This is a genomic window from Thalassospiraceae bacterium LMO-SO8 (assembly GCA_031655335.1).
Lineage (GTDB): Bacteria > Pseudomonadota > Alphaproteobacteria > Rhodospirillales > Casp-alpha2 > UBA1479.
In genome coordinates, this window is sequence record CP134226.1 from 2765872 (window position 1) to 2877751 (window position 111880).

The window sequence follows — 111880 nt, forward strand, 5'->3', positions numbered from 1 at the left end:
CCTGATTCGAGATGCGTTGGAAATCAACGGGTGCGGTCCCGCCAAGATCGGAATGAGTGGTCCCGGAGGCACCTTCCGCCGTGGTCGCGCCGATCGACGTGAACCCTTTGTTCATCAGGGTTCGGAACTCGGTGTCCGTGCGCTTGTAACCGTCGGTGTTCAGGTTGGCGACGTTTTGCGAAATGGTGTTCAGCTTGTGGGACTGACCCATCATGGCCGAGGTCGCTTGCTGAAAAATGCCCAAACTCATGTCTCGATGTCCCCGCGTCCAGGGACCCTCTTCGGTTTTTCCCGCATTAATCAGTGCAAGGTCGATGCCAAGAGGGAGTTGAGATATTTATTTGAAAACAAAGGATATTTATAAAGAGGCCTGGGCAAAGTCTGCCCTGTGGAAGCCCCATGGACCATGCGGAGGGAAATTCTTGCCGCCTTGGGGTGTGGACCGGCGTCCCGGGCACCGCCGCCACAGGGGCGTTCAGGGGGCCGGTTTGGGGAAAATCAGAAGATGTTCCGGCGCCACCCGGGCGCTGACGCGCGACCCGATTTCCGGCAGGAACACCCCCGGCATGCGGGCATTGAAAAGGGGCCCGGCATCGCCGCCCTCCAAGGACAGGGTCAGGTGGCTGGAGCGTCCGAGCGAGCGTGCCGAGACGACTGTCAGCAGGGTGCCGGTGTCCGCCGCGGCCGGTTGGGACAGGGTCAGGGCTTCGGGGCGAACCAGCACCTGGGCTTCGGCGCCTTCGGCAAGGCCGTTCGCGGGGAACCGGCCCAGGGCGGAGACCAGGGCGCCGTTCTCCACCCGGCAGTCGAGGCGGTTGACGGGGCCGAACAGTTCGGCGACGAACGCCGTCTTCGGGTGGAAATAGATCTCGACCGGCGTGCCCGACTGGACGATGCGTCCGTCCTGCATGACCATGATGCGGTCGGCCATGAACATGGCTTCTTCCGGATCATGGGTGACCATCAGGGTGGCGATGCCCGACCGCGAGAGGATCTGGAACGTATCCTGGCGGATCTGGGCGCGGCGGTTGACGTCGAGGCCGGAAAACGGTTCGTCCAGCAACAGCACCCGAGGAGCCGGCGCCAGGGCCCGCAGCAGGGCGACGCGCTGCTGTTGGCCGCCGGACAGGGTATGGGGAAAGGCATCGGCATAATCGCCGAGGCCCATGGTCGTGAGGGTGTCGCGGGCCCATTGCCGGCGTGCCCGGTCCTTTTCCGCCAGGCCGAACACGATGTTTTCGTACACGGTCAGATGAGGGAACAGGGCGAAGTCCTGAAACATCAGGCCGACATTGCGCTTTTCCGGCGGCATTTGGGAGCCGCCCTGGCCGTCGGCGACCGTATCCTCGCCGATGGTGATGCGCCCGACCTGTAGGTCCTCAAGCCCCGCCGCAAGGCGCAGCAGGGTCGTCTTGCCGCATCCCGAAGGCCCCAGCAGGCAGACCAGTTCGCCCGGATTGACGAAGACGGAGACCCCCGACACCACGGTATGATCGCCGAACGCATGCGAGACGTTCAGCATGTGCAGGCCGTCTGCCTTGGACATGGTCGTCGGCGCGGCGGCGGGCGGGGTCATGGGCGAGGTCATGGGTGGCCTCCACCGGCGTGGCCGGGGCGGCTGCGCAGGGTTGTCAGGGCCAGGATGACCACGGGGATCAGACCGGCGGCGACGATTGTCAGCGCACCCAGGGCCGATTCCTCGAACAGTTCGTCCGACGCGTACTGAAACACGAAGGTCGCGAGCGTGTCATAGCCGAAGGGGCGCAGGATGATGGTAATGGGAAGCTCCTTCATGCAATCGACGAAAACCAGCAGACCCGCCGTCAACAGGCTGGTGCGGAGCAGCGGGAAATGGACGCGGGACATGGTCTGGAACGGGCTTGCCCCAAGCGTCCGCGCGGCGCCGTCCATGTTGCGCGAAACCTTGCCCAGGCCGGCCTCGACCGTGCCGAAGGACAGCGCCAGGAAACGCGCCAGATAGCCATAGAGGATGGCGATCACGGTGCCGCTGAACAGCAGCCCCGTGGATACACCGAATGTCCGTTCCGAGAAAGCGTCGATCGCATTGTCCAGACCCGCCATGGGCACGATCACGCCGATCGCGAGCACGGCGCCCGGCACGGCGTATCCGATCGACGCGAAGCGCACGGCGGCGCGGGGCAGGGGGCCCGAGCCCATGCGCAGCCCGTAGGCAAGAACCAATCCGATGGCGACGGCGATGACGGCGGCCCCCAGGGACAGGGAAATGCTGTTCAGGGTGATCGTCAGGTAATTGGCCTTCAGCGTGACGTCGAAGAACACCACGGCGTAGGACAGCAGGACCGAGGCTGGTAGAACGAAGCCGAGCAGGATCGGAAAGGCGCAGAAAACGGCGGCCAGCGCGGCCTTGATGCCGCTCAGGCGGTAGCTGGGCAAAGCCTGAATCTTGCTCGACGTATGGTGGTAGCGTTGTCCCCGCCGGGCCATGCGCTCCATCACGACCAGGACGACGACGAAGATCATCAGGACCGATGCCAACTGCGCCGCGCCCGAGATGTTGTCCATGTTCAGCCAGACGTCGTAGATGCCCGCCGTGAAGGTCTTGACCCCAAAGAAATCGACGGTTCCGAAGTCGTTGAGCGCCTCCATCATGGCCAGGGTCATGCCGACCACGATAGCCGGGCGGGCCAGCGGCAGGGCGACGTTCCAGAAGCTCTGCCAGGCTGTCTTGCCGAGCGTGCGGCTGACTTCGAGCACGCAGACCGACTGTTCAAGGAAGGCCGCGCGGGCCAGCAGATAGACATAGGGATAGAGCACCAGGGTCATGACGGTGACGGCGCCGCCCATGGAGCGGATCTCCGGGAACCAGTAGTCCTGCCGGTCGCGCCAGCCGAACACCTCGCGCAGCGTGCCCTGCACCGCGCCGGCGTACTCCAGCTGGTCCGTGAACACGAAGGCGAGGATATAGGTCGGCACCGCCAACGGCAGCACCAAGGCCCAGTTGAACAGGCCGCGTCCGGGAAACCGGCACATGGTCACCAGCCAGGCCGTGCCCGTGCCGATGACGAAGGTGCCCAGGCCGATCCCGCCGATCAGCATCACCGTTCGTTCGACATAGCCGAACAGCACCGTGTTGTAGAGATGGCGCCAGATCTCCGGCGCCGGGGTCAGGGCGATGGTGGCGACGGCGATCAGGGGGGTGGCCACGAACAGGGCGACGGACAGGGTCAGCACACCCCATCGGTCGGGGATCAGGCGGGCGGGCAGATATCGGGCGGTTGGCCGGTCAGCGACGGCGGGGTGCGGCAAGGTGCGTGGACTCCCAGGTTTGGGTGCACAAAAGCAGAAAACGCCGCGGGGGGGAACCCCGCAGCGTTACTGCCAACTGGTTCGTTCAGGAACGAATCAGCTGCCGGGTCCGTCGTCAAATCCAACCTTGTCCACCAGTCGGGAGGCGGCGGGCCGCAGCTTGGCGATTTTCTCGAGAGAGAGCGTATCGCCCTTGAACTCGCCCCAGGACTGGACGAGCTTCGAATAGGGAACGCCGGGTTTCACCGGATATTCCTGATTGTCTTCGGCGTAGATCTTCTGCGCCGCGTCGTCGGACAGGAACTCGATCAACTTGACCGCGGCGTCCTTGTGCTTGGCGCTTTTGGTCACGGCGGCGCCCGAGACGTTCATGTGGTTGCCGCGGTCACCCTGGTTCAGATAGGTCAGACGAACGGCGGCGGCCCACTTCTTCTGCTCGGGCTTCTCGTCGTTGGTCATCATCTTGCCCATGTAATAGTTGTTCGAGATGGCGATGTCGCACACGCCTTCGAACACGGCCTTGGCCTGGGCGCGGTCGTTGCCCTGGGGCTTGCGGGCCAGATTGGCCTTCACGCCCTGAAGCCATTTTTCGGCACCTTCTTCGCCGTGGTGGGCGATCATCGAGGCGATCAGCGCCACGTTGTAGGCGTTCTTGCCGGAGCGCACGCAAATGCGGCCCTTGAATTTGGGGTCGGCCAGATCCTCGTAGGATGTCAGTTCGCCCGGTTTGACCCGTTCCTTGGACACCAGCGCCACGCGGGCACGGGACGTCAGGCCAAACCACATGCCTTCCGGATCACGGAAGTGGGCGGGAATGTTCTTTTCAAGGGTATCCGACTTCACGGCTTGCAGCACGCCACCTTCCTTCAGGGCGTACAGGCGGCCGATGTCGACGGTCAGCACCGCGTCGGCGGGGCTGTTGTCCCCGGCGGCCTTGATCTTTTCCAGCATGCCCTTTTTGGCGAACACGACGTTCACCTTGATCCCCGTTTCCTTGGTGAAGGCGTCGAGGAGCGGTTTGATCAGGAACGGCTGGCGATAGGAATAGAGGTTCACTTCCTGGTCGGCGGCCTGGGCCCAGGTGGTGGCGCCGAAGACAGTCGCGGCGGCGGCAAGACCGGCCGCAAACAGGCGTTTCATATGTGGCATTTTGGTTTCCACGGGTCAGAGTCCTTCGTTGGTTCGGTTGTGAAATCCCAGAGGCTCGCAAGTGTCGAACAGCTGTTCGCAATCCCTGGCCAAGTCTCGGCAAAAACTGAGATTGCGAATGATTATCAATGCGTGCGCCAGTTATAACGGTCTGATTATGAGTTTGCAAGTCATTCTCGTTCTCGCGTCGGCCGGATGTGAGAATGTCCAAACAGGACTGTGAAGGCCGCCATGGCGGGCCGCCGGTACGGGCTATGGGCTGGCATTTTGCCGTTTCATGGGCCAGACTGTGTGACGCGCGGGCGGATGGCTGGTGCGGGTATTCCGGAAATTCCGAAAAATTAACCGCCCGGCAATAAAGGGCGCGCCATACTGCGGGGCCGCGGTCGGTGTCGCGGGGAAAGGTCAGGCAATGAAGGTTTCCAATATCGGTCCCGCCAAGGGCGTCGACAAGACGAAGCGCAAATCCGGCGCGTCGTCGTCGGATGCCTTTGCCGATGATCTGCGCGCGGCCACCGCCGACACGGCGGAGCAGGCGACGGGCACCATATCGGGTTCGGCCGTCGCCGGCGTTGACGCGGTGTTGGCCATGCAGGCGGCCGATGACGCGACCCAAGGCCGCTCCAAAGGCCTGTTGATGGCGCGCGGCGACCGGCTGCTTGACCGCCTCGGAGACCTTCAGATGGCGCTTTTGACGGGCAATCTGCCCAAGGAGAAGGTTATCGAATTGGCCCAGGCCTTGCGCGAAAAACGCCCGGCGACCGACGATGCGGGGCTGAACGCCCTGATCGATGAGATCGAGCTCCGCGCCGAGGTTGAACTGGCCAAGCTGACCCGATAAACCGGCCCGTCCGGGCACGGTCTTTTATTTCCCTGAAATCAATGGGTTTCCTGTTCCCAGGCCGGAATAAATGATGGCTTGCCCTTGGGCGCTCCGGTCCGTATATTCCGCGCCCGTCGACAAACGGCAACCTGGCAGTTAACCGGGGGAGACGACTAAGAAATGACGATTACTGTTCCGCCAGATTATAATCCCAAGAAAGACAAGGATTTCATGAATCCTGTCATGCTGGAGTACTTCCGCCGGAAGCTCCTGAAATGGCGGGCCGAATTGCTCGAGGAATCCAACGAAACCCTGCAGTCCCTTCAAGAGGGCGGCATCATCGAGCCCGATATCGCCGACCGTGCGTCCATTGAAACGGAACGCGCGCTGGAACTGCGCACCCGTGACCGCGCCCGCAAGCTGATCTCCAAGATCGACGAGGCGCTGAAGCGCATCGAAGACGGCAGCTACGGTTATTGCGAGGAAACGGAAGAGCCGATCAGCGTCCAGCGCCTGGAAGCCCGGCCGATCGCGACCCTGAGCATCGAAGCCCAGGAACGCCACGAGCGCATGGAGCGCACGCACCGGGACGACTAAGTCCTCGGCAAAGGTTAAAGAGCCGCGCGAAAGGCCGATATGGCCGGGTTCGCGCGGCTTTTTCGTGTCCTGAGTTCGCCCACTGCCCCGGGTTGCAGGCCCGTCGTCAGGCGGGATTGTCGATCCCGTTCACGCTTTCGACCGCCAGCCTGTGGGGATGCCCGTTGCGTCCGGTCCAGTCGATCGACTGGCCGGCGGACAGACCGATCAGCGCCGCGCCGATGGGCGTGAGGATCGACACCTTGCCTGCCGAAATATCCGCCTCGTTGGGGAATACCAGGGTGATGGTTCGGTCTTCACCCGTGTCGGTGGTGAAGCGCAGGGTCGAGCCCATTCTGACGACATTTGCCTGAATTTGTTCGTCGGGCACGATTTCCGCCCGGTCGAGTTCGGCAAGAAGCTGGCTGGAAACGTCGGGGTTTCTGTCGCTCACCCCCTCGGCAAGTCCCCACAATCGGTCATGGTCGCTGCGGGCGATGGTAATCGGGGGCTTGGACTGTGTCGCGTTTTCGAAGGTCATTGCAGGATCCTCTGAAAAGGAAGCCGGCGCGCGGATGGGCGCGCCGAGCGCATTGCGTGTGATTTCTGAAAATGGCGGGTGTCGCGTCTGGATTGTGTCTGCCCCTTCCGCCGGGGCAAATGGTCAGGTCCCCACGGCTGGGGACGCGACGTCGCCGAGCCGGGGGCTAGCCTCCCGCGAGGGGATGCTGCCGGCGAAGAATGACGCAGAAGTGCATGACCGTGTTCATGGTAAAGGCCATAGGAAAACGGCGCGGGGAAGTCAAGGTGGATGGGCGGTGTGGCGCCGACCGATCAGCCGCGACAAAAAAAGAGGCCGGCGCTGGGCGCCGGCCTTTGAAGTTGATCCAGGTTCTTCATACGAACCTAGAACGGGAAACTTTTGTCCGTTCGGTGGAGATGCCGCTCCTTCTAGAACGGGAAGAGGATGTCCCAAAGTTGCATTCCCCAGCGGGGCTGCTGAAGTTCGCTCAGCGTTCCGCGCCCGCCGTAGGCGACCCGCATTTCTGCGATCTTTTCATGGGAAATCTTGTTGTCGGAATCGATGTCGGACGGCCGCACCACGCCGGTGACCATCAGTTCGCGCAGTTCCGAGTTCACCCGGAGTTCCTGGCGGCCCATGATGACCAGGTTGCCGTTGGGCAGAACCTGGGTGACGACGGCGGCGAAGGTCAGGCTGATTTCTTCCGACCGTTCGATGGAGCCGTCGCCTTCCGTGCCGTGAGTGTTGCCGAAGTTGGCGATGGATGCCGGGTTGACGCCGTCGGGCAGGTAGCGGGTGATCTCGCCCTCGAAGCCCAGCAAATTGGTGACCCGTGCCGCTTCGCTGTCGATGCGGTCGCGCTCCGTCTTGTTTTCCAAGGTCGCGCTGTCGCTCAGGGTCATCTGCACGGTCATGATGTCGCCGACCTGTTTGGCGCGCAGATCCTTGAAGAAGGCCCGCGCCCCCGCCCGCCACAACGAATTGGGGTTGCGTTCGGCGATCTTCGGCGCCGGCATGGGCATCGACACCGGCTTGTAGTCGGGCCGTCCCGTCGGGTTCTGGATCGGCGTGATCTTGGGTTCGTCGCCGACCTGTGACAGGCGGGTGAGGGTGTTGCACCCGGAGACCGTACCGGCCAGCAACGTGACCAAAGCCGTAGTCCGAAGCAGCTGACGCGAGAGGGAGATGATCGAGCCGTTCATGGGTTTTCTCCTAACTGCCCCTTAAGGAAAGGGGCGAATTCCTTTCGTGCCGTTACTGGCCGTTCTGCGCCAATTCGCGAATGCTGGTCATCGTCACCTTGGCTCGGCTGGGCCCCGTGATTTCACCTTCGAACACGGACTTGGAGCGTTTGTTGACGATCTGCACCACGTCGCCGAGAGCCCCCCGCTCAAGGGCCTTGCCTTGTGCGGTCAGGGACAGCGGGCCGTGGCTCAGGGTGACGGTCACCAGTGAGCCGCGCTCGACCAGGATCGGGCGTTCGACGTCGGATACGCGGATCACGTCGTCGGGCCGCAGGCCGCGCTTGACAGACATGCCGACCAGATCTTCCAGCTTGGTCACCGTGTCCGGCATGATGCGGTCGGCGCGGATGCGGATCCATTTCACGTCGCGTTCCGTGAGGATGTCGTTGCGCGCCATCACCTTCGATACGACGGGGATCTTGACGACCGGGTACAGACGCCCGGTCAGGCGCAGCCGTTCGCCGGCCGGGTCGCCCTTGGGGATGGAGACGACCGCCGCGAAGCGCTGGCTGCGCGGATCGTAGGTGATGTCGTCGACGCCGATGGTGGGGGTGGCGCTGCCGGCGATGTGGACGCGGGTCAGCTGCGTCGACAGGTCCAGTTCCGAGGCCGGGTCCGCACCCTTTTCAAACAGCGCCGCCATGATGGTGTCGACGATTTCGGCCCGCTCGATGACCTGGCTGACGCGTTCGACGACGACCTGCTGGCGGGCCGACAGCGGCCGCCAGTTCAGGCGGTAGGCCCGCGCCACCCGGTACAGCCAGCGGGCATCGAAGATGGCCCGCTCGCCAGGGGCGGGGGCATAGGCCACCGCGGCGTCGGCTTTCTCGCCGACGTTGATGAACAGGTCGCCCAGGTAGATCACCTTGTCATCGACGGTGATGGAGTCACGGAGCAACGGCGCGGTCATCTTTTCGCTCTGCTCCGCCGCGTCGGCGGGCGACGTTTTCTTGGCGGCGCCGGCGGCGGGCAGCGCGGCGACGGGCACCAGGGCTGCGGCCAAAGCGGCGGCGATGAACAGATTGCGGGCGGTCATGTCACTCTACCTTTCTGAGACCTTTCGGTCTTTTCAAAGTCTTGCGGACTTACGAAGCCGTTCTGGCTTTACTCAACGGGCGCGCCGGTTAGCGGAGCGAAGTCAGCGTTCCCAGCATTTCATCCGAGGTCTGGATGACCTTGGAGTTCATTTCGTAGGCGCGCTGGGCGGAGATCAGGTTGGAGATCTCTTCCACCGCGTTCACGTTCGAGGTTTCCAGGAAGCCCTGCAGAATGGTGCCGTAGCCTTCCGTTCCGGGGTTGCCGGTGGTCGCGCTGCCGGAGGCCGGGGTTTCCTTGTAGAGGTTGTTGCCGATGGCTTCCAAACCGGGTTCGTTCTGGAAATTCACGGTCTGGATCTGGCCGGCGTTGGAGAATTGCACCTGGCCTTCGATCTTCACCAGAACTTCGCCCGACGCGTTGATGGTCACGTCGATGGCGTCATCCTGCACCGTGATCGGCGGGTTCAGGAGATACCCGTCATGGGTCACGATTTGGCCGTTCTCGTTAAGTTGGAACGTGCCGTCACGGGTATAGGCGGTTTCGCCCGTGGGCAACTGGACCTGGAAGAAGCCCTTGCCCTGAATGGCCATGTCGAACGTGTTGTCGGTGGACGACAGGTTGCCCTGTTCGTGGATACGGTAGACGGCGGCCAATTTCACGCCGAGACCGAGCTGCACGCCCGTGGGCACGATGGCGCCATTGTCGGCCGAGGTCGATCCGACGCGGCGCAGATCCTGGTAAATCAGGTCCTGGAATTCCGTGCGCCGGCGTTTGAAGGCCGTGGTGTTCATGTTGGCGAGGTTGTTGGAGATGACCTCGACGTTTCGCTGTTGGGCAATCATGCCCGTCGAGCCGATATCAAGTGATCTCATTTTTCCCGTCCTTTCGCTTGCCGGTTGCGATTCCGGCGTGTTGCGTTGTGCGTTCTGTCGTGTCGTCGACGCGGCGCTTCAGCCGCACGTTTTGCTGTTCCGGCGTTCGGCCGGTGGTGGTCTTTCCGGGTCTTCGCCCGATCGATCCGTTCCCGTGGCGGCGCCGGTTTAAGCGTCGCGCGCCAGGCTTCTGATCATTTCCTTCTGGCGTTCGTCCTCGCGTTCGATGAAGGACTTCGCGCTTTCATAACTGCGGTGCAGTTCGATCATTTTGGCCATCTCCAGGATGGGCTCCACGTTGGAACCTTCCAGGGCGCCCTGGATCACGTCCGGGCTGGCGATGTCGATGGCCGGCGTCTCCGAGGAGAACAAGGCTCCCGACGTCTGCACCAGATCCTGCGGGTTTTCGAAGCGCACGATCCTGACCTTGCCAAGCTGGCCGTTCTCCGTCGAAATGGTTCCGTCGCGGCCGATATTGATTTCGGCGTCGTTGGGGCCGAGGGTCATCGGCTGGCCGCCGGTCGACAGCAGCGGATAGCCCTGCTGGTTGACGATCTGACCGCCCGTATCCAGTCGAAACTGGCCATTTCGCGTGTACAGTTCGTTGCCTTGCGGGTCGCGGACCACGAAGAAGCCTTCGTTGCGGATCGCCATGTCGAGCTGGTTGCCCGTGGTTTCGATGGCGCCGTCCGTGGTGTCGAGCCGGGTCGCCAGATCGCGTGCAAAGGTGAGTTTGGGGCTGATGAGCCGTTCGCCGCCTTTGCTTTTGACGATATGCTCAACGAACATCATCTGGCTGGATTTGTAGCCGTTGGTGCTCATGTTCGCCAAATTGTTGGCGACAACCTCGAGCTGCCGTTTGAGCGCGCCTTGGCGCGAAGCGGCAATGACCGCTGTGGTTTCCATCTGATTTTTCCCGTTCTATTCGTTCTCTTCCGGTGTGGCCCCTTTAGCGGGACCTTCATCCGGAAGGCAGTTCACGTATTTCCGCCAAACCTGTTGCAGCCGCCGTGCCAAGTTTAAAAATTCAATTATTTCAAATAGATAATGATATTTTTAGGGTCTGATGACTGGGAAAATCCGGATGCCTTTGGCAGCCTTTGCCGGGTATTTCTTGCCTAGAGCCGGCCGTTGCTGGCGGTGGCGGGACTTTGATACCATCAGGATCGGGGGCCGCATGCGGGTGCTCGGGCGGGTGCCCGGGCCGGGCGCGCCGGGCGCAGCGCCTTATTCCCGCTTCAACGACTTGTTAACGACCTGATTTTAAAGTGCCAAGACTTGGGATCAGGACGCTAGGAAACGGTTGCCCCGGATATGGCTGACGACGACGATCTGGAAAACGAAGAGGTCGGCGGCGCTGACGAAGACGCCGACGGCGAAGAGGGCGCTTCCGACGGTGCCTCCAAGAGCAAGAAGAAGCTCATCATCATCGTTGCGGTGCTGCTGCTTGTCGTGGGGGGGGCCGCGGCGGCGTTCTTCACGGGCTTGCTTGAGCCCCTGATTTCAATGATCACGGGCAAGGACAGTTCCTCCGCGGTCGCCTCGGGCGAGGCGCCGGAGGGTATCGGTCTGTTCCACGATCTGCCGGAGGTTCTGGTCAACCTGAACACGGCCGGCCGAAAATCCCAGTTTTTGAAGATGAAGGTGTCGCTCGAAGTGGCGAGTGAACAGGACAAACTGATCATCGATGCCGTGAAGGATCGCGTGATGGACAATTTCCAGGTCTATCTGCGTGAACTCAGGATCGAGGACTTGCAGGGTTCCGCCGGCATGTACCGCCTGCGCGAGGAGCTTCTGCGCCGGGTCCGGGCGGCGACGGCGCCGGCCCAGGTCAAGGACGTCCTGTTCAAGGAAATGCTGGTTCAGTAGACTTATGGTACGCAGGGGATGTGACGGATGACGAGCCCGGCTGACGATCAAGACGCAATGGCGGCCGAATGGGAAGCCGCAATGGGCGGCGACGGCGGTGGCGGCGGCGGCGGCGACGAGCAGGACGAGCTGGCCGCCGAATGGGAAGCCATGATGGGCGGCGACGGCGACGGTGCCTCGACCGATGTCGGCATGGCCGCGCCCGAAGCCACCCGCGTTCTTAACCAGGACGAAATCGACAGCCTCCTGGGATTTGACGACAGTCACGAGGAAGGCACCGAAAAGTCGGGCATCCAGGCCATTCTGTCGTCGGCCCTGGTGTCCTACGAACGTCTGCCGATGCTCGAGGTCGTGTTCGACCGTCTCGTGCGTCTGATGTCGACCAGCCTTCGTAACTTCACCTCGGACAACGTCGAAGTCTCCCTCGACAACATCGCCTCCATCCGCTTCGGCGATTACCTGAACTCCATCCCCCTGCCGGCCATGCTCAGCGTGTTCAAGGCCGAGGAATGGGACAACTTCGGCCTGATCACGGTCGATTCCTCGCTGATCTATTCCATTGTCGACGTGCTTTTGGGGGGGCGCCGCGGCACCGCCGCGATGCGCATCGAAGGCCGCCCCTACACGACCATCGAACGTTCCCTGGTCGAACGCATGATCCACGTCATGCTGACCGACCTGTCGGCCGCGTTCGAGCCGCTCAGCCCCGTGACCTTCCGCTTCGACCGTCTGGAAACCAACCCGCGCTTCGCGACGATTTCCCGACCGTCGAACGCCGCCATCGTGACGCGCCTGCGCATCGACATGGAAGACCGCGGCGGGCGCCTGGAACTGCTGCTGCCCTACGCCACCCTGGAGCCGGTCCGCGAACTGCTGCTGCAGATGTTCATGGGCGAAAAATTCGGCCGGGATTCGATCTGGGAAACCCACCTGGCGGAAGAATTGTGGATGACCGAGGTCGATCTGGAGGCGGTCATCGACCAGCAGGTCGTCAGCCTGCAGAAGGTGTTCGACCTCAAGGAAGGCTCGCAGATGATGCTGAACGCGACGCCGGACAGCCCCGTCATGCTGTCCTGCGGCAACGTGCCCCTTTATATCGGCCGCATGGGCCGCAAGGGGGGGCGCATCGCGGTGCGCATCGAAGACCGTATCGATCGCGCGCCCAAGACGTCCTGAGCGCGAATTTTTACGCCCGCGGTTAGCATTTCGTTCAGAACCTCGGGCATAGACTGGCCGCAGCGAACAACCCCGGTTCCCCCGTTTGCAACGGACCGTTACCCAGGGGATGGAGAGACAAGACCGTGACCTTTTCCTTTTCCTTGACGCTTGAAATCATTCTGGCCCTCCTGCTGGTGGTCATGATCTGGTATTCGGTGATCCTGAACCGGCGGCTGACCCGCTTCCGCGGCAACCGCGAGCAGATGGAAAAGCTGGCCGCCACCTTCAACGACGCGACGACCCGCGCGACGGCCAGCATCGGCGACCTGCGCATCGCCTCGGACGCGCTGCAGGATCAGTTGGCCAAGGCGGAAAGCCTGCGGGATGATCTGGTATTCCTGGTCGATCGCGGGACCATCGCCGCCGATCGCCTGGAAGAAAACGTGCGTATTGCCCGGGACGAATACGTGGGCGGTGGTGATGCCGAGACGGCGGACCCGCTCGAGGTCGTCGAGTCGGCCCGTCAGCAGCGTCCGGCACCCAAGGTCGCGGCGGCGCGCGGTGCGCGGAATACCGATGCCCGAGACCCCGCGCCGTCAGTCGGCGGCAAGAAAACCACGCCCCGCTCGGAAGCGGAACGCGCCTTGTTGAAAGCCATCCGCTCGGCCAACTAAGGCCGGGCACTGAATTGCCATCCTGAAAGGCCCCGGTTTGCGCGGGGCGGACATGGACCCGACGGACGCTTGAATGAACCCCTTTAGCAAATTCCGCTTTTTACCAGTGACGATCTTCGTGGCGTCGATGCTGTTGACCGTGAAAATCGGCGACATCTGGAACAGCGTGGACGGTCTGAAGAAGGATGCCATCCAGGTCGCGGGCGCGGCGGAAGCCCAGACGGAAACGCCGCCGGCCGCGGACCCGGCTGCGGCTCAGCCTGGTGCGACGCCCGCCGCCGCTGAACAGGCCGCCGTGCCGGGGGCGGGCGATCCGAACGCCGCCGCGGCTCCGCCGCCGGGTGATCCGACCGCCTCCAAGCTGATTACCGACGACCCGACGCTGCTGACGCCGCAGGAAATCGACCTGCTGCAAAACCTGGCCGACCGCCGGCGCGAGATCGAGGCCCGTGAACAGGAACTTCAAGTCCGTCAGGGCATGCTCGCCGCCGCCGAAGCCCGCATCGACCGCAAGATCGCCGAATTGAAGAACCTGCAATCGGAAATCGACGGCCGCATCAAGGTGTTCGACGAGCAGCAGGAAAAGAAAATGGAAAGCCTCGTCAAGATCTACGAGAACATGAAGCCCAAGGAGGCGGCGCGGATTTTCGAGGATCTTGAGATGGATACCCTGCTGGAAGTCGCCCAGCGCATGAAGGAACGCAAGCTGGCCCCCGTGATGGCCAAGATGAATCCGGAGAAGGCCCGTGAGGTGACGGTGCAGTTGCGCGACCTCCGGTCGCTGCCGCGCGAGGGTCTGGACCAGGGGCAGTAAGCCGTTTCCGCCCACTGACAACGGGCCTAGTGCCTTAAAAAGGCTTGCTCTACCCCCAGCCATGAATAAACTGCCGGTTACTGGGGCTATAATCATAAATTCCCATGCGCAAAGCACGGAGTAAAAGATGGCTGTCGACCTGAATATGAACGTCCTGATCGTGGATGATTACCAGACCATGCTCAGGATTCTGCGCAACCTGTTGCGCCAGTTGAATTTCAAGAACATTGATGAAGCATCCGACGGATCGGAAGCGCTCAAGAAGCTTCGGGCGAAGTCGTTCGGCTTGATCATCTCCGACTGGAACATGGAGCCCATGACCGGGATTCAACTGCTGCGCGAAGTCCGTGCGGATGAAAAGTTGAAGCACATCCCGTTCGTCATGATCACGGCGGAAAGCAAGTCTGAAAACGTGATCGCGGCCAAGGAAGCCGGTGTTTCCAACTACATCGTCAAGCCGTTCAACGCCGAAACGCTTAAAGGCAAGCTGATCAGCGTCCTTGGCGAGTTCTAAGGAGACCGTTATGGCAACAGACTCGGTCGATCCCGAGTTGGCCACACGTCTTCAGGAACTTGGAAGGGAACCTGGCGGCTCGGTCAAGGTCGAAGAGATTGCGGAAGTGGTGGAGGCGATCCTCACCACCATGCAAGGAGACCTGTCCGCCGTCGATGTCAGGCTCTACGAGGAACTGGAAAGCCTGTCGCGCTTCATTTCCGAAGCCAAATCCGACATCGCCGCTCTGCGTCCGGACGAGGTGAAGGATGAATTCCTTCCCAAGGCCGCCGATGAACTTGACGCCATCGTCGAAGCGACGGCGGAAGCGACCAACTCGATCATGGATGCCGTCGGCGAGATCGAGGAGGTGATGTCCAAACTCAAGGGCAAGAATTCCGAGCGTCTGATGGACGCGACCACCAAGATCTACGAAGCTTGCGGGTTTCAGGACATCACCGGCCAGCGCATCACCAAGGTGGTCGGCGCCCTGCAGCACATCGAGGAAAAGGTCGATGCGCTGCTCAACGCGTTCGGCGACGAGATCGCCAAGTACAAGGCGGCCAATCCGAAGGTCGAAGAGGCCCCGGCCGAGGAATCGCAGATAACCGACGAGGATCTTCTGCACGGCCCGCAGAAGAAAGAGGCGGCGATGTCGCAGGACGATATCGACGCCCTTCTGAACAGTTTCGACTGATCCCTTTCCCCGGCATTTACCGGGGTTTTGGTAAGGCCGTCTTTACCAGATTTCTGCTAGAATCCCGGCATGGCTGAACGTGATTTCCTTCCGCCGATACCGGATACCGCGCGCGGGCCCAATACGCCCGCGCTGTTCCTGTCGCTGTTCCTTCTGGTTCTGGCGTTTTTCATCCTGTTGGTGACCATTTCCACCCTGGAAGAGGTCAAGACCAAGTCGGTGATGGACAGCCTGACCTCGACCTTCACCTCGATCGTGCCGCCGTCCACGGACCCGACACGTTTCAAGTCCAAGGAAGGGGACCTGATCGCCGGACAGCAATACCAGGAAACCGTCACCGACATCTTCGCCGCCGCCTTGCAGGTGGCCCAGGTCAAGGTCGTCCACCCCGGTCGCCTGATGCAGGTCCAGATTCCCGCCAACACCCTGTTTGCCGAGGACGCGGCGGGCATTCTGCCGTCGCAGTTCGAACTTCTCGACCGCATCGCCGCCGCCGCCAGCGGGCGCCCGCCGGGCCTGCGCTTCGATCTGGAATTCATCATCGGATCGCGTGTCCGCGCCGATGGCGGCCTGCCTCAGTCACAGACCCTGGAACTGGCGCGGGCAGGGGCTTTCGCGCGGGAAATGGCGCAGCGCGGCCTGCCGCCGGATTCCATCGCCATCGGGATTGAGCCGGGCGACCCCAATGATGTCACAATGTGGTTCTACATCCGCCGCGAAGCGGAAACCCGGCTGCGCCTCGACGGCGACGACGGCGGGGAGTAGGGGACAGAGATGCTGTTGCCAAGACGCTCCGAACGGGACCTGGAACGCGACCACAAGGCGTCGCAAATGTGGCTGCTGACGTTCACGGATCTGGTGTCGCTGATGCTGACCTTCTTCGTCATGCTGTTCTCCATGTCCAACGTCAAGCTGGACCGCTGGGACAACGTGATCGATTCCCTGTCGCAAAGCCTGGCCCCGGAACAGGTGAAAACGCCCATTTCCTCGACCGCCACGCACAACATCGCAACGGTGTTTCGTAAACGCGCCATTAACCTGGATTATCTAACATCCGTGCTGCGGGAAAAGATTGAGAGCGATGAACTGCTTAAGCAAACGCAGTTCATGCGGTTGGAGGACAGATTGGTCCTGGCCTTGCCTGGGGATTTGCTGTTTGAGGCGGGACGTGCGGTCATGACGGACCGCGCGCGCGCCGCCTTGTTCCGCTTGGGCGGGGCGCTCAGCACCGTCGCCAACCAATTGGGCGTGAACGGCCATTCCGATCCGTCGCCGGTGGCCGGCGGCGATTATGCCTCCAACTGGGAACTGTCGACCGCCCGCGCCGCCGCCGTGGCCAACCAACTGCGCGCCGCCGGCTACGCGGACCCCATCGTCGCCTTCGGATATTCGGACAGCCGTTATGACCAGCTGCCGCCCATGCCGCCGGCCCAGCGCCAGCTTATGGGGCGGCGCGTCGACATCGTCGTATTCCCGACGTCCGGGGGACTGCGATGACCGTTCGCCGAAGCCTTTGCACCGTCTTCACGGTCCTGGCCCTGGCCTGGGGCCTGTGTCTGATGCCTTTGATGAATGCCGAGGCCCAGGCCCCGGTGCAGGTCAACGTGCGCGCCGGTGCGCATGCCACCTTTACCCGGGTCGTGTTCGATTGGCCCGTCAAGGTCCCCTATAAGATCACCAAGGACGGCGGCCTTGTTACCGTGATTTTCGAGGCGGCGGCGCGGATCGACGACGCCGACCTCAACCGTAACCCGCCGCTGTTCGTTGGCGGCATCCGCTCCGCCACCGAGGGCGGGCGCACGGTTTCGGTGATCGCCGTGCCGCCGCGCTCCACCGTGCGCGACTTCTATGCCGGGAACAAGATCGCCCTGGACGTTCGCGAACCCGCGCCGTGGCAGGACCCGGCCGCCCTCCCGGCCCAGGTCAGCGTGCCCGGCGGCGGGAAGACCCCGGCCGCCGCCCAGGCTGCTGAGGCCAAACCCGCCGCCCCGGCGACGGAGACCGTCCCGCCGGTCGCCGCCGCACCGGCCAAGCCCGCCGTCGCCGCCCAGGCCCTGCCCCAGCCGCCCATCCAGAAACCACCGGCCTCCACTGCCGCGACCAAGACCGCCCCCGCCGCGGCGGGCACGGCGACCCGCACCGCGCAGCAGCTTCCTCAGAGGTCCGCGCAAAAGGCCGCGCCCGCCGGTCAGCCGCTGCTTTTGACCCCGCCTGCCCAAGCCACGGCAACTGCCGCCGCCGCGCCCGCGCAACCGCCGCGTACGGCGACCGCCCAGGCTTCGGGGCAGGCCGCCGGCGGTGCCGCGGCTCAGGCCCCGGCACCCGGACCGGCGCCGAGCGCGCAATTGTCCGTGGCCAAGGGTGACGAGGGCACGGTGACCCTGCGCTTCGACTGGGCAGAGCCCGTCGCCGCCGCGGCGTTCCGGCGCAACGGGTTCCTGTGGCTGGTGTTCGACAAGCGCACCAACGTCAACGTTCCCGCCTTGCAGGAAGCCGGCGGCGCCGTCATATCAACGCTGCAGCAGGTCTACATTCCCCAGGCCACCGTTCTGCGCATGACCACGCCCAAGGACATCAATCCGTCCATGCGCCGGGCCGGGCTGGCTTGGCTGATCGATTTCCGGGCCCAGGAAGCGACGCCCAAGATCCCGTTGGAAGTCCAGGCTCAGCCGGATTCCCCCATCGGCGCCCGCATCTTCATGCCGCTGCCGGAACCGGGCAAGGTGATCCCGCTGACCGATCCCATCGTCGCCGACAACATGCTGGTCGTGCCGGGCATTCCGCTCGGCCATGGTGTGGCCGGGACCTATGCCTACCCTCAATTCGAAATTCTGCCCTCCATCCAGGGTGTGGTGGTGACCCCGCGCATCGACGACGTGCGCGTGCGCTCGTTGCGTCAGGGCGTGGAAATCGCCAGTGCGGCGCCCACGTTCCCGCTCAAGTTCTCGCCGGTGTCCCAGGAAATGGCGGCAAGCGCCCGCATGTCGGCCATGCGGCCCCTGGTGCGTATCCTGGATCTCGAGAAATGGGATACGCCGAACGACGCCGCGATTTTGCAGACTCGCGCGATCCTGGAACAGGCCCTTGCCGTGGCCCCCAAGGCCGGGCAGCGGGAGGCGCGCATGAATCTGGCCCGGTTCTATTTCGCCAACGCCTATGGGGCGGAAGCCTTGGGTGTTTTGGCCCATGCCCTGGAGGTGCAACCGTCGCTGGCCCAGGACCGGGAATGGCTGTTGTTGCACGGCGGCGCCCAATTTTTGTTGGGCCGCCTGCCCGAGGCGGAGAAGGATCTGTATAACGCGGCGCTTAACGGCAGCGACGAAGGTGAATTTTGGCGCGCGATCATTCAGGCCGCGCGCGGCGACCTGAACGGGGCCTCCATCGAGCTGCGCCGGTCCGGCTCCATCGCCCGGCCCTATCCGCGCGCGTTGCGGTTTCGGCTATCGACCATTGTCGCCGAGGCGGTGGTCGAGATCGGCGACGTGCGCACGGCGGAAACGCTGATTTCCACGCTGCTGGCGGACAGCCCCAGCCCAAGCCAGGAAGCCCAAATCAAGTTCGTGCAAGGGCGTTTGGCGGAACTGGAAGGCGACTTCGACGGCGCCGTTTCGCTGTGGGAAGACGTCATGGACAGCCCCGACCGGCTGGCCCGCTTCCGCGCGGCGCGGTCGCGCGTCGAACTTCTGTTGCGTCTCGATCGCATGACCAAGCGCGAGGCCACCGAAGAGCTTGAAAAACAGCGCTTCGCCTGGCGCGGCGACAATCGGGAATTCGATCTTCTGCGTCGACTGGGTGCGCTTTACCTGGAACAGGACAAATACCGCGAGGCGTTGCAGACCCTGCGTCAGGCGGCGACTCATTTCCGCGATCACCCGGATGCCAAGGCCGTGACCAAGGAAATGTCGGATACCTTTAATGCCCTTTATCTGGAGGACAAGGCCGACACCCTGAAGCCGGTTACGGCGATCGCCATATACGAGGAATTCAAGGAACTGACTCCCGCCGGCTCGCGCGGCGACACCATGATTCAAAAGCTCGCCGACCGGCTTGTCGGGGTCGATCTTCTGGATCAGGCGGCTGCCCTTCTGGAAGGCCAGATCAAGTTCCGTCTGCAAGGCGCCGACCGGGCGCGCGTCGGCGCGCGCCTTGGTCTGATTCATCTTCTGGCGCGCAAGTACGTGGATGCCGAACGGGTGATTCGGGCGACCACCGCGGACGGCCTGAACGCCGACCTTGCGCAACAGCGCAATCATCTGCTCGTCCAGGCCTTGATGGGGCAGAAGCGTTATGCCGACGGGCTTGCCCTGTTGGAACCTGACGAGTCAATGGACGGGAATCTGCTGCGTTCGGAAATCTACTGGACCATGGGTAATTGGAATGACGCCGCCCAGGTCTTGCAGCGTGTCGTGACGGCAAGCGGCGCGCGCCGCGGTGAAAAGCTCAACCGCAAGCAGGCGCGCTACATGCTTAATCTGGCGACGGCGATGACGCTCAGCGGCAACGAACGCGGTCTGGCCCGTATCCGCGACAGCTTCGGCGCCGCCATGGCCAAGACCGAAATGGCGAAGGCTTTCGACCTGATTGCGGCACGCCCGGCCCTGGGGCTGATCGCGCCGGAAAGCGTCAAGGAGCGGGTCGCCGTGGCGCAGAACTTCAAGTCCTTCCTCACGGCGTACCGCGAGCGTCTGGAAAAAGACCCGCTCAGCGCCATCAACTGATTTTCCCGCATGGAAAAACGGCCCGGATCCCTTGATGGAATCCGGGCCGCTCCTGCGTTCACCCCCCGATGAACTTGCCCCCGATGAACTTGGGCGCATGAAACGGGCTTGAGCGCCGACGCGTCACACCGTGCCGGTGTACTCGCCGCGTGCCGGGTAGTTTTTCTCGATGGCGAAGTCCAGTGCCGCCAGCAGTTCGGAGAAGTGCGGACGAACGAACGGCATGGTCTGGACCGAGGAGTAGTAGAGCGTCTGATCCGGCGAGACCATGAACAGGCCGGGTTCGGAAAACAGGGCCGGCTCTTCGATGCCGATGGAGGTCTTCCCCCGCGAGGTCGAGATGAACAGCCCCCATTCCCGCGCCTTGGCCAGGGACAGGCCGTAGCCGACGCGCAGGTTCTTGGCGGCGATCTTTTCGGCCATGGCCTTGCCGCGTTCCGCGTCGTCGCTGGAGATCGCGATGGTGCCGACGCCGCGCTTGGCGAAATCCGGCGCGAGCTTTTCCAGTTCCGTCATGTAATTGGCGCAGATCGGGCAATGCAGGCCCCGGTAGAAACAGATGACCGTCCCCCGTTCGGACGTTTCCGAGGCAAGGTCGAACGTGCCGCCGGTCACCAATTCGACGGAAAGGTCTGGGGTCTTCTGGCGTGGCATGAGCATGGGGCGGGTTTCTCCTTTGGAATTGAGCCTCCGTGCCGCCTCATGGGGCGGCCGGTTTTCGATGACGACGACCTTACCAGTCGTTATAATCAAAAAACTCCATATTAATTGATCAAAACCCCCTGAATTCCCATGGCCGACCGATATGATCGACTGTCCGCTCTGATCTCCCGTTTTGACCTGCGGGTTCTGCGGGTGCCTTTGGGCGAGGGCAATATGGCCGTGTTCGGCGACCCGGAAACGGGTGTGCCGGGGCGTGTCGAAATCCGCACCCGGGGCGGCGTTCCCGACGCCGGGCCTAATGAGATGCCGGTCGCCGCCTGTTCGATCGATTGGGGTGGGGCGGCCAATCCTTTGATGGCGGCCTTGCCGGCGATCGTCTCTCTGCCGATCCGTGATGTGGAGACGCGGGCGCTTCTGGATGTGTTCCTGGCCGAGGCCGGGGCGCGGCGCTGTGGGTCCGACAAGGTTCTGGAACGTCTGGCCGAGGTTCTGGTGATCCGCCTGATGCGTCAGCAGATCGAACAGGGGGCGGCCGAGCCGGGCGTATTGGCGGGACTTGCCGATACGCGCCTGTCACGCGCCATATCGGCCCTGCACGAAAATCCGGGCCGGGCGTGGTCGAATGCTGATCTGGCGGCGGTCGCGGGCATGTCGTTGTCGCGTTTCGCCGATACGTTTCGCGCGGTTGTCGGCGAAGCCCCGCAAAGCTATCTGCGCCGTTGGCGGATGACGCTGGCGCGCCAGGACATGGACCGGGGGGCCCGCGTTCAGGCTGTCGCCCGGCGCTACGGCTATGCCAGTTCGGAGGCCCTGTCCCGGGCCTTTCACCGACAGTTCGGTGTTAATCCGACCAAGCTGCGCCGCGCCGGATAGGAAAGGGCGGCCGAAGCCGCCCTTCCCCTGGCTGCAATTCAGGTGTTCGGAACTAGAACGCGATGGCGGCCTGGGCTTCGGCGGCTTCTTCCGCCGTCCACTGGCGCACGGGCGTCGGCGCGCGCCCGCCGGCCAGCGGCAGGAAGGTGCCTTCGCCGGGATCGTCCAGGGTGACGCTGCCCTGCGGCGTGATGACCTCGATGGCGCCTTCCTGGATCTGGAAGCCGTAATGGGGTTGTCCCGCCGGCATGCCGACGGTCAACTCGCCACCGACGAAGTCCGTGCCGCGAATGCCGATGGTGGCGGTGGGCGTGCCGAAGGCGACTTGCGAGGGGCTGGTCTTGCCGATTTTGCCGGAGGTATAGCGAAACACGCCGACCACCATGATCAGCGCCTGGCGGCCCGCGCCGGCGCCCGCCGCGGCCGGGTCGAACACCATTTCATCCACGAAAACCTCGGCCTTTTCGCCCAAGGTCAGTGACGAGCCGTCGGCGAAGCGCACCAAAAGTCGGGCCTCCGGGCCGGTTTTCAGGACATCGCCGGCGAACACCTTGGTGCCCAGAGACAGCGGCACGGTCGATCCCGCAAGGCTGCGCGTGGCCTCGCCCTTCTGGCGTTCGATGACGCCCGCGGCATCCTGGGCCATGGCCGGCAGACAAACGAGAAACAATGCGACCGCAAGGGCGGCCGATCGGGCAAACCTGAAACACATAACGTCGATCATCCAATGTCTTGTGGCCGGTTTCGGCCAGGGTTCGCGCATCCCAAGGCGTATTCAGGACACGTCCTACAGGAAGCGCACATCCTTTTATGTGACTGCGATCACTTGATCGGGCGCGTGATTACAGCCGCTCACCACACGGTTTCGGGAACCGGGCTTTGGGAAGGAAGGGGGATGATCCGCTATCTAGCCGGCGCCGAAGCTTTTGACCAGGGAGCCGACGGTCATGTACCAGCCATCGACCAGCACGAAGAAGATGATCTTGAACGGCAGGGCGATGATGACCGGCGGCAGCATCATCATGCCCATGGACATGAGGACGGATGCGACGACCATATCGATGATCAGGAACGGCACGAACAGAAGAAAGCCGATCTCGAAGGCGCGTTTCAGTTCGGAAATCATGTAGGCCGGGACCAGCACCCGCATGGGCATGTTCGTGCGGGCTTCTTCGTCGGGAATGCGCGCTATCTGGGTGAACAGCAAAAGATCGCGTTCACGGACGTGGGTCATCATGAAGTCGCGGAACGGCAGGATGGCCCGGTTGAAGCCTTGAAGTTCGTCCAGATTGCCCTGAATCACCGGATTGATGCCGGTTTCCCAGGCTTTCTCGAAGGTCGGCTGCATGATGAACAGGGTCAGGAACAGAGCCAGCCCGACCAGAACCTGGTTCGGCGGCGTTTGTTGCGTGCCCATGGCCGTGCGCAGGAACGACAGCACGACGATGATGCGCACGAAGGATGTGACCATGATGAGGATCGAGGGTGCGACGCTGAGCACCGTGATCAGCAGCAGCATCTGGATGATGCGGCCCGTGGTGTCGCCGCCTTGTTCCCCCAGGTCGAGGGAGATCGATTGCGCGAGCGCCGGCGGGCTGAGAAGGGACAGCCCCAGGTAGATCGCACAGGCGGCGCCGATCACCGCCAGGATCATCACCAGGGGATGGGCGAGGGGATTGCGCCGCCGCCGCGTGAAGATGCGCCGCATCTGCCCGTCGTTCGTCATGACCGGCCCTCTGTACTGTCGTCGGCGGCCGGCAAGGCGGCGGTGGCCAGCGCCTGTCTGAAATCCGTGCCTTGGCCGGCGATGCCGGTTTCGATGAGCAACTCTGACGTGGGACCGATCAGCAGCAGGTGTTCCGTGTCGTCGCGGCGGACCAGGATCAGGCGGCGGCGGCCGTCAAGGGGAGTTACTTCCACGATGCCCAGGCGCCGGTTGTTGGCGCGCTTGATGGCCGCGGCCGGAAAGCCCCAGCCGGCGCGACGCGCCATGGCGGCAAACAGGGCGATCAGGCCGATCACGAAAATCAGCGCGAGGATGAAGCGGAAATAACCGCCCATGTCCATATCCATGGCTCTATTCCTTGCCCGTTTCACCGTCAGCCGGGTCAAGGCCGGCGTCGGCGCGGATTTGATCTTCGAGACGGTTGAGGTTCGAGACCATCTTTTCCAGGCGTAGGCGGATGCTGTCCGGATCCGATGACGCGAGCGCCATGGTGCGGACGTTTTCGCAAATCCAGGCGACCCGCTCGCCCAAGGGCGTCATGTCCAGAAACTCGCCACCCGCAAGGGCCCGGCGGGCGTTCAGGATCATGGATTCGACCTCGGTCATGGCCGTTTCCAGGGACGCGGGCGGAGCATCGCCGCCGTTTGTATTGTCGTGGTCGCTCATGGGTGGGCATCTCCCATCCATTCGCGCACGACGTCTTCGCGGCTTTTACCAGCCAGATCGTCGGTGCTGTTGGCGCGGTAAAGATAAATCAGAATTTCGGCCACGGCGGCGAAGGCCTCGACGGGGATTTCTTCTTCCATGTCGATCGTGGCCAGAAGCTGGGCAAGGTCCGCGTCCTCACGCACTTTGATGCCGTTCGCGAAGGCGATCTGCAAAATCTGTTCGGCCAAACGGCCGCGCCCGCCCGCGACCACGGTGGGCGCCATGCCCGGCAGGGCCCCTTCGGCCAGGGCCACGGCCAGCGCATCCTTGGTTGCCGGAATGCGCTGGAAGTTCGCTTGCGGACCGTCGTTATCGGTCGGGTCTTTGGGGGTATCTGCGTTCACGTGCCGCTGGTCCCGTTCGCGTGGCAAGGTCTGAAGGTCGGCAAGAATTGCCGGATTCGTCCGATCCTAAAGGTCCCCGGTTTAACAAATGATTACAGTGGGGCCGGTTTTCCGTTTCGGAATCAGACGTTTAATGACCGGCTTGGACGATTGCGGCGGAACCGGGCGTGCTTAATGGGTTGTTAAGGAACCCGGCAGATAATGCCTAGCAGGACGGTTTCCGGGGCTTGTGATGCTCATCGGGACCAGGGGACAACGGATTAATTCCGCAAGACAAGGGGCCGCGCGCAGATGGATCTGACCCTCTTCGCAGCTGTTAAGAAACGCCTTAACTGGCTTGGCCAACGCCAGGAAATCCTGGCCCAGAACATTTCCAATGCGGATACGCCTGACTACAAGGCGAAGGACCTCAAGCCGTATGCCTTCCGCGATCTCCTGCGCAAGGAATCGGCGCAGTTGAACATGGTCACCACCGAACCCGGACAGTTGGGCGGCCGACGCAAGCGCATCCGCGATTTCTTTGTCGAAGAGCCGCGCCATCCCTATGAGACGGCGCCCAACGGCAACTCGGTGGTGCTCGAGGAGCAGATGGGCAAGGTGGCCGAGACACAGACCACCCATCGTCTGACCACGGAACTCTACAAAAAGCACATGGAGATGCTGAAAACCGCCAGCCGCGGACGTTAGGCGGTCACGCCCGGAGGCGGGCGGACATTAAAATTCGGGCCGCAAAGGCCACAGGCGAACCTGGAACGGGAACCTCGACAGAACGTCGTCCAAACCAAAGCCGCCGGACATAGGGAGAACCCTTGCCTGGATAAAGATCAAGGAGGCGAAAGCCCCGATGGACGACATTATCAAGACCATCCGCATTTCCAGCGCCGGAATGCGCGTGCAGGGAACGCGCCTTCGCGTGATCTCGCAAAACATCGCCAACGCGGACAGCCTGCCGCAGCGCCCCGGCGACGACCCCTACCGGCGCAAGCTGGTGACCTTCAAGAACGAATTGGACAAGTCCGTCGGCGTCGACACGGTACACGTCAACCGCCTGCACAAGGACATGTCCGACTTCGGCAACAAGTATGATCCGTCTCACCCCGCCGCCGACAAGGACGGCTATGTGAAGACACCCAACGTCAACACCATGATTGAAATGATGGACATGCGCGAAGCGCAGCGGTCCTACGAAGCCAATCTGAATCTGATCAAGTCGTCGAAAACGATGCTGAACAGCGTCATCGACGTGCTGCGCGGCAACTAGAGACGTTGCGGAAATTCAGGTCCCAACGCGGACCGGGCCAACGGGCCTAGAACGGGAGCATAACAATGAGCGTGAACGCCGATTTCAATATCCATCAGGCCTTGAATGCCTATCAACGGGCGGCCCGCCAACAGATTTCCGGTGCGGGAGATATCGCCGCGCCGACCGCCAAGGCAAACGAGGAGTTCGGCGACCTTGTGCGCAGCGCCATCATGGAAGCCCGCAAGATCGGCGAGACGTCGGAAAAATTGTCCATCGACGCGATTAACGACCGCGCCGACATCACCCAGGTGGTGACCGCCGTGGCCGAGGCCGAAATGACCCTGCAGACCGTGGTCAACGTGCGCGACAAGGTTCTGGAAGCCTACAACGATATCATCCGGATGCCGGTGTAACACTATCGGTCCGCGGCGTCGGGAGCAGCCCAGATGAACGAAGTGGATGTCATCGATGTCGGTCGCAACGCCATGTGGGTGGTCATCAAGGTGGCCGGCCCCATCATGTTTCTTGGTCTGGTCGCTGGTCTTATCATCGCCCTGTTTCAGGCGCTCACGACGATCCAGGAAATGACCTTGACCTTCGTGCCGAAGATCATCGTCATTTTCATCGCCATCGTCGTCCTGTTGCCTTTCATGATCAATACGGTGACCTCCTTCGCCGACACCCTTTTCGACCGAATTTCGGCGCTATAGGCGGCGGAGGGCGGCGGATATGCTCGAAGAGCTCCTGAAACTCAACATCTTCGCATTTTTGCTGGTTTTGTCGCGCGTCGGCGCCATGATGGCCATTCTGCCGGGCATCGCGGCGGCCTATGTCAGCGCGCGCATCCGTGTCGTCCTGGCCACCGCTGTCGCCGTTGTCATGACGCCCGTGCTGGCGGAGAGCCTGCCGGCCCCCCCCGAAAACCCCTATGTCCTGTTCCTGTTGCTTGCCGGCGAGATCATCGTCGGTCTGTTTCTCGGCGGGATCGCGGTCATCCTGATCAGTGCCCTGCAAACCGCGGGAACGCTGATCGCGCTGTTTGCGGCCATGGCCAATGCCTTGATTCAGGATTCCATTACCGAACAGCAAAGCTCCGTCATTTCCAACATGTTGACCATCGGCGGGCTGGTGATGATCTTCGTGACGGACAGCCACCATGTGTATTTCACGGTGGTTGCCGATTCCTATACCTTGTTCGTGCCCGGCGAGGGTGTGTCGACCGGCGACATGGCGCTGATGCTGGCGCGCCGGGTTGCCGACAGCTTTGCGTTGGGGTTTCAGTTGTCCATTCCGTTCCTGATCATCGCCATGGTCTATTACATCGGGCTCGGCGTGCTTGGCCGTCTGATGCCTCAGTTGCCGGTGTTCTTTTTCGGGCTGCCGGTGCAGGTCACGGTCCAGATCGGTGCTCTCATGATCGTGTTTTCGTCGATCATGTTGGTGTTTCTCAATCATTTCCAACAGGGGTACGCTGTCTTCACGGGCTAGGGCCCGGACCGGCGGCGGAAACACATGGCGGAAGAAGACGACTCACAAAAAACAGAAGAGCCGACCGGACGAAAACTCTCCAAGGCCCGTGACGAAGGTCAGGTCGCCCAGTCTCAGGAAATCAAGAGCCTGATGATCCTGGTCGGCGGCGTGGGGATGCTGATGTTCATGGCGCCGGCCATGGCCCGCGACATCACCCTGATCGGCCGGCGGTTCATCGGGGCCGCCTACTCGATCCCGATGGATTTCGAACATCTGCGTCTGGTGTTCTCCAAGGTTGCGATGGAAGTCGGCGTGATTCTCGCCCCCGCCATGGCGATGTTCGTGGTCTTGGCGATCGTCGCCAACGTCGGTCAGTTCGGCCTTATCTGGTCGACCAAGAAAATTCAGCCGAAAGCAAGCAAGATCAACCCTTTGAGCGGGTTCAAGCGGCTGTTCTCCAGCCACGGTCTGATGGAATTTGCGAAAGGCATCCTGAAGCTCTCCCTGGTCGCGACGGTGGCGTTCGGGCTTGCTATTCCCATGTTGCACGACCTGGAAATGATGCCCGCGATCTCCACATCCGCAGCCCTTCACCGCATCCACGAGATCGCCATCATCATGGCCCTCGCGACCATCGGGGTGATGGGGTTTATCGCGGCGCTCGATTACATGTACCAACGCGCGACCTTCATGAAGCAGATGCGGATGTCCAAGACCGAGGTCAAGGACGAGCATAAGCAGACCGAAGGCGATCCGCAGGTCAAGGCGCGAATCCGGCAGATCCGTATGGAACGCGCCCGCAAGCGCATGATGGCGGCGGTGCCCAATGCCGACGTGGTGATCACCAACCCGACCCACTTCGCGGTCGCCCTGGAATACAAGATGGAAACCATGCCGGCCCCCAAGGTGATCGCCAAGGGGCAGGACCTCGTGGCTCTCAAGATTCGCGAAATCGCCGAGGCAAACGAGATCACCATCGTTGAAAACCCGCCGTTGGCGCGGGCTCTCTACGCTTCCGTGGAACTGGACGAGGAAATCCCGGCGGAACACTTCAAGGCGGTCGCCGAGGTCATCGGCCACGTCATGCGGCTCAAGGGTAAGTTGCCCCATTAACGGGCCCGGCGGCCCCTGGCCCCCGGGGGGCACGTTCCGGCAGCCAGCGCTGTTGACAGGGGCCGTTCAGTGGTAATCCTGTCACCGGAAGCGGGCCGCCTGGGGCGGGCCCGCCGTCATCGCCGGGCCGCGACATCGAAACCATGAAGCACAGAATGCCTCACGTCCTGAACGCCGGCGCGGCCCTGTTGGGGGTCGCGGCGGGGTTGATGTTCGGGCTCGATGCCGGCTGGGCATTGCCCGCGGGCGGCGTGCTGGCGGCGGCGGCGCTGGGTCTTCTGGCCGCATCCTGGCGCATGGGCCGCAAGGCCCCGGCCCGGCCGGCGGGCGGGCCCATGGCGGAATTGATCCAGATGGCCGCCGGATCGTCGGGCGAGGGGCTTCTGATCGCCACCTGGGACGGGGTCGGCATGTATGCCAACGGCGCCTTCCGCGACCTGTTTTTCCTGGATGGCGATCTCGGGCCGGCGGGTCTGCTGGACAAGGTCGAACGCGCGCTCGACAGTCAGGGCCGGTCCCAGGACGTGTTCCGCAAGTTGCGGGCCGCCGCCGCCGACGGCACGCCCGCCGGCGGCGAGGTCATCTGCCGCCGTCAGGACGGCAAGCCCGCGTGGCGGCGCCTGCGCATGGAACCTTTCGGCGAGGACGGCATCGGCGCCGGCGCCGGGGAGGGGGCTTCCCGTTACGTGCAATGGCGGGCCCAGGACATTACCGAGGAAAAACGCCAGACCGCGACCCGCCAATCGGCGGAGGCGCGCCGGGCCGATCTGCTCGACGGTCTGCCCGTGGGCGTGTTCTCCGTCGATGGGCGCGGGCGCATCGTCTACGCCAACTCCTGCCTGGCGGAATGGCTCGGCGTCGATCGCGTGGCCATGGGCGGGCGGCCGTTTTCTGAGTTCGTCGTCTCCGCCAGCCCCGTGAACGGCAACGGTAACGGCGGCGGTGACGATGATGACGAAGAAGACCTGGGGCAGGACAGCCACGGCCTGGTCACCCTGCGCGCCGCCGACGGCACGGAATTCACGGCCTCGCTGCTGCAAAGCCACCGCGAGACCACGGACGGCACCCTTGTCTATACACGCTCGATCCTGCTGCGCGACATGGCCTGGGCCGAGGACGGCGGCGGGGGGCTCGGCCCGGCCAAGCGTCTGCGCTTCCTGTTCGACGACGCGCCCGTGGCCATCGCCCTGCTGGACGGCCTGGGCAAGGTCATGGACTGCAACCGGGCGTTCCTGACCCTGGCGGGGGCGCATCGCGACATGGTCGCCGGCCGGCCCTTCGCCGAACGCCTGCTGCCCGAGGACCGCGACGTGGTCGCCTCGGCCCTGTCCGACGTCATCATGGGCCGGGTGCGGGCGACGCAGACGGAAATCCGGCTGGCCGCCCCCGGCGGCCGGCAGGCGGCGGCGACGCTGTTCGCCAGCCGAATGGAGGACGAGCAGGGCAACATCACCGGCCTGGTCCTGCACTTCATCGACACGACCGAGCAGAAGAACCTGGAAATCCAGTTCGCCCAGTCGCAGAAGATGCAGGCCGTGGGCCAGCTCGCGGGCGGCGTGGCCCACGATTTCAACAACCTTCTGACCGCCATGATCGGCTTCACGGACCTGCTGCTGGAGCGCCACGGGCCGGGCGACCCGTCCTTCAACGATCTGCAGCAGATCAAGCAGAACGCCCACCGGGCGACTAACCTGGTGCGCCAGTTGCTCGCCTTTTCGCGCAAGCAGAACCTGGAGCCCGACCTGCTCGATCCCGAGGACGCGCTGAACGATCTCTCCAACCTGCTGCGCCGCCTGCTGGGTGAGACGGTGAAGCTGAAACTGGAGCACGAACGCGGCGCCGGGCGCATCCTCGCCGACCGCGGGCAGTTCGATCAGGTCATCATCAACCTCGCCGTCAATGCCCGCGACGCCATGGCCGAGGGCGGGCCGCTCGTGATCCGCACCTTCCGCCGCGATCTGGAACGCCCGATGCAGCAGTCGGGCGAGGTCATCCCCGTCGGCTCCTATCTGGTGATCGAGGTCGAGGACAAGGGCACGGGCATTTCCAAGGACGTGCTCGATCGCATTTTCGAGCCGTTCTTCTCGACCAAGGAAGTGGGGCAGGGCACGGGTCTGGGCCTGTCCACCGTCTACGGCATCATCCATCAGTCGGGCGGCTATGTGACCGTGGAAAGCCATATCGGTAAGGGCACCGTGTTCCGCCTGCTGTTCCCCCGCGCCGACGAGGACGCCCGCGCCCGGCGCGCCGCCGCCGCGCTGACGGACGAAACGGTTCCCTCGGCGGCGGCCAAGGGCAAGGCCAAGGGTAACGGCAACGGCACGGGGAAGGAGCCCGAACTGCCCCTGTTCGAGGCCGATTTGACGGGATCGGAAACCATCCTGCTGGTCGAGGACGAGGACGCCGTGCGCATGTTCGGCGCCCGGGCGCTGCGCAACAAGGGCTACAAGGTGCTGGAGGCCCAGAACGGCGAGGTCGCGCTCGACGTCGTCAACGGCACGGCGCCGAAGATCGATCTGATCATCTCCGACGTCGTCATGCCGGGCATGGACGGCTACACGCTCGTCCGCCAGCTCCGCGAACAGATGCCGCAGGTGAAGGTCATCCTGATGTCCGGCTACGCCGAGGACGCCTTCCAGGACCAGATCGACAAGGACGAAACCCTGCACTTCCTGCCCAAGCCCTTCACCCTCAAGACCCTGGTCGGCAAGGTGAAGGAAATCATTGTGTCGGAGGGGTTGTGAGGCCCTGCCTGGGCAAGGCGAGTCCCTCTCCCCGCTGTTAACCATATCCGTTAAGCATGAGTTCCGGAGTCCGATTCTGACGGGAACACTCTGTGAACAAACCTGATAAAATATAATTATATCAATGTATTACAAATTACGCTTGTCAATGAGAACAAAACACGTACATTGAACTCAATTGCAACGGCTTGCGGGCCTATGGAATAAGGGAGTGGCAAGATGGCCGATTCGGCATTGCGTTTGGTGGAGAAGCAGGACGTGGATAAAAGCAAGGCCCTCGACGCGGCGTTGGGGCAGATTGAGCGCGCCTTCGGCAAGGGCTCGATCATGCGCCTGGGCCAGCGCGAAGTGGTCGAAACCCCGACCATTTCCACGGGCTCCATCGGCCTGGACATCGGCCTCGGCATCGGCGGCCTGCCGCGCGGCCGCATCATCGAGGTCTACGGCCCGGAAAGCTCCGGCAAGACGACCCTGGCCTTGCATGTCATCGCCGAAGCCCAGAAGATGGGCGGCACCTGCGCCTTCGTCGACGCGGAACATGCGCTCGACCCCAGCTATGCCAAGAAGCTCGGCGTCAATGTCGATGAACTGCTGATTTCGCAGCCCGATGCCGGCGAACAGGCGCTTGAAATCTCCGACACCCTGGTGCGCTCCGGCGCCATCGACGTGCTGGTGGTCGATTCCGTGGCCGCCCTGGTGCCGCGGGCCGAACTGGAAGGCGAGATGGGCGACACTCATGTCGGCCTGCAGGCCCGGCTCATGAGCCAGGCGCTGCGCAAGCTGACGGCCTCCGTCTCCAAATCCAACACCATGGTCATCTTCATCAACCAGATCCGCATGAAGATCGGCGTCATGTTCGGCAACCCGGAAACCACCTCGGGCGGCAACGCGCTCAAGTTCTACGCCTCCGTGCGCATGGAAATCCGCCGCATCGGCGCCATCAAGGACCGCGACGAGGTGGTCGGCAACCAGACCCGCGTCAAGGTCGTGAAGAACAAGATGGCCCCGCCGTTCAAGATGATCGAATTCGACATCATGTACGGGGAAGGCATCTCCAAGATGGGCGAACTGCTCGATCTCGGGGTCAAGGCCAACATCGTCGAGAAATCGGGCTCCTGGTTCTCCTTCAATTCGGAGCGCATCGGCCAGGGCCGCGAGAACGCCAAGCAATTCCTGCGGGAAAACACCGAGATGGCCAAGGCCATCGAAGACCAGATCCGCCACAACGCGGGCCTGATTTCCGAGGAAATGATGGTCGGTTCCCCCGATTCGGACGGCGACGGCGATGCCGGCGACGTCCCGGAAACGGCGGCTGACGAGTTCTAAGCCGCCCATCCGGAGCATCCGCTCTTACACATCCCCATTCCCCCGGCCCGTCACCCTCCGGGCCGACCCCCAGGCCTGCCCCCCAGGCCGAACCGGTGGTGTGCCCCCCAAGCACCCCCCAAACGCAGCCGGCGCCCCCCGCGCCGGCTGCTTTTTTGGTTGGAACGTGGGCGGCGCTCCCGGCTGACGGCTTCTGTTTTTGATAGATTTGGCGCGGCGTTGCCCATGCAGGGGGGCGTTCAGTCCGACACTCGTCTCGTTACAGATGAAGTGCCTTTTTCAGTGTGGCGTATATCACCGCCCAGAACGTGGCGGCCCATCCGATTTCAATCGCGAGCCGAAGCCAGTCGAAGTGAAATTGTTCGTCGCTCTGTTCATCCGATGAGGAGGCACTGGCCCGGATGGCGTCGACGATTCTCGTGAACCCATCAATGTAGAAAATGACGGCTTTGTTCAGCATGGCCGCTTCGCGGGTGACACCGACGCCGGTGATCGTTGAATGTAGGATGGCAAATGAAAAGGATGCCACGCTGCGGCATAAGAGTGGAATCCATACAGCAACACCGACCACGAACCAGATCGCAAGGCTAATGATCAAGACGCAAAAGCGAATGCAATCGTATACGAGGTTCACCAATGCACCCTCCCCCTGATTATGGAAAGTAAATAAAATCTAATGTAATACGACTTTGGGGAGATTTTAAAGGAATTAGGAGTGGGCGAAACGTTAGGCCGTGACCGATTGGCCGCATGCATTCCGCGCCGTTGGCCGTTTCGCGGGCCCGGCGGGCCGTTATCCTGGATCCTGGCGGGGATATGGTTCGGTCCGCATCGCCGACCTTTCTGGACAGGCCCCCGGCTTGCCGGTAAAACCGTCGCTTCCATCCGCGACCGCCTGATATCTTCGCTTTAAACCCCTGAACCCTGGGCTTAAATAACGACCATGCAGACCGTCAACGACATCCGCCAGGCCTTCCTGGACTATTTCGCCGCCAACGGCCATCAGATCGTCTCCTCGTCGCCCCTGGTGCCGCTGAACGATCCGACCCTGATGTTCACCAACGCGGGCATGGTGCAGTTCAAGAACGTGTTCACCGGCAACGAGACGCGGCCCTATTCGCGCGCCGTGACGTCGCAGAAATGCGTGCGCGCCGGCGGCAAGCACAACGACCTGGAAAACGTCGGCCATACGGCCCGCCATCACACCTTCTTCGAAATGCTGGGGAACTTCTCGTTCGGCGACTATTTCAAGGAACTGGCCATTGAACTGGCCTGGAACCTGGTCACCAAGGAGTTCGGCCTGCCCGAGGAAAAGCTCCTGGTCACGGTCCATACCTCGGACGAGGACGCGGCCGCCCTGTGGCGCAAGGTCGCGGGCCTGCCCGATTCCAAAATCATCCGCATTCCCACGTCCGACAATTTCTGGGCCATGGGCGACACCGGCCCCTGCGGGCCGTGTTCGGAAATCTTTTACGACCACGGGGACCACATCCCCGGCGGCCCCCCGGGCAGCCCGGACGAGGACGGCGACCGTTTCATCGAAATCTGGAACCTGGTGTTCATGCAGTTCGAGCAGTTGACCGCCGACGAGCGGGTCGATCTGCCCAAGCCCTCCATCGACACCGGCATGGGGCTGGAGCGCATCGCCGCCGTCATGCAGGGCACCCACGACAACTACAACATCGACCTGATGCGCAACCTCATCATGGCCTCGGCCGAGGCGTCCGGTGTGGCGCCCGATGGCGACCATGCGGTCTCCCACCGGGTCATCGCCGACCATTTGCGGGCGTCCTCGTTCCTGATCGCCGACGGCGTGCTGCCGTCCAACGAGGGCCGCGGCTACGTGCTGCGCCGGATCATGCGCCGGGCCATGCGCCACGCCCATCTGATGGGCTGTGAGGACCCCTTGCTGTACAAGCTGGAGCAGACCCTGGTCGACAACATGGGCAAGGCCTATCCGGAACTGGTGCGCGCTCAGCCGCTGATCACGGAGACCCTGAAGCTTGAGGAATCGCGCTTCAAGACGACCCTCGACCGCGGTCTCAAGATTCTCGACGAGGCGACGGCGGAGATGACCGCCGGCGGCGTGCTCGACGGCGAGACGGCGTTCAAGCTTTACGACACCTTCGGCTTCCCCCTCGACCTGACCGAGGACGCCTTGAAGGAAAAGAAGATCACCGTCGACACCGGCGGCTTCAACACAGCCATGGAGCGCCAACGCGCCGAGGCCCGCAAGGCCTGGGCCGGGTCCGGCGACGCGGCCACGGAAACGGTCTGGTTCGGCGTTCGCGACGAGGTCGGGGCCACGGAATTCTTCGGCTACGACACGGAACAGGCCGAAGGCCAGATCCGCGCCCTGATCGTGGACGGCAAGCGCGCCGGCACGGCCAAGGCCGGTGACGTGGTGCGCGTGGTCGCCAACCAGACGCCGTTCTACGGTGAATCGGGCGGCCAGATGGGCGACCAGGGCACGATCGTCACGGCCGATGGGGCGCGCATCACCGTGACCGATACCCAGAAGATGCTGGGCGCCCTGCATGTCCATGTCGGCAAGGTCGAGGACGGCACGGTCAGCGTCGGCGACGAGGCGCAATTCACCGTGGACGGCACCCGGCGGCGGCGCCTGCGCGCCAACCATTCGGCGACCCACCTGCTGCACGAGGCGCTGCGCCGCCACCTGGGTGAACATGTGACGCAGAAGGGCTCCCTGGTTGCCCCCGACCGCCTGCGCTTCGACATTTCCCATCCCAAGGCCGTGACGCCCGAGGAACTGGCCCTGGTCGAGGCCGACGTGAACGCCCAGGTGCGCGCCAACAACGACGTGCTGACCCGGCTGATGGACCCGGAAAGCGCCGTGGAGGCGGGGGCCCTCGCCCTGTTCGGCGAAAAATACGGCGACGAGGTCCGCGTGGTGTCCATGGGCACGCCCGAGGACGGCGATCATTATTTCTCGACGGAACTTTGCGGCGGCACCCATGTGCGCCGCACGGGCGACATCGGCGTGTTCAAGATCATTGGCGAGGGCGCTGTCGCCGCCGGGGTGCGCCGCATCGAGGCCGTGACCGCCGATGGTGCCTTGGCCTATTTCGACGCCCATGAAAAGGCCCTGGCCGAAGCGGCGGCGGTGCTCAAGGTGAAGCCCGAGGACGTGGCGGCGCGGGTGGCGTCCCTGGTCGAGGAACGCAAGCGCCTGGAGCGCGAACTGTCCGACGCGCGCAAGAAAATGGCGCTCGGCGGTGGTTCCGGCGGCGGCGCCGCGGCCGGCAACGGCGGCGACGTGAAGGACCTGGGCGGCATCAAATTCGCCCCCCGGGTGCTTGAGGACGTGCCCGCCAAGGAACTGAAGGGCATGGCCGACGAATTGATGAAGACCCTGGGATCCGGCGTGGTCGCGCTGGTCAGCGTGACCGAGGGCAAGGCCAACGTGGTGGTCGGCGTGTCCGGCGACCTGACGGAACGCATGAGCGCGGTCGATCTGGTCCGCGCAGGCTCCGCCGCCGTGGGCGGCAAGGGCGGCGGCGGCAGGCCCGACATGGCCCAGGCCGGCGGCCCGGACGGCGCCCAGGCGGGCAAGGCGATCGACGCCATCGCGGCCGCGATCCAGGCCTGAGCGGACGCATGACCCAGAAATTCTCCGGCACCGATACCTTCGTCGCGACCGAGGACCTGCAGGTCGCGGTCAACGCCGCCATCAACCTGGAACGCCCGCTGCTGATCAAGGGTGAGCCGGGCACGGGCAAGACCGTGCTGGCGGCCGAGGTCGCCGCCGCCATCGGGGCACCCCTGATCCAATGGCATGTGAAGTCGACCACCCGGGCGCAGCAGGGGCTTTATGAATACGACGCCGTGGCGCGGCTGCGCGATTCGCAGCTCGGCGACGCCCGGGTCCACGACATCGGCAACTACATCATCCGCGGCAAATTGTGGGAGGCTTTCGACGCGCCCGAGCGCCCGGTGCTGCTGATCGACGAAATCGACAAGGCCGATATCGAGTTCCCCAACGACCTGCTGCTCGAACTCGACCGCATGGAATTCTTTGTCTACGAGACCAAGGAAACCGTGAAGGCGGCGCGGCGGCCGATCGTCATCATCACGTCGAACAACGAAAAGGAACTGCCGGACGCCTTCCTGCGACGCTGTTTCTTCCATTACATCCGCTTCCCCGACGAAGACACCATGCGGCGCATCATCGACGTCCACCATCCGGGCATCCAGAAGCGCCTGGTGGCCGAGGCGCTCAACCTGTTCTACGAACTGCGCGACGTGCCGGGCCTGAAGAAGAAGCCGTCGACGTCGGAACTGCTCGACTGGCTGAAGCTGCTGATGATCGAAGATATTCCGCCGGAAACCCTGCGGTCCAACGATAAGAAGGACCTGATCCCGCCGCTCTACGGTGCCTTGTTGAAGAACGAGCAGGACGTCCACCTGTTGGAGCGGCTGGCTTTCCTCAACCGCCGCGAGGGACACTGAGGCGGCCATGAAGTGCCCCGCCTGCGGCACCCGGTTCAAACGCCTGTCCAGCTGGCCCCTGGCCGCCGGGCGGCCCGTCGTCTGTCCCGAATGCGGCACGGCGAGCAAGCGGTTGGGCCGCTGGAAACCGCTGCTGATCGCCATCGGCATGTTGTTCGTGTTCCAGCAGATGATCGGCATGTTCGCCCTGACCGGGATGGGTACGGTGATCCTGCTGGCCGGCCTGATCCTTTTGTCCATGACCGTGGACGAGGCGACCATTACCCTGGTTCCCGTGAGCGGCCCGGCCCCCGGCCCGGAAGACGCGCCCAAGGCCTGAGGCCGTCCTCCCTGGTCCCCGGCGGGCCGGTCGGATAAGCTGACGCCTGAAGGGTGGCGTCATGAACCTGAACACGATTCTCGATCCTGACCGGCTGCGCCAATGGCTTGATGCTGCGCTCGCCTGGCTCGACCTGCATCTGCTGGCCGTCGACAACCTTGTACAACTCGGCGTGATCGTCGCGACCTTCATCGCCGCGCGCCTTCTGTCGCCCCGGCTGGAGGCCGTTCTCGACCGGCGGCCGGATCATGGCTGGTACACAAGGTTCGGCGTTCCCGTGGCGGCGGCGCTCAAGCCCGTCGCCCGGCCGGTTCTGTGGCTGACGGCCCTGTGGTTCGCCGTGTTCGCGGCCAAGGGGGCGGCCTGGTCCTATCACTTGATGGAGGGCGCGGTTTCGCTGTTGACGGCCTGGGCGGTGATCCGCCTGGCGTCGGGCCTGATCCGCAACCCGTTCTGGGCCCGTGCCATCGCCGTTACCGCCTGGACCATCGCCGCCCTTAACCTGCTGGGCCTGCTCGACCCGGTCATGCGCACGCTCGACGACATGGCGCTCAACCTGGGGGAATTCCGCCTGTCCGTCCTCGGCATGATCAAGGCGGCGTTGCTGTCGGCCCTGTTCCTGTATCTCGCCTCCGTCACGTCGCGAATCGCGGAAACCCGCATCAACGCCTCGGACAGCCTGACGCCGTCCATGCGCGTGTTGTTCGGCAAGTTCGCGCGGGTGTTTCTCTACGCACTGGCCATCGCACTGGCCCTGGAAAGCGTGGGTATCAATCTGGCGGTCTTCGCCGTGTTCGGCGGGGCCTTAGGCCTTGGCATCGGTTTTGGCCTACAGAAGGTCGTCTCGAACCTGATGTCGGGGGTGATCCTGCTGATGGACCGCTCGGTCAAGCCCGGCGACGTGATCGCCGTCGGCGATACCTTCGGCTGGATCAACACGCTGGGTGCCCGCTATGTCTCGGTCATCACCCGCGACGGTACGGAACACCTGATCCCCAATGAGGAGCTGATCTCCCAGCGCGTGGAGAACTGGTCCTATTCCAATTCCATGATCCGCCAGAAGGTGCCGATCGGCATCGACTACGGCGCCGACGTGCATCTGGCCCGGGAATTGGCGCTGCGGGCCGCCGACGGGGTCGCGCGGGTGCTGAAGGACCCCAAACCGGTCTGCCACCTGATCGAGTTCGGCGACAACGCGGTGATTTTGGAACTCAGGTTCTGGATCGACGATCCGCAGAACGGCGTCGCCAACGTGCGCAGCGAGGTCCAACTGAATATCTGGGACCTTTACCACGAACATGGGGTGGTGTTCCCGTTCCCGCAGCGCGACCTGCACCTGCGGTCGTCCGTGCCGATCAAGGTCGAGGTTTCTGGGCCGGACAAGGACTGATCGTCAGGTGATGATCTCGCCGGTCACGTTGTCGACGACGACGGGCGATTCGAAATAGGTCAGCACCGGCGGCGCGCCGTAGCGCTCGGTGATCGAGGCCCGCCAGGCGTCGTTCAGCAGCGCGTCGGCCTCGGCCCGCGTGTTGAACACATAGGCCCCGCCGCCTTTCATCTGGTCTTCGTTGTACAGGTAGATCTTGCGCACCAGGCCGGGGGCGCCCAGGTACTTTTTCGAACTGTCGCGGTAGCGCTGGGTGGCGTCCGCCAGGGTCGTTCCGGGCGGCAGGTCGAAGTTGACGACGACGGTGATCATGGATGGCTCCCGTTCGGTTGTGCGCTTCAAGGGCGGCCAGCTTATCCGCTCCCCCGGCCGCATTGAAGCGGGATTGGCAGGGATGGGGTGGCGGGGCTAAGGTGCGGCCATGTTCATCAATTTCTTCCTCGAACTTCGGTCGGCCAAGGTGCCCGTGTCCTTGCGGGAATACCTGACCCTGCTGGACGCCATGGACGCCGGGCTGGCGGACTACAGCATCGAGCATTTCTACTATCTGTCCCGCGCCGCCCTGGTGAAGGACGAAAAGAACCTGGACAAGTTCGACCGGGTGTTCGGCCATGTGTTCAAGGGGCTGGAACAGACGGAACAGGTTGATGTTCAGGACATTCCCGAGGAATGGCTGCGCAAGCTGGCGGAGCGCACGCTGACGCCGGAGGAACGGGCGCAGATCGAGGCGTTGGGCGGCTGGGACAAGCTGATGGAGACCCTGAAGAAGCGCCTGGAGGAGCAGAAAAAGCGCCACCAGGGCGGGTCGAAATGGATCGGCACCGCCGGCACCTCGCCGTTCGGGGCCTACGGCTACAACCCGGAAGGGGTGCGCATCGGCCAGGACGACAACCGCAACTTCCGCGCCGTGAAGGTGTGGGACAAGCGCGAGTTCAAGAACCTGGACGACACGCTGGAACTCGGCACCCGCAACATCAAGGTGGCGCTGCGCCGTCTGCGCCAGTTCGCGCGCCAGGGGGCACCGACGGAACTGGACCTGGACGGCACGATCCGCAACACGGCCAAGCGGGGCTATCTCGACATCCGCATGGTGCCGGAACGCCACAACGCGGTGAAGGTGCTGCTGTTCCTGGATGTGGGCGGGTCCATGAACCCGCACGTGCGGGTGATGGAGGAACTGTTTTCCGCCGCCCGCTCGGAATTCAAGCATCTGGAATATTTCTATTTCCACAACTGCCCGTACGAACGGGTGTGGAAGGACAATGTGCGCCGGCGCACGGATACCATCCCGACCTGGGAGGTCCTGCACACCTATCCGTCGGATTACAAAATCATCTTCGTCGGCGACGCGTCCATGAGCCCCTACGAGATCGCCTATCCCGGCGGCAGCGTCGAGCATTGGAATGAGGAAGCGGGCAGCCTGTGGATGCAGCGCATCCTCGGCGTCTATTCGCGGGCGGTCTGGCTCAACCCCGTGAAAGAGGATTGGTGGGGCCACACCCAGTCCGTCGACATGATCCGGCGGCTGATGGGCGGGCGCATGTTCCCGCTGACCCTGGACGGCCTCGACCGGGCGACCCGCGAACTGGTGCGCTAGGGCCGCCCGGTGGGCTGTTTTACTTCTTGGCCTTGTCCGCGTCGGCGGCGACCTGCATCTTGATGATCTTGTCCGGATCGACGGGCGGCTCGCCGCGTTCGAGCATGCCGACGAACTTCATGCCGTCCGTGACCTGACCCCAGACCGTGTACTGGCCGTCAAGATGGCTGGTCCGGGCAAAGCAGATGAAGAACTGGCTGTCGGCGCTGTTGGGATTCATGGACCGGGCCATGCCGACGGTGCCGCGTTTGAACGGCTCGGATGAGAATTCCGCCGGCAGGTTCTGGCCGCTGCCGCCCATGCCGGTGCCCGTGGGATCGCCGCCCTGGGCCATGAAGCCGCCGATGACGCGGTGGAACACCAGCCCGTCATAGAAGCCCTCGCGGGTCAGTTCCTTGATCCGCGCAACATGCTTGGGCGCGAGATCCGGGCGCAGTTCGATCACCACGCGGCCGTGCGTGGTGTCCATGTAAAGGGTGTTTTCCGGGTCCATGGCTTCGGCGTCGTTCATCGCACCGATCCCCAGGACGAGAGCGAGCGCGGCGAAAAGGGACAGCAGACGTTGCATGGAAAAAGACTCCCTTGGATTTCTCGGTTACGGATCAAATCGTTCATATCATTATCCGGACGCTGGCCCGGACACCCCTTTGATTGTGGCGGTCGATGGTGACGGTTTCGGTTGCAGGCTAGTCGAACAACTTGTCGATTTCGTCCTGAGTAACGCCTTCGCCCTGAAGCTGCGGGCCCTGAAGAAGCTTTTCGTCTTCCGACTGCTCTTCGGTTTCGACTTCGACGCTTTCGATGTGTTCCTTGCCGAAGATCTGGATCAGCGCGTTGACCCGCGTTTCCACGTAAGTCACCGACCGGGCGATCTTGGTTACGCGCTGGCCGGTGATGTCCTGAAAGGTGCAGGCTTCGAAGATGTTGGAGGAGTTGTTTTCCAACTCGTCCAGAAGGGCGAGGATTTCCGCGTTGTCGGTCTTGCCGCGGATCTTATCGATGGTATCGGTATTCTGCTCCACCACTTCCATGATCGAATTGGTGGCCTCTTCCGTGGCCCGGACGATGGCGTCAAGCTGGTCGGACATGTTGTCGAACCGACCGTTGCCTTCGTCGGAACGGGTGATCGCGGCCACTTCCTTGCGGACCCGCTGAATGTAATTGAAAAGGTTGAGGATTTCTGCCTGAAGCAGTTCCAGTTCTTCCTTGGTTTCCATTCGTCGAACCATCCGCCCTTGGTCTTATCTCTGTGATTTATTTCGCAGCATGGTAGCGGTTGGAACGAGAAAATCCATATATTTAGACGTCTTTGTCCGAGGGGGCACCGTCACCCCGGAAGGCGGCCAGGATGCGCCGTGCGGCTTCGCTGGGGCCGACCGCGCCCTCGGCGACGGCGGGTTCCAGGTTGGCGAGCGCCTGCGTCACGGCGGGGGCGGCGCGGAGTTCGCCCAGCAGGGTTTCATTGACCTCGTTCCACATCCAGGTCCTGGCTTGCTCGGCGCGGCTGGCGTCGAACCGGCCGGACGATTGTGTCGCGGCGCGGAAGGCTTCGACCGATTGCCAGATATCGTCGAGCCCGTCGCCGGTGACGGCGGAACATTTCACAACCCGGGGTGACCAGTCGGCGTTTTCCGGGCGCAGCAGGTGCAGGGCGGAGGTATAGTCCCGCCGCGCCCGTTCCGCCGCCGGCGCCAGGTCGCCGTCGGCCTTGTTGACGACGATCAGGTCGGCCATTTCGACGATGCCCTTCTTGATGCCCTGAAGGTCGTCGCCGCCACCGGGGGCGAGCAGCAACAGGAACATGTCGACCAGGTCCTTGACCGCCGTCTCCGATTGGCCGACGCCGACGGTTTCGATCAGCACCACGTCGTAGCCCGCGGCCTCGACCGCGATGATGGCTTCCCGCGTGCGCCGGGCGACGCCGCCCAGGGTGCCGCCGGACGGCGAGGGCCGGATGTAGGCGTCGCGGCACCGGGCCAATTTTTCCATGCGCGTCTTGTCGCCCAGGATCGAGCCGCCCGAGCGCGGGCTGGTCGGATCGACGGCGAGCACGGCAACCTTGTGGCCGCGGTCGACCAGGGCCAGGCCGAAGGCCTCGATGAAGGTGGATTTGCCGACGCCTGGGATGCCGGTGATGCCGATGCGGATCGACCTGCCCGCCGCCGGCAGCAGGGCGCGGATCAGGGCTTCGGCCTGCACCCGGTGGTCGGCGCGGCCCGATTCCAGCAGGGTGATGGCGCGGGCGAGGGCGCGCAGGTCGCCGGCCGCGACCTTGGCGCCCAGGTCACGGGCCGTTGCCTCGGCGGTGGTGTCGGAGGCGGTCAACGGGGGTGCGGGCGTCAACGTCCGCCCTTGGTGGGATCCAGACCGAAGGCTTCCAGCGCCATGGCCTGCAACTTGATCTTCTGGTCCGGGCCCAGTTCGTCGAGAATCTTGGTTTTCTGTTTGCGCACGGCCAGGGCCTGTTGGATCAGCGCCTTGCGCTCGCCGGTCAGCTTGGGCTTGGACGCCAGTTCCTTTTCCGCCGATTCCAACGCCTGGCGGGCGGCGGCGCGCAGTTCCTCGGCGCTGGCGGGCAGGGCCTCGGGTGCCGCCGCGGACGGGGGCGCCTTTTTGGCGCGCTCCTTGGCGGCATCCAAGGCCGAGCGGGCCTTCTTGTCCATGACCACGGACAACAGCGCTTTGGAAAAGACCTTTTTCAGCATGCCGGAACCTTAATCCAGGTGTCCGCCGCAAGGGCGACGGCGCCAAGACTATCCTATGGCGGTCAGGGCTGACAAAGGGTTAACGAAGGATCCGGAAAATCGAGTGCGCCTAAAGGCGGCTCGGCGCTTCCTGTTCCGTGAAATCGGGAATCCAGCGCAGGAAATAGGGCAGGGCGCGGCGGCGTTGTTCCGCGTTCGTGCCGTGGCTCGACGTGAACGACTTGAACACGTTGTAGCCGAAGGCGTCCTTGGCGGTCAGGTACACCCAAAGGGCGGTCAGTTCGCCCGAACAGGGGGCGGTATCCTTGATCAGCGCGTTGAGATGGTCGCGCGCCGCCCCTTCGCGCGCCTGGTTGGAGCCGTATTCCTGCTGCAGCATCTGTTTGACCGCCTGCTGCTCCTCGTCGACCTGTTCCGGGTAATACTCGAACAGGGACTTGAGGAAGACGAAGTCCTCGAACTTCGGCGGGCTGTAGGTGACTTCGGGCCCGGCGATGATGTTCCAGAACGCCTTGGCGTGATCCAGTTCGGTGGTGTCGGCCACGGCCTCGCGTTCGACGACTTTTTCCTCTTTCTGGAAAAAGCCGAGGAAGCCGCCGGTCTTCTTGGTCGTCACCTTGGTCTTCGCCGATTTCTGCGGTGGCGGTTTGTCGCTGGTCAAAAAGCGCTCGATGTCGGCCAGACCGTCTTCCCACATGCTGCGCACGGGGTTGGCCTTCTTCGGTTTGTCGAAGATTTCGCGGAACGCGCTTTCCTCGAAATTCCGGGCCTTCAACTCGTCGCCCAGCACCATGATGCGGCGGTTGGTGAAGAACCGATGCATGAAGTGTTCCTTGATCGCGGTCACAAGGTTGTCGCCGAAGCGGGTCGACAGCGGGAAGGGCGTGGGTGTCAGCGTGTGTTGCGGCACGTACCACAGCATGGCGCGCTTGCGCAGGTACTTGCAGATCTGTTCCGTGAAGGCCTCGGTGAAGGGGCTGTCTTCCCAGGGCTTTTCGGGCTTGGCCGGCTTCGCGGCGGCGGCCGGTTTGGCGGCGGGCTTGCCCTTGGCGGGCTTGCCCTTCGCGGCGCCCGCGGGTTTGGCATCCGCCCCCGCCGGGCGTTTCTTGCGCCGTTTCTTGCGCCTGGGGGCGTCCGCGTCCCCGGACACCTTGCCGAAGGCTTCCAGCAGTTCCGACGCGCGGATGCGCGCGCGCTGGGTGAATTCCGGGTCCTTCAACTGGCCGCAGGCTTCGAGGAAGGTCAGGGTGGTCTGGGTCGCCTGAACCACGTCGGGCTGCACCTTGCCGCCGGCGTTGGCCTTCAGCTCCTTGACGATGCCGTCCACGGCCTTATCGACAGCCGTCATCAGCGTCGCCTTGTCGGTATCGGGCGATAGGCCGGCCAGCGCATTGATGATGCTTTGCGTGCTCAAACGATACCCCTGGACCGCCCGGTGAAACTCAATCCCACCCGGCGGGCCGCTTCCCAAAAAAACACATGGCCAATCGACTGCGCCATCTTGCGGCGCGACCCTACGGCGTCGGTCTTCTGCCGATCCTTCATAGGTGCCACGAAATTGGTTAATACCTACCTAATCTTGCCCCCTTTGCGCAAGGCGGCCGGCCGGCCCGGCGCGGATTTATTAGACTGTTTTCATTTGCGCGGCCGCATGACCGCGGAATTTCAAGAATATTTGCGTGAGTTTGCCCCCGTTTGGCCTTAAGCCTATGGGCGCAGGGACAGTGACGAAATGAAGGAGAGGGAAGGCCCCCATCATGAAACGTGAACGCCGCGCGAAGATTGTCGCGACCCTGGGCCCTGCGACGTCCAGCCAGGAAGCCATCGAAAAGCTGTTTGAAGCCGGCGTCGATGTGTTCCGCATGAATTTCTCCCACGGCAGCCATGCCGACCATCAGAAAATCCACGGCATCGTGCGGTCCCTGGAACGCAAGTTCCACCGCCCCGTGGGCATCCTGCTCGATTTGCAGGGTCCGAAGCTGCGGGTCGGCGATATCGACACGGGCTCGGCCGAGCTTGCGCCCGGGCACAAGTTCCGCCTCGACCTGGACAACACGCCGGGCAACCACCGCCGCGCCCCCCTGCCGCATCCGGAAATCTTCGCGGCGTTGGAGGTGGGATCGACGCTGCTGATCGACGATGGGAGAATCCGTCTGAAGGTTCTGGAGTGTTCCAAGGAACACGCGGAATGCGAGGTCGAGATCGGCGGCACCCTGTCCAACCACAAGGGCGTCAACGTGCCCAGCGTGATCCTCGACGTCTCGCCGCTGACCAAGAAGGACCGCGACGACATGCGCTTCGGCCTCGACCTCGGGGTCGAATGGGTCGCGCTCAGCTTCGTGCAGCGGCCCGAGGATCTGGCCGAGGCGCGCAAGCTGGTCGCCGGCCGCGCCGCCATCATGTCCAAGCTGGAAAAGCCCGCCGCCCTGACCCACCTGGAGGAAATCGTCCACCTGTCCGACGCCATCATGGTGGCGCGCGGCGACCTGGGCGTGGAATGCCCGACCGAAGACGTGCCCGTGGCGCAGAAGCAGATTCTGCACCTGTGCAGGCTGGCGGGCAAACCGGTGATCGTGGCGACCCAGATGCTGGATTCCATGGTCCATGCGCCGACGCCGACCCGGGCCGAGGCCTCGGACGTGGCGACCGCCATCTACGACGGCGCCGACGCGGTCATGCTGTCGGCGGAATCGGCGGTCGGCGATTATCCGACGGAAACCGTCGCCATGATGGACCGCATCATCAAGCGCGTGGAACAGGACGTGCACTATCGCCACATGCGCGACCGCCGCCGCGGCGGCCACGACGCCACGGCGGCCGACGCCATCACCGTCGCCGCCTGTCAGGTCGCGGAAACCATTTCGGCGGCGGTGATCGTCACCTTCACCACCACGGGTTCGACGACCCTGCGATGCGCGCGCCTGCGGCCCGCGACGCCGATCCTGGGCCTGACGCCCAAGCGCGAAACCGCGCGGAGGCTGGCGCTGTGCTGGGGCGTGCATTCGGTGCTGTCCGAGGATATCCATTCGTTCCGTGAAATGGTTTCCAAGGCCGTGACCGAGGCACAGAAAGACGGCTTCGCCAAGAAGGGCGACCCCATCGTCGTCACCGCCGGGGTGCCCTTCGGCACGCCGGGGGCGACCAACATTCTGCGCATCGCCTGGGTCGAATAACCGGCACGGGCGCCGCGACCCGCTTTACCTTCCACCATAGGCCTAGACGACCATCTCCATGCTCTACCAACTGTTCTCCGTCATCGCGCCGGTCCTGACCTGCGCCGTTATCGGCTATGTCTGGCGCAAGCAGGGCCGCCCTTACGACACGTCGCTGGTGACGACGCTGGTCACCAATATCGGCACGCCCTGTCTGGTGTTCTTCACCCTGATCGACACCAAGCTCGACGCCGACGCCTTCCTCGCCATGGCGGCGGCGACCTTCGCGACCATGGTCGCGTTCTATGCCGTGTTCTTCGTGTTCCTGAAGGTGATGAAACTCAGCCAGAAGGCGTTCCTCTCGGCCCTGGCCTACGGCAACGTCGGCAACATGGGCCTGCCGCTTTGTCTGCTCGCCTTCGGCGACCATGGTCTGGCCCTGGCCATCGCGTACTTCACCGTCAACGTGCTCTGCCTGTTCACCATCGGGGTGGCGGTGCCGGCGGGGGCAACCTCGGTGGGGGCGCTGCTGCGCCTGCCCATCCTCTACGCCGCCCTGGCGGCCCTGGTGGTCATGGTGATGGGCTGGACCGTGCCGGCACCCATCGTCAACACCACGCGCATCCTCTCCGGCCTCACCGTGCCGCTGATGCTCATCACCCTCGGCGTCTCCCTCGCGGGCCTCGGCGTGAAGAAACTGCCGCAGGCGGTGCTGCTTTCCGTCATGCGCCTGGGCGTCGGTTTTCTGGTGGGCTGGGCCACGGCGGAGGCGTTCGGGTTCACCGGGGTGGAGCGCGGCGTGCTGATCCTGCAATGCGCCATGCCCGTCGCCGTGTTCAACTTCCTGTTCGCCGAACGCTACGGCAACCAGCCGGAGGAAGTGGCGGGCATGGTCGTGATCTCGACCGTGCTGTCCTTCGCGACCCTGCCGTTCCTGTTGGCGTTTGTGATGTAGGTTGAGACAATTACGAGCGGTCTATTTTGATTGAGCGTTAAGTTCCAGAAAAGATTGCCTAGCCAATTGAGATTGGGAGGTCTTCGTTTGGACGAACTAGAGAGATATATCCGCGGGAAATTTTGTGGGAACCAGAGTGCATCCGAGATGTACGTACAGCTTTGGCGCCGGTTTCAGTCCATGGGGCTTGCTGATGCCCATTTTGTTTCGGATGTCGTGCGCGGCGATGAAGGAAAATTTTGGGAGCGCATATGGGAAATGCTCCTTGCTCAACACCTAATTCGACAGAGGCATACGCTTTGTTCAACCAATCAAGGGCCAGATTTTAAGCTTGAATACAATGGCCAAACAATTTGGATCGAAGCCATATCCCCAAGGCCAACAGGTCTTCCAGAGGATTGGCTTAAACTACCTGAGCCTGGAGTTCCGAGGGTCCGTTCGTTTCCGCACGAAGGAATTTTGCTTCGCTGGACTTCAGCGATTAAAGAAAAACGAGACAAGCTTGAAGGACGAAGAGTCTCGACTAGCAGATCGGAGAAAGTTGCCTTCGGCTATCGGCAAAATGGGCATGTAGGCGAGATGGATTCTTTTGTCATTGCCGTAAACGGTAGTCGACTGAGTTTATCCAGAGATGACCATGGGATTAGCCAACTTCCGTTCGCTGTAGAAGCGGTGTTCCCCATAGGGCCGATCGAAATTTCAGTGAATGTGGAGACGATGGAGTGGGGCGAAGCTAAAACCAGCTTTCGTCCCACATTAGTCAAAAAGAGTGGGGCCGAAGTTTCAACCAGAGCGTTCTTGGACCCAGAATTTCGAGGAGTGAGTGCTGTTGTCGGTTGTAATGTCAGTTATGACATTGACCCACTGCCAATTATTGTCGTTCACAATCCGTTGGCAAAAAACCCTGTTCCTAAAGGCATTTTCGGTGCCGCAGAAGAGTATTATCTTGAAGAAGCTGAGGGCGATTTCTACCGGCTTTTACAATTCGAAAACGGGTAAATAATCACTCCGCCGCCACCGCCGCCTTCTTCGGGTCCTTGAGCCCAGCCAGCAGGTCCGCCTCGCGGGCCTTGGCTTTTTCCACGTTCGCCATCTTTACGTGACCGACGCCGCGCATGGATTGCCGGAGCGCCGCGATTCCCGTGGCGAGGGGGAGGGTGTCGGCCGAGAGGCCGGCGAGCAGGGTCGCCATGGTCGCTTCAAATTCGGCGATGAGGGCGCGTTCCATCCTGCGCGCCTCCGTCCGCCCGAAGGGGGCGAGCGCCGTGCCGCGCCACCCCTTCAGGGGGGCGATTGAGCGGGGGAGGCAGGTGCGGGGGAGTGTTGTCGTGATGCCGGTGAATGGGAGCCGAAGCTGTCAATGAATGCGGCGTCGACGCCTTTTTCTGCGGTCTTAATCGGTTGTGACAAGTGGCAGGAAAATCAAATCGACCCAGGCCGTCCGCAGGGACAGTGGAGGGGGCGAAAACGTCATAACGGCATGATGCCGAAGTAAATCCGGCAATAGTGTCGCGATCGGGGGGGCGAGTTTTTCTGGATCGATCTCACCACGCTCTATAGCCCTGTTCAAGATAGCTTCAAATGTATTCTTGCCGCCTGCAATTAAAGCGATACGCAAATCCTGTGGCGTCGACTGTGTTTCCTTAAAATATTCGCTGGAGAATAATGTGAATACGGCGGAGATCTCGGTGACATGCCTGGATGCGAGTTCTAAATACTCCAGTAACTCGGTACGAACATCGCCACGATCCGGCACATCAATTGGATTCTGGGCCTTCTGTCTTCGGATGGCCGCAATCGACAGGTCGGCCTTTTCACTCCAGCGGCGGGAAATTACGGGGCGGCTTGTTTTTGCTCGGGCGGCGACGCCATCCATCGTGAATCCAGTATAGCCGAACTCCGATAGTTCCATCCAAGCGGCGTCTAAAAGGGCGTCCTCAAGCTCCGCGCCCCGGCGACGTTTCTTCATTTCATCACCATCATCTGATCATCATTCTAAATAAGATACATAAATGCATCTTGTCAATGACGGCGACGGCCTATAAGATGCAATCACGCATCCTATTGACGGAGAACCTAAATGACGATCACTTCCATGCCGACGCGACCGATCGCGGTCGCGATATGGTTTCCCCTTGCCGTGCTCGCCTTCGGCATCCCAACCCCCGCAAAGGCGGAGCCTGCCCGCGACGCCAGGCCGCTAAATGGAGCAACCGCAACCTCCGATAAGAAAAGCTCGGACCATTGGACGATAGGAATAGGCGTCGGGGCCGTTCCCCTGTTCCAGGGGAGCAAGAAATATGAGGCTCAACCCCTCCCGCTGGTTGATGTGCAGTACGGGCGATTTTTTGCAAAGACTGGGCAGGGTATCGGCGTGAACCTCATCGAAACGCCGAGCTTGACAGCGGGAGCAAGTGTCAACTGGGTGCAAGGTTACGATGGGGAGGACGTGGCCAAGGGCATCAATGACGTTGATGATGCTTTCGGGGCACGATTCTTTGTATCGGCGAGATTAAAGGGAGTGATTACGACACTCGCGGCCACCCAGGCAGTTAGCGACACGGACCGAGGGTTGCTGATCAATGCAAACGTGTCTTATCCGATTCATGCAACCAAAAAGCTTGCGATTATACCGAGCATTGGCGCCTCCTGGGGGAATCAAAAATACATGGATGGCTATTTTGGCGTCAATTCATCCGAGTCGGCGGCGTCGGGGCTAAGCTATTATGAACCTACGAGTGGATTTAAGGATGTCTCATTCCGAATCACGGCCAAATACAAGATTACGGATAGCATCAGTGCGATGGGCTCCGTAGGCATCACTCATTTGCTCGGGAAAGCCGCGGATAGCCCTATTGTTGAGCAACAAACACAGCCATTGGCGCTCGTGGGATTGACCTACACGTTCTAGTTCGATTGATCCGCCTCGCGGGCTTTGGCTTTCTCCACGTTCGCCATCTTGATGTGACCGAAGCCGCGCATGGATTGCGGCAGGGCCGCGATCCCGGTGGCGAGGGCCCGGTGGCGAGGGCCCGGTGGCGAGGGGACGATGCGGAAAGCCATCGCCCGCGGCGGGCGGACGCCCCGCCGAATCAGCCGAGTTCGAAGGTCGTGACCCCGTAGATTCGCGGGATGTCGATGGTGGGGGCCGGGCCCGTGTACATGCGGGCGGTTTCGAACACCGGGGTCAGCGCCAGGTCGCGGGCAAGATCGCCAGCGTCGCCGTTGGGCTCGGGCACGTCGAGGAACACATCCTGCCCGCCGAGATCCGCCGCGGCGATCAGGTCCCGGGCGAGGGCGCGGGCGATCGCCGGATCGTCGGCGAACAGGGGGCCGATCTTGAAGCCCGTGTGGCAGGGGCGGATGACGCCGTAGCCGAGGAGGCCGCCGTCGCCGGCCCGGGCGGCGCGGGCGAGGTGGCCCGGCGTTGATATCCAGGATTCCAGAAACGCGGCGCGCGGGGCGGGGAACATCTTGCGGTCGTAGTCCGCGAGGTCCGGGGCGGCGCCGTCGAGCGGCGTGATAAGAACCCCGGAGGGGACATGGGCATCGTCCAACGCCTTGGGCGCGCCGCCGTAGCGGATGTTGTTATAGGCGAATTCGAACCCGGAGCGGCGGTAGTTGTCCTGTTCGGCGACCACGCCGTCCAGGCCGATCAGCCGGTCGCCGGCATGCTTGACGGCTTCCTGCCACAACGCGTAGCCGTGGCCGTTGCCGCGATGGGCTTCTTCGACGATGTAGAAGCCGAGAAAGGAATACGCGTCGCCGTAGTTGACGACGGAGATCGACGAGATCATCCGCCCATTCAGCCAGCCGCCGATGAACCCATCGGGATCGACCGCCCGGAAACAGCCGGCGTCGCTAAGGCCCGGATTCCACCCCTCGGCCGCCGCCCAGTCGACGGCCTGGTCGACCTCGCCTGCGGTCATGGTGCGGATCGTGTACCTGTCGTTCATCTTTTTTCCCTCCCTTAAGCGCGGTGAGCTATTCGGCGGCCCGGGGTGCTTTCGCCGGATCCAGGAAGGCGGCCAGCAGGTCCGCCTCGCGGGCCTTGGCTTTCTCCACGTTCGCCATCTTGATGTGACCGAAGCCGCGCATGGATTGCGGCAGGGCCGCGATCTCGGTGGCGAGGGGGAGGTTCTGGGCGGTGAGGCCGTGGAGCAGGGCCGCGACGGTCGCTTCATACTCGGCGATCAGGGCGCGTTCCATCTTGCGTTCTTCCGTGCGCCCGAAGGGATCCAAGGCCGTGCCGCGCAGGCCCTTCAGGGGGGCGAGCAGGCGGAAGGCGGTGAACATCCAGGGGCCGAATTCGCGTTTTTGCAGGTGGCCGGTGCGGGCGTCCTTGGGGCTGCCCAGCGGCGGGGCCAGATGGACGGTCAGTTTCTTGTGGCTCTGGAAGGTTTGGCGCAGCGCCCGGCGGAACTCGGGTGCCGAATAGAGCCGCGCGACCTCGTACTCGTCCTTGTACGCCATCAGTTTGAAGAACGAGCGGGCGGCGGCTTCGGTGAGCTCGGTCGAGCCCGTGCCGAGGGCCGCTTCCCTGTTCCGCACCTTGTCGATCAGCGCCGTGTAGCGCGCCGCATAGGCCGCGTTCTGATAGGCGGTAAGGTCGGCGACGCGCCGGGCGATGAAGCCGTCGAGGTCGAAGACCGCCGCCGGTTTGTCCTGCGGGCCCGCGAGTTTTTCCACGGCGGCGGGATCATGGGCGGCGCGGCGGCCCCAGGTGAAGGCCTGTTTGTTGAAGTCGACGGCGACGCCGTTGAGTTCGATCGCGCGCTCGATGGCTTCCGAGCTGATCGGCACAGCGCCCTTCTGGAAGGCATAGCCCAGCAGCATGATGTTGGCGGCGATGCTGTCGCCCATGAGGCGGCGGGCGAGATGCGTGACGTCGATGAAGTCGGCGCGCCCGCCCGTGGCTTCCGATATGGCGGCGCGCAATTGGTCGTCGGGGAAATCCAGGTCTGGCAGGTTGGTGAATTCCGCCGTCATGGTCTGGCGGGCGTTGACCACGGCCCGGGCGCGGTCGGCGTCCAGCTTGGCCAGGGTCTCGAACCCGCCCGAGGTCACCATGTCGGCCCCCAGCAGCAGGTCGGCGCCCCCCGCCGCGATGCGCACGGCGTTGAGGGCATTGGCGTCGTCGGCGACGCGGACATGGGCGAACACGGCGCCGTTCTTCTGCGCCAGGCCGGCGACGTCGAGCACGGTCACGGCCTTCCGGTCCACATGCGCCGCCATGCCGAGCAGGGCCGAGATCGTCACCACGCCCGTGCCGCCGATGCCGGTGACGCAGATGTTGTAGGCGGTGTCGGTTTTCGGCAACGGCGGGTCGGGCAGGACCGGGAAGGGCGTGGCGCTTGCGCCGGGACTTCGTGTTTCCGAGCCCTTGGCCAGGACGCCGTCGTGCACGGTGACGAAGGACGGGCAGAAGCCCTTCAGGCAGGTGAAGTCCTTGTTGCACATGGACTGATCGATGGCGCGCTTGCGCCCCAGTTCCGTTTCCTTAGGCGCGATGGCGACGCAGTTGGAGACCACGCCGCAATCGCCGCAGCCTTCGCAGACGGCCTCGTTGATGAACACGCGCTTGGCCGGGTCGGGGAAGGTGCCGCGTTTCCGGCGGCGGCGCTTTTCGGCGGCGCAGGTCTGATCGTAAATCAGGGCCGACACGCCGGGCCACGTGGCGAGATCGCGCTGCACCTGATCCAGGTCGTCACGGTGGTGGATGGTCACACCCTGGGCGAATTCCGTGCCGGGGGGGTATTTGTCGGGCTCGTCGGTGACGACGACGACGCGGCCCACACCCTCGGCCGCGACCTGGCGGGAAATGATCGCCGGGTCCAAGGGCCCGTCCATGGTCTGGCCGCCGGTCATGGCGACGGCGTCGTTGTAGAGGATCTTGTAGGTCACGTTGACCTTGGCCGCCACGGCGGCGCGGATCGCCAGGATGCCGGAATGGAAATAGGTGCCGTCGCCGATGTTGACGAAGATGTGCTCGCGCTCGGTAAACGGCGCCTGGCCGATCCAGTTCGCACCCTCGGCCCCCATATGGGTGAAGGTCGCGGTCCGCCGCCCGGGCATCCAGATCGCCATGTAATGACAGCCGATGCCGGCGGCGGCCTCCATGCCCTCGGGCACGTTGGTCGAGGTGTTGTGCGGGCAGCCGGCGCAGAAATAGGGAATGCGTTTGATGTCGGGCACGGCGCGTTCGAGGATGCGTTCTTTTTCCTCCAGGAACGTCAGGCGCTTTTCGACCGCCTCCGAAGTGTGGAAGGCGCGGATGCGGGCCGCGATCACCCGGGCGATGCGGGCGGGGGTCAGCTCGCCGGCCGAGGGCAGAATCCACTCGCCCGCCTCATCGAACTTGCCGACGACCCGGGGGCGCACATCGGCCCGCCAGTTGTAGAGCTGTTCCTTCAACTGGTTTTCGATGACCGCGCGCTTTTCCTCGACGACGAGGATTTCCTCCAGCCCTTCGGCGAAGTGGCGCATGCCGTCGCGTTCCAGCGGCCAGGGCATGCCGACACGGTAAAGGCGCAGGCCGATGGCCTCGGCCTCGGCCGCGCCGATGCCCAGGTCTTCCAGGGCTTGCAGGGTGTCCAGGTACGCCTTGCCCGTGGACACGATGCCGAACCGGGGCTTGGTCGAATCCATCGTCACCCGGTCCAATTTGTTGGCGCGAGCGAAGGCGAGGGCGGCGTAGATCTTGTGGCGGTGCAGGCGTTCTTCCTGGTCCATGGCCGGGTCGGGCCAGCGGATGTGCAGGCCGCCCGGCGGCATGTCGAACGCGGGCAGGACGATGCCGACCCGGCCGGGCGAGACATCGACGGAGGCCGAGGTGTCGATGTTGTCGGTGATGCATTTCATGCCGACCCAGACCCCGGCGAAGCGCGACATGGCCCAGCCGTACATTCCCATGTCCAACAGGTCCTGCACGTCGATGGGGTTGAGGATCGGGATGTTGGCGTCCATCAGGGCGTGTTCGGATTGGCTCGGCACGGTCGACGACTTGCAGGCCGGATCGTCGCCCGCCATCACCAGCACGCCGCCGTTGGGGGCGGTACCGGCCATGTTGGCGTGACGGAACACGTCGCCGGAGCGATCGACGCCCGGGCCCTTGCCGTACCACATGCCGAACACGCCGTCGTACTTGGCGCGCTCGAACAGGTTGATTTGCTGCGAGCCCCAGATGGCCGTGGCGGCCAGGTCCTCGTTCACGGCGGGATGGAATTTGACGTGATGATCGTCGAGGAAGCGTTTGGCGCGGCCGAATTCGCGGTCGATGCCGCCGAGCGGCGAGCCCCGGTATCCGGTGACGTAGCCCGCCGTGTTGAGCCCGGCGGCAAGGTCGCGCTGGCGCTGCATCAGGGTCAGGCGCACCAGGGCCTGGGTTCCGGTCAGGAACACGCGGCCTTCGGAAAGGCCGTATTTGTCGTCCAGGCTGACGCTGCGAAGCTTCACCGATTGTTCCCCATGTCGGCAGGTGGCGGAGGCCAACGCCCGGCGACAACGTTACGGGAAGCCGGGACCGCCCGCAATCCGGGTGGCGCAAATCGCAATTTTCTGACGCTCCGGGGCGGTGCCGCGCCATCCCGTGCCGCCAGGGTGCGGGGGGCGGAAAGAATCTTCGCCGATGGCCCGGTTTCTTCCAGATTGGAATGATTGGCCCGTGATTTTTGATTCTCAAGCGGCTATACCGGCTGCGGTCAACCTCGGGGGTTTTTCCGCTCATGAGCATTTTGGTTACCGGTGCCGCCGGATTCATCGGCTTTCACACGTCGCAGGCGCTTCTGTCGAGGGGCGAGAAGGTGATCGGCATCGACAACTTCAACGACTATTACGATGTCGGGCTGAAGGAAAACCGCGCCGCGCGCCTGCTGGCCCAGGAAGGCTTTTCCATGGTGCGCGCCGACATTTCCGAGCGCGAGGCGATGGAACAGACCTTCGCCCGCCATCCCGACATCACCGGGATCATCCACCTGGCGGCCCAGGCGGGCGTGCGCTATTCGCTGATCAATCCCTACGCCTACACGCAATCCAACGTCGAAGGCCATCTGGTGCTGATGGAGGCCGCGCGTAAGCTCGAGGATCTGAAGCATTTCGTCTATGCGTCCTCGTCCTCGGTCTACGGCGCCAATACCAAGCTGCCGTTCTCGGTCGAAGACCCGGTGGAGCATCCGGTGTCGCTTTACGCTGCGACCAAACGGTCCATGGAACTGTTGTCGGAAAGCTATGCCCGCATGTACGGCCTGCCGCTGACGGGGCTGCGGTTCTTCACGGTCTACGGCCCTTGGGGCCGGCCCGACATGGCGGCCTATATCTTTACCAAGAAGATCATGGCGGGCGAGCCGATCCCCGTGTTCAACAACGGCGAGATGCGCCGCGACTTCACCTTCATCGACGATATCGTCAGCGGCATCCTGGGCGTTCTGGCGACCATGCCGAAAAGCCCCGACGGCACGCCGCATCGCATCTACAACCTGGGCAACAACCGCTCGGAACAGCTCATGCGCTTCGTTCAGGTTCTGGAAGAGTCGCTTCAACGCAAGGCGGTGATCGATTTCCAGCCGTTGCAGCCGGGCGACGTCCCGGAGACCTATGCGGATATCGATGCCTCGGTCCGCGATTTCGGGTTTAATCCCGTGACCCCGATCGAACAGGGCATTCCCCGCTTCGTCGACTGGTACAAGGATTACCACGGGGTCTAGGGAACAGGTTGGGAGCCGACCCATGTTCGACGGTTTCGAATTAAAACGGATGGCGGGCGACGGCGCCGAGATCAACCTTCGCGTCGGGGGGGCGGCCGATGCCCCCGCGGTCCTGATGATCCACGGCTATCCCCAGACCCATATCATCTGGCGGCATCTGGCGCCGAAGCTGGCCGGGACCCACCGTGTCGTGTGCCCCGATCTGCGCGGCTACGGCGACAGTTCCTGCCCGCCGACGGACGAGCGCCACATGCCCTATTCCAAGCGCGCCATGGCCCGCGATCTGGTCAAGGTCATGGCGGACCTGGGGCATGAGACCTTCGCCGTGGTCAGCCACGACCGGGGGGCGCGGGTCGGCCACCGCATGGCCATGGATTTTCCGGACAAGGTGACGCGGCTCTGTTCTCTCGACGTGGTGCCCACGGGCAGCGTGTGGCAGCGCGCCAACAAGAACTGGGCCATGGGCTCGTTCCACTGGCTGTTCCTGGCGCAACCGTATCCGCGGCCGGAAACCCTGATCGGCCACGACCCGGATTTCTGGCTGACCTGGCTTCTGGAAAGCTGGTCGGCGGACATGGCGGCGTTCGACGGCGGCGCCTTGGATGAATACAAGCGCGCCCACCGCAATCCCGCCGTCATCCACGCCAACTGCGAGGATTACCGCGCCGGGGCGACCGTCGACGACGCGTTGGACCGCGCCGACCTGGACGAAGGCCGCAAGATGCGCTGCCCCGTGCTGGCCCTGTGGGGCGGGGCGCGGAAGGCCGGCGGCCCGAAGACCGACGGCAAGGTCTCTGCCCTCGACATTTGGGGCGAGTGGGCCGACGAGGTAAAGGGCGGCCCGCTGCCCTGCGGCCATTTCCTGGCCGAGGAGGCGCCCGATGCCGTCTGGGCCGAACTGGCGCCGTTCCTGGGCCTCGACGCCTGAACCGTTATACCTGAAGGAGACCGCACATGCCGTTCCGCAACGATCTGTTCCTGGGCCGGTTCGGCCTCAACCCCCGGTACGAGGACACGGACCTGCTGTTGGACGAACCCGTGGCGCGCATGATCGGCCGCCGGGTGTGCCGCCATTACGGGCGGGAAGCGGTCACCGACGGCATGCTGGAAACCCTGCTGGCGGCGGCCCAGTCCGCACCCGCCAAGTCGGACCTGCAGCAGTACGCCATCGTCGTCACCGACAAGGGGCAGCAGCAGGCGATTTCCGACATGATCGGCTCGATGCCCTGGATCGCCGAGGCGTCGCGCTTCCTGGTGTTCTGCGCCGACATGCACCGCGGCCAGCGCATCGCCGAGATGCGCGGCAAGGAACACGTCAACAACACGCTCGATACCTTCATGAACGCGGCGGTGGATGCGTCGCTGGCCATGATGTCCTTCATCACCGCCGCCGGGTTCAAGGGGCTGGGGACCTGTCCGGTGTCGGCGGTGCGTGCGCACACGGCGGCGGTCTGCGAATTGCTGGGTTTGCCCAAGGGGGTTTATCCCGTGGCCGGGCTGACCGTGGGTTATCCCACGGACGACGGGCGCTTTACCCTGCGCCTGCCGCCCTCGGTGGTGGTGCATCACGGCACCTACGACGATTCAGCGCTGGAGACGGAATTGAAGGCCTATGACGCCCGGCGCAACAAGTTGCAGCCCATCGCGCCGGAAAAGCAGATGCACAAGGACGATTTCGGCATTTCCGACGACTATGGCTGGACCGAGAACACGGCCCGGCGGCTGGCCAAGCGGGAACGCGCGGAATTCGGCGCGTTTATCCGGTCCCACGGGTTCGATCTGGAATAGGGCGCCGGCCCGGGCGTGGCGATTTTATACCGCAACGCAATAGGTCTGTTCCAAGTATCTCAAAAACTTAACGAAAGTTATATTGCGGTGCAGCATATCGTGCCCATATGATTACCTGTGCTCGCTCGAAAAGGAGTTTCAGGGGGAAGACGCTTTTGCCAATCGGGCTTTAATCGGCCCCGGCTGAAAAGGAAGACCTTCCATGGCCAACGACGTTAAGGATATCAAACCCGCCGGCATGGCCGTGTCCGTTCAGGATACGGTCGCGCCGCCCAGCTTTCGCAAGCTGACGGCGGCGGACGGAGATTTGCTCGCGGGCCACCTCAAGCGCCTCGAGCCCCATGACCGCCATTTGCGTTTCTGGGGCGGGGTCACCGACACCGCAATCGACGAATATTGCGCGCGGCTCGACTGGTCGGCCGCCGTGGTCGTCGGCGCCTTCATCGAGGGCGAACTGCGCGGCGTCGGCGAACTGGTGCGCGTGCGCCTGATGCCGCGGGTCATGGCCGAGGTCGCGTTCTCCGTCGAAGGCCCGTGGCAGAACGCGGGTGTCGGCACGGCGCTGCTGCGCCGGGTGCTGACCATCGCGCGCAACCGCTGCATCGACCGGGTGTACATGATGTGCCTCGTGGAGAACCGCAAGATGCAGAAGATCGCATCCAAGTTCGAGGCCGAATTGAGCTTCGACGAAGGCGAGGTCGAGGCCCGTATCCTGCCGGCCTGGCCGAGCTATTTCTCGCTCATGGAAGAAGCGGTCGATGACAGCCGGGCCTGGTTCCCGGCGATCTTCGATCCGGGGTCCCTGTGGCCGGGGCTGGCCATCCTGCCGGATCAGCCATAAAGACGTTCCAGGTGCGTCCCGTAGACCTGCCGGATCACGTGGCGGCGCACCTTGAGCGTCGGCGTCATCTGTTCGTTGTCGACGGTGAAGGGTTCGTCGGCGATGATGAAGCGGCGGACCTTTTCAATGTTGTTCAGCTTGCTGTTGATGCGGTCCATGGCGGCGGCCAGGGCCTTGTGCAGATCGGCGTCGCCGGCCAATTCCGACAGGCTGCCGGAAACGCCGTTGGCGACGGCCCAGTCCTTCAGCCAGTCGGCGTCGGGCACGACCAGCGCCACCAGATGCGGGCGTTTATCGCCGTAGACCATGGCCTGGGCGAATTCCGGCTCCAGGATGATGACGCCCTCGACCCGTTGAGGCGCGATGTTGTCGCCACCCGAATTGACGATGATGTCCTTCTTGCGGTCGGTGATGACGAGATAGCCGTCGTCGTCCAGATGGCCGACGTCGCCGGTGTGCAGCCAGCCGTCCTGGATCGCCTGCTGTGTCGCGGTTTCGTCGCGCCAGTAGCCCTGCATGATCAGGTCGCCCTGGACCAGGATCTCGCCGTCGTTGGCGATGCGGACGTAGGTGTTCTTGAGCGGCGGGCCGACGGTGTGCATCTTGACCTTCACGGGGCGGTTGACGCTGATCACCGGGGCCGATTCCGTCTGGCCGTAGCCTTGCAGGATGCGCAGCCCCAGCGCCGTGAAATAGATACCGACTTCCGGGTTCAGGGGGGCGCCGCCGGACACCAGCGCCTTCAACCGGCCGCCGAACCGCGCCTTGACCTTGGCGCGCACCAGCTTGTCCAGCACGGCGTCTTGAATGCGTTCAAAGAAATTCAGGCTGTCCGGGTCCTGGTATCGTTTGGTGCCAAGGGCCAGGGCCTTGCGGAACAGCTTTTCCTTCGTTCCCCCGGCGGCCTCGACGCCCCGTTCGATGCGCGCGCGCATGCTTTCATAGAGCCGAGGCACGGCGGTCATGATGGTCGGGCGGGCCTCGGCCATGTTGTTGACCAAGTGCTCGACACCTTCGGCGTAATAGATTTCGGCGCCGATCGACATGGGAAAAAACTGTCCGCCCGTATGCTCATAGGAATGGCTGAGCGGCAGGAACGACAGGAACACTTCGGACTCCAGGCCGATTTCGCGAAGCGCGTCCGTGGCACCCTCGACATTGTGCAGAATCGCCTTGTGCGACAGCATCACCCCTTTGGGTTTGCCGCCCGTGCCCGAGGTATAAATGATGCATGCAGTGTCATCGATGTCCCGGCTGTTGGCCGCAGCGACCATGTTGTCGTGGCCGTCATGGCCCTTGGCGAGCACGTCATCCCAAGTGTACAGGTCGAAGTTAAGAGACTGGGCGAGTTCGATTGGTTCCATGGAGATGACGAACTTGCAGACGTCCGCCCGATGGGCGGCCGGCAACAGGCGCTCGGCCAGGCGTTTTGTCGAGACAATGACGCCGACGGCGTCCGAATCCTCCAGGATGTGCAGATGGTCGGCTTCCGTGTTGGTGATGTAGGCGGGGGTGGTGATGGCGCCCGTGGTCATGATGGCGACGTCGGAAATCAGCCAGTTGGCCCGGTTTTCCGAGACCAGGACCACGCGGTCGCCCGGCTTCACGCCCAACGCCTGCAGCCCGCGCGCCAGGCGCGAGACCCGCGCCGCCGTGTCGCCCCAGCTCAGCGGCCAGTACGCGCCGCCCGACTTTTCCCACAGGAACGGCCGGTCGCCCAGTTCCGCCGCCTGGGCATAAAACATCGCAGCCAAGTTCGGCCATGCATAAGCGTTCATTTTCCCTCAGACTCCCCCCGGTTGTCGTTGACCCGCAACCACTCTATATCCAGGGAGAACTTTACGTATGCCCCGAAGGGATGCAAGTCATGACCGATATCCGCCGTTCAGATGTTTCAGCCCCCCGCAGCCCCGATACTGGCGCCGCCCCGGCGGAGTCCGTGGGCGATCTGCCGCGCTGGAACCTGGCGGACCTGTACAAAGGGCCCGATGATGCGGCGATCGAGACGGACCTGACCTGGGCAGAGGGCCGGGCGGCGGCCTTCGCCGATGCCTACAAGGGCCGTCTGGCCGCGCTTTCCGGCGACGATCTGGGCACGGCGGTTCAGGAGTACGAGGCCATTGGCGAGCGCCTGGGCCGGGTCATGAGCTTCGCCGGGCTGAAGTTCGCGGAGAACATGGAAGACGGCGCCAGTGCCAGGTTCCAGCAATCCATGCAGGAACGGGTCACGGATATCTCGACCCTGACCCTGTTTTTCACCCTGGAACTGAACCGCATCGACGACGCGCGCCTGGACGCGCAGATGGCGGAAAGCACGGCGCTTTCCCGCTATGCGCCCTGGTTGCACGACCTGCGCGCGTTCCGGCCTTATCAGCTGTCCGACGAACTGGAACAGGCGCTGCACGAACGACACGTCACGGGGGCGGCCGCCTGGAACCGCCTGTTCGAGGAAACCCTGGCCGGCCTGCGCTTTCCCGTCGACGGCGAGGACCTGACCTTGTCCGGCGCCCTCAACAAGCTGAGCGAACCCGACCGCGACGTGCGCAAGCGCGCCGCCAAGGCCGTGGGCAAGGGACTCGGCGACAACATCAAGCTGTTCTCCCTGACCTACAACACCCTGGTCAAGGACAAGGCCATCGACGACAAGTCGCGCGGCTATCCGCGGCCCGTGTCCTACCGCAATCTGGCCAACCAGGTCGAGGACGAGGTGGTGGACGCCCTGGTCACCGCCGTGCGCGAAAGCTTTCCCAAGCTGTCGCACCGCTATTACAAGCTGAAGGCCAAATGGTTCGGCGTCGATCAGATGGATTATTGGGACCGCAACGCGCCCCTGCCGACGGCCGCCGACCGCAAGTATTCCTGGAACGAGGCGCGGGATACGGTGCTGGGCGCCTACGGCGCCTTCAACCCGGATATGGCTGACATCGCCAAGCAATTCTTCGACAAGCGCTGGATCGACGCGCCGCCGACGGCGGGCAAGGATTCCGGGGCCTTCGCGCATCCGACGGTGCCGTCGGCCCATCCCTATATCCTGATGAACTACCACGGCCGCTCGCGCGACGTCATGACCCTGGCTCACGAACTGGGGCATGGCGTGCATCAGGTGCTGGCCGCACCACAAGGAAATTTACTGGCCGACACGCCCCTGACCCTGGCCGAGACGGCGTCCGTGTTCGGCGAGATGCTGACCTTCCGCGCCATGCTGGCGGGCGAAACCGACCCGGCGCGCCGCCGCGTCATGTTGGCGGGCAAGGTCGAGGACATGCTCAACACCGTTGTCCGCCAGATCGCCTTCCACATGTTCGAAACCAAGGTTCACGACGAACGGGCCAAAGGTGAGTTATCGCCGGAACGCCTGGGCGAAATCTGGATGGACGTGCAAACCGAAAGCCTCGGCCCGGCCTTCCGCTATGATGACGAATACCGGCACTATTGGGCCTATATCTCCCACTTCGTGCATGTGCCGTTCTATGTCTACGCCTATGCCTTCGGCGACTGTCTGGTGAATTCGCTCTACGACGTGTTCCAGGGCGGCCACCCGGGGTTCCAGGCCAAGTACCTGGACATGCTGCGGGCCGGCGGCACGCTGCGCCACAAGGAACTTTTGGCGCCCTTCGGGCTCGACGCGTCGGATCCCGATTTCTGGCACCGGGGCCTGTCCATGCTGTCCGGGTTCGTCGACGAGCTGGAACAGGAATTCTAAGGGATGACCAATGCGCCCGGCTCCGGCCAACGCGTGCTGCGTGCGGGGCCCGCACCCGAGGATTCCGACCACGCGCCTCTGGTCTTCATCCACGGCGCCTTCGCCGGGGCCTGGACCTGGGCGGAACATTTCCTGCCGTACTTCGGGGACCGGGGGTTTGCCTGCCTTGCGGTCAACCTGCCGGGGCGCAAGGGGATGCCCGATTACCCCCAATTGCATGACTTCGGCATCCAGGATTTCGTCGACGCCGTGTCCGAGGTCATCGACACCCTGCCGCGCCCGCCTGTCCTGATCGGCCATTCCATGGGCGGTTTCGTCGCCCAGCGGCTGGCCATGGAACGGGACGTCGCGGCGGCCGTTCTGATGTCGTCGGTGCCGCCCACGGGGCTGGCCGGGCCATCCGTGGCCCTGGCGCTGTCACGGCCCATGCTGGTCTGGGAAATTGCCCGCATCGAATCCACGGGCGAACCGCTGGACAGTCTCGAAACCCTGCATCAGTCGATCTTCAACAGTCATGTCCCGAAGGCCGTTTCCGAACGTTTGCTGCCCTGGTTCCAGATGGAAAGCCGGCGCGCAGTGATGGATCAGCACACGGTGTTCATGCCGCCCTTGATGGGCCTGCGCGGCATCCCGACCCTGGTGCTGGGGGCGGAGCATGACAACCTGATTCCACCCGCCTTCGTCTACGGCACGGCGGCTTTCCTGGGCACTCAGGCTCATATCTTCGACGGCATGGGCCATGCGGTGATGCTCGAAGACGACTGGGAAGTAGCCGCTGAAGCCATCGCCGATTGGTTGAGGGAATTGAATGTCTGATCGTCCGCCGTCGGACAAGAACACGGTCGCCGGGCGGGTCCGGCGCTATGCCCGGGTCGGCGGCACGGTCGGCGGCCTGGCGGCGAAACTGGCGGGTAACCGGCTGTTCGGCCTGGAACTGGACAAGGGCGTGCATGCCGCCGACCTGCAAGCGGCGCTGGGCGGGCTCAAGGGACCCTTGATGAAGGTCGCCCAGATTCTGGCCACGGTGCCGGACCTTTTGCCCGACGAATACGTCCACGAACTGCGCAAACTGCAAACCTCGGCACCGCCCATGGGCTGGGCCTTCGTGCGGCGGCGCCTGGCGTCGGAACTGGGGCCGGATTGGCAGACCCGGTTCGCGTCGTTCGAGCGTGAGGCCGCGGCGGCGGCGTCCCTGGGTCAGGTCCATCGGGCCAAATCTCATGACGGCCGCGACCTTGCCTGCAAGATCCAGTATCCCGACATGGCGTCCGCGGTGGAGGCGGACCTGTCGCAGCTTAAGGCCGTGTTCGCCCTCTACCGCCGCTACGACCGGGCCATCGACCCGACGCAGATCCATCTGGAACTGAAGGAGCGGCTGCGCGAGGAATTGGATTACGGGCGCGAGGCCCGCAACATGGCGCTTTACCGGGCCATGCTGGCGGACGAGACCGGGGTGCATGTGCCCGACGTCCTGGACGACCTGTCCACCGACCGGCTGTTGACCATGACCTGGCTGACGGGTGATCCCCTGATGGATCAGATCGACGGCAGCCTGGAACACCGCAACGCCATCGCGCTCAACATGTTCCGCGCCTGGTATGTGCCGTTCTATTTCTTCGGCGTGATCCACGGCGATCCGCACCTGGGCAACTATTCGGTGCGCCCGGACGCCACGGTGAACCTGCTGGATTTCGGCTGCATCCGCGTGTTCCGCCCGGAATTCGTGGGCGCGGTGATCGACCTGTACCGGGCGCTCAGCACCGACGACGAGGCCCTGGCCGTGCACGCCTACGAGACCTGGGGGTTCGCAAACCCGTCCAAGGAAATGATCGCCGTGTTGAACGAATGGGCGCGGTTTCTCTACGGCCCGTTGCTGAGCGACCGGGTGCAGAGCATCCAGGATACGGGCGGCACGGCTTACGGCGCCGGCATCGCCGCCAGCGTGCACAAGAAATTGCGCGACCTGGGCGGCGTCACCCCGCCCCGGGAATTCGTGCTGATGGACCGGGCGGCCATCGGGCTGGGCAGCGTGTTCACGCATCTTAGGGCGGAAATCAACTGGCACCGGATGTTCCACGACCTGATCGACGACTTCGATCTGGACCGCCTGAAGGCCCGCCAGACCGAATCGCTTGCACAAGCCGGTGTGCCGCCGGTTTACTAGAAACCAACAGTCGGCCGAGACAGCAAAGGGAAGGAAAAAACCGATGATCATCACCACCACCGATTCCGTCGAGGGCCGCCAGGTCGCCGCCTATCTGGGCGTCGTGTCCGGCGATGCGGTCATGGGCACGAACATCTTCAAGGATTTCTTCGCGGGCATCCGCGACATCGTCGGCGGCCGTTCCGGCGCCTATGAAAAGGAACTGCAAAAGGCCAAGGGCTTCGCGCTTGAGGACATGCAGGCGCGGGCGGCGGAACTGGGTGCTGACGCGATTGTCGCGGTCGATCTGGACTACGAAGCCATCTCGTCGGACAAGTCCTGCATGCTGATGGTCAGCGCCAACGGCACGGCGGTAAAGCTCGCTTAAGTAAATTCGCGGATACTCATCCAAGTAAATTCAATGACTTGTGCGGCGAGGGGGCCCATCGTTACACTACCTGCGCCCGGACTGGCCGGGCACCTGGGGTTTACCTGCGTATTTCGTGCGGCACCCGGCCGTAAGGTTCGGCCGGGAAGGATCGATTGATGAACGACAGCATTCACGGCACGGACGGATTCAGTCCGCCGGTTCTCGACCGGGCATCGCTTGCCGAACTGTCGGCCGCCGCCCGCAATCACGTCGAGGAACTGGACAAGGAATTGCACCGCCTGTGGGGGCTGGGCCGCAACATCGTCCTGGCCTGGACACCGGCGGGCAAGGGCATCCGCGTGCTGGTCATCCCGCACTACATCCTGGGTGAAATGGCGGCCCGCACGGCGGGCGAGGCGGCGGACAGCCTGCAATTCGTGGACGAGGTGATCGCCGGCAATACGTTGACCGACGAGGAAGGCTTCGACACCATCGCCAAATACTTCGGCTACGAGCCCAAGCGGGTCGAACTCAGCTTCACCCCCGGCGAGGATCTGGCCGACGACCTGCTTGAGGCGGTCGTCCGCCGCTACAGCATTTCCTATATCCAGAACGGCGCTGTTGCGTTGTTCGACATCGTCGGCTTTTCGCTGTTTTCGCCGTTGGAACAGGTGACGCAGTTGAACAGTCTGGCCTATTCCGTCAACGCGTCGTTCTCCAAGATGCTGGCCCGCAACCTGGATATCCAGTTCGCGCGCTCGACCACCGGCGACGGTTTTTACATCTGGAACCGTGACCGCAGCATCGAATCAAACGTCAACCTGTACCACCTGATGCATCTGGTGCTGGCCGACAACGCCATCGCGCGCTCCAAGGGCAAGGCCAACACCACGCCGCGCCTGCGGGCCGCGTTCCACGTCGGCCCCCATTACGAATTCTTCCAGTCCGAAGGGCTGCGCCCGACGGTTTACAGCTACATCGTCGGCGACGTGACCATCGAGTTGGCGCGCATGATCGACCAGGCCCTGCCGGGACAGATCGTGGTCGGTGATTTCCGCGTCGACATGCGCGAGAACGACACGGGCGAGGTCAAGCGCATCGGCACTTCGGAATTCATCGAACGCACGCGCCAATCGCTGTCGAATCTGGAAGGCATGGTGCTGTCCGGCGAGAACGTGGAATCGATCCAGTGCTACCTGACCGGCGAACGTCTGGATTCAGGCCAGTTCGGGGTCAAGCGCTACATCCTGCGCGACAAGCACGGCCTCTCGCGCAAGGTCTACAACGCCAAGGTCAACATCTACCGCTCCGGCGGCGGGCCGATCTATCTCGGCTTTCAGACCGGCGATCTGGGCGGCTTCGTTTTCGAGTCCGAGGAATACGTGTGATGGCCGGGCCGCTTTTTCATTTCTTCGACCGCGCCGCCACGCCGGTCGCCCCCTTCAGTCATGCCGTGGAATGCGACGGCTGGGTGCAACTGACCGGCCAGATGCCGACGGACCCCGACGACGACACGGCGCCGCTGCCCGACGGGATCGAGGCCCAGACCCGGCGCGTCATGGACAACCTGATCATCGTGCTCGGCGAACTGGGGCTGGACCTTTCCCACGTTCTTTCCTGCCGCATCTACCTGACCCGGTTCGAGCAGGACTACGAGACCATGAACGCGACCTACAAATCCTACTTCCCGGCGGACCGCCTGCCGGCCCGCACCACCGTCGGCGTCACCGGCCTGGCGCGCGGCGCGCTGGTCGAGATCGACATGGTGGCGAAGCGGCCGTAATGCGGGTGACGCGCAGAGGCTAAAACGCCGCCACTGAGCCGTCCGAACGCGGATCGGCGGCGCCTTCCAGCAGGCCCGAGGGATGGCGCACGATGGCGCCCGCATGGCCCATGAACTCCTCGAACGGCCCCACGACCTCCAGGTCGTGGCCAGCGGCCTTCAGCGCGTCGAGTACCGCTGGATCGAAACGATTTTCGATGCGCAGGTTCGTGGTCTCCGCCCCCCAGGTCCGTCCCAAAAGCCAACGCGGTGCCGTCACCGCTGCCTGCAGGTCCATGCCATGCAGAACGTGGCGCGCGAACACCATGGCCTGGGTCTGGGGCTGGCCCTCGCCGCCCATGGTGCCGTAGACCATGGTGCGGCCGTCGGCGAGCCTTCCCATGGCCGGCTGGATGGTGTGGAACGGCCGGCGGTGGGGCTTCAGAGTATTGAGTGCCTTGGGATCGAGGGAGAACGAGGTGCCCCGGTTCTGCCAGGTGATGCCCGTCTCCTCCAGCACCGTGCCGGAGCCGAATTCCCAATAGAGGCTTTGGATCATCGACACCGCCCGGCCTTCGCCGTCGATGCAGCCGAACCACACCGTATCGCCGTTGGGGTCGGCGTCGGGCCAGGGCGCGGCCTTCTTGCGGTCGATGTTGCCAGCCATGGCGTCCAGGCTGTCCGCCTTCAGGAAATCCTTCGGGTCGGCGGCCATGTAGGCCGGGTCGGTGACGTATTTGTCGCGCACGCGGAAGGCCTGCTTGGTCGCCTCGACCAGGCCGTGCACGAAATCGAAGCCTTCGGATTGATCGACCTTCAGGCGTTCGTACAAGGCGAGGATGATGAGCGACGCCAAGCCCTGGGTCGGCGGCGGCATGTTGTAGATGGTATGCGGGCCGCAGGCGACGGACAGCGGCGCGAGTTCCAGCGCCTTGTGGCGTTCCAGGTCGGCGAGGGCAATCGGGCTGCCGGCCTTCTCCAGGTCGGCGGCGATGACCTGGGCGAGCGGGCCGCGGTAGAAACTGTCGAGGCCCTCGGTGCCCAGACGCTTCAGGGTTTCGGCCAGGGCCGGGAGTTTCAGCGTGTCGCCGATGTTGGGCGCGGTATGGCCGATGCCGCCCGGCAGAAAGGTCTCGGCGAAGCCGGGCACGCCGGTCATCTGGTCCTTCTTGGCGACCGTATTATGGTGCAGCGACGGCGTCACCGGCGCGCCGTGCTCGGCATAATGGCGGGCGTCTTCCAGCAGGCGGTCCAGCGGCAGTTTGCCGCCCCAGGTCGCCGAGATGCGCAGTGCCTCGGCCCAGCCGGACACGGCCCCGGCGACGGTCAGGGCGGCGAGGGGCCCGCGCTGCGGGATGGCGTCACCGTGCCCTGCCTTGGCGTAAAACCCGGCGTCCGCCGCACCGGCGGCGGCGCCGCAGGCGTCGATGCCCACGGGCGGTTGTCCCGGTTGGGCGACCAGCCAGAAATTGTCACCGCCCAGGCCGTTCATATGGGGATAGACCACGGCGATGGTGGCGGCGGTGGCGACCATGGCCTCGATGGCGTTGCCGCCGTCCTGCAACACGCGCAACCCTGCCTGGGATGCCAGATGATGGGGGGCGGTGACCATGCCGCGCCGGGCGGTCGGGGTGAAGATCATGGGAGGCCTTTCATCAACCTGGCGGAAATCGGGACGCTTTTAGCATCTATTCCATAATGCGGAATGATTTCCATGTGATTTTCATTTCATGAAAAAGCTTTCCGACGCAGGATTTAAAGGCTGTGCGATACTTGTGCAAGCACGGTAGACACGTCATATACCGATGCTTGCAAGACCAAGGGCTAGGGGACCAGAGCCATGAAGATCGTAATTCCCAAGGAAACCCGGGCCGGAGAAACCCGCGTCGCCGCGTCGCCTCAGGTGATTCAGAAGCTGGTCGCCCTGGGCTATGACGTCGCCGTCGAGAAGGGCGCCGGCGAGGGGGCCAGCGTTTCCGACGACGTGTTCAAGGCCGCGGGCGCCTCGATCGCCACCGGCGCCGCCGTGAAAACCGCCGACATCGTGCTGATGGTCAATCCGCCGGCCACGTCCGGCGCCGACGCGCTGCCGGCCCAGATGAAGAAGGGCGCCGTGCTGATCTCGCAACTGGCGGCCCTGACCTCGCCCGACGATGTCGCCGCCTATGCCAAGGCCGGAATCACCACCTTCGCCATGGAACTGGTGCCCCGGATTTCCCGCGCGCAGTCCATGGACGTGCTGTCGTCCCAGGCCAACCTAGCCGGCTACCGCGCCATTCTGGAGGCTGCCGCCGAATACGGGCGCGGCATCCCGATGATGATGACAGCGGCGGGCACCGTGCCGCCGGCCAAGGCCTTCATCATGGGAGTCGGCGTCGCCGGCCTGCAGGCCATCGCCACGGCCAAGCGTCTGGGCGCCGTCGTCACCGCGACGGACGTGCGTCCCGCGACCAAGGAGCAGGTCGAAAGCCTGGGCGGCAAGTTCCTGGTCGTCGATCCGGAAATGGAAAAGGACGCGCAGACCGAAGGCGGTTACGCCAAGGAAATGCCCAAGGAATATTACGACAAGCAGAAGCAGGTCGTCGCCGAGCACATCAAGAAGCAGGACATCGTCGTGACCACGGCGTTGATCCCGGGCCGCCCGGCGCCCAGGCTGATCACCAAGGAGATGGTCGCCAGCATGCAGGCCGGGGCGGTGATCGTCGATCTGGCGGTCGAAGCCGGCGGCAACTGCGAGCTGTCGGAACCGGGCAAGACCATCACCACGCCGAACGGGGTGAAGATCGTCGGCCTCTACAATCTGCCGGGCCGCCTAGCGCAGACCGCGTCGGACCTTTACGCCAAGAACCTGCTGAATTTCCTGACGCCGCTGACGGACAAGGAAAAGACCGGCACGCTGGCCATCGACTGGGACGACGAAATCGTCAAGGGCTGCTGCGTCACGCGCGACGGCGCGGTCGTGAACACGCGGGTCAAGGAGGCCATGGGCGCCAAGGCCCCGGCCGAAAAGAAGGCGCCGGCCAAGAAGGCCGCCGCCAAGAAACCTGCCGACAAGCCCGCTGAGACTTCCGACGGCGAAGGTGACGACGCCGCCAAGGACAAGGGGAACTGACGATGGATACCGCAACGATCGCCAAACAGGCGCAGGAGCTTGCCGCCGGCGCCGCGCAGCTTCTGGAGCAGACCCAGAAACTGGCCACGGACGCCGCCGCCGTCGTCGCCCAACAGGCCCCGGCCATGGGCGGGCACGACAGTTTCCTCGGCCTGTTCACGGTCTTCGTGCTGGCCTGCTTCGTCGGCTACTACGTGGTGTGGTCGGTGACCCCGGCCCTGCATTCGCCGCTGATGGGCGTGACCAACGCCATTTCATCGGTGATCATCGTCGGCGGCATTCTGGCGGCCGGGCCCGAGGGCATGGATTTTTCGTCCTGGATGGGCTTTTTCGCCATCACGCTGGCGTCGGTGAACATCTTCGGCGGCTTCATCGTGACGCAGCGAATGCTCGCCATGTTCAAGAAAAAAGAGAAGAAATAGGGGAGGCCTGAACAATGACCGCAAGCTGGACGGGCTACGCCTATCTCATTTCCTCGGTGCTGTTCATTCTGGCGCTCCGGGGCCTGTCATCGCCGGTGACCGCGCGCCGCGGCAACATGATGGCCATCATCGGCATGGCCATCGCCATCGTCACCACGCTGATGGATCCGGGCGTCATGTCCTTCGGCATGATCGTCCTGGCGATCCTCATCGGCGGCACCATCGGCACCGTCACGGCGCTGAAGATCCAGATGACGGCCCTGCCGCAACTGGTCGCCGCCTTCCATTCCCTGGTCGGCATGGCGGCGGTGTTCGTCGCGACCTCGGCGCTGTTCAACCCCAAGGCCTATGGCCTGGGCGCGGTGGGTGAAATTCCGGGGGCGTCCCTGGTCGAAATGTCGCTGGGCACGGCGATCGGCGCGATCACCTTTTCGGGTTCGGTCATCGCCTTCGCCAAATTGCAGGGCATCATGTCGGGCGCGCCCATCACCTTTCCGGGGCAGCACAAGCTGAATGCCCTGGTCGGGCTCGCGATCCTGGCCCTGATCATCACCTTCGTCGGCTCGGAATCCCATTCCGTCTACTGGGGCATCGTGGCGCTGTCGTTCGCCATCGGCTTCCTGCTGATCATCCCCATCGGCGGCGCCGACATGCCCGTGGTCGTGTCCATGCTCAACTCGTACTCGGGCTGGGCGGCGGCCGGCATCGGCTTCACCCTGTCCAACCCGGCACTGATCATCACCGGCGCGCTGGTCGGCTCGTCCGGCGCGATCCTGTCCTACATCATGTGCAAGGGCATGAACCGCTCGATCATCAACGTGCTGCTGGGCGGTTTCGGCGGCGATTCCGGCGGGGCCGCCGCCGCCACGTCCAACGACGGCAAATCCGTGAAATCGGGTGCCGCCGACGACGCCGCCTTCATCATGAAGAACGCGTCCAAGGTCATCATCGTGCCGGGCTACGGCATGGCCGTGGCTCAGGCCCAGCACGCCGTGCGTGAAATGGCCGACCTGCTGAAGGCCGAGGGGGTCGAGGTCCGCTACGCCATTCACCCCGTCGCCGGACGCATGCCGGGACATATGAACGTGCTGCTGGCCGAAGCCAACGTGCCCTATGACGAGGTGTTCGAACTGGAGGAGATCAACCATGAATTCTCCACCGCCGACGTCGCCTACGTGATCGGCGCCAACGACGTGACCAACCCGACCGCCAAGACCGATCCGAAGAGCCCGATCGCCGGGATGCCGATCCTCGACGTGGAAAAGGCGGGCACGGTGCTGTTCATCAAGCGCGGCATGTCATCGGGCTATGCCGGGGTCGACAACCCCCTGTTCTTCGCCGACAACACCATGATGCTGTTCGGCGACGCCAAGAAGATGACGGAAGAGATCGTCCAGGCGCTGGGTTGATCCGCGTTCCCGCAATTCGCAAGATCGCGTAGGGTCGGCGGCCACCAGGCTGCCGGCCCTTCGTTTTGCCTGATGCCCGTCTTTCCCCGCCGTTTCATTGCCGGTTCGGCAAGAAAGCGGGGCCGGTTCGGCAAGAAAACGGGCGCGCAAGGGCTTAGCCCCGGCAGCGCCCGGTATTTCGGTGGATTTTGGAGAACGCGGCCCGCTCAGCGGGCCGGAGGGGCTAGAAGCCCTCGCGCTCGATCCGCTTGCGCTCAAGCTTGCGCGCACGGCGCACGGCTTCGGCCTTTTCACGGGCCCGGCGCTCGGAGGGCTTTTCGTAGGAGCGGCGCAGCTTCATTTCGCGGAAGATGCCTTCGCGCTGCATCTTCTTTTTCAGGGCCTTGAGGGCCTGATCCACGTTGTTGTCTCGGACAATGACTTGCACGGTAAGGTCACGCTCCTAATCTTATAGTCAACAAAATCAATCGGACCTGTGCTATCACCTGTCCGGGAAGACGGGCTTCTATCACATAGATATCACCTTGTGAAGGAGCAAACGTGTTATTTCCCGGGGAGCCATCCGACGTCATAAAGGCGTCTTCACGCCCCGGATCAAGAGGATTTCAACGATGGCCATTCTGAAAATCGCGCGCATGGGACATCCGGTGCTGATGGGCATCGCCCAGCCGGTCGAAGACCCCAAGGATCCGCGCATTCACGGCCTGATCGCCGACATGGTCGAAACCATGGCCGACGCGCCGGGTATCGGCCTGGCCGCCCCCCAGGTTCATGTGCCGCTGCGCATCGTCGTGTTCCGGGTGCCCGGCGAGCGCTGCGAGGACAAAAAGGACGTGCCGCTGACCGTGCTGGTCAATCCGGTGATCGAGGTCGTCGGCGATGCGGTCGAGGAAGGCTGGGAAGGCTGCCTGTCCCTGCCCGAGATGACCGGCCGGGTGCCGCGCCCGACCCATATCCGCTACCGCGCCCAGGGCCTGGACGGCAAGATTTTCGAGCGCGAGGCCAAGGGCTACCACGCCCGCGTGGTGCAGCACGAATGCGACCATCTGGACGGAATCCTCTATCCCATGCGCATGATGGACCTCGCGACCTTCGGTTTTGCCGAGGAAATGGCCCGCGCTCCCCGCACGATCATGGCCGATGAGACCGGCGGCGAAGCCACCGACAGCGAAGACGGAGAAGCCGCATGACCGCCCAAACGACGCGCATGACCGCCGAGGAAGCCCGCGCCCGCCACATGGCCCTGCGCGACCGCCTGATCGAGGCGGCTATGGAACACGTTCCCTTCGACGGCTGGTCGCGGAAGGCCCTGGAACGGGGGGCGGCGGACCTGGGTATGGGCCGGGCGGACGTCCTGCGCGCCTTTCCCGGCGGCATGGCCGACGCTGCCGACCATTTCGCGGACTGGTCCGACCGGCGCATGCTGGCGGAACTGGCCAAGGTCGACCTGGACGCGCTCAAGGTGCGGGAACGGGTGGCGCTCGGCGTGCGCCTGCGCCTGGAACTGAACGCCCCCTATCGGGAGGCCATGCGCCGGCTGCTGTCGTTCCTGGCCCTGCCGCAGAACGCCCCCCTGGCGGCGCGCATGACCTGGCGCACCTGCGACCATATCTGGCACGCGGCGGGCGACCGGGCGGCCGATTTCAACCATTACACCAAGCGGGGCCTGCTGGCCCCGGTCTATACCTCGACCATCCTGTACTGGCTGTCCGACACGTCGGACGGCTTCGCCGATACCTGGGGGTATCTCGACCGGCGTCTCGCCGATGTCCTGAAAATTCCCATGTACAAGGCCCGTGCGCAGCAGGCGTTGGGCCGCCTGCCGTCGCCGCTGGGCTTCCTCAAGCGCCTGAAGGCGGTCGCCACCCGTCCCGGACCCGGCCCGGCGGCCTGACGCGGACCCCGTCGGGGCCGGATTTGCCGTATTATGGAAACCTTTCAGGCAGCGCCGCAGTCGGTTATGCTTTACCCAAGGGATTGATGGGGTTTCGAGCAAAAGGAGACGCGGGCCGTGAGCGCTGCGCAAATCGGTACATCCGCCGCCAATCCGGCCAACGGCCGGGTCTATCATCAGCGGGCCGCCGCCCCGCCGGTCAACTTGGCCAACCACTTCCTGGAATGCTGCAAGCTTAACCGCTATCTGACCGTCGCCGACGGCCATCGCTTCGTCATTACCGAGGATTTCGCGCGCAACATCGCGATCCCCGCCGACGCGGCGGCCATGGCGGCGATCTATTCCCGCGACAAGCTGGTCGCCCAGGCGGCGATCCTGCCGCTCGGCCAGTTGGCCAAGAAGCTGAAGAAAAAGCGCGACCGTGACGCCTATGAGCGCCTGTTCTCGCTGATCGAGGACCAGGCCCTGGACGAGCGGGTGCGCGACAGCGCCCATACCTTGCTGGAAAAAGGCTTCCGCGAGGCCGAAATCAAATCCATCGAGGCCGAACTGAACGATCAGATGAGCCCCGCCCGGGCGCGCTATCGCGATTTCCTCGACCATGTCCGGCGCATGATGGATGGCGCCATGACGCCGGCGGCGTTCGTCGAGGAATTCAAGGCCTTCACCGCCGATGTCGCCGGGCGCCTGGATTTCGGCATCTACAGCTTCTGCCTGGACCGTCTGTTCGGCAGCCTGCGGATTCCGGCGGCGGTCAAACAGCTATTGGTCGGCGAACTGCTGGTGTTTCCGCCGCTGGTGCGGCGCGAACTGCTGACCAATATCCTGGTGTTTCCCGGTCAGACCGAAGATCTGAAGCGCTTCGTCAAGAACACGGTGCTGGCCGAACTGGGCCGTTCCGTCGCGGTCGAGATCGAATTGCTGGAAGCCTACCGGATGCGCCGCATCACCCTGGACGATCTGGCCGGCACGGCCTGATCCCCGTTAGCACGCGTCACCCGTTGGGCAGCTTGCCCTTGGGGTAGAGCCGGTTGACGTGGCCCATCTTGCGGCCGGGCCGGGCTTCGGCCTTGCCGTAAAGGTGCAGGCGGGCCCCCGGGTCGGCCAAAAGATCGGGCCAGCCGTTCACGGCATCGCCGATCAGGTTCTTCATGACCGCGTCGTGGTGGCAATCGATCGACCCCAGCGGCAGGCCACAGACCGCCCGCACCAGTTGTTCAAACTGGCTGGTGGCGCAGGCATCCATGGTCCAATGGCCGGAATTGTGGGGCCGGGGCGCCATTTCGTTGACCAGGATGCGCTGATCCCGGGTGACGAACATCTCGACCGCCAACAGGCCGACAAGGTCCAACGCATCGGCCAGATCGTGGGCGATGGCCACGGCCTGATCGGCCAGGCCGTCCGGCAGACGGGCCGGGGCCATGGTGGTGTCCAGGATATGGTTGACGTGGCGGTTTTCGACCGCCGGATAGGTCCCCCAGCCGCCGTGGGGGGAGCGGGCGGTGATCACGGAAATCTCGCAGTCCAAATCGACGAAGGCTTCGAGGATGCCGATCTCGGCGCCCATTTCCGCCCAGGCGGCGTCGTAATCGCAATCGGGGGCGATCAGCACCTGGCCTTTGCCGTCGTATCCCATGCGTGACGTCTTGAGCACGGCCGGGCGGCCGATCTCGTCCGCCGCCTTGGCCAGGTCGCCGGCCGAGGCGACCCGCCGGTAGGGCGTGGTCGGCGCCGTCTTGTTGATGAATTCCTTTTCCAGAAGTCGATCCTGGGCGATGGCCAGGCATTGCGGGCCGGGCCGCACCAGGGCGTGATCGGCCAGGAATTCGGCGCTGTCCGCCGGCACGTTCTCGAACTCGAAGGTCACCACGTCGACGGCTTCGGCGAAGGATTTCAGGGCGGCGCGGTCCTGATAATCGGCGATGGTCGCCGCCGCCGATACCTGAATGCCCGGCGAATCCGTTTCCGGCGTGAAGATGTGGCAGCGATAGCCGAGCCGGGCCGCCGCCAGGGCGGTCATGCGGCCAAGCTGGCCGCCGCCCATAATGCCGATGGTGCTGCCGGGCGGCAGCGGATGGACGGAACGAGGAGCCATGGTCAGCAGCCTTTGGGATCGTCCGTGGGGACGTCGGCGACGGAGGCCGTCTGTTTGGCGCGGAAACCGTCGAGCGCGGCGGCCACGCCGTCGTCCATCAGGGCGATCACGGCGGCGGCCAGCAGGCCCGCGTTCTTGGCCCCCGGCTTGCCGACGGCCAGGGTGCCGACGGGCACGCCGCCCGGCATCTGAACGATCGACAGCAGGGAATCCATGCCCTTCAGGGCTTTGCTTTCCACCGGCACGCCGAACACGGGCAGCGGCGTCAGCGCCGCCGCCATGCCGGGCAGGTGGGCGGCCCCGCCGGCGCCGGCGATGATCGCCTTCAGCCCGCGGCCGCGGGCCGCCTTGGCATAGTCGTACAGGCGGTCGGGCGTGCGATGGGCGGAGACGATGCGGGTTTCGTGCGGGACGCCGAGTTCGGTCAGCACATCCGCCGCATGGCGCATGGTGTCCCAGTCCGACTGACTGCCCATGATGATGCCGACCAGGGGGGTGTCGGCGGCCGATTGCGGCATGTTGAGACCTCGCTTCCGGTGAAGGCCGCATCGGTGGCCTTCGGGTGACGGGAAGCGCGTCATTATATGGCCAGCCACGGCCACCGCAAGAGTTCAAATATCCTTGAAACGTAAGGCTTTATTAACAATATAAAGGTAATCTAATGTGACAGCAGTCCGTTTGTTCGCCAAGAATGGCGACCTGGAAGGGAGACCCGGCATGGATGTCAACCAGGCCGCCCCCGTCCAGCCGGTAGGACCTGGCGGAGGGCACGGCGGCGGCGCCGGCCCGGGCGGCGGCAAGAAAGAAGACCACCACGAAGAGCAGGCCAAGAACGGCCATTCGGAACCGGCCATCAACGTGTCGGGCCTTCTGTCCATGGAAGGCCTGACGCCGGAGGCCCAGCATGCCATCGAGCGCATGGCGTCCGAGCTCGAACCCCTGCGCCGGCAGCTTGTTCATGCCCAGGAGGAATTGGCCGAGGCTCGCGCCAACGAATTCCGCGATGCCGTGGTGCCGGCGTTGAACCGGCGGGGGGTGATGGCCGAGATGGAAAAGCTGATCCATCGCCTGGGCCATATCGAAGCGCGGCCGGCGCTGATCCTGGTTCATCTCGCCAACGGCGACGATATCCGCCGGGCCCATGGCCTCGCGGTGTTGGACCAGGCCCTGCGCCTGACCTGCGACGTGCTGGGATCGGACAGCCATCAGGCCATGGTCATGGGCAGCCTGGGCGGCAACGATTTCGCGATGGTGGTGCTGGAAGACGGGATCGAGGGCGCGCGGCGCAAGGCCGGTGAGCTTGAGGCGGCGCTGCGCGCCACCCATACGGCCGAGGGTCTTTTCCTCGAGGCGCGCACGGGCGTGGCCTTGCTGGAACCGGGCATGACCGCCGAGGCGGCGGTCACCGCCGCCGACCGCAATCTGCGCTAAGGCGCCGGTACGTGCTCTAGGGCGAAGGTCCAGGCTTTACAGTCCCCTCCGCGTTAACTACAACACGGGCCAACACGCATGTATCGCCGCGCCGTGGGCGGCGGCGCGCGTGCGCCGAGGGCGCTTAACCGCTTCCGGGCGCACGAAACCCGCATTCCGAAAGATGTGACATGACAGAATTCGATGGCGTCGCGATGGCGCTTGGCCAGGCGTTGAGCAAACGCGGCTATACCGTCCTGACCCCCGTACAGACCGCGATCCTGGCGCCGGAACTCCGGGATGCGGACGTTCTGGTGTCGGCCCAGACCGGATCGGGCAAGACCGTGGCCTTCGGTCTGTCGCTGGCGCCGACCTTGTTGGCGGGCGAAGACCGCTTCGGGCGGGCGGCGGAGCCGCTGGCCCTGGCCGTGGCGCCGACGCGGGAACTGGCGCTTCAGGTCAAACGCGAACTGGACTGGCTGTACGAGATGACGGGCGCCGTCTCGGCCTCCTGCATCGGCGGCATGGACATGGGGGGCGAACGCCGGGCCCTCAACAAAGGGGCCCATATCGTCGTCGGCACGCCGGGCCGCCTGCGCGATCATATCGAGCGCGGATCTCTCAATGTCTCCGGTCTGCGCGCCGTGGTGCTGGACGAGGCCGACGAGATGCTCGACCTGGGCTTCCGCGAGGATCTTGAATTCATTCTCGACGCCGCCCCGGCGGACCGCCGCACCCTGATGTTTTCCGCCACCGTGCCGCGCAGCATCGCGACCCTGGCCAAGCGCTATCAGCGCAACGCCGTGCGCGTCGCGACGACGGAGGAACAGAAACAGCACCTCGACATCGAATACCGCGCCCTGGCCGTGGCCCCCAACGACCGGGAAAACGCCATCATCAACCTGCTGCGCTATTACGATGCCAAAAGTGCCCTGGTGTTTTGCGCGACCCGCGCGACGGTCAACCACATGACCAGCCGCTTCGCCAACCGGGGGTTCTCCGTCGTCGCCTTGTCGGGGGAGTTGAGCCAGAACGAGCGCACCCACGCGCTCCAGGCCATGCGCGACGGCCGCGCCCGGGTCTGCATCGCCACCGACGTGGCGGCGCGCGGCATCGATCTGCCCGATCTGGAACTGGTGATCCACGCCGACATCCCGAAGACCCGGGAAACCCTGCTGCACCGAAGCGGCCGCACGGGCCGCGCCGGGCGCAAGGGCGTCAGCGCCCTGATCGTGCCGCACAACCTGCGCTACCGCACGGAGCGCCTGCTGGACAGCGCCAATCTCGAGGCGACCTGGGCCAAGGCGCCGTCGGCCGACGAGATTCTGGCCCGCGACCGTGAGCGCGTCCTTACCGACCCGGCCCTGAGCGAGCCCCTGAACGACGAGGAGCAGGCCTTCGCGACGGAGCTTCTCAGCCGTTACAGCGCGGAGCAGATCGCCGGCGCCTTCATGCGCCAGCAGATGGCCGGCATGTCGGCGCCCGAGGAACTGCTGGATACGGGCCCGTCGGACCGCTTGGCGGAGCGCAAGGAATCCCGCCGCGACGCCTTCAAGGGCGGCGTGTGGTTCTCGTTGTCCGTCGGCCACAAACAGAATGCCGAGCCGCGCTGGCTGCTGCCCATGCTGTGCCGCGCCGGCCATATGACCAAGCGGGAGATCGGCGCCATCCGCATCTTCAATACGGAAACCTTCGTCGAACTGAGCGCCGATTGCGCCGACCGCTTCGTCGAGGAACTGGGTTCCGACATGACCATGGAAAAGACGATCCGCGTGGCGCGGGTCGACGGCCTGCCGGACATGCCGGCCGACGGAGGCCGCGAACAGCGCGGCAAGACCTATCAGGGCGACAAGCCGGCCTGGAACCCGCAAGCCGGCGCGCGTGGCGAGGCGCCCAAGAAGAAAAAGTTCTCGCGCCGCGAGGACGCCCGCGCGGATGCGCTGAACGACGACCGCCCGCCGGCCGGTGACCGCCCGCAAAAGCCCCAGGGCGACAAACCCTGGGACGGGGGCGGCAAGAAGGCCAAGGGCAAGAAGACCTACAAGGTGAAGAAGCCCCACCGGGGCCAGGCCCCCGGCGGCGGAAACCCGGCCGGGAACGCCCCGATCAAGCGCAAGAAGCCGAAAAAACACGCCGACTAGGCGCCCTTACTCACTCACATCGGAATCCATCACCTTGTTACGACCCTTATTCGCCGCTCTCGCGGATTGCTTTTCCGTTGCCGATTGGAAAGGCGACGGATCACCGGCCCATCTGCTCGCGCGCATCAAGACGGAACTTTTGTCTGGCCTGACCGTGTCCCTGGCCCTGGTGCCCGAGGCCGTGGCTTTCGCCTTCGTCGCGGGGGTCCATCCCCTGGTCGGGCTTTACGCGGCCTTCCTGGTCGGCCTGATCACCGCCGTCATCGGCGGCCGGCCCGGCATGATTTCCGGCGCCACCGGGGCGCTTGCCGTGGTTATGGTGGCCCTGGTCGCCAGCCACGGGGTCGAATACCTGTTCGCCACGGTCGTGCTGATGGGCCTTCTCCAGATCGCCGCCGGGCTGCTGCGCCTGGGCAAGTTCATCCGCCTGGTGCCGCATCCGGTGATGATGGGCTTCGTCAACGGCCTGGCCATCGTCATCTTCCTGGCCCAATTGACGCAGTTCCAGGTGCCGGGGCCCGACGGGGCCAAGGTCTGGATGACCGGCTGGCCGCTCGCCGTCATGCTGGGTCTGGTTGCGCTGACCATGGCGATCATCTGGGTGATGCCGAAGATCACCGCCGTCATTCCCGCACCCCTCGCGGGTATCGCCGTGGTCGCGGCCATCGTCATCGGCTTCGGTATCGACGTGCCCCGGGTCGGCGACCTGGCGACCATCAAGGGCGGGCTGCCTGACTTCCACATCCCCATGGTGCCGCTGACCCTGGAAACCCTGAAAATCATCATCCCCTACGCGGTGATCCTGGCCGCCATCGGCCTGATCGAGAGCCTTTTGACCCTCAACCTTGTCGGTGAAATCACCGGCAAGCGCGGCGGGGCGTCCCAGGAATGCGTCGCTCAGGGCCTGGCCAACACGGTCACCGGGTTTTTCGGCGGCATGGGTGGGTGTGCGATGATCGGACAGTCCATGATCAACGTGCAGTCCGGCGGGCGCACGCGCCTGTCGGGGATTTCGGCGGCGCTGTTTCTGCTCGCCTTTATCCTGGTCGCGTCCAGCCTGATCGAACAGATTCCCCTGGCCGCCCTGGTCGGGGTCATGTTCATGGTCGTCATCGGTACCTTCGCCTGGCAGAGCTTCCTGATCCTGCGTCGCATTCCCCTGACCGACGCCCTGGTCATGGGGCTGGTCACGGTCGTCACCGTGTTCAGCGACCTGGCCGTCGCCGTGGTCGTCGGCGTGATCGTGTCGGCCTTGGCCTATGCCTGGAACAACGCGACGCGCATTCACGCCAAGACCCACGAGACGCCCGAGGGCGGCAAGGTCTATCAGATCGAGGGGCCGCTGTTCTTCGGCTCGACCGACGGGTTCGACGAGCTGTTCAAGCCCGAAACCGATCCCGGCCTGGTCATTATCGACTTCATGAACAGCCGCGTCGTCGACCATTCGGCCCTACAGGCCATCGAAGCCCTGGCCCAGAAGTACGAATCCCAGGGCAAGACCCTGCAACTGCGCCACCTGTCCAGGGACTGCCACCAGCTTCTCAGCCGCGCCGGTCAGTTGATGCTGGATTCCGACGATGACCCCAATTACGGCGTCGCCGTCGACTATTTCGTGAAAACCGGTAGTCTGGGCGGCGCCCACTGACCTTTGTCGTTCCGACGCCGCCGAGGGCCGTTTATGATTGCCTTACGCATCCTGTCCCTGCTTGCCCTGTTGATGTCAGGAGCCGCCATGGCCGCCGACGCCCCCAAGACGACCGCCCATGATTTCGCCTTCACCGCCATCGACGGCACCCCGCTGCCGTTGAAATCCTTCGCGGGCAAGGCGGTGCTGGTCGTCAACACGGCGTCGCGATGCGGGTTCACGCCGCAATACACGGCGTTGCAGGACCTGTGGACCCGCTACCGCGACAAGGGTTTCGTGCTGCTGGGCGTGCCGTCCAACGATTTCGGCGGGCAGGAACCGGGCACGGCGGCGGAGATCAAGGAATTCTGCGAGGTGAATTTCAGCGTCGATTTCCCGCTGACGGAAAAGGTCGCGGTCACGGGCGACGGCGCCCATCCGTTTTATGCCTGGGCGGGCAAGGAATTGGGCGCCCTGGCCAAGCCGCGCTGGAATTTCCACAAATACCTGATCGCGCCGGACGGGCGGTTGGTCGACTGGTTCTCGACACCAACCTCGCCGACCGCGCCCAGGGTTCTCAAAGCCGTCGAGGCTGCTCTGGCCGGGGCACGCTGAGACCGCCCCCCCGGGTCAGGCCGTGCCGCGCCCGACATGGGGAAAGGTCATGCATACTTCCGTGCCGGTCCGCACTTCGCTGGTGATCGTGATCGTGCCGCCGTGGGCTTCCACCAGACCGCTGGCGATGGACAGCCCGAGACCCGATCCATCGTGTTTGCGGGCCAGGACGTTGCCGATCTGGTAAAACGGGCGGGCGACCTCGTCCAGCTTGTCGGGGGGAATGCCGATGCCGGTATCGCGGATGCAAATTTCGACCGCCAGTTCGGTTTCCCGGGCCGAAATGAAGATGTGGCCGCCAGGCGGGGTGAACTTGATCGCATTCGACAGGATGTTGCTCATGACCTGGGTGAGCGCCCTGGGGTCGGCGTCGATGGTCAGGTCGTCGCCGATGTCGCCGAATTCCAGGATGATGCCGCTGTCCGCGATGGCCGTGTTGATCATCTTAAGGACTCCGGAAACCTCTTCCCGAATATTCAGGGTTTCGATGTCCAGATCGTATTGCCCCGCCTCGATGCGGGACAGGTCGAGAATGTCGCGGACCAGGCTCAGCATGTGAAGGCCGGCTGATCGCACATCCTTCAGGTATTCCGCCTGTTTGCCGTGGACGGGTCCGGCGACGCCGCCGAGCATGGCGTCCGTGAAGCCGATGATCGCGTTCAAGGGGGTGCGGAATTCATGGCTCATGACGGCCAGGAACCGGCTTTTCGCCTGGTTGGCCTCGACGGCGGACTCCAGCGCTTCTTGCAGGCGGTTGGCATCCTCGATCTGTTGCGTGATGTCGGAACCGATGCCCCGGTAACCGGCAAAGACGCCGTCCGGCGTGAACACGGCCTTGCCGCTGAGCCGGATCGTCCGCACGCCCCCCGCGGGCACGGCGATCCGGCATACGAAATCGCGGAAGTTGCGGCGTTCGCGGACATCCTTCTCATGCTGCCATCGGTCCTTGGTCGACATGTCGGCGAGGAGTTCCCAAACGGACCGGCCAAGGAAGTGGGAGGGCGGCAGGCCCAGGTTGTCCTGCACAGTGCCGCTGATGAAGGTAAACGTCAGGTCTGGTCCCTTTTCCCAGAACCAGTCGGATGCGGCCTCGGCGAAGTCCTGGAAGCGATCCCGCAAAAGCTGTAGTTCGGCCGTTGTCTGCTGTCGGTCCTTTTCCTGCCGGTAAGCGTTGACCAGGCCGGCGATCTGCGCCGGCAGCCGGGCGAAGGAGTCCGTGCCCTTGACCAGATAGTCGTTGGCGCCATGTTTGATGGCTTCGACGGCGTCGGATTCCGACCCGTTGCCGGTCAGCACGATGATCGGGATGTTGCCGTCCAGGCTGCGCACGAAGCGGACCAAATCGACGCCCGAACCTTCGGGAATGTTCAGGTCGGTGACGATGGCGTCGAAGGTGTCTTTCTCGAACATCGCCATCGCTTCGCGACAGTTGGTGTGCCACTGGGGAGAGACATCGGTGTTCTGGCGCGAAAACTGGCGCAGGGCGAGCCGGTAATCGTTCTCGTCGTCCTCGACAAAGAACAGGGAGATGCCCGTGGGTTCGGGAGCGACTGTGTCAGAATGCATGGCCATCTCTCGGAAAATGGTTGGTCCGCGCCCAATAATCGATAAGCCGTTCGCTCATGCGGCCCAGGTCCTGGGACCGCACGGGTTTGATCAGGTAACTGTTGGCGCCCAGGTCATAGGCCAGTTTCACGTCGGTCGGGTCCGAGGACGATGTCAGGATCACGACCGGAATCCGCCGTGTCCGGTGGTCCTCCTTCAGGGCCTTGAGCACGGCATGGCCATCGAGCTTGCGTAGCTTGAGATCCAACAGAATGCAGGTCGGCCGGCTTTCGGTCGGGCCGCGGGCGTCGTCACCCGAAGGCAGCAGATGGGACAGGGCCTCGTCGCCGTCCTGAAGGACCTGGATGTCGACATCCGGCGCCGCGCCGGACAGAGCGCGCTTCAACAGCGTCGCGTCGGCGGGTTCGTCCTCGATGATCAGGAATTTGTCCTTCACGGGTTGGTTTCCTTGTTCATGTCTGATCCGGACGGCGGGGTCAGTCGCCGCGCCGCAACGGCAGGAGTACCGTCACGGTCGTTCCCTTGCCGACTTCGGACGCCAGCTCGATTGTTCCCTGATGAACCTCGATACCCTTTTTGACGATGGCCAGGCCGATGCCCGTGCCGGGGTATGATTTCCGGTCGTGCAGCCGGTGGAATATTTGAAAGATTTTCTGAAAACAGTTCTCCGGAATGCCGATGCCGTTGTCGGCGACGCTGACTTCCAGCATCCCCGGCCGCTTGCGGCCCGTGATGCGGACCCGGGGCGCGGCATCCGGCCGGGTGAACTTGAGGGCGTTCATGATCAGGTTCTGGAACACGCTGTTCAGGGTCGGCCTATGGGCCTCGATGGTGTCCCATTCGCCCGCCATGATGACCTCGGCCTTGCGGGACGTAATCTCGTGATCCAGGGTGGCCAGAATCTGCCCGATAAAGGTCTCCAAATGCACCTGTTTGAACAGCAGGTCGTCGCGCCCGATGCGGCTGTAGTCCAGCAGATCGTCGATCATCTGACCCATGCGGGTCGCCGACTCCGCGATATGGTCCAGGTATTCGCCGGCCTCCGGCACCAGGGTGTCGCCATAGTCCTCGACCAGGGCCATGGAAAACCCCTCTATGGCGCGCAACGGGGCCTTCATGTCGTGGGCGACCGAATAGGCGAAGGCCGCCAGTTCGTCGACGCTGCGCTTGATCGCCAGTTCGGCGTCCTTGCGCTCCGTGATGTCGCGCACGATGCCGACGAAAACCGGCTTGCCGTCCTGCAACGCCTCGCCGACGGACAGTTCCATGGGAAAGGTGCTGCCGTCCTTGCGCTGACCCATGACCTCGCGCCCGATGCCGATGATCTTGCGTTCGCCCGTGGTCCGGTAATTGGCCATGTAGCCGTCGTGTTCGCCGTGGTAGGGCGGCGGCATCAGCATCTTCACGTTCTCGCCGATCACCTCGTCGGCGGAATAGCCGAACAGGCGCTGGCAGGCCGGGTTGAAGATCTGAATGCGGGCCGAAGCATCGATGATGATGACCCCGTCGACGGCCGTGTCGATGACCGCGCGGATGCGTTCCTCGCTTTCGCGCAGGTTCATTTCGGCGGCCTTGCGTTCCGAGATGTCGCGGATGATGCCGACGAAGATTCTGGCGTCGTCGTGGATGGCCTCGCCGACGGACAGTTCCATGGGAAAGGTCGATCCGTCCTTGCGCTGGCCCGTGACCTCGCGCCCGATGCCGATGATCTTGCGCTGTCCGGTGCGGTAATAATTGGCGAGATAGCCGTCGTGCTCTTCCCGATAGGGCGTCGGCATCAGGATATTCACGTTGTTGCCGAGGGCTTCTTCGGCCGAGTATCCGAACAGCCGTTCGCAGGCCAGATTGAACGACTGTATCCGTCCGGCATCATCCATGATGATGATGCCGTCAACAGCCGTGGACAGAACAACGCTCAGGCGGTCGGGAGTGTCCGCGTTTTGATCAAGGTCGCCTGCCGTCTTCGCCTCCCGTGCGTTGGAACCCAGCCAGACCTCTCGAAGCGGCATTTTTTTGGTTCCCGAAGTCGTTACCACGAACCGCTTCGGTTGCGCTTTAGGGCGCGCTTATCCGTGAATTGAATACCTGTGCGACGGGCTTGGTCAATACGCCGTTGGTCCGGGTTGACCCGAATGTGAATGGATTCCAGGCGAATTGCATCCGATTGTATGCAGGCGCGGCAAAATGCGGGGGGCGGCCGACCGGAACGGGATCAGGCGATGATGTCGGGCAGCAGCTGATCCTCAAGCGACGCGATCTCGTCCTTCAGGATCAGTTTGCGCTTTTTCAGGCGCTGCAACTTGATCTGGTCGAAGGGTGGGGAATCGGCCAGATGACTGATGGCCTCGTCCAGGTCGCGGTGTTCGACCTTCAATTCCTCTAGCCTGCGGCGTAACGCGTCCTGCTCGTCCATGGTGCTCCGTGGGGGAATTGGCCGCTGAACCCGCGGCGACGGCTGTTTCCGTCCACCCGTCTTTCGTGATACCAGAATGATCTTCGATCCTATAGACGCCACGCTGCCGGAATCCAAGAGGGCCGACGCAATGAAACGCCTGGGGCTGCTGACCAGCGGCGGTGACTGCGCCGGATTGAACGCCGCCATCCGCGCCGTGGTGAAGCGCGCGGTGACCGGCCATGGGGCCGAGGTCGTGGGGATTCTCCAGGGCACCAAGGGCCTGATGGAGCGGCCGGTGAAGGCGCGGCCGCTCGACCTCGCCATCTTCACCGGCGATATCCTGCGCCAGGGCGGCACCATGCTGGGCACCATCAACACGGGAAATCCCTTCGCCTTTCCGGACGGGCAGGGCGGAATTTCCGACCGTTCCGCCGAGGTTTTGGCCGGCATCCGGGGGCTCGGCCTGGATGCGTTGATCGGCATCGGCGGCGACGGCTCCATGCGGATTCTCAAGCGTCTGGCCGATCAGGGAAACCTGCCCTTCGTCGGCATTCCCAAGACCATCGACAACGACGTGCCGGGCACGGAAATGTGCATCGGCTACCACACCGCCGTGGCCACGGCGGTGGAGGCCCTTGACCGCCTGCAACCCACGGCGGCCAGCCACCAGCGCGTCATGGTGCTGGAGGTCATGGGCCGCGACGCGGGCCATATCGCGCTGGCGGCCGGCATCGCCGGCGGGGCCGACGTGATCCTGATCCCGGAAATTCCCTATGACGCGGCGGCCATCGCGGCCAAGCTCGCGTCCGTCGCCCGGGAAGGCCGCAACCATGCGCTGGTCGTCTGCGCCGAGGCGGCGAAACCCGTCGGCGGCCATGTCGAAACCCGTCCCGACCCGGGCGGCACGGTGCATTACGGCGGCGCCGGACAGGTCGTGGGCGCCGAGATCGCGCGGGCCACGGGGGCCGATGTGCGGGTCACCGTGCTGGGCCATGTGCAGCGCGGCGGCATGCCGACCAGCATCGACCGCCTGTTGGCCTCGGCCTTCGGCGTGCATGCGGTGGACCTGGCGGCGGCGGGGAAAACGGGGCGCATGGTCGGCTGGCGGGGTGGGGATACCATCGACACGGCGCTCCAGGACCTGGCCGACGGGCCGCGCTGCGTCGATCTCGAGGGCTCCCAGGCGCGCACGGCGCGGGGCCTCGGCATCTGCCTCGGCGACCGCTGATCCAGACAGGGGTAAAGATCGGAAATTTCCCTAGGAAAATTCACCGAACTGGATGAACGGCCCTGAATTCAGGGGGTTATGGCCGCGACATAATCTGTCGTTCTGGGGGCGTCAGGTTTATTTTTGTTCCAATTTCAGCTACCATGACAGTGTCGTGACAATCGTGCTTGATAAGGGCCGTCGATGGTCTGACGGCCCATCATTGAGGAAGGAGTTCGTCAATATGAGTCTTGAACAACGGTTGGAAGCCTTAAAGGTACGTCATTCAACGCTGGAAGACCTGATCAACCAGGAAAGCTCAAGACCTCTCCCCGACGACATTGAAATACACGCCCTCAAGAAGGAAAAACTCAGGATCAAAGACGAAATGGCGGGTATCGCCACCCGGCACTAACGGGCGGCGGCGCGGGCGCGCGGATGGACGCCGGGGTTAGGCCGGCGGCCACATCCCGCTGCGAAGCGCTTCACACATTCGGGGAACACAAGACGCGGCAGCCTGGGAGGGCTGCCGCGTTTTTGTATGATTGGATCGGCGCCGCGCGGCCTTTGATGCGGTTAACGCGACCCTCCCCGATACGCCCCCCCCGCCTTCGCGGGAATGACGTTCAGGCGTCCGCCGCCGCTTCCCTTAATTTGAATTTCTGGATTTTACCCGTCGACGTCTTCGGCAATTCGCCGAACACCACGTGTTTCGGGCATTTGTAGTGGGCCAGGTTGTCGCGGCAGAACTGGATGATGTCCTCGACCGTCGGCGCCGGCACGCCGGCTTTCAGTTCCACGAAGGCGCAGGGCGTCTCGCCCCATTTGTCGTCGGGCTTGGCGACCACGGCGGCGGTCAGCACCGCCGGGTGCTTGTACAGCACGCCCTCGACCTCGATCGACGAGATGTTCTCGCCGCCCGAGATGATGATGTCCTTGGACCGATCCTTGAGCTGGATATAGCCGTCGGGATGCATGACCCCCAGGTCGCCGGAATGGAACCAGCCGCCGGCCAGGGACTTTTTCGTGGTCTCCGGGTTCTTCAGGTAGCCCTTCATGACGATGTTGCCCTGGAACATGGCCTCGCCCATGGTCTCGCCGTCGGCGGGCACGGGCTCCATGGTGTCCGGGTCGATGATTTGCAGGTCGTTGAGCGCGTGATAGGGCACGCCCTGGCGGGATTTCTTCTGGGCCTGTTCCTCGATCGGAAGCGCATCCCATTCCGGATGCCAGGCGCACATCACGGCGGGGCCGTATGTTTCCGTCAGGCCGTAGGCATGGGTGACCTCGATGCCCTCGCGCTGCATGGCTTCCAGGGTCGCGGCCGGGGGCGGGGCGGCGGCGGCCATGAACTTGACCTTGTGGTCGAAGGGTTTCTTCTCAGCCGCGGTGGCATTGACCAGGAAGCTCATGACGATGGGGGCGCCGCACATATGGGTGACCTTGTGCAGGGCGATGGCGTCGTAAATGTTGGCGCCCGTAACCCGGCGCAGGCAGATGTTGGTGCCGGCCAATGCGGCGATGGTCCAGGGAAAGCACCAGCCGTTGCAATGGAACATGGGCAGGGTCCAGAGATAGACCGGATGATGCGCCATGTTCCAGCCGACGGCGTTGGAAACCGCGTTCAGATAGGCCCCCCGATGGTGGTAGACCACGCCCTTGGGGTCGCCCGTGGTGCCCGAGGTATAGTTGAGCGAGATCGCCTGCCATTCGTCCTGGGGCAGGTCCCACGGGAAATCGCCATCGCCTTCGGCCAGCAGGCTTTCATAATCGGTTTCGCCCAGGGTGACATGCTCGTGCCCAGCCTCGCTGTCGACGATGTCGATCACCGGAATGTCGCGGCCGATCAGGGCGAGCGCCGCCTTCACCGTCGGCGCGAATTCCGTGTCGGTCAGCAGCAGTTTGGCCTCGCCGTGGTTGAGGCAAAACGCGATGGCTTCGGCGTCCAGGCGCACGTTGAGGGTGTTGATGACCGCCCCCGCCATGGGCACGGCGAAGGTCGCTTCGTACATCTCGGGCGTATTGGCGCCCATGATGGCGACCGTGTCCAGATGGCCGATGCCCCGCTTGGACAAGGCGGAGGCAAGCTTTCTCACCCGCGTATAGGTCTCGCCCCAGGTGAAGCGCTTGGCCCCGTGCACGACCGACGGATGGTCGGGATAGACGCGGGCCGCCCGCTTCAGAAACGTGTTGGGCGACAGGGGGGTATGGTTGGCGCGAACGGCGTCGAGGGCACGTTCGTACATATTGACTTCGCTCAAGGCAGCCTCCGGCAAAACCGTTATGTTCGGGCCTGTTCGTTGACCGCGGACCTAGGGGTCAATGTGCCACAAAGCACCTTGGCAAAAAACGCTGTTTTGGCCCACACTGCCCAGATAAACGCCGCCGCCCCGGGACTAGGTATCTGAGACTGGGGACAGGTCGGCATAACGGCCAAAGCGCTGACTTAAAGGGAGGTTCCACCGATGACCAATGCCTATGATGCCGCCTATGCGCGCTCTCTCGACGATCCCGACGGTTTCTGGGGCGAGGCGGCGGAGGCCCTGGTTTGGACCAGGAAGTGGGACAAGGTGCTGGACGGCAGCGCCGCCCCCATCTACCGCTGGTTCACGGGCGGTGAGTTGAACACCTGCTACAACTGTCTGGACCGCCATGTCGACGAGGGCAATGGGGCCCGCACGGCGCTGATCTACGACAGCCCCGTCACCGGCGGCACACAGCGCAAGTACAGCTACCTGCAACTGCGGGACGAGGTCGCGACCTTCGCGGGCGTGCTGGCGGCGCAAGGCGTGGGCAAGGGCGACCGGGTCATCATCTACATGCCCATGGTGCCGGAAGCGGCCATCGCCATGCTGGCCTGCGCGCGCCTGGGCGCGATTCATTCCGTGGTGTTCGGCGGGTTCGCCTCGAACGAATTGGCCGTGCGCATCGACGACGCGGCGCCCAAGGCCATCGTCAGCGCGACCTGCGGGATCGAGGTCAACCGGGTGCTTGAATACATGCCGCTCCTGAAAGGGGCCATCGACATCGCCAAGCACAAGCCGGACACGGTGATCATCCTCTCGCGCCCGGAATGCGAGGTGGATTTGGCATCCTACGGCTATCTCGACTGGGCCACGGAGGCGGCCAAGGCGGCCCCCCACGACTGCGTACCCGTCAAGGCGACGGACCCGCTTTATATCCTCTATACCTCGGGCACCACGGGTGAGCCCAAGGGCGTGGTGCGCGACAACGGCGGCCATGCGGTGGCGCTGAAATGGTCGATGAAGAACGTCTATGACGCGGACCCGGGCGACGTCTACTGGGCGGCCTCCGACGTCGGCTGGGTGGTCGGCCATTCCTACATCGTCTACGCGCCCCTGCTGCATGGCTGCACGACGATCCTGTACGAGGGCAAGCCCGTGGGCACGCCCGACGCGGGGGCGTTCTGGCGGGTCATCGCCGACCACAAGGTGAAGATCCTGTTCACGGCGCCCACGGCCTTCCGCGCGATCAAGAAGGAAGACCCCGAGGGCGCGCTTCTGAAGAAATACGACATGTCGTCGTTCAAGATGCTGTTCCTGGCCGGCGAACGGACCGATCCGCCGACCCTGGAATGGGCCGAAAAGACCCTGGGCGTGCCGGTCATCGACCATTGGTGGCAGACGGAAACGGGCTGGGCCATCGCGTCCAACTGCATGGGCCTGCACCGCTTCCCGGTCAAGGCGGGCTCGCCGACCAAGCCGTGTCCGGGCTGGAACGTTCAGGTTCTCAACGAGGAAACCCACGAGCCGGTGAAGGCGGGGGAAATCGGCGCCATCTGCGTCAAGCTGCCGATGCCGCCGTCCAGCCTGCCGACCCTGTGGAACGCCGACAAGCGGTTCCGCGAGGCCTATCTCAACGAATATCCCGGCTATTACAAAACCGCCGACGCCGGCGTGTTCGACGAGGACGGCTATATCTCGATCATGGCGCGCACGGACGACATCATCAACGTGGCCGGGCACCGCCTGTCCACGGGCGGGATGGAGGAGGTCCTGGCCGCCCATCCCGACGTCGCCGAATGCGCCGTGATCGGTGTTGCCGACGAATTGAAGGGCCAGTTGCCCGTGGGCTTCCTGGTGCTCAAGGCCGGGGTGACCAAGGATGCGGCCGAGGTCGTCAACGAGGTCGTGCAGCTTGTCCGCCAGAAGATCGGCCCCGTCGCCGCCTTCAAGCAGGCGACGGTGGTGCCGCGCCTGCCCAAGACCCGGTCAGGCAAGATTCTGCGCGGCACCATGCAGAAGATCGCCGACAACGAACAATGGAAGATGCCCGCGACCATCGACGACCCGGCGATCCTGGACGAGATCACTGGCGCGCTGGAAGATATCGGCTACGGCAAGTCACGCAGGGATTAAGCACGTTCTGGACAATAACTTATTCGCACCTGGGCCATTGAGGCCCGGTGCCGGATGAGGCATGGTGCGGGCAACGGGCGGTTGTTCGCCGCTTGAGGGTGCGCCGCGCCCGCATCACCAACAAAATTTCGAGGAATCCGACCATGTATAATGATGTCTTGCTGTTCATTGACGGTGAGTGGACCAAGGCGGCCGCGGGCCGCACGATGCCGATCGAAAACCCGGCCACGGGCGAGGTTATCGGCACTGTCGCCCATGCGGAACAGGCGGACCTGGACCGCGCCCTTGAGGCGGCGGACAAGGGCTTCAAGGCTTGGCGCCAGGTCTCGGCCTTCGACCGCGCCAAGGTGTTGCGCAAGGCGGCGGACCTGCTGCGTGAACGGGCCGACAAGATCGCCCCCCTGATGACCCTGGAACAGGGCAAGACCCTGCCGGAAGCCAAGGGCGAGATCCTGGTCGCCGCCGACGTCACCGATTGGAACGCCGAGGAAGCGCGCCGCACCTACGGCCGCATCATCCCGGCCCGCGCCGGCAACGTCTATCAGATGGTGATCAAGGAGCCCGTGGGCCCCGTCGCCGCCTTCACGCCGTGGAACTTCCCCATCAACCAGGCCGTGCGCAAGATCGCCTGCGCGCTTGCCGCCGGCTGTTCGATCATCGTCAAGGCGGCAGAGGAAACCCCGTCGTCGCCGGCGGAACTGGTTCGCTGCTTCGCCGACGCGGGCGTGCCTGCCGGGGCCATCAACCTGGTCTACGGCGTGCCGGCCGAGATTTCCGAATACCTGATCCCCCATCCGGTGATCCGCAAGATTTCCTTCACCGGCTCCACCGTGGTCGGCAAGCATCTGGCGGCCCTGGCCGGGACGCACATGAAGCGTGCGACCATGGAACTGGGCGGGCATGCGCCGTCCATCGTGTTCGATGACGCCGACGTCGATCTGGCGGTGAAGATCCTGCGCGCCAACAAGCAGCGCAACGCGGGTCAGGTCTGCGTGTCGCCGACCCGTTTCCTGATCCAGGAAGGCGTGTACGATCAGTTCGTCAGCAAGTTTACCGACGGCATGAAATCCATCAAGGTCGGCGACGGCATGTCCGCCGACAGCCAGATGGGCCCGATGGCCAATCCCCGGCGCATCACCGCCATGGAGGAATTCATCGGCGACGCCGTGCAGAAGGGCGCCAGCCTGAAGACCGGCGGCAAGCGCATCGGAAACAAGGGCAATTTCTTCGAGCCCACCGTGCTGACCGACGTGCCCCTGGACGCCCGCATCATGAACGAGGAACCGTTCGGCCCGGTCGCCGTGATCGCCCCGTTCAAGGGCTTCGACGACGTGGTCGCCGAGGCCAACCGCCTGCCGTTCGGCTTGGCCGCCTATGCCTATACGGGATCGGCCAAGACGGCGCAGGACCTGGCGGCGAACGTGGAAAGCGGGATGATTTCCATCAATCACCACGGCATCGCCCTGCCGGAAACGCCGTTCGGCGGCGTGAAGGATTCAGGTTACGGGTCCGAGGGTGGCACGGAAGCCATCGAAGCCTACCTGAACCCGAAGTTTGTGACCCAGGCGAGCCTCTAGGCCCGCCCGGACCCCTTGCGACGCAGCATGGAGAGACCCATGACGGACCTGACACAGGCGGGCGGCGACGCCCTCGCCCAATCCCACGACCGGGCCAAGGCGCGCTACGGCGATATCCGGGGCCGCAACCTGGCCCTGGACATGACCCGCGGCAAGCCGTCGGCGGCGCAGCTGGACCTGTCCGACGCGCTGTTGACCAACGTGACGGCGGAGGAGGTGCGTGACGACGACGGCACGGACCTGCGCAACTATGGTGGTCTGGCCGGCACGCCGGCCTGCCGCAAGCTGTTCGGGGACTACCTGGGCGTGCCCGCCGATCAGGTCGTGATCGGCGGCAATTCCTCTCTGCAAATGATGTACGGCGTCCTGGCCCGGGCCATGACCTTCGGCGTTGTCGGCGGCAAGGGGCCGTGGCGGGACGAGGGGGCGACGGTGATCTGCCCCGTTCCGGGCTATGACCGGCACTTCGCGATCTGCGAGGAACTGGGCCTGGACATGGTTTCCGTCGATATGAAGGACGACGGGCCGGACATGGACGCGGTCGAGGACCTGGTCAAGGACCCCAAGGTCAAGGCCATCTGGTGCGTGCCCAAGTATTCCAACCCGACGGGGGCGACCTATTCGGACGCCGTGGTCGAGCGGCTGGCCAAGATGAAAGCGGCGGCCCCCGATTTCCGAATCCTGTGGGACAACGCCTATGCCGTGCACCATCTGGGCCAGGGGCTGGACACGGTCGCCGACATCCTGACGGTCTGCGAGACGGCGGGCTGCCCGGACCGGCCGTTCATCTTCGGCTCGACGTCCAAGATCACCTACGCCGGGGCGGGGATCGCCATGTTCGCGGGGTCCAAGGCCAACGTGAAGGACGCGTTGGACCATCTGTTCTTCGAAACCATCGGCCCGGACAAGATCACCCAGCTGCGTCAGGTCAAGTTCTTCAAGGACATGGACGGCATCCTGGCCCATATGGAGGGGCATGCGAAGCTCTGCGCGCCCAAGTTCAAGGCCGTGGACGACGCGTTGACGAAGCATTTGGCGGGCAAGGGCATCGCGACCTGGACCCGGCCCAAGGGGGGCTATTTCGTCAGCCTGGACGTGCTCGACGGCTGCGCCAAAGAGGTCATCCGTCTGGCCGGCGAGGCCGGGGTCAAGCTGACGCCCGCCGGGTCGTGCTTCCCCTACGGCAAGGACCCGAACGACCGCAACATCCGCCTGGCGCCGACCCTGCCGCCGCTGGATGAGGTGGTTCAGGCGATGGAAGTGGTCTGCGCCTGTGTCGAGCTGGCTTGCCTCAACAAGCTGGCCGAAGCCCAAAAATAGCCGCCGGGCCGGTCAGGATGCCTGATTGAAGAACGTGCGCCCTGCGTCCGATTGGCCGTAAGCGTCGACCAGATCACGGATATGCGCCTCGACCAGGGCGCGGGCACCGTCCGCGTCGCCGGCTTCCATGGCGGCCATTATCCGCCTGTGTTCGTCAACGGACCGGGATGGAAGATGGGGGATGTTGGCAAGCACCGCTTGGTAGCGTCTGAAACGAATCTTCACCCGGTTGTAGGTTTCCACCAACAGGCCGTTTTGCGCCGCGGCGACCAGGGAATCATGAAATTCCGCGGCCCGGGCGTAATAGCCGTCGTAGTCCTTGATCCGGATTAATTCTTCAAGCTCGTCGTTCATGCGGCGCAAGTCGGCAAAACGCGCCGCCGGTTGCCGCCTGGCGGCCGAGGCGGCGGCAAAACCTTCGATCGCCATGCGCAGGTCGAACAGCTCGCGTAATTCGCTTTCCGACAGGGGCGTGACGACGGCCCCCCGATGGGGTTCCAGAATCAGAAGCCCCTGGGCCGCGACGATGCGCAGAGCCTCGCGCAGCGGTACCCGGCTGACGTTGCAGCGTTTCGAAAGCGCATGTTCCACGAGACGTTCGCCGGGTGGAAAGCGGCCGGCCACGATCTCACCTGAAATCCATTCAGCCAACCGTTCCGGCAATAGGTCCGGACGGGGAAAGTCGGTGGTTTCAGTTTCGATGGCCATATCGTCCCCCTGATAGGGCGTTGGAGAGGGATAGGAAAGGATTATATATTTTCTAATTGACTAATTGTATAACAATATTAAGTTTCTGATTGGCCCGTCGCGAAAGATGCGGGCGGTAATGATCGTGGGAGGACTGAATGGCGCTGCCTTTGGACGGAATCCGGGTGCTTGACCTGACGCGGGCGCTGTCCGGGCCGTTTTGCACGATGATCTTGGGCGACCTGGGGGCGGACGTTCTGAAGGCCGAGCCGGTGGGCGAGGGCGACATGTGCCGCGCCTGGGGCCCGTTCGATCACGGTATCGGCTGTTTCTTTCTGTCCGTGAACCGGAACAAGCGGTCCCTGGCCGTGGATTTCCGCAGCGACGGCGGCCAGGCGGTGTTGCGCGATCTGGCCCGCGAGGCCGATGTCCTGGTCGAGAATTTCAAGCCGGGAACCATCGAGAAGCTGGGTCTGGATTACGACAGCTTGAAGAAGGTCAATCCGCGCCTGATCCACGCCACCATCACGGGGTTCGGCTCCGACGGGCCCTACGGCACCTGGCCCGGGTTCGATCAGATCGCCCAGGGCATGTCGGGCATGATGAGCATTTCCGGTGAGCCTGACGGCCCGCCGACGCGCCTGGGAGTGCCGCTCGCGGATTTGGTCTCGGGCATGTGGCTGTCCACGGGCATCACCGCCGCCATCCACCAGCGCACGGCGACGGGGCAGGGGCAAAAGGTCGATACCTCGCTGTTGGCCTCCGTGGTCGGCATGCTCTGCGTCCAGGGTCAGCGGTATCTGAGCCTGGGGGACATTCCCGGCCGAATGGGCAACGAACATCCGGTGATCTACCCCTACGGCGCCTTTCAGGCGTCGGACGCTCTGGTCAACATCGCCGCTGCCAATCAGACCCAATGGCGGAAATTGTGCGACATCCTGGGGCTTGCCGAACTGGCGGAAGATCCGGACTTCGCGGACAACACGGCCCGCGACCGCAACCGCGGCCGCCTGCGCGATCTATTGAACGGCAAACTGGCGGCCAAAACGGCCATCGAATGGTCCGGAATATTGATGGAAGCGGGTATTCCCGCCGGGCCGGTCTACGACCTGGGGCAGATGTTCAACGACCCACAGGTGGCGCACGCGGGCATGGTGGAAACGATCAGCCATCCAGTCATCGGGGATCTGCACTTGCTGTCCAACCCGTTGCGCCTGGACGCGGTCGGGCCGAAAACCGTACGCCTTGCGCCGCCGGCCCTGGGGGAACACAGCGAAGCGGTTCTTACGGATTGGGGCATCGCGCCGGACCGTATCCAACGTCTCATTGACGATGGGTCAATCGAGAACAGCACAGCGAGGATGACATGACATCATCACCTAAACTTTCCTACGTCGCCCTGGTTTCCCGCGATGTGCCCGCCGCATGCGAGGTTCTGAGCGGTGTCCTGGGGCTGACGCGGACCGATTGTGCCCTGGGCGGGGGGGACACCGTGCCGGTGTTCGCCACCGGCGAGGCAGCCCTTGCCCTGTTCGAGCCGGGCGACCCCTTTGTCCACGGAACGGACCGCACCGGCGTGCATCATATCGGCCTGTCCGTCGATGACGTGGATGCGACCGCCGCGCGCCTTGCGGCGGCGGGAATTTCCGCGCGTGACGCGGGCTCGCCGGGCCTGGCCGGGGGGCGCCATGTGGAACTCGATCCGGACGCCACCGTGGGGGTGCGGACCTGTCTGGTCGATCCGCTGACCATCGAGAGGTCGTCGTCGCCCCGGATCGAGCGTATCGATCATCTGGGCGTCGCCAGTTCCGACAACCGGAAGGCCATCGCGGTGTTCACCGATACGCTCGGTCTGCCGATCGAAAGCCAGCAGACGGATATGGAAGTCCAGACGACGGTCGAAAGCTTCACCTCGGACAAATACGGTGTCGTCTATCACAGCCGCCCGCCTCAGCCCGTCGGCGGCCTACGCGTCGCATTCCTGACCGCCGGTGATTGCGAGTTGGAGTTTCTACAGAACTTCGACCCGTCCCACGGCGCGGCGATTGCCCATGGGGCTTCGGGCACGACGCGGCAGGACCAGGGGGCCATTACGAAGTACATCAACACGCGCGGCCAGGGCCTGCATCATGTCGCCCTGAAGTCGCCGGACATCAACGCGACGCTTGCCGCCCTCGGCGACGCCGGATGCACCATGATCGATACCGTGGGGCGGCCGGGGTCGCGGCGGGCGCTGATCGGGTTCATCCATCCTAAAAGCCTTGGCGGGCTTCTGCTCCATGTCGTCCAGCGTGATTGAGCCGCCGGTTCGCGCGTCGGAACGCGCCGGCGTTCTGATCCTTACCATCGACCGTGAACAGGCGGGGAATTCAATCTCCCGCGACACGGCTCAGGCCATGCGCGACGCCTTGGACGGCACAACCGGCAGAACCGATCTGCGCGGCATCGTCGTGACCGGCGCCGGTGATCGTTTCTTCTGTACCGGCGGCGATTTGAAGGCCTACCGCGCGATATCCTCGTCCGAGGAATTGGCCGAGACCTTCGGCGTGGTCCGTGGTCTGCTCGACGCGATCGAGGCTCATCCCCTGCCGGTCATCGCGGCCATCAACGGCTATGCCCTGGGCGGCGGCGCGGAACTGGCCTTGGCCTGCGATCTGCGGTTCGCGGCTGAGGGGGCCAAGATCGGCCTGCCGCAGGCGCGGCTCGGCATCATTCCCGGCTGGAACGGCGCCGAGCGCCTGATGCATGTCGTGGGATACGCCCGCGCCATGCGGATGCTGTTGAGCTGTGAGCAACTGTCAGCCAAGGCGGCCCTGGACCAGGGCCTGATTGACGCCGTGGTCACGGCGGAAGACGTCGTGGATCATGCCGTGGGTTTCCTAACCGGCATGCCGGCGGCGCCCCTGGCGGTGTCCGCGACGAAACAGGCCCTGCGCGCGGCCGCGCGCGGCGAAGGGCGGTCGGCCGGAGAGGCGCTTTTGGAAGACTTGTGGTTTTCCGAGGATCACCGCGAGGCAGAGCAGGCCTTTGCCGAAAAACGCGCCGCCGTCTTCAAGGGACGGTGACGGGACGGCGGGGCAGGCTCAGTCCTGAGCACTTTCCGTGGTCGGCCAGACGGATTCCGCGCTGGGCTCGACCGCCGGGGCGGGCTCGGCCGGGGCGGGCGGTGCCGCCGGTTCCATGCCCTGAGCACCCGATGCCTGGGCCGCCGGGCCGTGAACGGTGCCGGCCCGCGCACGGGCGACGGCGATGACCTTCTCCAGGTCGTCGGCCGTACACAGGCCCAGACCCACCGGGTTCTGCGGCTTGATGTTCGAGGTGTTCCAGTGAGAACGGTCGCGCACGGACATGATGGTCGGCTTGGTCGTGCCGATCAGCTTGGAAATCTGGCCGTCCGACATTTCCGGATAGTTCTTCACCAGCCAGGCGATGGCGTCGGGCCGGTCCTGGCGTTTGGCCACGGGGGTGTAGCGCGCACCCTTGGTCTTGGCCTTCGGCAGGGGCAGGGACGGCTTGGCGGCTTTAAGGCTGGCCGTGGCGTCGCCTTCGCAGCGCTCCAGTTCCTCCTGGGTCAGTTCACCGGCCTGCACGGGGTCGAGCCCCTGCATGCCGACGGCGACTTCGTCGTCGGCGATGGCCTGGACTTCCAGTTCATGCAGACCGCAGAATTCGGCGATCTGCCTGAAGGTGAGGGCCGTGTTCTCCACAAGCCAGACGGCTGTGGCCTTCGGCATCAACGGACGCGCCATAATTACCTTCCCATTCGGTGTTGGATTTCGGGATTGTCTTGTCGACCAGCACGCCCCCGCGCGTACGGGGACGCACCGGAACTTGCGACGTTATATAGGCACAAGGGCCCTCGGGTCAAAGGATCAGATTGAATTTGGCGGCTATTCCGCCACCTGGAACACGATTTTGCCGATGTGCCGGTTGGATTCCATCAATTCGTGGGCCTCGCGCGCCTGATTCAGGGAAAACGTCTTGTAAATCACGGGCTTGACCGCTCCCTTCTCGATCAGGGGCCAGACGTTCTCGCGTACGGCCTTTGCGATCACGCCCTTGCGCGCGACCGATTGGGCGCGCAGGGTCGATCCGGTGATGGTCAGGCGCTTCAGCATCAGGGGCATGAAGTTGATTTCGGCCTTGGCCCCCTTCATGAAGGCGATGTTGACCAGACGCCCGTCGCGGTTGAGGGATTTCAGGTTCTTTTCGATGTAATCGCCGCCGACCATGTCGAGGATCACGTCGACCCCCTTGCCGCCGGTGAAGTCCTTGGCGGCCTCGACGAAGTCTTCTTCCCGGTAGTTGACGGCGCGCGCGGCCCCCAGGTCCAGGCAGGCCTGGCATTTTTCGGCGCTGCCCGCCGTGGCGATGACCTTCGCACCGAGTTGGCTCGCGACCTGAATCGCCGTGGTGCCGATGCCGGACGTGCCGCCGTGGACCATCAGGGTCTCGCCCGGCTTCAGGTCGCCGCGTTCGTACAGGTTGGTCCATACGGTGAAGAAGGTTTCCGGCAGAGCGGCCGCCTCGACCATGGACAGGCCCTTGGGCATGGGCAGGCACTGTTCCGTAGGCGCCGTGACGTATTCGCCATACCCGCCGCCCGCGACCAGGGCGCAGAGCGTGTCGCCGATCTTCCAGCCTTCGACACCGTCGCCCAGGGCGGCCACGGTGCCCGACACCTCCAGTCCCGGAATGTCCGTCACGCCCTCGGGCGGGGCGTAATGACCCAGGCGCTGCACCACGTCGGGGCGGTTGACGCCGGCGGCCGCGACACGGATCAGGACCTCGCCCTTGGCGGGGGCGGGCACGGGGCGTGTCGTGATGCGCAACTGTTCCGGGCCGCCGGGCTCGGTGATTTCGACGCAGGTCATTTCCGTGGGCAGGGACATCAGCGTATCCGTTCGCTAGTGGGTTTTCCAAAGGCCCCTTCACCTAGTAGATTGAGGCCCCAAAGCGCAAGAGGGGATGACGCCATGGCCATGGACGCGGACGATCTGGAACCGCAGAAGAAAAAGCCGGACCTGAAGAATCTGGAGGTGATGTCGATCGAGGCGCTGAACGACTATATCGCCGATCTGGAGGCCGAAATCGCGCGCGTGCGCGAGACCATCAAGGCCAAGGAAGCCGCGCGCCAAAGCGCCGACAGCTTTTTCAAGTCCTAGGCTCTAGCGGGGGGCTCCCGCGGTTCTGGCGCCGCCGCCGCGCGGGCGGCCGTCATCGCCCGCCGCTTGCGCCGCGACGCCATGAATATCAGCCAGCCGACGGGGCCCAGGAACAGCACGATGACCAGCCAGCCCATGCGCGGGCTGAACGGGCAGGCGGCCCCGTCCTCGGCCGGCTTGGCCGGGGCGATGTCCTTCGACAGGGCGACATGGATCAGCGGCAGGACGAAGCCGATCACGATCACGGCCCAGGCGGCGGCAGGCGACATGGCGATTCCTCTGCTTACAATTAGGGGAAACTTAACATCCCAAGGGTAGCCTGCAAGCAGGACACGAGGCGAAAGTGTCCTTTTACTTCTATGCCTCCCTGAAAACTCGACGACCGCCCTCCCAACCCGGGGGCGGTTATTTTTATGTCGGGGCGGGGAAGATTCCGTGAATTCCCGGGTAAATTCGCGGTTGTCAATAACCCTTTACAGTTGACGGTTTTATGACGGCTGGCTACGCTTCCCCGGTCATTCAGGCGAGTTTGACAGGTGTGAGGCATATAAAATAATTAAAGGGCCGCTGGGCAAACCGGCGGCCCTTAATCAATTCTGGACCCGTATTTTCGGGCCTTCCATTCCAACGAAAAGCCCCGCCCGCCATGGCCGACGAAAAGACCCCCGAAACCCGCGACGCCTATCCGCATATCCTACCGATCCAGACACGGTGGATGGACAACGACATCTACGGCCACGTCAACAACGTGACCTATTACAGCTACTTCGACACGGTGGTGAACAGCTACCTGATCGACGCGGGCGGGTTGGACATCCATGACGGCACCGTCGTCGGCTTCGCGGTCGAGACGACCTGCCGGTTTTTCAAGCCCGTGGCCTTTCCGGAAAAACTGGCGGCAGGGCTCAGGGTCGGCAAGCTTGGCAATTCCAGCGTGCGCTACGAAATCGCCATCTTCAAGGACGGCGAGGACACGGCCGCCGCCGCGGGTCATTTCGTGCACGTCTTCGTCGACCGCCGGACGGACCGCCCGACGCCGGTGCCGGCGGCCATCCGCGCGGCCTTGGAAAAAATCAGCACCAAGGACGGTGGATAATGAGCGAAGCCGAATCAGATCCGCGCCAGGTGCCGCTTTCGGCCTATCCTTACCGCATGGATATCCCGACCCGGTTCGGCGACAACGACATGCTGGGCCACGCCAACAACGTCGCCTACAACCGCTATATCGAGGCCGTGGTGACACAGTTCCAAATGCAGGAAGCAGGCGTCGATTATGCCCGGCACCGCATCGCCCCGGTCGCCGTGGAGGTGCTGTGCCGCTTCCACCGCTCCCTCAGCTATCCCGAAACCGTCCATGCGGGGCTCCGCGTCGGGCGCCTGGGCAATTCCAGCGTGACCTTCCTGATCGGCCTGTTCGGCGCGGCCGACCGCGAGGCCCCCGCCGCCACGGGGCATTTCATCCATGTCTATTCGGACCGGGACGCGGAAATTTCCGTGCCCATGCCGGATGCCGCCCGCGCCGTCTACGAACGGTTCCGCTGAACGGGCAAAAGAAAAGGCGCACCCGGTTTCCCGGGCACGCCCTTTCCGTCTGACGTAACTTGGTGTCGGCCGAAGCCGGCGCGTCCGTTAGGCGGCCTTGCTTTCAACCAGTTTTTTCTGCCCACCCGCGATCTCGATCTTGCGGGGCTTCTTTTCTTCCGGAACGACGCGTTCCAGTTCGATGTGCAGAAGGCCGTTTTCAAGGGCGCCGCCCTTGACCTCGATATGGTCGGCAAGCTGAAAGCGGCGTTCGAATGCGCGGCCGGCGATGCCGCGGTGAACGTAGACGACGTTGTCGTCCTTGGAATCCGCGTGCTTGCCGGTGACGGTCAGGGTGCCGTCGTTGACGGTGACGTCCAGGTCGTTCTCGCCGAAGCCGGCGACGGCCATGGTGATCCGGTAGGTATCCTCGCCCAGTTGTTCGATGTTGTAGGGCGGATAGGAATTGCCGTCGTCATGACGCATGGCGCTGTCGAGCAGCCGTTCGAGACGGTCGAAGCCGACGGAATGACGGAACAGGGGGGTGAAATCGATTGTACGCATAACCAAGTCCTCCTTAACGAAGCGATATGGTGCCCGCCAGCGCGGCATGCCGTTCAGGACCGCCGCAGGGGCCGGTCCGACGAACCGCGCGGGTCGGGCGGTTCAGGTCTTGCGGGCCCCATCCGGGCACCCGCTTCCAGCCATGAGATAGGTTTGGGGAAAATGCCGCGCAAGTCCCGGGCGGAAATTTTTCCGCCGGAAAACATAGGGAAAGTCAGAAGGTTAGGAGGCCTTGGCCGCGTTCCCGGATTGCCACATGACCTCGTACAGGTTGACGTCGCCGTCGAAGCCCTTCATGGCGAAGCCGCCCGCTGATTTGAAGGAAATGCCCTTGCCGGTGCAAATCCCGCGCACGGTTTCCGATACGAAAATCTGATCGGCCTGGGCCTTGTCGACGATGCGCGCCGCCAGCTGCACGGTGGTTCCGAACAGATCGTTATCCTCGGCGATGGGCTCGCCCGCGTTGATGCCGATCTTCAGCTTGAGCGGCAGGTTCGGATTGGAAGACCGCAGCTGGATGGTTTCCTTCTGGATCTCGATCGACGCCTCGACCGCGTTGGTCGGCTGATCGAACGAACACATCATGCCGTCGCCCGTGTGCTTGACCTCGCGGCCGTGATAGCGGGTCAGGTTCTCGCGCACGATCTTGTTGTGGGCGCGCACGACTTCCTGGGCACCCGCGTCGCCCAATTGCTGGGTCAGGGCGGTGGAGCCGGCGATGTCCGTGAACAACACGGCGACGACGCGGGCCTGGGCTTCCTTCGGCTTCGGTTTGTTCCAATCCTCCAGCGCCGTTTTCAGATGGGACGGGCCCGAGGCGTTGTCCGTCAGGTGGTTGGCCATGGCGTTACGGCCAGCCTGGAACATGCTCATGTAGCGGGAATCCTGCAGCAGGTATTCCTCGTAGCGGTCGGCGAAGGACGAGGCGTGGGATTTCTTGAAGCCCATGACCTGGACGCTGTCGGCCAGAATGCGGGACCGTGTCGCGGGGTCCAAGTCGCGCTTTGACGACAGGGATTCACAAGCGCCGGCAAGGAACAGGTTGATCCCGAACTTGGTGAAGTTGTCGAGCTTCTTCTTGTCCTGGCCGGTGACGTCGAGAAGCTGGCCCAGGAACTTCATCATGTAGGCCTTTTGCTTTTCGCCGGCGGCGTCGAGCTGCGGCTGCTGGTCCTGGGAGCCGTATTTTTCGGCTTCCAGGGTCACGCCGCGGGTGGTCGCGTCGTTGTCCAGCTCCTCGCGCAGGCGCTGGTTCGCCGCATCGTCCGTCTGGCCCCGCGCCGCCTCTTCGGCCTTGGCCTGTTCGCGCCAATCGCCGACCGAGCCTTCGGGCTTTTCCATATCGACTTCGACGGTGTTCGCCGGCGGCTGACCCAGTGCCGATGCGGCCCGGTCTAGGATGGACGTCACGCTGGTGCCGCCTCCTGCCGGTTGCATGGCCATCCTGTTGGACGCCTGCCGCCCCTTGAGCCGAATGTTCCGGAGATAGGTGACCGCCAGGGTGGAGGCGGTCAGAAGGAAGCTTGCGACAAACACCAGGAAGATGGCGTTGGCCTCGACCGCACCGGAAATCTTGTAGCCGAACAGCATCTTGCCGCTGAAGTACCAGGAAAAGGCGACCGCGAACCCCCCCGACACCAGCAGACTGACCAGGGCCAGCATGAGCATCTTGACGACGACGGTCGTCGCCGTCGCGGTGATGCTGTTGGCGTTGCTTGCGGCGCGGCGCTTTTTCGGCGCGTCGTCGTCATCGTAGTAACCGTCGTCGTCGTCGTCACCGCGCGACATGGACCAGCCGCCGCCACCGCCGCCACCACTACCACCGTCGACCTTGCCGCCGCCGATGTCGCGAAAGCCCTTGTGTTCCTCGGCGCCCTTGGGGCCGCGATAGATGGTCGTGTCCTGATGGTTGCCGAGATCGCTGTCATAGGTTTCCTTGACCACCTTGACGGCGTCGAAACCGGGCGTCTTCTCGATTTTCTTGGCTTCTTCGATGGCCTTTTCACGCTGCGCGGCGCCGAACTGAGCATGGATCGACCAGCGGCCGGCCTGCTGCACGTGGACTTCGAAATGAATATGTCTTGCCATGGCCGTTACCCAGCCGCTCCCCATTAATCAGACCGAATTACCGTCGTAGCCGCTAGTCGCCTTCCCCGGTCGAACAGGCTACCGGATGTTTCGGTATTTCCCAGAAGAGCAATTTTGATGTGGGGCGGTAAACAATTCCCTACCCGATTGTATAAAAGTTAGCATAGCTGTTCATGCTATGGGAGGGGTTGATTTTAACCGCCCTATCCCAGGGATTGTGCATGGAAAAGGGCGCGCCCTTGGGGTGCGCCCTTGTGCATGTCGATCCAGGTTCCGGCCATCGCCGGAGACCGTCCCCGAGGGGACGGCACCCCTACATCTTCAGGCCGCTGTTCCCGAACCGCTTGTTGAAGCGCGCAAGGCGTCCGCCGGCATCAACCAGGCGGTGTCCGCCGCCCGTCCAGGCCGGGTGGCTTTTCGGATCGACTTCCAGCTTCAGCACATCGCCGGGGTTGCCCCAGGTGCTGCGCGTCGTGAACGAGCTACCATCCGTCATCTGAACGGTGATTTCGTGGTAGTCCGGGTGGATATCTTTTTTCATTTGGCTTGGCTCCGGCAAAAGTGGCGCTCTATATACAGACCTGACCTGCCATGCGCAAGGTTTCATGAAACCCCACTGTTAAGCTGGTCTTTTCGGCCCAAACTCAAGGAGTTCCCCCGCATGTCCCTGGACGACACGTCATTCACGCATATCGCCGACAAGACCCTGGAATCGTTCATGGATGTGATCGAGGCGGCGCTTGGCGATCAGGCCGACGTGGACCTGGAAGGCGGCATCCTGACCATCGAATTGGACTCGGGCGGTCAATATGTCATCAACAAGCACGCGCCCAACCGCCAAATCTGGATGTCGTCGCCGGTCAGCGGCGCCACTCATTACGATTTTGACGCGGACAAGGAACAGTGGCGCTGCACGCGGTCGGGTGAATTCCTGGACGAGAAATTAGTGGCTGAACTCAAGGCGTCAACGGGGGTCGCCGTCCGTCTGTGACGACGGGGCGGGGCGCAGCCCCGCCGGAACGGCGAGGGCCAGGAGCAGCACCGCCGCCATCACCAGGGCGCCCGAGTAATAGGGCCAGTCCCGCCCGATCTGAGCGAACAGCAAGCCTGCCCAGGCCGGCCCCAGGACGCGCGCCAGGGTTGTCACCGACCGTGTCACGCCCATCACGCCGCCCTGGTCGGTGTCGGGAACCTGTTGGGAAATCAGGCTGTTGTAGGCTGGGTTGATGACGCTGAAACCGTAGGCCGCGACGGCCATGGCGGCCAGCAGATGCCAGACTTCGGTGCAGAAGGGGATGGCGCCGATGCCGAGGGCGAGGGCGACAGCCCCCTGGATCAACAACGCCCGTTCGCCGAAGCGTTTGGCGAGACGGCCCATCAGGCCGCCCTGGACCGCCGCCGACAGCAGGCCGACATAGGCGAACAGCCAGCCGTTCTGTTCCGGGCCCCAGTCGAAGGCCCGCCGGGACCACATGGCGAAAGTGGTCTCCAGCCCCGCGAATACGAAGGTCGCGAGGAATCCCAGCAGCATCAGCAGCCCCACCCCGGGCAGTCTCAAGGCATCCGCGAATTGCGCCAGACGCCGCCGGCGCGGCATCGCCGCCGCGCGGGCGCGGACTTCGGCCGACAGGGATTCCGGCAGCTTTACCAGGCCGAGCAGAAGGGCGAGCAGGGACAGGCCGGCGGCGGCCAGGGCCGGGCTGCGGTAATCGGCGGTCAGCGGGTCCGGTCCGGCCAGGATGCCGCCGATGGCGGGGCCCAGGATGAAGCCGATGCCGAAGGCGGCGCCGATCATCCCCATGCCCTTGGCACGGTTCTCCTTGGTCGTGATGTCGGCCATATAGGCGAAGGCGGCGGATATGTTGCCGGCCATCAGGCCGCCCAGGGTGCGCGCCATGAACAACATCCACAGCGCATCGGCGAAGGCCAGCCAGACATAGGCCGCGGCCGCCCCGGCAAGGCTCAGCAGCAGAACCGGCCGCCGTCCGGCGTGATCGCTGAGCCGCCCCCACAGGGGCGCGGAAATGAACTGGGCCAGGGAATAGGTCGCCATCAGCAGGCCGACGGTCTGAGGATCGGCCTGGAAATGTTCGCCGTAGAACGGCAGCAGCGGAATGATGATACCGAAACCGATAAGATCGACGACGACGATCAGGAAAATAGCGAGCATTCTGGTTGGCCGATCAGCGCTGGGTCAGTTTGAGTTCGATCCGGCGGTTCCGCCGAAGCGCGATTTCATCGGTACCGGGGTCGATGGGCCGGTTGGCCGCGAACCCGGCGGCGACCAGACGCACGGGCGGAAGTCCCTGGTCGATCAGGTATTTGACCACGGAAATCGCCCGCGCCGCGGACAATTCCCAGTTGGAGGGGAAGCGGGCCGTGGCAATGGGCGTCTTGTCCGTATGCCCGTCGACACGGAGCACCCAGTCGATGTCCTCGGGGATTTTCACGACCAGTTCCTTGAGGGTCTGGGCCAGTGCCGCCATCTGTTCCTTGCCCGCCGGGCCCAGTTCGGCGGAGGCGACGTCGAACAGCACCTCCGACTGGAACACGAAGCGGTCGCCGACGATGCGGATGCCGGGACGGTTGCCAAGAACCTCGCGCAGGCGGCCGAAGAATTCCGAGCGATAGCGGCTGAGTTCCTGCACCTTCGACGCCAGCGCGGCGTTGAGCCGCTTGCCCAGGCTTTCGATCTGAACGCCCTGCGCCTGGGCCTTTTCCTCGGCCGCGCGGAGCGTCGCCTCCAGGGTCGCCAGTTGTTCGCGGAGCGCCGCCAGTTGGCGGTTCATCAGGGCGACCTGGGCGCGGGCGCTTTCGGAAATCTGGCGCTCGTTGATCAGCGCCTCGCCCTTTTCGTTGGCCTGTTTGCCAAGCTCCATGACCTTGGCGGTCAATTCGTCGCGCAGCGCCGTCAGGGCCTCGATCTCGCGCGCCAGATTGTTCAGGCGCTGCACGCGCTCGGCCAGTTCCTCCTCGCGGACCGCGAGCGTCTTCTTGGTGTCCGCCAACGAGGTTTCCAGCCGGCCGATGGTCTGGCGGCTGGTTTCCATGGAAACCATGGCGTCGACAAGCTGCTGTTCGGCGGATTCGGCGCGCATGCGCAATTCGGCGACGCTGGTGCTCAGCCGGTCGCGTTCGCCGACCGAGGCTTCAAGTTCCGTCGACAGACGGCTGACGTCGGCGCGCAGACTGTCCGTGGTCTTGCGTTCCAGGGCCAATAGGCTCGCCAGTTCGCTGATCTCGCCTTCCAGCTTGCGCAGCGCTTGATCGCGCCCGGTCAAGGCCTGTCCCAAAAACACCTGGGCCATGATGAAGATCAGCAACAGGAAGATGATGACCATCAGCAGCGTCGCCAGGGCATCGACGAAGCCGGGCCAGATGTTGGTTGATCGTTCGTGGCGCCTGGCGAGGCTGGCCATGGTTACGTTGTCCCTTGCCGGGGGGCCGCGGGGACGTGACGGGGACAGAGAGCCGGCGTCACGGCGTCAGCGGTCATATTCGCCGTCGGCGATGTTGGCCATGGTGCGGGCCAGAAGTTTGATCTCGGACCGCACTTCCTTGATGATTTCGTCGCGGCCGTGGCTGACGTCGTCGGCCAGACGGGCCACGGAACGGTCCAGGTTGCGGATGCTGGTCCTGGTTTCCGCATCCATGCCCCCGCCGTCGCTCCGGTTCATGCTCTGGGCCATGTCCTTCATCAACTGCTGCTGCGTGCGCAGGTGGTCGGTCAGGGTGTCCAGCTTGTCGGTCAGGGCCAGAATGCCTTGGTTGGCCTCGGCGCGGCTTTCCTCGCCGCGCGACAGGGTGCGTTGCAGGTTCTCCAGGTTTTCCGCCGACTGTTCCAACAACGCCTGCACATAGGCCGGCATGGACTGGTCGCCGTCGCCGGAAAGGGACCCGGACGACAGGCGGGTCAGGCTCGACAGCCATTCTTCCAGGTCATTGTAGAAACGGTTCTGCGCCTGGCCGGCCTGTAGGTCGAGAAAGCCCAGAATGAGCGAGCCCGACAGCCCGAACAGGGACGACGAAAAGGCCGTTCCCATGCCGGACAATGGCGTTTCCAGGCCTTGTTTCAGCTTGTTGAATGTCGCGTTGATGTCACCGCCGTCGACGGTCAGGCCGACGATCACGTCCTTGACCGAGGCGACCGTTTCCAGAAGCCCCCAGAAGGTGCCGAGCAGGCCGAGGAAGATCAGCAGGCCGATGATATAGCGGGAAATATCGCGTGATTCGTCCAGGCGCGACACCAAGCCGTCGAGCAAGGTGCGCAGCGACGTGGTCGACAGGGTCAGGCGGCCGGAGCGCTGGCCCAGCATGCTTGCCATGGGGCCGAGCAGACGCGGCGGGCTCGGTTGCGACAGCTGTGCGCCGTCGCGGCGGTAGCTGTCCACCCATTCGACCTCGGGCTTCAGGCGCGCGACCTGCAGGAAGTTATAGGCGATGCCGAGCGCCAGCACCGCCAGGATGCCGCCGTTCAGGGGCGCGTTGGCCAGAAAGGCGTCGCGCAGCGGCTGAAACAGGGGCGCACACACGGCGACGACGGCGCCGAGGAACAGGATCATCCTGAGCAGGTATCGGTTGGGGCGCGTCATCTAGGGAAGCCCTTACGAGGTCCTTTCGGGGGCACGGGCGTTACGCGGAACCCGATGGTGCGTCAACGCGGGGCCAGGGTGATATCGACCCGGTTCTTGGGTTCATCGGAGGTCTTGTCGCCGAGGGCCCGCACGTCGATCCGGGTCGAGCGGATGCCGCTTTCGATCAGGAACGAGCGCACGGAAAGGGCCCGGGACAGGGACAGGCGGCGAGCCCGGTTGGATTTCAGGTCGTCACCCCCGGCATAGGCCAGAAGCTGCAACCGCACGTCGCGCTGGTCCTTTACCTGATCGGCCAGCTTCAACAGGTTCGGCTTGGCGGCGTCGGGCAGTTTCGACTGGCTTTCGTCGAACACCACGCGGATCAACCGGCCGTCCTCGCCGGTCGTCAGGGAGGCGGTGCTTTCCGTCTTGGGCGGCGGCGGCGTGGGCACGGCCGCGGCCGTGGCGGGTGGCGGCGGGGGGGGCGGAACGGCGGCCCCCGGTGCGGTGGCGGGCGGGGGCGGCGGGGGTGCTTTGTCCGCGCTGTCCTTCCCGGCGTCGGCCTTGGGGGCCGGCGGCGGTGCCACGGCGGCCATTTTCTTGTCGGGCGCCGTCGGCGCGGCGGGCGGCGGTGGTGCTGCGGCCGTCAGCGGTGCGGGCGCCTCGGCGGCGGGGGCCGGCGCGGGCGATGGTTTCGACGGCATGGGCGGCGGCGGCGCCTTGGCCGCGGGCGGGCGCATCTCCGTTTCCATGCGGCTGGCACGCGGGGTCGGCGCGGCCTCGGCGCGGGTCACCCGCAGCTTGCGGATGGGGGCGGATTTCTCGGGGGCGACGAACAGTTGAGATGTCGGCCGGCTCGTGCCCGGCAGGCGCAGTCCGCCGCCATAGGCAGGGATGGCCGGTTCCGACGATACGTCCACGGTGTGGCCGTATCCACCGCCGGGCAGGGCGCCCATGTCGATGGTCACGGCACCGTCCGCGTAGTTGCTCACCTGTGCCTCGACCGGGCCTGACGCCAGCGCCAGCGGCGCCACGACGATGACCAAAAGTCCGGTCAAAAAACGTGAGGATGTCATCGGACGGTCACTCCCCATTCTTCCCTGTTGTCGTCTTCCGGCCCGTTGTCGTGTTCGGGGATGTCGATCCCGTTTGCGGCAGGCTCGGCATCCCGGCGCTGAGACAGTCCGGGTACTCCCCGATCAGCGGCGGAAGCCAAGGCGATCACCTTAACCAACGGCGATGCGCTGGACAACCGTAAAGCCCTTGAATGAAAACAGGTAAATATGACGCTTTCGGGGCACCCGAAAACAGCCCCTCGGCGGGGTGGGAACGGGTCAGGTGGCCGCCGCGCCGGCGCCGGCCAGGGTCTTCAGCATGGCCGGATGCATGGCGTCGTTGCCGGCGGCGATGTCGCCGCGTTGGAAGATGTCGCGGCCGCCCGCAAGGTCGGTGACGAAACCGCCCGCTTCGGCGACCAGGATCATGCCCGCGGCCATGTCCCAGGGTTGCAGGTTCTGTTCCCAGAACCCTTCGAAGCGCCCGGCGGCGACCCAGGCCAGATCAAGCGCGGCGGCACCGTTGCGCCGCACCCCGGCGGACACGGCCATGATCGCGCGCAGTTGGTTCAGGAACAGGTCGTGATTGCCCCGGCCGACGAAGGGAATGCCCGTCGCGAACAGGGATTCGGTAATGTCGCGGCGGGCCGAGACGCGCAGGCGCCGCCCGCCTAGAAACGCGCCCTGGCCCTTTTCGGCGACGAACATCTCGTCGGTGATCGGGTTGTAGACGACGCCGGCGAATATCTGGCCGTCGCGTTCCAGGCCGATGGAGATGGCGAACTGAGGAATGCCGTGCAGAAAGTTGGTGGTGCCGTCCAAGGGATCGATGATCCAGCGGTTCGAGGTATCGGCGCCGTCGACCGCGCCGCGTTCCTCCATCAGGAAACCGTACTTGGGCCGCGCGCGCTGTAGTTCCTCGAACAGGATTTTCTCGGCCTTGCGGTCGGCGTTCGAGACGAAGTCGGCCGGGCCCTTCTTGGAGACCTGTAGGTGCTCGACCTCGCCGAAATCGCGGACCAGGCCCCGCGCCGCCTTCTGGGCGGCGGCGGTCATGACGTTTATCAGGGGCGTGCGCAGCATGGCGGGCCTTGTTTCAAGCGGTCGGAAAGGGGCGGGAAGGGCGTGGCCGAAGCCTAGTCCTTGGCCCGCTCGACATAGGTACCCTCGGCGGGATTGACGACGATGCGGGTGCCGGTCTCGATATGCGGCGGCACGCTGGTGCGCACGCCGTTGTCCAAAAGCGCCGGTTTGTAGCTCGACGCCGCCGTCTGGCCTTTGACCACGGCTTCGGTTTCGACCACCGTCAGGGTCACCCGGTCGGGCAACTGAACGCCGATGGGGTCGCCGTCGTGGCTTTCGATGGTCACTTCCATGCCGTCTTGCAGATAGGGGGTCTGGTCCTCGCCGATCTGATCGCCGTTCAGGACGACCTGCTCATAGGTCTCGTTGTCCATGAAGGTGAACATCTCGCCGTCGGAAAACAGGAATTGGTATTCCTTTTGTTCCAGGGTCGCGCGCTCGACCTTTTCCGAGGACCGGAAGCGTTCGTTCAGCTTGGTGCCGTCGCGCAGTTCGCGCAATTCGACCTGAAGATAGGCGCCGCCCTTGCCGGGCTGCGTATGGGCGATCTTGACCGCGCGCCACAGGCGTCCCTGATGTTCGATGACCATACCGGGTCGAATGGCGTTGCCGTCGATTTTCATGTCCGTGCCCGTTTACATGTTGATGGGGGGTGAAAGCGGCGCGGAAGCTACCAGTTTGTTTCGTGCATAGCAACGGCCCAGCGCCGCCGTCAGGGGCGCGGGGCGTCGGCAATTACCTTGTTGAACGCGGCGACCGCGGCGGCCGGTCCCTCGGCGTGCCGCCAGACCCCGGAGACCACGGCCAGGAAGTCAGCACCCGCGGCGACCAGGGGCGCGCAATTGTCCACGGTGATGCCGCCGATGGCGACGCAGGGCACGACGAAAATCTCGCTCCACCAGTGCAAAAGATCGACGTCCGCGTGATGGGTGACCTCCTTGGTCCCGGTCGGGAAAAACGCGCCGAAAGCGACGTAGTCGGCCCCGGCCTCGCCGGCCTCCATGGCCAGGTGGCGCGACGCATGACAGGTCACGCCGACGGCGCGCCTGTCGCCCATGATTTTGCGGGCGTCCCGGTAGGACGCGTCACCCTGGCCCACATGGACGCCGTCGCAATCGGTCTCCGCCGCCAGGTCGGGGCGGTCGTTGAGGATCAGGGGCACGCCGCGGTCGCGGCAGACGGGGAGCAGAATATCGGCGGCGCGGCGGATGCCGTCGTCGCTGTCAGGCGTGCCGTCCGGGGCCTTCAGGCGCAATTGCACGGCGCCGACGGGGCCGGCGTCGAGCGCCGCCGCCAGATCGCCCGCGAAGACGTTCGGGTCGAAGGCGGGCGGCGTGACCAGATAGAGCAGGCAGCCGTCATCGGTGTCAGCCATGTTGGAATTCTCCCGTGAGCCAAGCGTCGAGCCGCCGGTCGGCGCCTGCGTCGGCCATGTCCAATGCCCGCGCGGGTCGTTTGGCCAGGCGGGCGCCGGCCTGCGTTGCCACGCGTTCGATCCTGGCCAGAACCTCGGGGGCGGCCGACAGGGACACGGCTTCGACGCCCTGCCTGAGGGCGTCCAGGGCCATGCCCGGTTCGTCCGCGCAATCAAGGCAGGCCGTGGCGCGGGCCGCCGGTTCGGCGGCGCGGGCCTGATCGACGATCTGTTTGAACAGGGCCGGGCCGAGGTAGCCGGCGGCGCCGGGCGCGCTGACCAGATGCACGGGACAACCCGTGCGGCGGGCAGCGGTCAATGCCTGTTTTGCGTGGTTCAGGTCGTGGATGACGACGGATGCCGGGGGAACGGCCGATTGCTTGGTCGCGTCCCCCGTCATCTCAATCCCGTCGCTTATTTCGCACCATGCATGGCCAGCGCGGTGTCCGGCATGCGGTTGGAGAAGCCCCATTCGTTATCGTACCAGCTGAGCACGCGCACGAAATTGCCGTCGATCACC

Annotated in this window: 113 protein-coding genes (2 of these 113 running past the window's edge); 61 read left to right on the forward strand and 52 right to left on the reverse strand. The window is 64.1% G+C overall.

Annotated elements, in window-relative coordinates; genetic code table 11:
- The 4 genes from RJ527_13190 to RJ527_13205 form a co-directional block, all read right to left on the reverse strand.
- Positions 1-250, reverse strand: partial view of a flagellar hook-basal body complex protein gene (locus RJ527_13190; protein ID WND74994.1) — the 5' end (the start) only. The gene continues 1373 nt to the left of window position 1, outside the view; 250 of the gene's 1623 nt are visible here — the first part of the coding sequence; the start codon lies at positions 248-250; its stop codon lies beyond the left edge, outside the window.
- Between the two features lie 225 nt (positions 251-475).
- Positions 476-1588, reverse strand: coding sequence for an ABC transporter ATP-binding protein (locus tag RJ527_13195; protein ID WND74995.1), 1113 nt, complete (start codon positions 1586-1588; stop codon positions 476-478).
- Entirely contained in the window at positions 1585-3288 is a 1704-nt protein-coding gene (locus RJ527_13200) for an iron ABC transporter permease (GenBank protein ID WND74996.1), read from the reverse strand. Before RJ527_13200 ends, RJ527_13195 begins: the two co-directional genes overlap by 4 nt.
- A 96-nt stretch (positions 3289-3384) precedes the next feature.
- Positions 3385-4428, reverse strand: a complete 1044-nt coding sequence (locus RJ527_13205; GenBank protein WND74997.1) for a Fe(3+) ABC transporter substrate-binding protein — start codon at positions 4426-4428, stop codon at positions 3385-3387.
- Positions 4429-4849: 421 nt separating this feature from the next.
- Between RJ527_13205 and RJ527_13210 the strand changes: the two genes are divergently transcribed.
- Positions 4850-5278: a flagellar assembly protein FliX gene (locus tag RJ527_13210; GenBank protein ID WND74998.1), complete on the forward strand. Its 429-nt coding sequence runs from the start codon at positions 4850-4852 to the stop codon at positions 5276-5278.
- A 162-nt stretch (positions 5279-5440) separates the two neighbouring features.
- Entirely contained in the window at positions 5441-5857 is a 417-nt protein-coding gene (dksA, locus tag RJ527_13215; GenBank protein WND74999.1) for an RNA polymerase-binding protein DksA, read from the forward strand.
- 106 nt (positions 5858-5963) lie between these two features.
- Here the strand turns inward: dksA and rnk are convergent, their stop codons facing one another.
- The 5 genes from rnk to flgF form a co-directional block, all read right to left on the reverse strand.
- On the reverse strand, positions 5964-6377 hold the full coding sequence (rnk, locus tag RJ527_13220; GenBank protein WND75000.1) for a nucleoside diphosphate kinase regulator: 414 nt from the start codon (positions 6375-6377) through the stop codon (positions 5964-5966).
- A gap of 410 nt (positions 6378-6787) precedes the next feature.
- Entirely contained in the window at positions 6788-7561 is a 774-nt protein-coding gene (flgH, locus tag RJ527_13225; protein ID WND75001.1) for a flagellar basal body L-ring protein FlgH, read from the reverse strand.
- A 52-nt stretch (positions 7562-7613) separates the two neighbouring features.
- A complete protein-coding gene (flgA, locus tag RJ527_13230; GenBank protein WND75002.1) occupies positions 7614-8639 on the reverse strand; it encodes a flagellar basal body P-ring formation chaperone FlgA in 1026 nt (341 codons plus the stop codon).
- Positions 8640-8727: 88 nt separating this feature from the next.
- Positions 8728-9513 (reverse strand): flagellar basal-body rod protein FlgG, encoded by a 786-nt coding sequence (gene flgG / locus RJ527_13235; GenBank protein ID WND75003.1) that lies wholly within the window; start codon positions 9511-9513, stop codon positions 8728-8730.
- 168 nt (positions 9514-9681) lie between these two features.
- On the reverse strand, positions 9682-10419 hold the full coding sequence (flgF, locus tag RJ527_13240) for a flagellar basal-body rod protein FlgF (GenBank protein WND75004.1): 738 nt from the start codon (positions 10417-10419) through the stop codon (positions 9682-9684).
- A gap of 408 nt (positions 10420-10827) precedes the next feature.
- Between flgF and RJ527_13245 the strand changes: the two genes are divergently transcribed.
- From RJ527_13245 to RJ527_13285, 9 genes are all read left to right on the forward strand, one after another.
- Positions 10828-11382: a flagellar basal body-associated FliL family protein gene (locus RJ527_13245; GenBank protein WND75005.1), complete on the forward strand. Its 555-nt coding sequence runs from the start codon at positions 10828-10830 to the stop codon at positions 11380-11382.
- Positions 11383-11409: 27 nt separating this feature from the next.
- Positions 11410-12558 (forward strand): flagellar motor switch protein FliM, encoded by a 1149-nt coding sequence (gene fliM, locus RJ527_13250; protein ID WND75006.1) that lies wholly within the window; start codon positions 11410-11412, stop codon positions 12556-12558.
- A 125-nt stretch (positions 12559-12683) separates the two neighbouring features.
- Complete coding sequence (locus tag RJ527_13255) at positions 12684-13214, forward strand: DUF6468 domain-containing protein (protein WND75007.1); 531 nt, start codon at positions 12684-12686, stop codon at positions 13212-13214.
- Positions 13215-13287: 73 nt separating this feature from the next.
- Positions 13288-14028, forward strand: coding sequence for a hypothetical protein (locus tag RJ527_13260; protein ID WND75008.1), 741 nt, complete (start codon positions 13288-13290; stop codon positions 14026-14028).
- 127 nt (positions 14029-14155) lie between these two features.
- On the forward strand, positions 14156-14542 hold the full coding sequence (locus tag RJ527_13265; GenBank protein WND75009.1) for a response regulator: 387 nt from the start codon (positions 14156-14158) through the stop codon (positions 14540-14542).
- Between the two features lie 10 nt (positions 14543-14552).
- Positions 14553-15218, forward strand: coding sequence for a protein phosphatase CheZ (locus tag RJ527_13270; protein WND75010.1), 666 nt, complete (start codon positions 14553-14555; stop codon positions 15216-15218).
- A gap of 69 nt (positions 15219-15287) precedes the next feature.
- A complete protein-coding gene (locus RJ527_13275) occupies positions 15288-15983 on the forward strand; it encodes a hypothetical protein (GenBank protein ID WND75011.1) in 696 nt (231 codons plus the stop codon).
- Between the two features lie 9 nt (positions 15984-15992).
- Positions 15993-16715, forward strand: a complete 723-nt coding sequence (locus RJ527_13280; GenBank protein ID WND75012.1) for a flagellar motor protein MotB — start codon at positions 15993-15995, stop codon at positions 16713-16715.
- Positions 16712-19936 carry a tetratricopeptide repeat protein gene (locus tag RJ527_13285; protein WND75013.1) on the forward strand — a complete coding sequence of 1075 codons (3225 nt, stop codon included), beginning with the start codon at positions 16712-16714 and terminating at the stop codon, positions 19934-19936. The genes RJ527_13280 and RJ527_13285 overlap by 4 nt, the downstream gene beginning before the upstream one ends.
- Before the next feature lie 123 nt (positions 19937-20059).
- Here the strand turns inward: RJ527_13285 and RJ527_13290 are convergent, their stop codons facing one another.
- Complete coding sequence (locus RJ527_13290) at positions 20060-20596, reverse strand: peroxiredoxin-like family protein (GenBank protein ID WND75014.1); 537 nt, start codon at positions 20594-20596, stop codon at positions 20060-20062.
- A 132-nt stretch (positions 20597-20728) separates the two neighbouring features.
- Here RJ527_13290 and RJ527_13295 point away from each other — a divergent pair, with 132 nt between their 5' ends.
- Positions 20729-21472 (forward strand): AraC family transcriptional regulator, encoded by a 744-nt coding sequence (locus RJ527_13295; protein ID WND75015.1) that lies wholly within the window; start codon positions 20729-20731, stop codon positions 21470-21472.
- Between the two features lie 52 nt (positions 21473-21524).
- On the opposite strand, the gene RJ527_13300 is transcribed toward RJ527_13295, so the two are convergent.
- From RJ527_13300 to RJ527_13320, 5 genes are all read right to left on the reverse strand, one after another.
- Positions 21525-22196, reverse strand: coding sequence for a FecR domain-containing protein (locus RJ527_13300; protein WND75016.1), 672 nt, complete (start codon positions 22194-22196; stop codon positions 21525-21527).
- A gap of 183 nt (positions 22197-22379) precedes the next feature.
- Positions 22380-23126, reverse strand: a complete 747-nt coding sequence (gene fliP, locus RJ527_13305; GenBank protein ID WND78057.1) for a flagellar type III secretion system pore protein FliP — start codon at positions 23124-23126, stop codon at positions 22380-22382.
- A 68-nt stretch (positions 23127-23194) separates the two neighbouring features.
- Positions 23195-23545, reverse strand: a complete 351-nt coding sequence (locus tag RJ527_13310; GenBank protein WND75017.1) for a flagellar biosynthetic protein FliO — start codon at positions 23543-23545, stop codon at positions 23195-23197.
- A gap of 4 nt (positions 23546-23549) precedes the next feature.
- Complete coding sequence (locus RJ527_13315; protein ID WND75018.1) at positions 23550-23864, reverse strand: hypothetical protein; 315 nt, start codon at positions 23862-23864, stop codon at positions 23550-23552.
- Entirely contained in the window at positions 23861-24166 is a 306-nt protein-coding gene (locus RJ527_13320) for an EscU/YscU/HrcU family type III secretion system export apparatus switch protein (protein ID WND78058.1), read from the reverse strand. The genes RJ527_13315 and RJ527_13320 overlap by 4 nt, the downstream gene beginning before the upstream one ends.
- Positions 24167-24541: 375 nt before the next feature.
- Between RJ527_13320 and flgB the strand changes: the two genes are divergently transcribed.
- The 8 genes from flgB to recA all read left to right on the forward strand — a co-directional run bounded on the left by flgB (position 24542) and on the right by recA (position 32146).
- Complete coding sequence (flgB, locus tag RJ527_13325) at positions 24542-24937, forward strand: flagellar basal body rod protein FlgB (GenBank protein ID WND75019.1); 396 nt, start codon at positions 24542-24544, stop codon at positions 24935-24937.
- Positions 24938-25094: 157 nt separating this feature from the next.
- Positions 25095-25511: a flagellar basal body rod protein FlgC gene (gene flgC, locus RJ527_13330; protein WND75020.1), complete on the forward strand. Its 417-nt coding sequence runs from the start codon at positions 25095-25097 to the stop codon at positions 25509-25511.
- 65 nt (positions 25512-25576) lie between these two features.
- Positions 25577-25906, forward strand: coding sequence for a flagellar hook-basal body complex protein FliE (locus tag RJ527_13335; protein ID WND75021.1), 330 nt, complete (start codon positions 25577-25579; stop codon positions 25904-25906).
- A gap of 33 nt (positions 25907-25939) precedes the next feature.
- Positions 25940-26203, forward strand: coding sequence for a flagellar biosynthesis protein FliQ (fliQ, locus tag RJ527_13340; protein WND75022.1), 264 nt, complete (start codon positions 25940-25942; stop codon positions 26201-26203).
- A 19-nt stretch (positions 26204-26222) separates the two neighbouring features.
- A complete protein-coding gene (locus RJ527_13345) occupies positions 26223-26981 on the forward strand; it encodes a flagellar biosynthetic protein FliR (protein ID WND75023.1) in 759 nt (252 codons plus the stop codon).
- Between the two features lie 24 nt (positions 26982-27005).
- Positions 27006-28076, forward strand: a complete 1071-nt coding sequence (gene flhB / locus RJ527_13350; protein ID WND75024.1) for a flagellar biosynthesis protein FlhB — start codon at positions 27006-27008, stop codon at positions 28074-28076.
- A 155-nt stretch (positions 28077-28231) separates the two neighbouring features.
- A complete protein-coding gene (locus RJ527_13355; GenBank protein ID WND75025.1) occupies positions 28232-30820 on the forward strand; it encodes a PAS domain-containing protein in 2589 nt (862 codons plus the stop codon).
- Between the two features lie 219 nt (positions 30821-31039).
- A complete protein-coding gene (recA, locus tag RJ527_13360) occupies positions 31040-32146 on the forward strand; it encodes a recombinase RecA (protein ID WND75026.1) in 1107 nt (368 codons plus the stop codon).
- Positions 32147-32405: 259 nt separating this feature from the next.
- On the opposite strand, the gene RJ527_13365 is transcribed toward recA, so the two are convergent.
- Positions 32406-32780, reverse strand: coding sequence for a hypothetical protein (locus RJ527_13365; protein WND75027.1), 375 nt, complete (start codon positions 32778-32780; stop codon positions 32406-32408).
- 309 nt (positions 32781-33089) lie between these two features.
- Between RJ527_13365 and alaS the strand changes: the two genes are divergently transcribed.
- The 4 genes from alaS (at position 33090) to RJ527_13385 (ending at position 38325) form a co-directional block, all read left to right on the forward strand.
- Positions 33090-35756, forward strand: a complete 2667-nt coding sequence (gene alaS / locus RJ527_13370) for an alanine--tRNA ligase (protein ID WND75028.1) — start codon at positions 33090-33092, stop codon at positions 35754-35756.
- Between the two features lie 8 nt (positions 35757-35764).
- Positions 35765-36616 (forward strand): MoxR family ATPase, encoded by an 852-nt coding sequence (locus tag RJ527_13375; protein WND75029.1) that lies wholly within the window; start codon positions 35765-35767, stop codon positions 36614-36616.
- A gap of 7 nt (positions 36617-36623) precedes the next feature.
- The gene (locus RJ527_13380; GenBank protein WND75030.1) at positions 36624-36935 is read left to right on the forward strand and encodes a hypothetical protein; all 312 of its coding nucleotides are present in this window, start codon (positions 36624-36626) and stop codon (positions 36933-36935) included.
- 61 nt (positions 36936-36996) lie between these two features.
- On the forward strand, positions 36997-38325 hold the full coding sequence (locus tag RJ527_13385) for a mechanosensitive ion channel (GenBank protein WND75031.1): 1329 nt from the start codon (positions 36997-36999) through the stop codon (positions 38323-38325).
- A 3-nt stretch (positions 38326-38328) separates the two neighbouring features.
- Here the strand turns inward: RJ527_13385 and RJ527_13390 are convergent, their stop codons facing one another.
- Positions 38329-38637: a YdhR family protein gene (locus RJ527_13390; protein WND75032.1), complete on the reverse strand. Its 309-nt coding sequence runs from the start codon at positions 38635-38637 to the stop codon at positions 38329-38331.
- Between the two features lie 109 nt (positions 38638-38746).
- On the opposite strand from RJ527_13390, the gene RJ527_13395 reads away from it, so the two are divergent.
- A complete protein-coding gene (locus RJ527_13395) occupies positions 38747-39922 on the forward strand; it encodes a VWA domain-containing protein (protein WND75033.1) in 1176 nt (391 codons plus the stop codon).
- Between the two features lie 19 nt (positions 39923-39941).
- On the opposite strand, the gene RJ527_13400 is transcribed toward RJ527_13395, so the two are convergent.
- The 5 genes from RJ527_13400 to RJ527_13420 form a co-directional block, all read right to left on the reverse strand.
- Positions 39942-40433, reverse strand: a complete 492-nt coding sequence (locus RJ527_13400; GenBank protein WND78059.1) for a peptidylprolyl isomerase — start codon at positions 40431-40433, stop codon at positions 39942-39944.
- A 175-nt stretch (positions 40434-40608) separates the two neighbouring features.
- Positions 40609-41139 (reverse strand): protein phosphatase CheZ, encoded by a 531-nt coding sequence (locus RJ527_13405; protein ID WND75034.1) that lies wholly within the window; start codon positions 41137-41139, stop codon positions 40609-40611.
- A gap of 82 nt (positions 41140-41221) precedes the next feature.
- Complete coding sequence (meaB, locus tag RJ527_13410; protein WND78060.1) at positions 41222-42205, reverse strand: methylmalonyl Co-A mutase-associated GTPase MeaB; 984 nt, start codon at positions 42203-42205, stop codon at positions 41222-41224.
- A gap of 56 nt (positions 42206-42261) precedes the next feature.
- Positions 42262-42627: a hypothetical protein gene (locus RJ527_13415; GenBank protein ID WND75035.1), complete on the reverse strand. Its 366-nt coding sequence runs from the start codon at positions 42625-42627 to the stop codon at positions 42262-42264.
- Between the two features lie 109 nt (positions 42628-42736).
- Complete coding sequence (locus tag RJ527_13420) at positions 42737-44041, reverse strand: hypothetical protein (GenBank protein WND75036.1); 1305 nt, start codon at positions 44039-44041, stop codon at positions 42737-42739.
- A gap of 343 nt (positions 44042-44384) precedes the next feature.
- Here RJ527_13420 and pyk point away from each other — a divergent pair, with 343 nt between their 5' ends.
- The 3 genes from pyk (at position 44385) to RJ527_13435 (ending at position 47733) form a co-directional block, all read left to right on the forward strand.
- On the forward strand, positions 44385-45800 hold the full coding sequence (pyk, locus tag RJ527_13425) for a pyruvate kinase (GenBank protein ID WND75037.1): 1416 nt from the start codon (positions 44385-44387) through the stop codon (positions 45798-45800).
- Between the two features lie 58 nt (positions 45801-45858).
- Complete coding sequence (locus RJ527_13430) at positions 45859-46734, forward strand: AEC family transporter (protein WND75038.1); 876 nt, start codon at positions 45859-45861, stop codon at positions 46732-46734.
- A gap of 147 nt (positions 46735-46881) precedes the next feature.
- Positions 46882-47733 carry a hypothetical protein gene (locus tag RJ527_13435; GenBank protein WND75039.1) on the forward strand — a complete coding sequence of 284 codons (852 nt, stop codon included), beginning with the start codon at positions 46882-46884 and terminating at the stop codon, positions 47731-47733.
- A 4-nt stretch (positions 47734-47737) separates the two neighbouring features.
- Here RJ527_13435 and RJ527_13440 read toward each other — a convergent pair whose 3' ends face one another.
- Complete coding sequence (locus RJ527_13440) at positions 47738-48067, reverse strand: hypothetical protein (GenBank protein WND78061.1); 330 nt, start codon at positions 48065-48067, stop codon at positions 47738-47740.
- A gap of 60 nt (positions 48068-48127) precedes the next feature.
- A complete protein-coding gene (locus RJ527_13445; GenBank protein ID WND75040.1) occupies positions 48128-48703 on the reverse strand; it encodes a TetR-like C-terminal domain-containing protein in 576 nt (191 codons plus the stop codon).
- Positions 48704-48814: 111 nt separating this feature from the next.
- Between RJ527_13445 and RJ527_13450 the strand changes: the two genes are divergently transcribed.
- Positions 48815-49645: a MipA/OmpV family protein gene (locus RJ527_13450; protein ID WND75041.1), complete on the forward strand. Its 831-nt coding sequence runs from the start codon at positions 48815-48817 to the stop codon at positions 49643-49645.
- Positions 49646-49826: 181 nt separating this feature from the next.
- On the opposite strand, the gene RJ527_13455 is transcribed toward RJ527_13450, so the two are convergent.
- Positions 49827-50690 (reverse strand): GNAT family N-acetyltransferase, encoded by an 864-nt coding sequence (locus RJ527_13455; protein ID WND75042.1) that lies wholly within the window; start codon positions 50688-50690, stop codon positions 49827-49829.
- Between the two features lie 28 nt (positions 50691-50718).
- Positions 50719-54189: an indolepyruvate ferredoxin oxidoreductase family protein gene (locus RJ527_13460; protein ID WND75043.1), complete on the reverse strand. Its 3471-nt coding sequence runs from the start codon at positions 54187-54189 to the stop codon at positions 50719-50721.
- A gap of 269 nt (positions 54190-54458) precedes the next feature.
- On the opposite strand from RJ527_13460, the gene RJ527_13465 reads away from it, so the two are divergent.
- The 4 genes from RJ527_13465 (at position 54459) to RJ527_13480 (ending at position 58065) form a co-directional block, all read left to right on the forward strand.
- Positions 54459-55436: an NAD-dependent epimerase/dehydratase family protein gene (locus RJ527_13465; GenBank protein WND75044.1), complete on the forward strand. Its 978-nt coding sequence runs from the start codon at positions 54459-54461 to the stop codon at positions 55434-55436.
- A 22-nt stretch (positions 55437-55458) separates the two neighbouring features.
- Entirely contained in the window at positions 55459-56364 is a 906-nt protein-coding gene (locus RJ527_13470) for an alpha/beta hydrolase (protein WND75045.1), read from the forward strand.
- A gap of 26 nt (positions 56365-56390) precedes the next feature.
- A complete protein-coding gene (locus RJ527_13475) occupies positions 56391-57224 on the forward strand; it encodes a nitroreductase family protein (protein WND75046.1) in 834 nt (277 codons plus the stop codon).
- A 202-nt stretch (positions 57225-57426) separates the two neighbouring features.
- On the forward strand, positions 57427-58065 hold the full coding sequence (locus RJ527_13480) for a GNAT family N-acetyltransferase (protein WND75047.1): 639 nt from the start codon (positions 57427-57429) through the stop codon (positions 58063-58065).
- On the opposite strand, the gene RJ527_13485 is transcribed toward RJ527_13480, so the two are convergent.
- A complete protein-coding gene (locus RJ527_13485) occupies positions 58056-59843 on the reverse strand; it encodes a long-chain fatty acid--CoA ligase (protein ID WND75048.1) in 1788 nt (595 codons plus the stop codon). The genes RJ527_13480 and RJ527_13485 overlap by 10 nt on opposite strands.
- Positions 59844-59932: 89 nt before the next feature.
- On the opposite strand from RJ527_13485, the gene RJ527_13490 reads away from it, so the two are divergent.
- The 6 genes from RJ527_13490 (at position 59933) to RJ527_13515 (ending at position 66064) form a co-directional block, all read left to right on the forward strand.
- On the forward strand, positions 59933-61768 hold the full coding sequence (locus RJ527_13490) for a M3 family oligoendopeptidase (protein ID WND75049.1): 1836 nt from the start codon (positions 59933-59935) through the stop codon (positions 61766-61768).
- Between the two features lie 3 nt (positions 61769-61771).
- The gene (locus RJ527_13495; GenBank protein ID WND75050.1) at positions 61772-62584 is read left to right on the forward strand and encodes an alpha/beta hydrolase; all 813 of its coding nucleotides are present in this window, start codon (positions 61772-61774) and stop codon (positions 62582-62584) included.
- Positions 62577-63932 carry an AarF/ABC1/UbiB kinase family protein gene (locus tag RJ527_13500; GenBank protein ID WND75051.1) on the forward strand — a complete coding sequence of 452 codons (1356 nt, stop codon included), beginning with the start codon at positions 62577-62579 and terminating at the stop codon, positions 63930-63932. Before RJ527_13495 ends, RJ527_13500 begins: the two co-directional genes overlap by 8 nt.
- Positions 63933-63975: 43 nt before the next feature.
- On the forward strand, positions 63976-64299 hold the full coding sequence (locus RJ527_13505; protein ID WND75052.1) for a heavy metal-binding domain-containing protein: 324 nt from the start codon (positions 63976-63978) through the stop codon (positions 64297-64299).
- Positions 64300-64457: 158 nt separating this feature from the next.
- Positions 64458-65669, forward strand: a complete 1212-nt coding sequence (locus RJ527_13510) for a hypothetical protein (protein WND75053.1) — start codon at positions 64458-64460, stop codon at positions 65667-65669.
- On the forward strand, positions 65669-66064 hold the full coding sequence (locus RJ527_13515; GenBank protein ID WND75054.1) for a RidA family protein: 396 nt from the start codon (positions 65669-65671) through the stop codon (positions 66062-66064). The genes RJ527_13510 and RJ527_13515 overlap by 1 nt, the downstream gene beginning before the upstream one ends.
- A gap of 19 nt (positions 66065-66083) precedes the next feature.
- Here RJ527_13515 and RJ527_13520 read toward each other — a convergent pair whose 3' ends face one another.
- Positions 66084-67685, reverse strand: coding sequence for a gamma-glutamyltransferase family protein (locus RJ527_13520; protein WND75055.1), 1602 nt, complete (start codon positions 67683-67685; stop codon positions 66084-66086).
- Positions 67686-67883: 198 nt separating this feature from the next.
- Here RJ527_13520 and RJ527_13525 point away from each other — a divergent pair, with 198 nt between their 5' ends.
- From RJ527_13525 to RJ527_13535, 3 genes are read left to right on the forward strand one after another with little or no spacing between them, the layout of a single operon-like run.
- On the forward strand, positions 67884-69155 hold the full coding sequence (locus RJ527_13525; GenBank protein WND75056.1) for a Re/Si-specific NAD(P)(+) transhydrogenase subunit alpha: 1272 nt from the start codon (positions 67884-67886) through the stop codon (positions 69153-69155).
- 2 nt (positions 69156-69157) lie between these two features.
- Entirely contained in the window at positions 69158-69577 is a 420-nt protein-coding gene (locus RJ527_13530) for an NAD(P) transhydrogenase subunit alpha (GenBank protein WND75057.1), read from the forward strand.
- Between the two features lie 14 nt (positions 69578-69591).
- Positions 69592-70986, forward strand: a complete 1395-nt coding sequence (locus RJ527_13535; GenBank protein WND75058.1) for an NAD(P)(+) transhydrogenase (Re/Si-specific) subunit beta — start codon at positions 69592-69594, stop codon at positions 70984-70986.
- Positions 70987-71209: 223 nt separating this feature from the next.
- Here RJ527_13535 and rpsU read toward each other — a convergent pair whose 3' ends face one another.
- Entirely contained in the window at positions 71210-71413 is a 204-nt protein-coding gene (gene rpsU / locus RJ527_13540; protein WND75059.1) for a 30S ribosomal protein S21, read from the reverse strand.
- A 184-nt stretch (positions 71414-71597) separates the two neighbouring features.
- Between rpsU and def the strand changes: the two genes are divergently transcribed.
- The 3 genes from def (at position 71598) to RJ527_13555 (ending at position 73858) form a co-directional block, all read left to right on the forward strand.
- Complete coding sequence (gene def, locus RJ527_13545) at positions 71598-72176, forward strand: peptide deformylase (protein ID WND75060.1); 579 nt, start codon at positions 71598-71600, stop codon at positions 72174-72176.
- Entirely contained in the window at positions 72173-72880 is a 708-nt protein-coding gene (locus RJ527_13550) for a COQ9 family protein (GenBank protein ID WND75061.1), read from the forward strand. The genes def and RJ527_13550 overlap by 4 nt, the downstream gene beginning before the upstream one ends.
- 117 nt (positions 72881-72997) lie before the next feature.
- The gene (locus RJ527_13555) at positions 72998-73858 is read left to right on the forward strand and encodes a hypothetical protein (protein WND75062.1); all 861 of its coding nucleotides are present in this window, start codon (positions 72998-73000) and stop codon (positions 73856-73858) included.
- A 16-nt stretch (positions 73859-73874) separates the two neighbouring features.
- Here the strand turns inward: RJ527_13555 and RJ527_13560 are convergent, their stop codons facing one another.
- Complete coding sequence (locus RJ527_13560; protein WND75063.1) at positions 73875-74975, reverse strand: 5-(carboxyamino)imidazole ribonucleotide synthase; 1101 nt, start codon at positions 74973-74975, stop codon at positions 73875-73877.
- Positions 74976-74977: 2 nt separating this feature from the next.
- Positions 74978-75493 (reverse strand): 5-(carboxyamino)imidazole ribonucleotide mutase, encoded by a 516-nt coding sequence (purE, locus tag RJ527_13565; protein WND75064.1) that lies wholly within the window; start codon positions 75491-75493, stop codon positions 74978-74980.
- 199 nt (positions 75494-75692) lie between these two features.
- Here purE and RJ527_13570 point away from each other — a divergent pair, with 199 nt between their 5' ends.
- From RJ527_13570 to RJ527_13585, 4 genes are all read left to right on the forward strand, one after another.
- Positions 75693-76406 (forward strand): diguanylate cyclase, encoded by a 714-nt coding sequence (locus RJ527_13570; protein ID WND75065.1) that lies wholly within the window; start codon positions 75693-75695, stop codon positions 76404-76406.
- Between the two features lie 170 nt (positions 76407-76576).
- Complete coding sequence (locus RJ527_13575; GenBank protein WND75066.1) at positions 76577-78526, forward strand: DEAD/DEAH box helicase; 1950 nt, start codon at positions 76577-76579, stop codon at positions 78524-78526.
- Positions 78527-78560: 34 nt separating this feature from the next.
- A complete protein-coding gene (locus RJ527_13580; protein ID WND75067.1) occupies positions 78561-80171 on the forward strand; it encodes a SulP family inorganic anion transporter in 1611 nt (536 codons plus the stop codon).
- A 33-nt stretch (positions 80172-80204) separates the two neighbouring features.
- A complete protein-coding gene (locus tag RJ527_13585) occupies positions 80205-80765 on the forward strand; it encodes a glutathione peroxidase (protein WND75068.1) in 561 nt (186 codons plus the stop codon).
- Between the two features lie 15 nt (positions 80766-80780).
- On the opposite strand, the gene RJ527_13590 is transcribed toward RJ527_13585, so the two are convergent.
- The 4 genes from RJ527_13590 to RJ527_13605 all read right to left on the reverse strand — a co-directional run bounded on the left by RJ527_13590 (position 80781) and on the right by RJ527_13605 (position 84744).
- The gene (locus tag RJ527_13590; GenBank protein ID WND75069.1) at positions 80781-82331 is read right to left on the reverse strand and encodes an ATP-binding protein; all 1551 of its coding nucleotides are present in this window, start codon (positions 82329-82331) and stop codon (positions 80781-80783) included.
- Entirely contained in the window at positions 82321-82767 is a 447-nt protein-coding gene (locus tag RJ527_13595; GenBank protein WND75070.1) for a response regulator, read from the reverse strand. Before RJ527_13595 ends, RJ527_13590 begins: the two co-directional genes overlap by 11 nt.
- 40 nt (positions 82768-82807) lie before the next feature.
- The gene (locus RJ527_13600; GenBank protein ID WND75071.1) at positions 82808-84340 is read right to left on the reverse strand and encodes a PAS domain S-box protein; all 1533 of its coding nucleotides are present in this window, start codon (positions 84338-84340) and stop codon (positions 82808-82810) included.
- A gap of 203 nt (positions 84341-84543) precedes the next feature.
- Positions 84544-84744 carry a DUF465 domain-containing protein gene (locus RJ527_13605; GenBank protein ID WND75072.1) on the reverse strand — a complete coding sequence of 67 codons (201 nt, stop codon included), beginning with the start codon at positions 84742-84744 and terminating at the stop codon, positions 84544-84546.
- Positions 84745-84820: 76 nt separating this feature from the next.
- Between RJ527_13605 and RJ527_13610 the strand changes: the two genes are divergently transcribed.
- Together RJ527_13610 and RJ527_13615 are read left to right on the forward strand one after the other, a co-directional pair.
- Complete coding sequence (locus tag RJ527_13610; GenBank protein WND75073.1) at positions 84821-85954, forward strand: ATP-dependent 6-phosphofructokinase; 1134 nt, start codon at positions 84821-84823, stop codon at positions 85952-85954.
- Positions 85955-86006: 52 nt separating this feature from the next.
- Positions 86007-86348, forward strand: coding sequence for a YdcH family protein (locus RJ527_13615; GenBank protein WND75074.1), 342 nt, complete (start codon positions 86007-86009; stop codon positions 86346-86348).
- A 211-nt stretch (positions 86349-86559) separates the two neighbouring features.
- On the opposite strand, the gene RJ527_13620 is transcribed toward RJ527_13615, so the two are convergent.
- Positions 86560-88179 (reverse strand): acyl-CoA synthetase, encoded by a 1620-nt coding sequence (locus tag RJ527_13620; protein ID WND78062.1) that lies wholly within the window; start codon positions 88177-88179, stop codon positions 86560-86562.
- A gap of 219 nt (positions 88180-88398) precedes the next feature.
- On the opposite strand from RJ527_13620, the gene RJ527_13625 reads away from it, so the two are divergent.
- The 3 genes from RJ527_13625 to RJ527_13635 all read left to right on the forward strand — a co-directional run bounded on the left by RJ527_13625 (position 88399) and on the right by RJ527_13635 (position 93209).
- The gene (locus RJ527_13625) at positions 88399-90312 is read left to right on the forward strand and encodes a propionyl-CoA synthetase (protein WND75075.1); all 1914 of its coding nucleotides are present in this window, start codon (positions 88399-88401) and stop codon (positions 90310-90312) included.
- A 143-nt stretch (positions 90313-90455) separates the two neighbouring features.
- Entirely contained in the window at positions 90456-91889 is a 1434-nt protein-coding gene (locus RJ527_13630) for an NAD-dependent succinate-semialdehyde dehydrogenase (protein ID WND75076.1), read from the forward strand.
- 39 nt (positions 91890-91928) lie between these two features.
- The gene (locus RJ527_13635) at positions 91929-93209 is read left to right on the forward strand and encodes an aminotransferase class I/II-fold pyridoxal phosphate-dependent enzyme (GenBank protein ID WND75077.1); all 1281 of its coding nucleotides are present in this window, start codon (positions 91929-91931) and stop codon (positions 93207-93209) included.
- 12 nt (positions 93210-93221) lie between these two features.
- On the opposite strand, the gene RJ527_13640 is transcribed toward RJ527_13635, so the two are convergent.
- Positions 93222-93917 (reverse strand): GntR family transcriptional regulator, encoded by a 696-nt coding sequence (locus RJ527_13640; protein ID WND75078.1) that lies wholly within the window; start codon positions 93915-93917, stop codon positions 93222-93224.
- A gap of 137 nt (positions 93918-94054) precedes the next feature.
- Here RJ527_13640 and RJ527_13645 point away from each other — a divergent pair, with 137 nt between their 5' ends.
- The 3 genes from RJ527_13645 to RJ527_13655 are packed head-to-tail and all read left to right on the forward strand — an operon-like array spanning position 94055 to position 96961.
- Positions 94055-95266, forward strand: a complete 1212-nt coding sequence (locus tag RJ527_13645; GenBank protein WND75079.1) for a CoA transferase — start codon at positions 94055-94057, stop codon at positions 95264-95266.
- Positions 95263-96195: a VOC family protein gene (locus RJ527_13650; GenBank protein ID WND75080.1), complete on the forward strand. Its 933-nt coding sequence runs from the start codon at positions 95263-95265 to the stop codon at positions 96193-96195. Before RJ527_13645 ends, RJ527_13650 begins: the two co-directional genes overlap by 4 nt.
- Complete coding sequence (locus RJ527_13655; GenBank protein ID WND75081.1) at positions 96176-96961, forward strand: enoyl-CoA hydratase/isomerase family protein; 786 nt, start codon at positions 96176-96178, stop codon at positions 96959-96961. Before RJ527_13650 ends, RJ527_13655 begins: the two co-directional genes overlap by 20 nt.
- A gap of 18 nt (positions 96962-96979) precedes the next feature.
- Here the strand turns inward: RJ527_13655 and RJ527_13660 are convergent, their stop codons facing one another.
- Both RJ527_13660 and RJ527_13665 read right to left on the reverse strand, forming a co-directional pair.
- Positions 96980-97645: a DUF1013 domain-containing protein gene (locus RJ527_13660; protein ID WND75082.1), complete on the reverse strand. Its 666-nt coding sequence runs from the start codon at positions 97643-97645 to the stop codon at positions 96980-96982.
- Positions 97646-97786: 141 nt separating this feature from the next.
- Positions 97787-98788: an NAD(P)H-quinone oxidoreductase gene (locus tag RJ527_13665; protein WND75083.1), complete on the reverse strand. Its 1002-nt coding sequence runs from the start codon at positions 98786-98788 to the stop codon at positions 97787-97789.
- A gap of 84 nt (positions 98789-98872) precedes the next feature.
- Between RJ527_13665 and RJ527_13670 the strand changes: the two genes are divergently transcribed.
- Positions 98873-99061 (forward strand): DUF1192 domain-containing protein, encoded by a 189-nt coding sequence (locus RJ527_13670; GenBank protein ID WND75084.1) that lies wholly within the window; start codon positions 98873-98875, stop codon positions 99059-99061.
- On the opposite strand, the gene RJ527_13675 is transcribed toward RJ527_13670, so the two are convergent.
- A complete protein-coding gene (locus RJ527_13675) occupies positions 99058-99330 on the reverse strand; it encodes a hypothetical protein (protein ID WND75085.1) in 273 nt (90 codons plus the stop codon). The genes RJ527_13670 and RJ527_13675 overlap by 4 nt on opposite strands.
- A gap of 377 nt (positions 99331-99707) precedes the next feature.
- Between RJ527_13675 and RJ527_13680 the strand changes: the two genes are divergently transcribed.
- Together RJ527_13680 and RJ527_13685 are read left to right on the forward strand one after the other, a co-directional pair.
- Complete coding sequence (locus RJ527_13680; protein ID WND75086.1) at positions 99708-100157, forward strand: thioesterase family protein; 450 nt, start codon at positions 99708-99710, stop codon at positions 100155-100157.
- Positions 100157-100603: a thioesterase family protein gene (locus tag RJ527_13685; GenBank protein ID WND75087.1), complete on the forward strand. Its 447-nt coding sequence runs from the start codon at positions 100157-100159 to the stop codon at positions 100601-100603. Before RJ527_13680 ends, RJ527_13685 begins: the two co-directional genes overlap by 1 nt.
- Before the next feature lie 87 nt (positions 100604-100690).
- Here RJ527_13685 and RJ527_13690 read toward each other — a convergent pair whose 3' ends face one another.
- The 3 genes from RJ527_13690 to rpmE all read right to left on the reverse strand — a co-directional run bounded on the left by RJ527_13690 (position 100691) and on the right by rpmE (position 103775).
- Positions 100691-101146 (reverse strand): Hsp20 family protein, encoded by a 456-nt coding sequence (locus tag RJ527_13690; GenBank protein ID WND75088.1) that lies wholly within the window; start codon positions 101144-101146, stop codon positions 100691-100693.
- A gap of 222 nt (positions 101147-101368) precedes the next feature.
- The gene (locus RJ527_13695; protein WND75089.1) at positions 101369-103234 is read right to left on the reverse strand and encodes an adenylate/guanylate cyclase domain-containing protein; all 1866 of its coding nucleotides are present in this window, start codon (positions 103232-103234) and stop codon (positions 101369-101371) included.
- A 313-nt stretch (positions 103235-103547) separates the two neighbouring features.
- A complete protein-coding gene (gene rpmE, locus RJ527_13700) occupies positions 103548-103775 on the reverse strand; it encodes a 50S ribosomal protein L31 (protein WND75090.1) in 228 nt (75 codons plus the stop codon).
- Positions 103776-103895: 120 nt separating this feature from the next.
- On the opposite strand from rpmE, the gene cyaY reads away from it, so the two are divergent.
- On the forward strand, positions 103896-104225 hold the full coding sequence (gene cyaY / locus RJ527_13705) for an iron donor protein CyaY (GenBank protein ID WND75091.1): 330 nt from the start codon (positions 103896-103898) through the stop codon (positions 104223-104225).
- Here cyaY and RJ527_13710 read toward each other — a convergent pair.
- From RJ527_13710 to gap, 9 genes are all read right to left on the reverse strand, one after another.
- Complete coding sequence (locus RJ527_13710; protein ID WND75092.1) at positions 104199-105404, reverse strand: MFS transporter; 1206 nt, start codon at positions 105402-105404, stop codon at positions 104199-104201. The two genes, cyaY and RJ527_13710, sit on opposite strands and share 27 nt — an antisense overlap.
- A 13-nt stretch (positions 105405-105417) precedes the next feature.
- Entirely contained in the window at positions 105418-106653 is a 1236-nt protein-coding gene (locus RJ527_13715) for a peptidoglycan -binding protein (GenBank protein ID WND75093.1), read from the reverse strand.
- Positions 106654-106719: 66 nt separating this feature from the next.
- Positions 106720-107826 carry a flagellar motor protein MotA gene (locus tag RJ527_13720; GenBank protein ID WND75094.1) on the reverse strand — a complete coding sequence of 369 codons (1107 nt, stop codon included), beginning with the start codon at positions 107824-107826 and terminating at the stop codon, positions 106720-106722.
- Positions 107827-107888: 62 nt separating this feature from the next.
- Positions 107889-108884 carry an OmpA family protein gene (locus RJ527_13725; protein ID WND75095.1) on the reverse strand — a complete coding sequence of 332 codons (996 nt, stop codon included), beginning with the start codon at positions 108882-108884 and terminating at the stop codon, positions 107889-107891.
- Positions 108885-109142: 258 nt separating this feature from the next.
- Entirely contained in the window at positions 109143-109946 is an 804-nt protein-coding gene (locus tag RJ527_13730; GenBank protein WND75096.1) for an inositol monophosphatase family protein, read from the reverse strand.
- A gap of 53 nt (positions 109947-109999) precedes the next feature.
- A complete protein-coding gene (efp, locus tag RJ527_13735; protein ID WND75097.1) occupies positions 110000-110569 on the reverse strand; it encodes an elongation factor P in 570 nt (189 codons plus the stop codon).
- An 89-nt stretch (positions 110570-110658) separates the two neighbouring features.
- Positions 110659-111321 (reverse strand): thiamine phosphate synthase, encoded by a 663-nt coding sequence (thiE, locus tag RJ527_13740; GenBank protein ID WND75098.1) that lies wholly within the window; start codon positions 111319-111321, stop codon positions 110659-110661.
- The gene (locus RJ527_13745) at positions 111314-111760 is read right to left on the reverse strand and encodes a hypothetical protein (protein WND75099.1); all 447 of its coding nucleotides are present in this window, start codon (positions 111758-111760) and stop codon (positions 111314-111316) included. Before RJ527_13745 ends, thiE begins: the two co-directional genes overlap by 8 nt.
- A 14-nt stretch (positions 111761-111774) precedes the next feature.
- Positions 111775-111880, reverse strand: partial view of a type I glyceraldehyde-3-phosphate dehydrogenase gene (gap, locus tag RJ527_13750; GenBank protein ID WND75100.1) — the 3' portion only. 902 nt of this gene lie beyond the right edge of the window; 106 of the gene's 1008 nt are visible here — the last part of the coding sequence; its start codon lies off the right edge, out of view; its stop codon occupies positions 111775-111777.

What these genes read in the sequence shown, in the direction of transcription:
- RJ527_13670 (WND75084.1), top strand. Translation starts at nt 98,873, where the DNA reads ATGGCCATGGACGCGGACGATCTGGAACCGCAGAAGAAAAAGCCGGAC.
- RJ527_13435 (WND75039.1), top strand. Translation starts at nt 46,882, where the DNA reads ATGTACGTACAGCTTTGGCGCCGGTTTCAGTCCATGGGGCTTGCTGAT.
- RJ527_13745 (WND75099.1), bottom strand. Translation starts at nt 111,760, where the DNA reads ATGACGGGGGACGCGACCAAGCAATCGGCCGTTCCCCCGGCATCCGTC.
- RJ527_13605 (WND75072.1), bottom strand. Translation starts at nt 84,744, where the DNA reads ATGGACGAGCAGGACGCGTTACGCCGCAGGCTAGAGGAATTGAAGGTC.
- RJ527_13650 (WND75080.1), top strand. Translation starts at nt 95,263, where the DNA reads ATGACATCATCACCTAAACTTTCCTACGTCGCCCTGGTTTCCCGCGAT.
- RJ527_13685 (WND75087.1), top strand. Translation starts at nt 100,157, where the DNA reads ATGAGCGAAGCCGAATCAGATCCGCGCCAGGTGCCGCTTTCGGCCTAT.
- RJ527_13570 (WND75065.1), top strand. Translation starts at nt 75,693, where the DNA reads ATGGATGTCAACCAGGCCGCCCCCGTCCAGCCGGTAGGACCTGGCGGA.
- RJ527_13600 (WND75071.1), bottom strand. Translation starts at nt 84,340, where the DNA reads ATGCCGCTTCGAGAGGTCTGGCTGGGTTCCAACGCACGGGAGGCGAAG.
- RJ527_13480 (WND75047.1), top strand. Translation starts at nt 57,427, where the DNA reads ATGGCCAACGACGTTAAGGATATCAAACCCGCCGGCATGGCCGTGTCC.
- RJ527_13510 (WND75053.1), top strand. Translation starts at nt 64,458, where the DNA reads ATGAACGACAGCATTCACGGCACGGACGGATTCAGTCCGCCGGTTCTC.
- RJ527_13615 (WND75074.1), top strand. Translation starts at nt 86,007, where the DNA reads ATGAACGGCCCTGAATTCAGGGGGTTATGGCCGCGACATAATCTGTCG.
- RJ527_13260 (WND75008.1), top strand. Translation starts at nt 13,288, where the DNA reads ATGAACCCCTTTAGCAAATTCCGCTTTTTACCAGTGACGATCTTCGTG.
- RJ527_13415 (WND75035.1), bottom strand. Translation starts at nt 42,627, where the DNA reads ATGCTGAAAAAGGTCTTTTCCAAAGCGCTGTTGTCCGTGGTCATGGAC.
- fliP (WND78057.1), bottom strand. Translation starts at nt 23,126, where the DNA reads ATGATCCTGGCGGTGATCGGCGCCGCCTGTGCGATCTACCTGGGGCTG.
- recA (WND75026.1), top strand. Translation starts at nt 31,040, where the DNA reads ATGGCCGATTCGGCATTGCGTTTGGTGGAGAAGCAGGACGTGGATAAA.
- RJ527_13280 (WND75012.1), top strand. Translation starts at nt 15,993, where the DNA reads ATGCTGTTGCCAAGACGCTCCGAACGGGACCTGGAACGCGACCACAAG.
- alaS (WND75028.1), top strand. Translation starts at nt 33,090, where the DNA reads ATGCAGACCGTCAACGACATCCGCCAGGCCTTCCTGGACTATTTCGCC.
- RJ527_13505 (WND75052.1), top strand. Translation starts at nt 63,976, where the DNA reads ATGATCATCACCACCACCGATTCCGTCGAGGGCCGCCAGGTCGCCGCC.
- RJ527_13550 (WND75061.1), top strand. Translation starts at nt 72,173, where the DNA reads ATGACCGCCCAAACGACGCGCATGACCGCCGAGGAAGCCCGCGCCCGC.
- thiE (WND75098.1), bottom strand. Translation starts at nt 111,321, where the DNA reads ATGGCTGACACCGATGACGGCTGCCTGCTCTATCTGGTCACGCCGCCC.
- RJ527_13520 (WND75055.1), bottom strand. Translation starts at nt 67,685, where the DNA reads ATGATCTTCACCCCGACCGCCCGGCGCGGCATGGTCACCGCCCCCCAT.
- RJ527_13710 (WND75092.1), bottom strand. Translation starts at nt 105,404, where the DNA reads ATGCTCGCTATTTTCCTGATCGTCGTCGTCGATCTTATCGGTTTCGGT.
- RJ527_13490 (WND75049.1), top strand. Translation starts at nt 59,933, where the DNA reads ATGACCGATATCCGCCGTTCAGATGTTTCAGCCCCCCGCAGCCCCGAT.
- RJ527_13470 (WND75045.1), top strand. Translation starts at nt 55,459, where the DNA reads ATGTTCGACGGTTTCGAATTAAAACGGATGGCGGGCGACGGCGCCGAG.
- dksA (WND74999.1), top strand. Translation starts at nt 5,441, where the DNA reads ATGACGATTACTGTTCCGCCAGATTATAATCCCAAGAAAGACAAGGAT.
- RJ527_13715 (WND75093.1), bottom strand. Translation starts at nt 106,653, where the DNA reads ATGGCCAGCCTCGCCAGGCGCCACGAACGATCAACCAACATCTGGCCC.
- RJ527_13205 (WND74997.1), bottom strand. Translation starts at nt 4,428, where the DNA reads ATGAAACGCCTGTTTGCGGCCGGTCTTGCCGCCGCCGCGACTGTCTTC.
- RJ527_13390 (WND75032.1), bottom strand. Translation starts at nt 38,637, where the DNA reads ATGATCACCGTCGTCGTCAACTTCGACCTGCCGCCCGGAACGACCCTG.
- flgA (WND75002.1), bottom strand. Translation starts at nt 8,639, where the DNA reads ATGACCGCCCGCAATCTGTTCATCGCCGCCGCTTTGGCCGCAGCCCTG.
- RJ527_13620 (WND78062.1), bottom strand. Translation starts at nt 88,179, where the DNA reads ATGTACGAACGTGCCCTCGACGCCGTTCGCGCCAACCATACCCCCCTG.
- RJ527_13400 (WND78059.1), bottom strand. Translation starts at nt 40,433, where the DNA reads ATGAACGACGCCGAAGCCATGGACCCGGAAAACACCCTTTACATGGAC.
- RJ527_13405 (WND75034.1), bottom strand. Translation starts at nt 41,139, where the DNA reads ATGGAAACCAAGGAAGAACTGGAACTGCTTCAGGCAGAAATCCTCAAC.
- RJ527_13475 (WND75046.1), top strand. Translation starts at nt 56,391, where the DNA reads ATGCCGTTCCGCAACGATCTGTTCCTGGGCCGGTTCGGCCTCAACCCC.
- cyaY (WND75091.1), top strand. Translation starts at nt 103,896, where the DNA reads ATGTCCCTGGACGACACGTCATTCACGCATATCGCCGACAAGACCCTG.
- RJ527_13720 (WND75094.1), bottom strand. Translation starts at nt 107,826, where the DNA reads ATGACGCGCCCCAACCGATACCTGCTCAGGATGATCCTGTTCCTCGGC.
- RJ527_13675 (WND75085.1), bottom strand. Translation starts at nt 99,330, where the DNA reads ATGTCGCCTGCCGCCGCCTGGGCCGTGATCGTGATCGGCTTCGTCCTG.
- RJ527_13310 (WND75017.1), bottom strand. Translation starts at nt 23,545, where the DNA reads ATGGATATGGACATGGGCGGTTATTTCCGCTTCATCCTCGCGCTGATT.
- flgC (WND75020.1), top strand. Translation starts at nt 25,095, where the DNA reads ATGGACGACATTATCAAGACCATCCGCATTTCCAGCGCCGGAATGCGC.
- RJ527_13535 (WND75058.1), top strand. Translation starts at nt 69,592, where the DNA reads ATGACCGCAAGCTGGACGGGCTACGCCTATCTCATTTCCTCGGTGCTG.
- RJ527_13395 (WND75033.1), top strand. Translation starts at nt 38,747, where the DNA reads ATGTTCATCAATTTCTTCCTCGAACTTCGGTCGGCCAAGGTGCCCGTG.
- RJ527_13725 (WND75095.1), bottom strand. Translation starts at nt 108,884, where the DNA reads ATGACATCCTCACGTTTTTTGACCGGACTTTTGGTCATCGTCGTGGCG.
- RJ527_13210 (WND74998.1), top strand. Translation starts at nt 4,850, where the DNA reads ATGAAGGTTTCCAATATCGGTCCCGCCAAGGGCGTCGACAAGACGAAG.
- RJ527_13630 (WND75076.1), top strand. Translation starts at nt 90,456, where the DNA reads ATGTATAATGATGTCTTGCTGTTCATTGACGGTGAGTGGACCAAGGCG.
- RJ527_13380 (WND75030.1), top strand. Translation starts at nt 36,624, where the DNA reads ATGAAGTGCCCCGCCTGCGGCACCCGGTTCAAACGCCTGTCCAGCTGG.
- RJ527_13730 (WND75096.1), bottom strand. Translation starts at nt 109,946, where the DNA reads ATGCTGCGCACGCCCCTGATAAACGTCATGACCGCCGCCGCCCAGAAG.
- RJ527_13345 (WND75023.1), top strand. Translation starts at nt 26,223, where the DNA reads ATGCTCGAAGAGCTCCTGAAACTCAACATCTTCGCATTTTTGCTGGTT.
- RJ527_13430 (WND75038.1), top strand. Translation starts at nt 45,859, where the DNA reads ATGCTCTACCAACTGTTCTCCGTCATCGCGCCGGTCCTGACCTGCGCC.
- RJ527_13655 (WND75081.1), top strand. Translation starts at nt 96,176, where the DNA reads ATGTCGTCCAGCGTGATTGAGCCGCCGGTTCGCGCGTCGGAACGCGCC.
- flgH (WND75001.1), bottom strand. Translation starts at nt 7,561, where the DNA reads ATGAACGGCTCGATCATCTCCCTCTCGCGTCAGCTGCTTCGGACTACG.
- flhB (WND75024.1), top strand. Translation starts at nt 27,006, where the DNA reads ATGGCGGAAGAAGACGACTCACAAAAAACAGAAGAGCCGACCGGACGA.
- RJ527_13265 (WND75009.1), top strand. Translation starts at nt 14,156, where the DNA reads ATGGCTGTCGACCTGAATATGAACGTCCTGATCGTGGATGATTACCAG.
- RJ527_13295 (WND75015.1), top strand. Translation starts at nt 20,729, where the DNA reads ATGGCCGACCGATATGATCGACTGTCCGCTCTGATCTCCCGTTTTGAC.
- RJ527_13665 (WND75083.1), bottom strand. Translation starts at nt 98,788, where the DNA reads ATGTCCCTGCCCACGGAAATGACCTGCGTCGAAATCACCGAGCCCGGC.
- flgF (WND75004.1), bottom strand. Translation starts at nt 10,419, where the DNA reads ATGGAAACCACAGCGGTCATTGCCGCTTCGCGCCAAGGCGCGCTCAAA.
- RJ527_13375 (WND75029.1), top strand. Translation starts at nt 35,765, where the DNA reads ATGACCCAGAAATTCTCCGGCACCGATACCTTCGTCGCGACCGAGGAC.
- RJ527_13575 (WND75066.1), top strand. Translation starts at nt 76,577, where the DNA reads ATGACAGAATTCGATGGCGTCGCGATGGCGCTTGGCCAGGCGTTGAGC.
- efp (WND75097.1), bottom strand. Translation starts at nt 110,569, where the DNA reads ATGAAAATCGACGGCAACGCCATTCGACCCGGTATGGTCATCGAACAT.
- RJ527_13355 (WND75025.1), top strand. Translation starts at nt 28,232, where the DNA reads ATGCCTCACGTCCTGAACGCCGGCGCGGCCCTGTTGGGGGTCGCGGCG.
- RJ527_13590 (WND75069.1), bottom strand. Translation starts at nt 82,331, where the DNA reads ATGCATTCTGACACAGTCGCTCCCGAACCCACGGGCATCTCCCTGTTC.
- RJ527_13645 (WND75079.1), top strand. Translation starts at nt 94,055, where the DNA reads ATGGCGCTGCCTTTGGACGGAATCCGGGTGCTTGACCTGACGCGGGCG.
- RJ527_13500 (WND75051.1), top strand. Translation starts at nt 62,577, where the DNA reads ATGTCTGATCGTCCGCCGTCGGACAAGAACACGGTCGCCGGGCGGGTC.
- RJ527_13450 (WND75041.1), top strand. Translation starts at nt 48,815, where the DNA reads ATGACGATCACTTCCATGCCGACGCGACCGATCGCGGTCGCGATATGG.
- RJ527_13275 (WND75011.1), top strand. Translation starts at nt 15,288, where the DNA reads ATGGCTGAACGTGATTTCCTTCCGCCGATACCGGATACCGCGCGCGGG.
- fliM (WND75006.1), top strand. Translation starts at nt 11,410, where the DNA reads ATGACGAGCCCGGCTGACGATCAAGACGCAATGGCGGCCGAATGGGAA.
- RJ527_13455 (WND75042.1), bottom strand. Translation starts at nt 50,690, where the DNA reads ATGAACGACAGGTACACGATCCGCACCATGACCGCAGGCGAGGTCGAC.
- RJ527_13285 (WND75013.1), top strand. Translation starts at nt 16,712, where the DNA reads ATGACCGTTCGCCGAAGCCTTTGCACCGTCTTCACGGTCCTGGCCCTG.
- fliQ (WND75022.1), top strand. Translation starts at nt 25,940, where the DNA reads ATGAACGAAGTGGATGTCATCGATGTCGGTCGCAACGCCATGTGGGTG.
- RJ527_13625 (WND75075.1), top strand. Translation starts at nt 88,399, where the DNA reads ATGACCAATGCCTATGATGCCGCCTATGCGCGCTCTCTCGACGATCCC.
- RJ527_13195 (WND74995.1), bottom strand. Translation starts at nt 1,588, where the DNA reads ATGACCTCGCCCATGACCCCGCCCGCCGCCGCGCCGACGACCATGTCC.
- RJ527_13560 (WND75063.1), bottom strand. Translation starts at nt 74,975, where the DNA reads ATGGCTCCTCGTTCCGTCCATCCGCTGCCGCCCGGCAGCACCATCGGC.
- RJ527_13270 (WND75010.1), top strand. Translation starts at nt 14,553, where the DNA reads ATGGCAACAGACTCGGTCGATCCCGAGTTGGCCACACGTCTTCAGGAA.
- RJ527_13695 (WND75089.1), bottom strand. Translation starts at nt 103,234, where the DNA reads ATGGCAAGACATATTCATTTCGAAGTCCACGTGCAGCAGGCCGGCCGC.
- RJ527_13530 (WND75057.1), top strand. Translation starts at nt 69,158, where the DNA reads ATGGATACCGCAACGATCGCCAAACAGGCGCAGGAGCTTGCCGCCGGC.
- RJ527_13485 (WND75048.1), bottom strand. Translation starts at nt 59,843, where the DNA reads ATGAACGCTTATGCATGGCCGAACTTGGCTGCGATGTTTTATGCCCAG.
- RJ527_13660 (WND75082.1), bottom strand. Translation starts at nt 97,645, where the DNA reads ATGGCGCGTCCGTTGATGCCGAAGGCCACAGCCGTCTGGCTTGTGGAG.
- RJ527_13515 (WND75054.1), top strand. Translation starts at nt 65,669, where the DNA reads ATGGCCGGGCCGCTTTTTCATTTCTTCGACCGCGCCGCCACGCCGGTC.
- RJ527_13445 (WND75040.1), bottom strand. Translation starts at nt 48,703, where the DNA reads ATGAAGAAACGTCGCCGGGGCGCGGAGCTTGAGGACGCCCTTTTAGAC.
- RJ527_13300 (WND75016.1), bottom strand. Translation starts at nt 22,196, where the DNA reads ATGATCGACGTTATGTGTTTCAGGTTTGCCCGATCGGCCGCCCTTGCG.
- RJ527_13525 (WND75056.1), top strand. Translation starts at nt 67,884, where the DNA reads ATGAAGATCGTAATTCCCAAGGAAACCCGGGCCGGAGAAACCCGCGTC.
- RJ527_13680 (WND75086.1), top strand. Translation starts at nt 99,708, where the DNA reads ATGGCCGACGAAAAGACCCCCGAAACCCGCGACGCCTATCCGCATATC.
- RJ527_13290 (WND75014.1), bottom strand. Translation starts at nt 20,596, where the DNA reads ATGCTCATGCCACGCCAGAAGACCCCAGACCTTTCCGTCGAATTGGTG.
- flgB (WND75019.1), top strand. Translation starts at nt 24,542, where the DNA reads ATGGATCTGACCCTCTTCGCAGCTGTTAAGAAACGCCTTAACTGGCTT.
- flgG (WND75003.1), bottom strand. Translation starts at nt 9,513, where the DNA reads ATGAGATCACTTGATATCGGCTCGACGGGCATGATTGCCCAACAGCGA.
- RJ527_13635 (WND75077.1), top strand. Translation starts at nt 91,929, where the DNA reads ATGACGGACCTGACACAGGCGGGCGGCGACGCCCTCGCCCAATCCCAC.
- RJ527_13465 (WND75044.1), top strand. Translation starts at nt 54,459, where the DNA reads ATGAGCATTTTGGTTACCGGTGCCGCCGGATTCATCGGCTTTCACACG.
- RJ527_13385 (WND75031.1), top strand. Translation starts at nt 36,997, where the DNA reads ATGAACCTGAACACGATTCTCGATCCTGACCGGCTGCGCCAATGGCTT.
- rnk (WND75000.1), bottom strand. Translation starts at nt 6,377, where the DNA reads ATGACCTTCGAAAACGCGACACAGTCCAAGCCCCCGATTACCATCGCC.
- RJ527_13690 (WND75088.1), bottom strand. Translation starts at nt 101,146, where the DNA reads ATGCGTACAATCGATTTCACCCCCCTGTTCCGTCATTCCGTCGGCTTC.
- RJ527_13495 (WND75050.1), top strand. Translation starts at nt 61,772, where the DNA reads ATGACCAATGCGCCCGGCTCCGGCCAACGCGTGCTGCGTGCGGGGCCC.
- RJ527_13640 (WND75078.1), bottom strand. Translation starts at nt 93,917, where the DNA reads ATGGCCATCGAAACTGAAACCACCGACTTTCCCCGTCCGGACCTATTG.
- RJ527_13245 (WND75005.1), top strand. Translation starts at nt 10,828, where the DNA reads ATGGCTGACGACGACGATCTGGAAAACGAAGAGGTCGGCGGCGCTGAC.
- RJ527_13335 (WND75021.1), top strand. Translation starts at nt 25,577, where the DNA reads ATGAGCGTGAACGCCGATTTCAATATCCATCAGGCCTTGAATGCCTAT.
- RJ527_13315 (WND75018.1), bottom strand. Translation starts at nt 23,864, where the DNA reads ATGAGCGACCACGACAATACAAACGGCGGCGATGCTCCGCCCGCGTCC.
- RJ527_13610 (WND75073.1), top strand. Translation starts at nt 84,821, where the DNA reads ATGATCTTCGATCCTATAGACGCCACGCTGCCGGAATCCAAGAGGGCC.
- rpmE (WND75090.1), bottom strand. Translation starts at nt 103,775, where the DNA reads ATGAAAAAAGATATCCACCCGGACTACCACGAAATCACCGTTCAGATG.
- RJ527_13585 (WND75068.1), top strand. Translation starts at nt 80,205, where the DNA reads ATGATTGCCTTACGCATCCTGTCCCTGCTTGCCCTGTTGATGTCAGGA.
- pyk (WND75037.1), top strand. Translation starts at nt 44,385, where the DNA reads ATGAAACGTGAACGCCGCGCGAAGATTGTCGCGACCCTGGGCCCTGCG.
- def (WND75060.1), top strand. Translation starts at nt 71,598, where the DNA reads ATGGCCATTCTGAAAATCGCGCGCATGGGACATCCGGTGCTGATGGGC.
- purE (WND75064.1), bottom strand. Translation starts at nt 75,493, where the DNA reads ATGCCGCAATCGGCCGCCGACACCCCCCTGGTCGGCATCATCATGGGC.